The following is a 115343-nucleotide window of genomic DNA, read 5'->3' on the forward strand; positions in this document are numbered from 1 at the left end:
CTCTCCGCCGCATGTCCATCCCCCGATCTGTACGCCGAGTCGGGGTCGCCCCCGTGCCCGCTCATGCGGACCCTTCGATGGTCCACCGGGTCAGCGCGGACCAGCATCAGGGAAATACCCGGACAATGATGATCAATATCGTGAACTGCGGGCCGTGCCGGCGGAGCCGACCGCGACCAGCTGTCTAGGGACCGACGGCGACCACCTGTCAAGGGGCGCAGTTCCCCAACTCTTCAGGTACTGGAGCCGCGAAAGATCACGCTCCGCGCCACTACGATCGAATCCGACGGTGTTACCCGACGAGGGAGGAATCCACTCGTGACTGCCCTGACCGAACCGCGCACGCACGCCGTACCGGACGAGGAACTGCTGCGGGTCCTCGCCGCGCCCGACGACGTCGAGCTGGCGCAGCTGGACGCGTGGTGGCGGGCCAACAACTACCTGACCGTGGGGCAGATCTACCTGCGCGGCAACCCGCTGCTGCGTGAGCCGCTGACGGCCGACCACATCAAGCCGCGGTTGCTGGGCCACTGGGGCACCAGCCCCGGCCTGTCGCTGATCTACGCCCACGTGTCCCGGCTGATCCGGCACACCGGGCAGCAGACGATCTACCTCACCGGCCCCGGTCACGGCGGCCCGGCGCTGGTCGCCGCCGGCTACCTCGAGGGCACGTACTCCGAGATCTACCCGGACGTCACCCTGGACGAGCCCGGCATGCTGCGGCTGTTCCGGCAGTTCTCCAGCCCGGGCGGCATCCCCAGCCACGTCTCCGTGACCACGCCCGGTTCGATCCACGAGGGCGGCGAGCTCGGCTACGTGCTGGTGCACGCCTTCGGTGCGGTGATGGACAACCCCGACCTGCTGGCGATCGCCGTGGTCGGTGACGGCGAGGCCGAGACCGGGCCGCTGGAGGGCTCCTGGAAGGGCGTGTCGTTCATCAACCCCGCCCACGACGGCGCCGTACTGCCGATTCTGCACCTCAACGGCGCGAAGATCGCCGGTCCGACGGTGCTGGCCCGCAAGGAGCGCGGCGAGGTCCGTTCGCTGCTGGAAGGCCACGGGTACGAGGTCATCGAGGTCGAAGGTGACGACCTGCCCGGGATGCACTTCCGGTTCGCAGCCGCCCTCGCTGACGCCTGGGGCAAGATCCGGGCGATCCAGTCGGCGGCCCGTTCCGGCGACTGGGACGGCTCCCGCCCCCGCTGGCCGCTGATCATCCTGCGGTCGCCGAAGGGCTGGACCGGCCCGGAACAGGTCGACGGCATCACGGTCACCGGCACCTGGCGCTCCCACCAGGTGCCGCTGTCCGGTGTCCGCGACAACGCCGACCACCTGGCGATCCTGGAGACGTGGCTGCGTTCGTACCGGCCGGAGGAGCTGTTCGACGCCGACGGCGCGCCGACGCCGGTGGTCACCGGCGTCAACCCCGACGGCGACCTGCGGATGAGCGCCAGCCCGCACGCCAACGGCGGCCTGCTGACCCGCGACCTGGACATGCCCGACTTCCGTGGGTACGCCGTCGACGTGCCGCAGCCGGCGCAGCTACGCGCCGAGTCGACCCGCAAACTCGGCGAGCTGATGCGCGACATCTACACCCGCAACCCGGACCGGTTCCGGCTGTTCTGCCCGGACGAGACCAACAGCAACCGGCTCGGCGCGGTCTTCGAGGTCTCCGACCGGTGCTTCATGGAGCAGGTCTACCCGGAGGACACCGCGATCAGCCGCAACGGTCGGGTCATGGAGGTGCTCTCCGAGCACAACTGCCACGGCTGGCTGGAGGGCTACAACCTGACCGGCCGGTACGGCATGTTCGCCACCTACGAGGCGTTCGCCATGGTCAGCGCGTCGCAGACGGTGCAGCACGGCAAGTGGCTGCAGGAGGCGGCGCACTTGCCGTGGCGGGCGAAGGTGCCGAGCCTGAACATCCTGCTGACCTCGACCGCCTGGCGTAACGACCACAACGGCTTCTCCCACCAGGGGCCCGGCCTGATCCAGGTGGTGCTCAACCAGCGGGGCACCGTGTCGCGGGTCTACCTGCCGCCGGACGCCAACTGCCTGCTGTCGGTCGCCGACCACTGCCTGCGGTCGAAGTCGTACGTCAACCTGATCGTCATCGACAAGCAGCCGCAGCTGCAGTGGCTGACGATGGACCAGGCGATCGAGCACTGCGCCAAGGGCGCCGACATCTGGTCGTGGGCCGGCACCGACGACGGCGCGTCCGATCCCGACATCGTGCTCGCCTGCGCCGGTGACGTGGTCACCATGGAGACGGTGGCCGCCGCGCAGATCCTGCGCGAACGCCTGCCCGGCCTGAAGGTACGGGTGGTCAACGTCGTCAACCTGATGACGCTGCCCCGGCCGAAGGACCACCCGCACGGGATGAGCGAAACGATGTTCACCGAGCTGTTCACCGACTCGGTCGACGTGGTGTTCGCCTTCCACGGCTACCCGGGCGCGATCCACCAGCTGGTGCACGGCCGCCCGGACGCTGACCGGTTCCGGGTCCGCGGCTTCATCGAGCAGGGCACCACGACCACCCCGTTCGACATGACGGTGCGCAACCGGGCGTCGCGTTACCACCTGGTGATGGACGCGATCAACAACGCCCGGCGGCTGCCGCGCGGTGCCGCCGACCTGAAGGCCTGGTGCGAGGCGAAGCTCGCCGAGCACGAGGCGTACGTGGTGGAGCACCTGGAGGACATGCCCGAGGTGCGGGACTGGTCGCTGGGCGACTGGGCCAAGCAGGGCTGATGAGCGCTTTGCCGGTCGACCGCTGCACGGTCGACCGGCAAGCCCTGTCAGTCACGCTGCGGTTGGTGGATCCTGCTCATCGGGCGCTTCCCGCCACGGCGCGGGCGTATCCACCACGGACTGATCCTGAGCGGACGCTGCCGGCAGCTCCGGCGCCTCGTTTCCGCGGTCGAGCGGCAGCGGCCAGGGGGAGGGCACATCGTCAGTGCCGAACACCCGCTTCCTCCGACGCAGTCGCTGTCTGGCGATCCACTCGGTGCCGTCGACGACCACGGAGGTGAGAATGTGCGCGGCGAGCTTGACCCCGGTGGTCTCGAGCGCGCGCTGGGAGGCCATGTGTTTCGGCTCCGACCCGTCCTGCAGGTCGTCGAAGCTGTCCAGCTCGATTTCTATCCGACTTCCGGAGCGCAGGTGGATTTCGAACTTCCAGTAGAGGATGTAGGACGCGGAGCGCGTGGACGGCAGCGCGACCTCGGTCAGGAGTCCGGCGTGACCGGTACCGGCCTGGCTCTCGTGACCCGGGTGTGGCTCCACTTGCGGCGCCGTCGTCTTGATACTGACCTTGGTGAGCTTGATGTCCACCGCCGCCCCGTAGGGCATGGCGTGCTCAGATTCGTCATGGAAATCCCCGGTGGTGAAGTCGAGGAGCGTCTGGAACTGTCGCAGTCCAGTGCGGGTCAACAGGAAGATCGTCAGTAGGTATCGGTCGTAGCGGATGGGACCGTACAGGGTCCGAGCGCGCCGCGCCCCGTCCCCTTTCGTCGCCATCTCGACAGCGTGAATCACCGTGTGTGGCCTCAGATCATGATCTTCCATGATGTCCGCGGTGAACGTGTCGATGTCGTCGGCCAGCCAGGAGGCCATCTCCTCGTCGGTCGGCCGGTCCGCAAGCACCGCGCACCAGCGGTCCCACTCCTTGCGCTCGCTAGCGAGACGAGTTGTCAGCCACCGCGTCACCACCCGGTGAGTCGACCGCTCGGCCAACCGTATGACGACCGGACGCCAGAGCGTCGCGAGACCGCCGGCGGCTACCACCGCCGGGAGCAGCGAGGACGCGGACTCGATCGGAAGGAATCCAATGATCAACCCGATCCCGGCGCAGGTGAGCAGGAGGATCCCGATTCGTCCTGACGTCTTCAGGAAGGGGCGCCGGCGATACCGCCTCTCGTACCCGCGTAGCCGGTAGTTCCGCCAGAGTTCGAGGGTCCGCCGAGCATGCCATCGGATGAGCCACCGTACCCGTCCGAGCCTGACGTCTTCTTCGTCGTACTCTGCGAGAATCTCCCAGGCGAGGCTGCGCCGGAGGTCGGCGGTCACCAGGTCCCAGATCGGGTCGGGAGTCGGCGGGTCGCCGCCGAGGATCGCGTCGACCTTTGCGAGGATCGCGTCGACCTTTGCGAGGATCTTCCAGGCGAGGCTGCGCTGGAGGTCGGCGGTCACCAGGTCCCAGATCGGGTCGGGATCCTGCGCGACGTCGCCGAAGATCTCGTCGACCATCTGCTGTACCTGTTCCCGCCTTTCGGCGGACACCGCTTCCGACGGCGGTGCGGCGCGTCGCCGGAAGTAGCGCAGCAGCATCGCATCGCGGTGGCGTCGCCACCCAGCGGCGACACCGAGCAGAAGGCCGGCGACCGCACAGCCGAGGAACGCCAGCAGCACGTCACGATCGCCACTGGTGTCGATCGTGCGCGCGAGGTGGCCCAGGCCGGCCAGCACCGCCAGCGTGCCGGCGAGGAGACGGACCCGCGAGAACCACGACAGCCTCGGCAGCGGGCGACGCAGGTCCGCAGGCGGGGCGGGATCCGGTTCGAAGAACCTCCATGCCCGCTGCTCGCGGTCCGGGATCGCATCGACTCGGCGGTTCCTGGTCGTCTCGATGTGCAGGTCGAAGACGGCATCCTTGATCGGCTCCGCCAGCAACACATCCAGGAGGCGCCGATGCTTCGGTGGTAGAGCCATGTACGCCGTTGCCATGGCGGTCAGGTTGTCGTTCGTGAGTTCGTCCTCCGGCTGGTCGGCGAGGAAGACCAGCAGCAGGAGGTTGCGTAGTTTGTCGACGTCGGCCGGGTCGACGTCGGCTCCGGGGCGGGTGATCACCCGACTGGAGGTGTCGAGCGCCTGTCGGTGCCGGTCGTTGAGCTCGCTGAGGAGCCGATCGCTGAGCGAGGCCACGAGATAGTGGTAGAGAACATCCGGACGCTCGCCGAGTGGTGACTTGACCACCTCGGTCAGCAGCTCCTCGGCGAACCGCGCCATTCCGCCTTCGAGCCGCCGTACCGCGACCTCGTACTTCTTCTCGGGTGTCGCATCCTCGGCGGCGTAGTAGATCTTGACGTCACCGAGGATGGTGCCGTTCTGTCCGACGATGGGGGAGTTGGGGCCGGAGGTGCTGGCATGGTTCTCGCTCACGACTCCTCCGCTCCGTAGCTGAAGGTCACGCCACCTTGGATGGTCCCGCCCTGCCCGACGACCGGAGAGTTCCGCCCTGTGGTGCGCGCGACGTTTCGTCGATCTCCACCGTCGGCGGTTGAAGCGACTGGCGGATCGTCCGCCGCACGATCACCTGGGTCCAATCTCGCGGCGAGTGTCAAAGCGAACATCGCGGCGTGCGCGGCCGCGACTGGTTGCCATCCTTCGGCGTCCGTTCGGTCCTTGCCGCTTGCATGGTCGCTGATGCCGCGAATGGTCGCGGTCGGTACCGCCCGGTTCACGTGACCGGCGTGAGCTACCCCCGCGCTCTCCATGTCGACCGCGACCGCGTCGGCGTAGTGCCGGTGCAGAAGATCGGCCTCGGGCACGTCTTGGCCGTTCACCACCACCTCGCCGGCGGCGATGGGTTCGAAGTGGACCCGGGCGCGGTGTTGCTGATCGGTGTTCCACCGGCCTTCGTTGGCGAGGTGTCGAGCGGCCTGGTCGATCTCGTGCGGGATGGGCCAGGCCTGGGGGTAGCTGCGGAATCCCGTCTCCTCGCTGCGTCCAGCGTGGTAGCCGTACACCTTGGTGGCGACCACGACGTCGCCGAGTGCGAGCCAGTCGCGCAGGCCGCCCGCCACCCCGACGAACAGGACGGCAGCGGGCTTGTAGTGGTTGATGGCCCGTTCGGCGATCAGGCTGGCGGCCGGGTTGCCCCGGTCCGCGAGCGCCAGCGCGATCCGCGCGGATCGTCCGGGCGCGTCACCGACGGTGCCCACCTCGAAGTGGGTGCCGGCCGGATGGAGTTCGGTCTTGAGGTTCCGCAGCCGCTTCCGTACCTCTTGACGCTCCACTTCGAGCGCCACCAGGACGACGATCATCTGTTCCTCACCTGCCCTCGTCCGTGAGTCCTTGGTCGGGTCGTGTGCTGATGACGTCGATCCGCGCGCCGAGGTGGGACTGGTTCCGCCCGGTTCGGCAGGGCTGGACCACTTACCGTCAGAGTGACCATTGCAGAGTGTCAGCGTAGGTTGCGCGAGGTGCTATGGTCAAGGTGACCAAAAGGAGATGTCTGCTGTGGATAAAGCTGAGGACTGGACCATCCCGTTGGTCGCCGTGACGGTCGACCTGGCGATCTTCACTGTCCTTGAGGAACGCTTCGTGGTCCTTCTGGTGGAGCGCGGCGTCCAACCGGACGTCGGTCTCCTCGCGCTGCCCGGCGGCTTCCTGTCCACGACGGAGGAGGACCTGACTCTCGCGGCCAGCAGAGAGCTCGCCGAGGAGACCGGACTGGACCCCGCCACAGTGCACCTGGAGCAGCTGGCGACCTATGGCAGCCCCAACCGGGACCCCCGTCAGCGGGTGGTGACAGTTTGCTATCTCGCTCTGGTGCCGAGTCCGCAGTCACCTGCGGCGGGTGGCGACGCGCGCAAGGCCGGCTGGTACCCGGTGGACGAGGTCCTCGCCACGGCGGACACCCTCGCCTTCGACCACGGCACGATCCTGGCCGACGCTGTCGAGCGGGCCCGGAGCAAGCTCGAATACACCACCGTCGCCACGTCGTTCTGCGGGCCGGACTTCACCATCTCCGAGCTGCGCCGGGTTTACGAGATCGTCTGGGGACGCAAGCTCGATCCCCGCAACTTCCAACGGAAGATTCTCAACGTGCCGGACTTCGTCGAGGCAACTGGTGAAAAGGTCCTCCGCAACGGTGGCCGGCCGGCAGCACTCTACCGACCCGGACCTGCGCAGCTCATTCAGCTGCCGATCCTGCGTACGCGCGCCGAGCTGCACACCTGATCATGCGGATCGGTGTGCGACCGAAGTTGGACCCGACTCCCGCGAGGAGGACCGAATGTCCGTCGAACCGGCGAATGACCTGTTCCTGATCGAGTACGAGCAACTCAAGGCCGAGCAGCGCGCGAGAATCGGCCTCCGGGACAACCTGATCTACGTGACCCTCGCCGCTTACGCCGCCATAGCGGCGGCGGCGCTGACCGTCAAGGGCCAGGCCCATCTGCTGCTCGTCGTACCGTTCGCCGCGACGCTGCTGGGCTGGACGCACCTGGCCAACGACGAGAAGATCTCGTCGTTGGGCAGGTACGTCAGGTCTCATCTGGCACCGAGGCTGGAATCGTTGCGGCCGGACGCCACCCCGGTGTTCGCCTGGGAGGCCGAACATCGTACGGGGCGTGGCAGAACGACGCGAAAGCTCCTTCAGCTCGCCGTCGACCTGGCGACTTTCAACCTCCCCGCCCTTGTCACCCTGGCCATCTACTGGGCCGACCGGCCGCTCCACGGTCCGCTGCTCGCGTTGTCGGTGGTGGAACTCGTCGCGACGGTCGTGCTTGCCTGGCAACGGATCACTCAGGCTGATCTGCGATGACCTGCCCGCCGTACCACGTCACGCCGAACTCCCCACCCACCACGTCGCGCCGATCGGTGCCCGGCCGGGCGACGGCGCACCGGCGAAGGCCGCGCATCCCGCGCATCCCGCGACGGGATCGAGGTCACCGGCGCCGGCGGATAGGCTGACCGGCATGGCAGTCGTGAAGATCAACGCGATCGAGGTGCCGGCCGGGGCCGGCGAGGAGTTGGAGCGGCGGTTCGCCGCCCGCCTGGGTGCGGTGGAGAACTCCCCGGGTTTCCTCGGCTTCGAGTTGCTGCGCCCGGTCGCCGGCGAGGGACGGTACTTCGTCTACACCCGGTGGGAGAGTGAAGAGGCGTACCAGGCGTGGGCGAGCGGGCCGGCCCGGCAGGCGCACGCCGGCGGTGACGGCGACAAGCCCCGGCCCTCGGTGGCGACCGGCGCGAGCCTGCTGGAGTTCGAGGTGGTCCAGTCGGTCTCCCGCGCCTGACCGATCCTCCGTCGCGCCGGTGTCACAGCCGGGTCTGAACCGCTCGCCGACCGGGTATGCCGGGCAGCATGACCTGGCTCAGCGTCCTCACCGGCACCGTCCTGATCACCGTCGTGCTGGTGGACGTGTGGTTGACGATCCTGCACCCGGACGCCGAGGGTCCGCTGGCCGGCGCGGTCCGCCGGCTGGTGTGGCGGGTGTCGTCGCTGGTCGGCGGGCGCGGTGACACCCCTCGCCGTACGCCGTTGGTGTGGGCCGGCCCGCTGCTGGTCACCGGCACCTTCCTGGCCTGGATCGGGCCGCTGGTGTTCGGCGTCGCACTGCTGGTCTGGCCCTACCTCGACGGCTACCACCGGGTGGTCGGCTACGGACCGGCCGGCTTCGTGGACGCCCTGTACTTCGCCGCCGGCACCCTGACCGTGCTCGGCTACGGTGACCTCACCCCGGACACCCCGGCTCAGAAGCTGCTCGCGGTCGCCGTCGGCGCGCTCGGCTTCGCCCTGTTCGCGGCGTTGGCGACCTACCTGATCGAGCTGATCACCGGACTGACGGTGCGCAACGGCTTCGCGCTCGCCGTACACGACCAGGTGCGGGGCACCGACGGCGCCGGGTTGATCGCGCGCAGCCTGACCGAGGAGGGGATCGAGGCGACCCGGCAGCGGTGCGCGGCGTGGGCGGAGAGCCTACGGGCGCTCGACGACACGGTCCGCCGCTATCCGCTGGTGGCGTTGACCTACCGGCCGCGCCGGCCGGACTACGACATCGAACCCGCCCTGGAACACCTCACCGAGGCGACGGTCGCCGCGTTGCTGGCGGCACGACGCGGACCGTGGCAGGGGCTGGGTCAGCGCGCCGAGGAGTTGGCGTACGCCCTCCTGCGCACCCAGGACACGATCGCCCGCCGGTATCTGAGCCGACGGCTGCCCGATACCGGCCCGACCGACACCGACACCGACGACGAGGTCGGCCGGCTGCTGGGGCAGCTGCACTGCCGGCTCGCCGAAGCGCTGGGGGAGCGTTTCGGCGAGCCGTTGTCCGACGACGACCGCCTCGCCGCCGACGTGCTGTCGCGCTCCACGGTCTTCCTGGACGGCCTGCGTAATTGGTCGGCTCCCGGGGTGAAACCGCACTCCGTCGGCGCCCGGCCGGCCACCGACCGGGTGGTCAACCGGTGACGCAGGTGTCCACCGGGGCTCGGCGCGGTTCGAGGCGGTTCGCGATGGCGTGCAGCCCGGCGGCGGCACCCGCCCGTAGCCGGGTGGTCACCTCGGCGGGGGAGCGGCGCGGCGGGTCGGGCCGCACCGGGGCGTCGGGGCGGGCCGAGTTCACATGGTGGGCCATGGCGGACAGGGCGGTGCTGTAGCCGGCGGGCATCTCCATGGTCAACTCCTCGGTGCGGGGCCGGTACTCGGCCGGGCGATCATTTCGGTGGGCAGCACGACCTGCCGGCGGCGGCCGTCGGCCGGCGGGTCGAGCAGCAGTTCGGCGGCGATCCGCCCCTTGTCCTCGGCGGGTTGCCGGATCGTGGTCAGTCCGGCTGCGGCGGCCTGGTCGATGTCGTCGAATCCGGTGACCGAGACGTCGACCCCGGCCCGCAGACCGCGTGCGGCGAGGGCGTCGAGCACACCGAGGGCGAGCACGTCGGTGAGGGCGACGATCGCGGTGGGCGGTTGTGGCCGGTCGAGCAGCAGCGTGGCGGCGTGCTGTCCGTCGCGGCGGTCGTTGCCGGCGGCGGCCACGACCGCCAGGTGTGACCAGGGCACCCCGGCGGCGGTGAACGCGTCCCGGATGCCGGTGAGCCGACCCCGGGTCGAGGCGTAGTGCGCCTGCTGCGGCCCGGCGAGGTCGACCGGTGCGGTGGGTCGCGCGGTGGGGTGAACGCCGTCGGCGACGACGCCGATCCGCCGGTGTCCGTGGCCGGCGAGGTGCTCGCCGAGCCGGGTGGTGGCGGCGGCCTCGTCGATTCCGACGTGGTGTTCGGCCGGTCCGGCGCCGTCGAGTGGGCTGGTGGCGACGATCGGTAGCCCTCGGGCGCGGATCGCGGCCAGCGCCCAGTGGGTGTCGGATCCGCAGTAGACGCAGAAGCCGTCGACGGCGGCGTTGTCCAGGGCGCGTACCGCGACGTCCCGGTCGGCGGGCAGTGGGATCAGCAGCAGACTGGTGTCGCGTTGCTCGGTGGCGGCGGCCATGCCGCGGAGGAACCGCAGCGCGAACGGGTCGGTCACTGCGTAACTGAGGTTGCTGGTGAACAGCACGCCGATGGCGCCGGCGCGGCCGCGACGCAGCGACCGGGCGGTCGGATTCGGGCCGGGGTAGCCGAGCTGGCGGGCGGCGTCGAGGATCCGGTCGCGTAGCGCAGGGGAGAGCTGGTCGGGTCGGGCGTACGCGTTGGAGACGGTGCTGCGGGACACGCCGACGTACGTGGCGACGGTCTGCAGGGTGGGTCGTTCGGGCATCGTCCGGCCACCCCTTCTGTATCGATCCAGCTTCTGGATCGATACAGTAACACGCCGTACTGACCTGACGGAACCCCCGCCCGCCCACGTCGATCGATGTGATTAGCTGGCCGCTGCCCTGCCGCAGACCCGGAAGGAGATGTCGGCCGTGTCCGACGCCCTGCTCAGCATCGCGATCATCGCCGCAGCGGTGGCAGCGGCGGTCATCGCCGTCACCGTCGTCTACCGGATTCTGCGGATCGCCGGACGTCGATCGACACTGCTCACCGACATATCCCGGCGCGCCTACTGGCCCACGACCATCATCGCCGCGTTGCTCGCCGCCCGGCTCAGCATTCCCGTCGCCACCACCAACGGCTGGCACGGACCCGTCCTGCACGTCATCATGCTGGCCAGCATCGCCGCCGGTGGCTGGCTGGTCGCCACCCTGCTCGGACTCGCCGCCGACACCGCCCTGCGCCGGTTCCGTATCGACGTCAACGACAACCTCGCCGCCCGCCGCGCCCACACCCAGATCACCGTCATCCGCCGCGTCGCGTTCGCCGTCGTCGGCGTCGTCACCGTCGGCGCCATGCTGATCACCTTCCCCGGTGCCCGCGCCGCCGGCGCCAGCGTCCTGGCCTCCGCCGGCCTGGTCGGCGTCGTCGCCGCCCTCGCCGCCCAGTCCACCCTCGGCAACATGTTCGCCGGCCTGCAACTGGCCTTCGGCGACGCGTTGCGCCTCGACGACGTGGTCGTCGTCGAAGGCGAATGGGGCCGCATCGAGGAGATGACCCTCGGCTACGTCGTGGTGAAGATCTGGGACGAACGCCGCCTCATCCTGCCGTCGTCGTACTTCACCACCACGCCGTTCCAGAACTGGACCCGCACCGCCGCCTCGGTGCTCGGCACCGCTGAGATCGACGTCGACTGGAGCCTGCCGGTCGATCAGATGCGCGCCGAACTGCGCCGCATCGTCGAATCCGAGGCCGCCGCGCCGCTGTGGGACGGACGGGTCTGTGGCCTGCAGGTCACCGAGGCCACCGGCGGCACCATCCGGACCCGGGCCCTGGTCAGCGCCGCGAACAGCTCTGCCCTGTGGGACCTGCGCTGCCTGGTCCGCGAACAGCTCGTCGCCTGGGTACAGGAACAGCACCCGCAGGCGCGGCCCCGGGTCCGCGCCGAGGTCGGCGGCCACGACAGCGGTACGTCGCACCCGTCGGCCCCGCTGCAGCGGGTCAACCTGTCCGACCCCGCTGCGGTCGAGACCACGCCCGGCGTCGGCGACCAGAACTCGTCTGCGGACCACCGGTAGGAGGTACCGACCTGAACACCGGGCTGACCCGCGCTGCGCTCGACCCGACCCACCCGCTGCCGATCCGTGAGGCGCGACACGAAGTCGATCCCACGGGAACTTCCGTGCCGCGCCGCCCGACCCACCAGATGGAAGACCCGAACGGTCAGAGATGTGCCGGCAACCGGGTGGTCCCCGGAGGCCGGCCTGCCCTTGCACCCGAACAGGGAGAACACGACACGTGAACATCAACGGATCGGACCGCTGGCGGACCGCTGTCGCAGCGGTCGGCTTCACGGCGGTTGTCGTCCTCGCCGGCTGCGGCGACGACTCGTCCGGCACCACCGACGCCGCCGACACGACCCCGGAACCGTCGGCGTCGGCCTCCGCGATGGCCGACGGCATGGACTCCGACGGCATGGATGGCATGGACGGGATGATGAACGACCCGTCCGCCACCCCCGCCGACCAGATCGACGGCGCGGTGCAGGCCACGTTCGCCCTGCTCGACACCCGGCCGCCGGGCACCGACGACGCCGCCGGGACCGCGTGGCTGGCGCAGACCGACGACGGTACGACGGTCACCGTCACCATGACCGGGTTGGAGCCCGGCGCGCAGTACATGGGCCACCTGCACGCCCAGGAGTGCGCTGCGGACAACGGCGGCCCGCACTTCAAGTTCGACCCGAACGGCCCGGAGACGCCGCCCAACGAGGTCCACCTCGGCTTCACCGCCGCCATCGACGGCACCGGCACCGCGACCGTCACCAACGAGCAGCAGGTCGGCGACGCCGCCAAGTCGGTGGTCATCCACCCGATGGAAGCAATGGACAACCGCCTGGCATGCGCCGACTTCTGAGCCACGCCTTGGCCCTGACCTGCGCGGGAGCGGCGGCGATCGCACTCGCCGCTCCCGCGTGGGCACACACTGAGTTGGTCTCCGCCGCCCCTGGGCCGGGCGACGAGGTCGCTCCCGGAGTGGCGACCATCGCGTTGACCTTCGGTCCGTTGTCCGGCACCGGCGAACGCCGGATCACCGTCACCGGCCCCGACGACACCGCCGTCGCGGTGGGGGAGGCGGTCGTGGTCAACGCGAAGACCCTGTGCGCCACCGTCGACCCGCTGACCACCGGCGTGCACAGACTCGCTTACCAGGCGACGTCGGCCGACGGGCACGCGATCAGTGGCACGTTCTACTTCGAGGTCGTCGACGGCGGCACCGACAGCGCTGACCCGGCCGACTGCGCCCGCGCGGTGCTGCCAGCACCGGTCGCCGCCGGCCCAGCCGCCGACTCGGCAGGCACCGACCCGGTGGTCGCCGGATCGGAGGACCGGGGCAGTGGGTCCATGCTGGCCGGGGTCGCCGGCAGTGGACTACTCGCGCTGGTGCTCGCCGGCTGGTTGCTGCGTCGGCGGAGCCGGCGACGCCCTACCAACTGACCCCGGTCAGGCTCAGCTGGCGCGGTCGCGCAGCAGCTCCACCGCCTCGTCGAGGCGGCCCTGCCGGGCCAGCAACGTCACCAGGAGACCGACCCCGTGCCAGTCGTCGACGGCGACCCCGGCCTGCAGCAACCTGACGGCCTCGTCGACGTCGCCCCGGTCGGCCAGCACCGTCGCCAACGCGGTCCGGGCGGCCGGTTCACCCTGGTCGGCGGCGAGCCGCCAGAACCGTTCCGCCTCACCCACGGCGCCCTGCTCGTGCAGCAGCGTCGCCAGCCGGGACGCCGCATGCCAGTCCCCGGTCTCGGCCAGCACCCGCAGCTGATCGAGGTGGCCCCGGTCGGCCAGCAGGTCCACCAAAATCCGCCCGGCCGGTGACTCACCGGCTGCGGCCCGGTCCCGCAGGTAGCCGGTCGGGTCCGGGACGGCTTCGATGCCGGGAGACTCCGGCCCGAACGCCCGACTGCCGCCGAACTCCTGCCGCAGCTGGTCGTCGAGGTCGTCGGCGAGTTTCAGCATCGCCCGGATCGCCACCAGCAGATGCGTCGGCTGGAACTCGACACCGAACACCGGGATCGACGCCCAGACCGTGTCGCCGCTGCAGTAGATCCGCCCGAACGGCAGCGTCGTCGTCAGCTCGGACAGCCGGCGGTACAGCGTCTCCGTCGGTGCGACCCCGGTCAGCAGCGGGGAGAAGACGTCCACCAGCGGCGGCTCCTCCTGGGCGCGTACCAGGATCATCGCCGAACCGGCGCGGATGCCGATGTCACCGTCGGAGTCCAGCCGCAGCTGGTCGACGGTGGTGCCGAGGAAGTTCGCCACGACCAGTTTCACCTGGCCGGTCAGCTTGTCGCCGGCGACCGCCCGTACGTCGGCGGCGGTGACTTGGCCGGCCCGCGCGCCGGGACCGCCGACCACCGGCCGGGCGGCCAGTGCCGCTGCCAGTCGGGTGCTGGTCGGCAGCGGCACCGAGGTGGTCGTCGCGGCCGGCCGGGCGGCGAGTGCGGCGACCAGCCGGGACAGGAAACCGTCAGCCGCGCTCATCGCCGGACTCCCGACCGGTCAGTGTGTCCGGCGGGGCCGTGGGGTCGACGACCCGTACCTGGTCGAACATCTTCGCGATGAACAACGGCGCGACGACCCCGAAAACGAAGGTCGCGAACGCCGTGGTCGCCACGCCACCGGCGGCCGCCGCCGCAGCCAGTCCGGTGCCGGCGATGGCACGCAAAGTGACCGCGAAAACGATGATGGGCCGGTCCCGTCGGCTGCGCCACGGCCACTGCCAGCGACCTTTCGACTCGGTCGTCGGACGCATCATGCCGTAGAGATTCAACGCCTCGGCCACTATGCTGCCGACCAGTCCCCACGTCGCTGCGATCCATAGAGACACGTCCCCACTCTACTGATCGTGGTCACCCGTTCACCTGACGGGTGCCGACCTGCCGACGCCCCCCGGCGTCCGCCCTGGTCGGCCACTCCTGCAACGGTATCCGACGCCGGCAATCGGCCTCCGCAACCGAATGGAGATCAACATTTCGCCGGCCGGGGCTGGCGTCACGCGGGCGGAAATGAGACCGTATCCGGCGGTTATCTGACATGTCCGGGCGGCCGGCACCGGAATCGGAGGGCAACATGTCCGAAAAGGACGACGAGAAGACGCGCCTGCGGATCGGTGGATGGCTACCGAACGACGGCGCACCCGGGTCGGTCTCGCCGCCACCACCGGACGCCCCCGCCCCCGACGCGCCCAGGACCCCCGGTGCCGTCGCCCGGCACAGCGCCGCCAACTTTCTACGCCGGGTCACCCCGAACCGGCCGCTGACCGCCATCGTGCCCCGCTCCGGCGCCCGCAACGCCGCCCGGCAGGCAGCGGCCGCAGCCGCCGCCGCCAACCGCGTCGCCCCCGCCGACCTGCCCACCGGCGGCCTCGGCGACACCGGCGACGTCGGCCGCGGCGCCACCTACCAGGCCGGACACGCAGACCAGCAGCCGAACGCGCAACGCCGGCTCGTCCTCGGCGGCGCAGCCCTCGTCACCATCACCGTCCTGATCGGAATCGCCGTCGCCCAGGACAGCGCCGAACAGGCACCGATCCGGGGCGAGTTCGCCGCCAACGCCCCCGCCGTGATCCCCTCCACCGGTACGTCGACCGGCACCGACGACCCGGCAACCGCCGACCCGGACTCCGACACCGACCTGCCCGGCGCGGACGGACCCGTCGGTGACCCCGCCGCCGGGGCCACCCCGACCCCCGGCGAGGCCACCGGCGGCGCGGCACCCGGCACCGGCACCACCGCCCCGGCCGGCGGCACCGCGACCACCCCGCCCGCTCCCGCGCCACCGACCACGCCGGCCGCCCCCGCCGAGGTGCCGCTGCTCATCGACACCCGGGTCAACCTCGAAGTCGCCGGCCTGCCCGGCCACCGGATCCGCCACCGCGACGGCATCGTCGTCGTCGAACCGGTGAGCACCGCCAGCAGGTCCGACGTCAAGGCCGACGCCACGTTCGTGGTCCGCGCCGGGCTGGCCAACCGCAACTGCCTGTCCTTCGAATCGGTCAACGCACCCGGCCACTACCTGCGCCACTACGAGTTCCGGATCTTCCTGCACCGCAACGACGGCAGCGCCATCTTCCGCGCCGACACCACCTTCTGCGTGGTCCCCGGCATCGGCGGCAAGCACACCTCACTGCGGTCGCACAACTACCCGGACCGTTTCCTGCGCCACGACACCCACAAGCAGATGCGGATCTCACCGATCGGCGACGGCTCGTCGGCGGCAACGGCGACCTTCATCGCCCGTACCCCCGTCTGACCGCACCGGGCTGACGGCGCATCGACCACAGCGGCGGCCCGGCGGGAGACAGGTGCCGGGGACCGGGCGTCCGCCAGCCGTGACGGGCCAGCAGGTCCCGCACGTACGGCTCGTCGGTGACCGTGTGCCCGACGAGCCCGGCGGCGTCCAACCGACGCTGATGGTCGGCGAGCAGCGCGGCGCCGATCCGCCGCCGCCGCAACCACGGCGCAGCCGCCCACCACACCAGCTCGTGCCCGACCACCTCGCCGCTCTCGCCCGCGCCGCCCGCCGCCACGGCCGCCTCGGCGCGCTGGTCCGGACGCTCCGGTCGGTCCGGGCCCGCCGGTAACCGCAGCGCCGCGCTGCGATGCTCGTCGCGCGCCGCCCGCAGGTGCGCGAACCGCCGCCGATAGATGCCGACCGCACCGAGCAGCGCCCGGTCGTGGCCGGTCACCGTCTCCAACACCATCGGGTACGGCTGCCAGACGGCCACCCCGGCACCGTCACCGGCCACCCGGACGATCCCGTGCGACAACGCCTGCATCAGCTCCACCTCGAACACCCGCAGGAACGTGGTGTACCGGGCCGCCACGTCCCCGATCAGCCACGACGCCACCGGGTTCGACACGAACGCCTCCGCCAGCAACGCCGACAACTCGCCGACGTCGCCGGCCACCGCCGGCCGTACGGCCGTTTCGCACTGCACGGTCACTCTCCTTCACGCTTGGTGGTCATGGTGGTGGCGCTGCGCGTGCGCGCCGTCCGCGCCCAGGCCAGGAAACGGACGTACGCCACCGCCGGGGCCAGCCCCGGCAGATCGTGCGCGGCCTCGACGGACCGCTCCGCCACGTACATGCACAGACCGATCCGGTCGTACGCGGCGATCAGTTGCGCCTTCGCCGGATCGCACGGCCACGGCTGCCCGCACACCCGGCACCGCCACGACGGCCGTACGGCCACGTGGTCGACCTCGGCCACCCGGCCCCGGCCGCCGACGTGGTCGACGGTCATCGGCCGACGTCGAGGGTGACGAACTGACCGGAACCGCATTGCGGGCAGCGCAACGTGTGCCCGCACACCGGGCACCAGCGCCGCCGCAGCCGACACAGCAGCAGGCCCGGCGGAATGCCGAGCAGAACACCGGACAGAATGAACGCGAGAGCGGACAACATTCGATTTCCTCCCGAGCGAAGATCAATTAATCGTGCGGCAGGAGCGCGCGGTGCCGGGCCCGCCGCAGCTGGTAACGGGGGGCTCCCAACTGCGGCGGGTGACTATGGACAGCACCGGTACGAGTTATCTAACGTGGACCACATGCAATTGACAAGGCGTGTTGCGCCGTCATCGCCATGGGCGTGGTCTGGTGGAAGGCAATCAATTCGGTGCCGGGCGCCTTCACGATTATGAAGGCGCTCGTCAGTTGAATGTCAGCCACGTGATGACTAGACTCACCACAGAGGATGAAGGGGGCGAGCTCTTGTCCGGCTCGATCGGCACCACCCTGCTCCGCCGACACATCGGCCGCTGGTTCACCGTCTTACGGAGTCCGCCGGCATCAGTCAGGACGCCGCCGCCAGGGCGCTGCAACGCGGCTCCTCCACGATCTGGCGCATCGAGGCCGGCGACGAGCGGATCCGCTTCCGCGACGTCGACGTCCACGCGATGTGCACCCTCTACCGGGTCGCTCCGGAGACCCGGGACCGACTGCTCGTCCTCACCAAGGAGACCTGGGCTGTGTCAAGGATCTTGGACAGGTCTTCGTAGGTTTGCTGGTCAGGCGGCTATCAGGGCCTGGTAGCCGGTGAGGGCTTCGGCCGGGGTGCGGTAGTCAAGGCTGGAGTGCAGCCGTTGTCTGTTGTAGAACACCTCGATGTACTCGGCGACGGCGAACCGGGCGCGGGCACGGGTGTCGAAGCGTTCCCGGTGGTACATCTCGTTCTTCATGGTGGCGAAGAACGATTCGGCGGCGGCGTTGTCCCAGCAGACACCGGTACGTCCCACGCTCACCCGCACCTGGTTGTCGGCGCAGTGGCGGGCGAACCTGGCCGAGGTGTACTGCGCGCCCCGGTCGGAATGGAACACCGCATCCGGGCGGACGTGGCCGTGTCGGATGGCCATGGCCAGGGCGTCGACCACCAGGCTCGTGCGCATGTGCTCGGCGGTCTGCCAGCCCACGACCATCCGGGTGGCCAGGTCGATGACGGTGGCCAGGTACAGCCAGCCCTCACCCGTCCTCAGGTAGGTGATGTCGCCGACCAGGCGGGTGCCCGGGGTGTCGGCGGTGAAGTCCCTGTCGATCAGATCCTTCGCGGTGACCGGGTCCCGGCCGGGCACCGTGGTCCGCTTGTACGCCCTGGGTTGACAGGCCCGCAGGCCGAGCTCGCGCATCAGGTCGGCGACGAGCCCGACGCTGCACGCGACACCCTTGCGGTTGAGCGCGGCGGTCACCCGCCGGCAGCCGTAGGTGCCCCGGGAGGCGTCGAAGACCCGCCGCACGTGGTCGGCGAGGGTCCGACGTCGGGCGGCGGTGACCGTCTCGGCGCGTTCCCGCCAGGCGTAGTAGGTGGAGCGGGGCACGCCCAGCAGGCGGCACATCCAGGCGATCGGGTAGGTGGCCTTCTCCGCGTCGATCACCGCGCACCGCAGGGCTACGGGTGCGTCCGGGCGAAGAAGGCCGCGGCTTTTTTCAGGAACTCGTTCTCCATCCGCAGGCGGCGGATCTCGTCTTCCATCTCCTTCACACGGGTGTCCTCGGTCCGGTCGGTGTGCGGCGGTACGGGCGTGGCGTGTTCACGGCGCCAGGTGTTGACCCAGTTGCCCAGGGTGGCTTCGTGGACCTCCAGATCACGGGCCACCGCGGCGATCGGTCTACCGGTCTCGACGACCATCTGCACAGCCTCGGCCTTGAACTGCGGACTGTATCGACGACGTTGCTCGGACATGGATCCATCCTCTCAACTCGGAGGACATGTCCAAGATCCTTGGTACACCTCAACCCGCGACGCCCCGAAACGTGCCTGGTGGCACGACTACACCGAGTCCGCCCTGCCCGCCTGGTTCGGCCTCTACGTCTCCCTCGAAGACAGCGCCGACACCATCCGCCAGTACGAGCCCGAGTCGGTTCCAGGGCTGCTTCAAGTGCGCTCCTACGCCGAAGCAGTGACCCGACTACCGGTAGGGCTCCTCACTGACGAACAGGTTGCACGCCGTGTCAAAGTCCGGCTGGAGCGGCAAGGGCTTCTGGCCTCACCGAGGCCACCCCACCTGCGAGTGATGCTGAACGAGGCGGTCCTGTACCGAGTGGTCGGGGGCACTGACGTGATGACGGAGCAGCTCCGTCACCTGATCGACGTCACGGATCGGCACAGCGTCTCTATCCGGGTCGTGCCCTACACGGTTGGTGCTCACGGAGGCATGAACTCCGCCTTCAGTTTTCTGACGTTCCCCAACGCTCCACTGAGCCCGGACCCCGTCGAACCGCCCCTGATCTACGTCGACACCTTGACTGGTTCGCTGTACCTCAACAAGGCAGACGAGGTCAGGGCGTACGAGTTGGTCTGGAAGGATCTTGAGAGTCGTGCCCTCGACGAGTCAGCGTCGCGGGACTGTATCCGTCACGCATTGGAGGCGATCGCTAATGGACAGCCTGACCGGCGCTAACTGGCGCAAGAGTACTCGAAGTGGTAATTCCGGCAACTGCGTCGAAGTGGCGACGAACCTGCCCAACCTCGTCGCCGTACGGGACAGCAAGGACACCACCGGCCCGGTCCTGGCCTTCGCCCCCGCCCAGTGGGCCACCTTCACCACCGCCCTGCCCACGTCCGACGCCCGCTGACGGTCGGGGTGGTGGCTGGCCGGGCACGGCCAGCCACCACCCCGAGCGCCCCGAGCTGTGGGCGAAGTTGATCTAGGAACCCCGGCGGTCACGCTCCGCGCGGGGGGTTCCGAACCGATGAACTACCATGATTGGTATATGCCCGGCTCGTGAGTCGCTGCGATTCGATCGCCATCGGCGAATACTTGCAGTTCGCGAGCCGCTGCGCCGGGCCTCCGGGCTCGGCGAGGATCGCAACTCCGTGCCGCCATGGGGCATCCCGGCGGAGCGCGTAGCCGCGATCACGCTGAGGTTGGCTGCCGACGAAGTCCAGCTGCGCTGATCACTGGGATGTCCGATTTGTGGTAGGCGGTGTGCAGGAGTCAGCGCTTTCCGCGCTGCACCAGCGCCAGCGCGGCTGCGATCACCGCAACCGTTCCGCCGATACACAGGAGGCTCACGAGAAGCAGGACGACCACGTGCCAGGGTCTGACTGCGTGCATACCGTCTACTGTAGGAGCTACGGGCAACAGCCGGATACCGCTGGTCGTGTCGGACCCGGCCCCGCCCTCGCCTTCTTGTCCGTGGGAACAAGGCGGTGGGCCGTCAGACGCGGCCGGGGTCGGTTCCGGTGTCGTCGGTCGCCGGACCGGAGGGCCACGAGAGGTGCTGGTGGACCATACGCCATGCGCCGCCTTGACGCTGAAAGACCCGGGTTCCGCGCGACCAGCTGTCGGAAGGCGTTGCGTCGGCCGGTTTCAACTGGACGTGGTTGAGGCCCCACGCGACCGCGAGATCGCCGTCGACCACGATCCTCAGGTCCGGCACGGCCCAGTTGACGGTGCCGGTGCCCGCCGCGTCGAGACCAGCCCTGCACACCTCGCGTACGGCGTCGAGGCCGACGTACTGCAACGGTTGCTGATGTTCGTACGAGACGATGTCGTCGGCTATCGGGGCCGTCAGACGGTCGAGGTCCTTTGCGGCAGTGGCGTCGAACAAGTCCTGGTGGAGGCGGCGGATCTCCTGCTCGGCGGTGGCAGTGTCCAAACGCTGAGCGGGATCCTCCGAGGTGGTCTCGGTCAGCGCGAAGGAGTGATGCTCGTGGGTGACGATCCAGCGGCCGTCCTGCTTGCGCAGGCCGAGGGTCAGTCGTAGCCGGGTGTCCGGGTTCTCGGCGAAACTCGTCGCGGAGCCGCAACGCAACAGCGCGTACGCGAAAGCGACATCGTCGCCAGCGATGACCTCCAGCGATTCGATCTCGAAGAACGCGCCGGTGGCCAGCCACCGGAAGAACGGCGGCCAGCTCTCCCGATAGGCATCGATGCCGCGCACGCCCTGGTGCGGGGGCGGTACGTCGAACATCACGATGTCGTCGGCGTGATCGGCCAGCACGGCGGCCAGGTCACGGAGCTGGATCGCGCTGACCCAACGTTCGATCAGCGTACGGATCTGCTCTTCGTCGGTAGCCATGGTCTGCGCTCGCCCTCTCCGTCGGTGTGTCCGTTACGACTACAACCCCGGCCGGGCCGCAAACTCATCGCGTCGGGTCGCCACCGGTCAGCCGGGCCGGCAGGTCGAAGGCCGGAAAGTCGGCATCGAGAAACGAGATCACCTCGGCCACCTGCCGTCCGCGCAGCGTGAGCACGTCCAAGCCGCCTGGGATGTACGCGCGCTGACCGTCGTCCCACCGGTAGGTGCCGAAGGCGACCTGGCCGTTCACCTGGGTCGGCACGAACCGCCAGCGGTACCGCAGCGCCCCGTCGACCAGGAAATGGCGGATCGCGGCACGACCCTCGTACCAGGTCGACAGCGGCGGCATCGAGTAGCGTGCGTCCTCTGCCAGCATCGCCACAATGGTGTCGACGTCACTTGCCTCCCACGCGGCCAGGTAGCGCCGGCCCAACTCCCGCGTCGCCGGATCGCTGAGCGAGGCGAGAGTCTGTCGCCGGCCGGGAGCTGGCTGCCGCTCGGCGATGGACTTGCGGGCGCGTTGCAGGCCGCTGTTGACCGCAGCGACCGTCGTGTCCAGCAAGCCGGCGACGTCGCTCGCCGGATAGGCGAGCACGTCGCGGAGCAGCAGCACCGCCCGCTGTACGGGCGACAGATGCTGAAGGGCGGCGACGAACGCCAGTTCCACGCTCTCGCGCGCGGGTACCCGCGCCTCCGGGCTCAGCTGCTCCGTCCATCTCATCAGCCGGTCCGGGTACGGACCCAGCCACACCGTCTCGACCCGGGCTCAGGTCCGTTGGGAGTTCCCGCCTGCCACGACGGTCGATGAGGGTCAGGCACCGGTTCGTCGCGATCTTGTACAGCCAGGACCGGATCGTTCCCCCGCGGTCCTCGCGACACGGTACGCCGCCCTGCTGGCCGGTCAGCGCATCCGCCGATCCGTCGACGCGTTTCTGCGATGCAATGCTGACTGGCTACTGGCGGTCGAGGTGCGTGACGGTCTCGTCGATCAGCGCGCGAGTGAGGTCATGCAGCAGTGTGGTCACCTCTGCGCTGTCAGGTAGTGGAGCTATCGCCTCGTTGTCCGCGAGCAGCACAAGGTTGTCGTGGCGGATGAGGTGTATCACGTGTATCTCATTCACCACTGCGTCCGAAACAAGGTGATCCGGGTTCGGTATCTGCGCCGTTTGTAGTGATCTTCCATTTTCTCCCCACCAGCCGGTCAAATTCGCGGTGGTGGTGCCGGGTACGGTCTCTTCGCGCAGGTCGAAGTAGCTGTAGGAATCCTCGTCGTAGGCCGCCGCTGCGTCTGCGGCATTCTGGTAGACCCGTACCTGAACACTCCCGGTCGGCCGAAACCCGCCTACCGGGGTGGCGAAGCGTTCGTCAACGCCATAGGCGGCGAACGTGCAGAGCTGACGCCAGTGGGTGCGCTCCGTCCGAGGGCCGGGGTCAGGTTGATAGTCGGACGGCAGGCTCAGGTCAAACTGTTCGAGGACGATCCCGAGGCGGAGACTCTCGCAGATATCCTCTGGTGAAGTCTTGTACTGGGGCCCTGGAACTGGCTGGGATGTCGGATCACTGCGCTCGCACCCGCCGGTGACGACGACCAAGGCGAGAGTCGTGAGCACGACGCCGAGTCGGGTGGCGCGCGGGTGCATGACGTCCTCCGGGTCCAGGCAGGCCAGGTTCAGGGTAGGCGGAAGTTGCTGCTGTCCACGCCGCCGACTACGTCGGGTTGTGCTGGGATGAGCCTGCCGTACTCGCCGTCGCTGGTACTGCGGAGCGTATCGATCCGGCGGAGAGCTGCCTCGACGTCCCTGCTGAGGACAGCGTGCTGATCGGAATCGTTGGCGATAACCAGGCTGACGGCGTCCGACATGGAGGTGAGCAGGTCCAGCGCGGTGGATCCGTGAATGTCCAGTGCCGCCCAGCCGCCGTCGGGGATGGCGGTCGCGGCGACCCCGACCCCGGCGGCGACCGTCGGCATGGTCATCGCCCACAGGCCGCCGCCGGCGAGGAAGCCACCGAAGACGCTGGCGGCGGCGCCACCGATCACCGCGATGTTCCTGATCGCCTCCTGCCGCGCCAGTTCGGCTTCGCTCTGGCAGAGCCTGAGCTGGTCACGCAGCGCTTCGCCGGTGTAGTGGACGACGTTCATCAGGCTGTGCTGGGTGGACTCGGCGATCGCCTTGGCAGCGGCGATGCCACCGGCCAGTGCGAGGAGCAGTTGCATCTGGCTGCGCAGGGTCTGCTCGAACGGGTGGTAGAACTCGCTGGCGAAGGCGTCAGCTGCCTCGCCTCGCCAGTTGCCGAGGCTGTGGCGGAGCTTGCCGAAGTCGTACCCGATCTCGTAGTTGAGGGTGAGGTGGGCGTCCAGTACCGGTTGGACGCACTGGCTGTCGTACGTCGACCCGACCGGCCAGGTGTACGGCTGGATCCGGCTGGTGACGGCCTCGACCTCGGTGGCCGCCCAGGTGTTCGCCGCTGCGGCCAGCCCGCGCAGGTGAGCCTGGACCTCCTCCCGTTTCTCGTCGTCCTGCCAGGGTAGGCGCAGGTAGTCCAGCGGCACGGTGTAGACCTTCCGGAACGGGAAGGTGGTGCCGAACTCGACGTCGATGTAGTCGACGCCGGGGCCGACCGGCGTCTTGTGCCACCAGCTGGACTTCTCCGCCTCCAGGTAGGCGAGAGCCGTGTCGATGTAGCGCAGCTCGGCGAGGTATCCCTGGATCTCGGACAGTTTCCGGTACAGCTCGCGCCGGTCGTACGTGATGGTCGGCTCGGCCATCGTGCCTCCTGACAGGGCCGGGGCGGCGGGACGCGCCGTCGTCAGAATGGGCGGTCGTCAGATGCCGCCGATGCGGCGGTCGTCGAACGGGGTCGGCGCGGGGTCGTGTACGCCAGGTGGTGGCGGCACAGCCGGCGGCGGATCCCGGAAGTCCTCGGCGTACTTGTCCAGCAGGCGGCTGAACTCGTTGGCGGCCTCCTGGTCGGTGCCGGCGTAGGCATCGGCGATCTCGACCAGTGCCGTGCCGACCTGTTGCATCCGCAGGCAGGTCTGACGGAGTACGTCGTGGGTCTCGTCGCGCAGCTCCAACAGCCGCAGATGCGCCGGCTCCATGCCGAGCCCGGGCCGGTCGAACTGGCTGGCCAGTGCGCCGGCGGTGCCGTGGATGCCGCTGGTGAGCTGGGCGTAGACGGCGGCGACCGCAGGCAGTTCGTTGCGGCCGGCCCGGTACAGGTAGTACAGGTGGGCACCGAGTTCGCGGCCGGAGCCGACGTCGCCGAGGCTGTCGTCGGCGGTGTAGTCCGGCCGCCAGCCGGGCTGGGTCGGGTCGGTCATCCGGTCCCCCCGTTGGTCGTCAGTCTGTTGTAGCAGAGTTACGCAAAGTGTGTGAGTCGGCTGCTGGTCGGTGGCCGGCCGATTCCGGCGAGCAGGTCGACGGTGGTGTGTGCGCGTACGTCGGGGTCGGCGCCGCCGGTGTGGGCGGCGACGACGGTGCGGACGTGGTGTTCGGCGACGTCGGCGAGGCCGTCGTAGACGGCGGTGAAGACCTCCCGGGCGGTGTCGCGCAGCCAGCCCGCCGGTAGCAGCTGGATCGGCAGCTGCGGGTCGAGGGTGGGGAAGCGGCGGTAGGTGTCCATCACTTCGGTGCGGGCCTGTACGGCGTGCGGGCCGTCGAGGCGGCCGGCGCTGATCCGGGGCAGCAGCGGTCGCCAGCGGTGCAGGAAGGCCTCGTACTGCTGGTGGATTTCGGCGATGTCCCAGGCGTCGATGGGTTTGCGGCCGGTGACGGCGTCGAGGTCGACGGCCCGGCCGCGGATGACGGTGACAGTGCCGGGGTCGAGTTGGGCCAGGTGGGCGCTGACCAGGTGGGTCGGCGGGCGTGGGGAGATCCACAGTCCGTCGTACAGCGGGGCGTAGCCGAGCCAGCGGAGTTGGCCGCGCAGTGCGCGGCGCTGGGTGCTCTGCTCCTGGGGTAGGGAGAAGGCGACCAGTGTCCAGTGTCCGTCCCACGCCGGTGGGCTGGTGGTGGTGGCGATGATCCAGGCGCCGCCGACGGAGAGGTTGGTGGCGGCGCGTTCGCTGAGCTGGTAGGAGCTGTGCCGGCCGTGGCGGCTGCCGTCGAGGATGCCGCGTCGGGCGAGGCGGCTGATCGCGGTCCGGGCGCCGGTGGGGGTGACGCCGCTCTCGGTGAGCAGGGCGACGATCGCGGCGGACGGCAGTGCGGCGCGGGTGCGCAGGGTGTAGTCGGCGAGCAGGGTGACGGCGAGGCCCTGGGGGGAGTTGCCGGCCTGGCGGCGGGGCAGCCGTACGGAGTCGTCCTGGTCGTCGGGGTAGATCTCCTCGATGGTGAACGGTCGCTTCACGGTCGCTCCGGGGCTCGTCTCGGCGGTGGCGTACCGCGACTGTAGACGGCCCTTATCATCGAGTCGCATCGATTGACACTTGTGCGCCCGAGGAGAACACTAAGTGCCACATGTTGCCGTGCAGGGTCGGGCAGGGCGCGCCGTACCTATCGAGGAGGGTGTATGAGAATCGTTCGAAGACTGCTGCTCGGCCTGGCCGCGTCGGTGGTGGCCGTCGGCCTGGTCGTGCCGGCGATGACGCCGGCGCACGCCGCCACGCTGGTCGAGGTGACGAACTTCGGCAACAACCCGGGCGGCATGCGGATGCACGTCTACGTGCCGGACAACCGCCCGGCCAACCCGGCGATCGTCGTGGCGATGCACGGCTGCGGCGGTAACGGTCCCGGCTTCTACTCCGGCAGCGAGTTCGCCTCGCTGGCCGACCGGTACGGCTACATCGTGATCTACCCGAGCGCGATGCAGCAGGCCGGCTTCGGCAACTGCTTCGACGTCTGGTCCGACGCCGCCAAGCGGCGTGGCGGTGGTAGCGACCCGGTGTCGATCATGTCGATGATCAACTACGTGCAGCAGCAGTACCGGGGCGACCCCAACCGGGTGTACGCCACCGGCAGCTCGTCCGGCGGCATGATGACCAACCACATGCTCGCCGTCTACCCGGACGTGTTCAAGGCCGGGGCGGCGTTCATGGGCGTGCCGTACAACTGTTTCGCCAACGCGGCGGACTATCCGCCGTGGAGCAGCCAGTGCACCGGCGGCAACATGAACCGGACCCCGCAGCAGTGGGGTGACGCGGTCCGCCAGCAGGCGTACCCGGGCTACACCGGCCCCCGGCCCCGGGTGCAGCTGTGGCACGGCACCGCCGACACCCTGGTGCCGTACTCGTTGCTGCAGGAGGCGGTCGAGCAGTGGACCAACGTGTTCGGGCTCAGCCAGACCCCGACGTCGTCGGACACCCCGCAGCCGAACTGGAACCGCCGCCGCTTCGCCGACAGCAGCGGCACCGTCCAGGTGGAGGCGTACAGCATCCAGGGTGCCGGGCACAGCCTGCCCAGCTCCGGGATGGCCGCCGCCGCGATCACCTTCCTCGGCCTGACCAACCCGTCGCCGACGACCGCCCCGCCGACGACGGCGCCGCCCACCACCGCACCACCCACGACCGCACCCCCGACCACGGCCCCGCCCACCACGGCACCGCCGACGACCGCACCCCCGACGACCGCACCTCCGACGACCCCGCCGCCGTCCGGCGCCTGCCGGGTCACCGCCACCCTGAACGCCTGGAACTCCGGCCTGACCGCCAACTACCGGATCACCAACAGCGGTACGTCGCCGGTCAACGGCTGGTCGCTGGTGTTCACCCTGCCGAGTGGGCAGACCATCACCTCGGGCTGGAACGCGACCTACTCACCGTCCTCCGGGCAGGTCACCGCCCGCAACATGTCCTACAACGCCAGTATCCCGGTCAACGGATCGGTGGACATCGGTTTCCAGGCCACCCACACCGGTAACACGGCCCGGCCGACCGCGTTCGCCCTCAATGGAGCATCCTGCACCGTCGCCTGACCGACCACCGTCGTCGGGCCGGTCGACCACCCGGCCCGACGACGTGACGGCGACGCGCCGGGAACGGCAGGCTGGGTGCACCTGCCGTTCCCGGCGGCCGCGTCAGGCAGGGCGTGACCGCCGGCGGCCGCGTCAGGCTGGGCCTACCCCGCCGGCCGCTGTCAGATCAGGCCGTGCGCGAGCATCGCCTCGGCCACCCGGCGGAACCCGTCGATGTTGGCGCCGGTGATGTAGTCGCCCGGCATGCCGTACTCCTCGGCGGTGGCGTGGCAGCGGTCGTGGATGTCCCGCATGATCTCCCGCAGCCGGTCCTCCGAATGGGCGAACGTCCACGAGTCGCGGCTGGCGTTCTGCTGCATCTCCAGGGCGCTGGCGGCCACCCCGCCGGCGTTGGCCGCCTTGCCGGGGGCGAACCGGACGCCGGCCTCGGCGAAGACCCGTACCGCCTGCGGGGTGGTCGGCATGTTGGCGCCTTCGACGACGAGGCTGGTGCCGCCGGCGGCCAGGGTGACCGCGTCGGCGGCGCTGATCTCGTTCTGCGTCGCGCAGGGGAAGGCGACCTGGCAGGGCACCTCCCAGACGCCGCGGTCGGCGACGAAGGCGGCGTGCGGGCGGGCGTCGGCGTACGCGCTGACCCGCTCCCGGCGGACCTGCTTGATCTCCTTGAGCAGCTCCACGTCGATGCCCTTGTCGTCGTGGACGTAGCCGGAGGAGTCGGAGCAGGCGACCACGGTCCCGCCGAGCTGGTGCACCTTCTCGATGGCGTACGCGGCGACGTTGCCGGAGCCGGAGACGACGACCTGTTTGCCGTCGAGGCTGTCGCCGGTGGTGCGCAGCATCTCCTCGGCGAAGAAGACCACGCCGTAGCCGGTGGCTTCGCGGCGGACCTGGGCGCCGCCGTAGCTGAGCCCCTTGCCGGTCAGTACGCCGGACTCGTACCGGTTGGTGATTCGTTTGTACTGCCCGAACAGGTAGCCGATCTCGCGGGCGCCGACGCCGGTGTCGCCGGCCGGTACGTCGGTGTGTTCGCCGATGTGCCGGTACAGCTCGGTCATGAACGACTGGCAGAACCGCATCACCTCGCGGTCGGAGCGGCCCCGGGGGTCGAAGTCGGATCCGCCCTTGCCGCCGCCGATCGGCATGCCGGTCAGCGCGTTCTTGAACAGCTGCTCGAAGCCGAGGAACTTGACGATCCCCAGGTACACCGACGGGTGGAAGCGCAGCCCGCCCTTGTACGGGCCGAGCGCGCTGTTGAACTCGACCCGGAAGCCCCGGTTGATGTGCACCTCGCCGTGGTCGTCCTCCCACGGCACCCGGAAGATGATCTGCCGTTCGGGCTCGCAGATCCGTTCGATGATTTTCGCCTCGGCGTACTCGGCGTGCCGGTCCAGCGCCGGCACGATGCTGTCCAGGACTTCGCGGACGGCCTGGTGGAACTCGCTTTCACCCGGGTTGCGTCGCACGACCGAGCCGTAGATCGCCTCGATTTTGTCCCGTGCCGGCATGGCTCCTCCTGGGTGTGGGCTGACCTGGGTGTACGTCCGGCATGGTGGCACCCCGCCGGGGACGCTACCCGCTCAGCGGTGACCCGGTGTGACGGTCGGCATACCTGGTGGCCGCTGTGGTCGTGGCGGGGTAGTTCAGCCGGCGGTGACCAGCGGGGCCGGTGCCGGGTCGCGGACCGCCCAGCGGCGGGCGAGCATGGTGGCACCGATGATCGCACCGACGACGAGTGCGATCTCGAGGGCGACGACGGTGGGTACGGTGCTGAAGCCGGTCGCCCAGGCGTAGGCGATCGTGAGCGGGGTGACGACGATGCCGGCAGCCGGCATGAGCAGCAGCATCCTGGTGGCGGTGGCGCGTATCCGGGGCAGGTCGCGCAGCCGGGTGCGCACGGCGACGACCGCGCCGGCGACCAGCAGCGCGGCCGGGATCCCGTAGTAGACGCGACCGCCAGCAGCAGTGGCACCCGGTAGCTGCGGGGCAGGTCCACCAGGTGCACCACCACCGGGTAGATCACCATCATGGCCAGGTAGCCGAGGACGGTGCCGGCCACCGCGCCGGCGAGGGCGGTCCGCACGACGCGGCCGTACTCGGCCGGGACGCGGGCGACGCCGGCTTCGTCGGCCAGGCGGCGGGCGAGTCCGGGTACGTCGTCGCCGAGCAGCTGTGCCGGGGTGATGCCGTCGGCGACTGCGGCCGCCAGTTCGCTGCGCAGGTCGGCGGCGAGGACCGCACGGTCGGCGCGGGTGACGCCGTAGGCCCGCCAGGCGTTCTCGGCGGTGGCGACGGCGTCGTCGATGGTGTCCATGGTCAGCTCCTCGGGTTGTCGCCGACGGCGTCGGTGAGGGTGGCGTCGACGAGGCCGACGAAGGTGGCCCACTGCTGCCGCCAGCTGCGTAGCCGGGCGTGGCCGGCGGCGGTGAGCGCGTAGACCTTGCGATCCGGGCCGGCGGGGCTGGGCTGGGTCTCGTTGGCGACCAGGCCGAGGCGGCGCATCCGGGTCATCAGCGGGTAGATGGTGCCGTAGCCGACGCCGGTGAATCCGGCGGCTTCGATCCGGCGGACGAGTTCGTAGCCGTGTGCCGACTTCTTGGCCAGCAGGGCGAGCAGGCACATGTCGAGCGCGCCGCGCAGTAGCTGGGTCTGTCGGTCGCCGTCGGGGGGGTCGTTCGCTCCGTCTGGAGGGTCGCCTGTTCCGGCCGCTATCATGCGTCGCATAATAGGCAGACCTATTATGCGACGTCAAATAGTTGCGATCGTCGGACGGTCGCGTCCCTCGTACCCCTCAGGCCGTGAACCGGGCGCGCAGGCCGGCCGGGGCGAGGCGGCCGGCGAACGCCGGCCCGACCGACGCGGCGTCCGGGGACGAGATGGTGAACCGCCCGGCCAGCCGGGCGGTGACGACCGCGAGTTGACGCCTGGTCAGCATCGTGCCGAGGCACACCCGTGGCCCGGCACCGAACGGCAGGTAGGCCATGCCGGGCGCGGTCCCGCCGGCCAGCCACCGGTCCGGGTCGAACTCGTCCGGCCGCGGCCACCACCGTGGATCCCGGTGGATCAGGAACGCGTTGAGCAGCACCTCGTCACCGGCACGCACAGACCATCGACCGACCGTCGTGTCCCGGCGTACGGTGCGGGTCAGCAACCACGCCGGTGGGTGCAGGCGCAGCACCTCGGCCACCACCGCCCCGGCCAGGCCGCCGTCCGCGCGGCCGCCCCCTGCCTGGCCAGCGTCCGTGCGCAGCCTGGCGACGAGCCGTGGCCGCAGAGCCAGTTCCCGGACGATGGACGTCAACGCCGCGGCGGGGACGCCGTACCCACCGATCAGGACGGTGCGCAGCGTCGACACCACCAGATGGTCCGGCAGCGTCGGGTCGGCGGCGAGCAGTACGTCGAGCAGGTCGGCGGCGGGCGTCGGGTCACCCGCTCCCGAGCTGCCGGGGCGACGGTCACCGGCTGCCCGTCGTCGGGCGACGACGTCGCTGAGCGTCTCGGTGAACCGCCGGTGGGCGTACCGGAAACGTCGCCGCCGCACCGTCGGCAGCCAGGGCGGCGCCGCGTACGAGGCGGTCTCGAACGGTGCGGTGGCGGCGATGGCGTCGGCGAGTGTGCGGGGTACGTCGCCGGCGTCGGCGCCGAGGCAGTGGTCGGCGATCGACCGGGCGGCGAAGGCGCGCATCACGTCGAGTACGTCGACCTCGTGGCCGCCGGTGGCGGTCAGCACCTGGTCGAGGATCTGGGCGGTACGGATGTCGATGGTGGTCGTCGCCTGTGCGACCAGCCCGGCCCGCGCCGCCCGCCGGGCCGGTGTCCACTCCCGTCCGGAGGCGGCGGCGAACTCCAGGTCGGGCGGGCCGTCGAAGGGCGTGAGCTCGGTGACGAAGTCGCCGCCGGTGCGGGCGAGGACGTCGTGGGCGACGACCGGGTCGATGACGCAGACGGTGCGTTCGTCGAACGAGAACACGTCGCCGTACTCGGTGTGGCAGCGTCGGAGGAAGCCGATCCGGTCGGCCTCGTACGGCCGGATGTTGCCGGTCAGCCAGTGCCCGCGCGGACCCGGTGGTCGGTTGGTCGCCACGGGTCCGGCGGGACGTGGTCGGCGGGGCGTCGGATCAGCCGTAGTGGTAGGGCCAGTAGATGTAGCGTCCGCTGACGCGACGCCGGCCGATGAGCCGGGTCGCCAGGTGCCGGAGCGTGCGCATCTCGGCCACCTCCTCGATCAGTTGAGATGAATCGATCTCATGATCGTGGCACGTACCGGGGCGATCACGCAATGGAGCCGAATGAGAACTTGAGGTTACGGAGGTGAGGTCGACGTACTTCCACACAAGACGTCACCGGCCGGGCCGGACGGGACGCTGGTCGTCCCGTCCGGCCCGGCCGGCGGTGCCGTACGGTGCTGTTACCTCAGCGGTGGTGCAGCGGCCTGGTCACCGCCGCGAAGGCGTCGACGATGCCGTGACCGTAGAACCCGTTGAAGTTCTTCCCGCCGTCGCAGTAGGCGTCCCACTCGGGGGACCGGCCCTCGTTGGCGTACGACACCAGACGCGGCTCCGGGCAGGCCGTCTTGGCCGCCGTCCGGTACAGGTGCGACTCCACCCTGTCCGGGTCGAGGGTCAGCCCGCCGCGCCGCACGTCACGCTTGCCGTACTTGCTGACGATCAGCGCGGCCACCCCGGAGACGTGCGGCGACGCCATCGAGGTGCCCTGCAGGTAGGTGTAGTACGCGCAGACCCCGGCGGCGGTGCACTCCTTGGCGACGTACGCCTCGGCACCGGGCACGATGTTGCCGTCGGCGTCGACCGCGCCCTCCTCCTGCAGCACGTGCAGCGGGTACGACGACAGGATCGTGTTGTCGTAGGTCCGGTGGGTCGGGGTGCCGTACCCGTCGCGGAACCAGCCGCCCGGCGCGGCCACCGAGATCTGCTCGGTGCCGTAGTTGGAGTAGTCGGACTTGGCCTTCGACGGGCCGATCGCCGACACCCCGATCACATGTGCGCCTTCGACCGGCAGATCCCAGCAGGTCGAGTTGTCGATGGTGCGCAGCCGGGGGGTGCCGCCGTAGTTCGGGCTCGACGAGTCCGGGCGGGGGCTGCCCAGGTCCTCGTGGTTGTTGCCGAGCGAGCCGACCAGGGTGACGCCACGCTTGTGCGCGTACCGCAGGGCCCGGTTGACCGCCTCGATGGTGGCCCGCTGCGACGCCTGCTCCTCGGCGGAGTCGGCCGGGTTGTTCAGGCAGTTGTACAGCCACGGGTCGATGTAGAACGACATGTTGACCACGTCGATGCCGGCGTCACCGGCGTAGACCAGGGCGTTGACGACCGAGTCGAGGAAGAAGTAGCCGGAGTCCTGGCCACCCTTGAGCGCCACCAGGGTGACGTTCGGGGCGACGCCGGACAGGCCGAAGCCGTTCGCGGCCGCGCCGATGGTGCCGGCTACGTGGGTGCCGTGGCCGCTGTCGTCGCGGTCGACCGGGTCGAGGCAGCTCTCGACCTCACACGGGCCGTCGATCTCCGGGATGTCCGGGGCGAAGTTGCGCGACAGGGAGTAGCTGAAGTTCGGCCGCAGGTCCGGGTGCTGGCCGTCGATGCCGGTGTCCAGGATGCCGACGGTGACGCCCCGCTTGCCCGGCTCGACCTTGCGGGACTTGTCTGCCCGCATCATGGCCAGGCCCCACAGCTTCTCGTCGAGCGGATCCATCCGGGTGCCGCGCTTGCCGGCGGCTCCGGCCGACCGGCCGCCGACGACGCGGTGCTCCTGCTCGACGGCGTCGAAGCGGGCCCGGGGGGCGTACCCGATGGCGCGCTTCTCGGCGGCGCCGAGCAGCGCCGGGGCGGCCGCGACCCGGGCGGCGAAGTCGGCCTCCTCGGTGACGACCTCGTACATGCCGACGCTGGCGGTGCTGGCCACGACGGTGCCACCGGCAGCCTCGATGGCGGCGACGGCGGCGGCGGTGCTGGCGCCGGCCTCGGCGACCACTGTGTATGCGGCGGTGTCGTGCGACGTGTCCGGTGCGGCCACGGCCGGTCCGGCCGGTACGGCGCCCAGCAGGGCCAGCGCCGTCACGGTCGCGACGGCGCCAGCGGTGAAGCGTCTGCTCACCACATCATCCCCTTCGTAGAATGTGCATGTATCACACGGGATCGACGCCACTACGGGTAGTGGCGCCTGGGGTAATGTACAGCCGCTTCGTTACCGACGGGAGTCCGCTGTGGGCGGTGCTGGCCGGGCCGGCCGGTGGGCCGCGGTCGGCCCCCGGGCGGGCGCCGAGGTCAGTGGGCGGTGCCGATCCGCCAGTAGCCGGTGAAGGTGATCCGTCGCTTCGGAACTCCGATGTCGACGAGGTGACGCCGCCCGGTGGTCGGCAGAGCCTGCTCCCCGGCCAGGTAGGCGGAGACGGTCGCCGGGGTGTCGGTGGTCCAGGCCGTGACGGCGGCGAGCGCGACGGAGCCGGGGCGGGTGCCGGGTTCCCGGTGCAGCCAGCGCACCTCGAAGCCGGTGGGGGCGTCGACCGGTTGGGCGTCGGCCGGGTCGGGGATCTCGATCACGGCCAGGCCCACGGCGTCGCGCGGCAGGTCGCGCAGGATGCCGGCGATCGCCGGCAGCGCCGTCTCGTCGCCGGCCAGCAGGTGGTACGTGGTGTCCGCCGGGTAGTCGTAGCCGCGGCCCTGGTCGAGCAGGGCGACGGTGTCGCCGGGTGCGGTCCGCTGCACCCAGCGGGTGGCCACCCCCTCGTCGCCGTGCACGACGAAGTCGATGTCGAGTTCGCGGTCGGCGGGGCGGAACGCCCGTACGGTGTAGTTGCGCAGGTGTGGCCGGGTCGCTGCCGGCATCCTCAGGTACTTCAGGTAGCCGATCGTGTCGGCCCGGTGCGGTACGTCGAAGTTGGTCTCCCCGCTCTCCTGCGGCAGGAACAGCCGGAACCAGTGGTCGAAGCCGTGGTCCGGTAGTCGCTGCAGTTGTTCGCCGCCGACGGTCACCCGGATGATGTTCGGGCTGATCCGTTTGGTGCCGACGACGTCGACGACACACAGCGTGGTGTGCTTCTTGGCATCCTTGAAGCTCATGGGTTTCTCCTTCCGGAAGCCCCGCTGGCGCCGCCCGACGGTCGCGCCCCGGCACTGATGATCAGCTAGGTCAGGTTTGGCTAACCTTAGTTGATGCCGGAGTCGTCGGGAAGCGCCGCCACCCGCCACCCGTCGGCTGCTGGCCGGGCACGGCCGGTCGGGCACGGCTGGCGGGATGTCCCGCAGGATTGGCACCACCGCCACTGTCCCCGACGGATGCCGGTCGGTGACGATCCGACCATGTCGAAGGTTCTCGCCGTGGCACCGGCGTCGCCGGCCGCCGCAGCCACCCATTTCGCCGCCCAACTGGCCTACCAGACCGACGTCAGCGACGTGCACGCCGACCTGGCCGCAGGCGTGTCCGACCTGGTCGTCGTCGATGCCCGGGGCATCGACGCGTGGCGGCACGGCCGGCTGCCGGGTGCGCTGCACCTGCCGCACCAGGAGATCGCCACCCGGGCCGCCGACGTGGTGCCCGTCGGTGCCGTCGTCGTCACCTACTGTTGGGGGCCGGGTTGCAACGGCGCCACCCGGGCCGCCCACCGGTTCGCCACGCTCGGCTACCAGGTCAAGGAGATGATCGGCGGATACGAGTACTGGGTCCGGGAGGGGTTCGAGGTGGTCGGCGACGCGGGGCCACGTCGTGCCCGGGTCGACGAACTGACGGCGGTCGCCACCAGCTGCGACTGCTGACGCCGCTACCGCGCGGCCGGTCGGGCGCTGCGGCATGGCTGATCAACGCCGGCGGCCGTCCACCTGCGGGTGGACGGCCGGCACGGGTCGGACCTGACTGGTCGGTCACTGGGTGAGGTCGGCGACCTCCTCGGCGGTGAGCCGGCCCCGGGCGGCGGTGGCCGCCGCCGAACGGGCGGCCGTGGCGGGTGCGCTCGCCGGAGGCTCCGGCGGCCGCCGCCAGTGCCAGTCGGTGACCGCCTGGTACGCGGCGGCGACCGACAGCAGCCGGTCCTCGGCGTAGGGCAGTCCACCGAGGATGGTGCCGATCGGCACCCCGCCGCCGGTGAACCCGATCGGGAACGCGATCTCCGGCAGTCCGACGATGTCGAACGGCACCGGACTGGTCTGCACCACCACGTCGCAGGTGCCGAAGATCTGGTCCAGGATCCGCTCCAGCAGCAGCAGCTTGGCCCGCTGACCGGTGACGTAGCCGTTGGCGTCGAGCAGGCAGCCCTGCAGCCAACTGGTCACCGACACGCCGAATCCGCGCAGATCGTCGCGTAGGTAGGGCATGAACGGCTCACTACGCTCGGGCAGTCGGACGTTGTTGAACGCGCCGCCGGTGAGCAGGTCCCACTCGTCAGGGAACGGCACCTCGACCAACTCGCACTCGGGGATCTCCGCCATGGCGGCGAGGAACGCCCGGCGGGCGAGCGCGGTCTCGGACGTGCCGTCCGCGTAGCCGGGCAGTACGCCGATCCGCGTCTTCCACCGCATCCGCAGGTTGCCGCCGTCGTAGCGCGGGGTGGCCGCGTTGATCAGGTTCGGCACCGGTGGCAGGCCCTGGCTGCGCGGGTCGGCCGGATCGGGTCCGGCCATCGCCATCAGCATGATGGCGGCGTCCTTGGCGTCGCGGGCCAGCGGTCCGGGATGGTCACGGCTGTAGGTCAGCGGAATGATCCCGGCCAGCGACACCCGGCCCATCGTGGGTTTGATGCCGGTGAGGTTCTGTGCGTTGGACGGCGCGGTGATCGAACCGCCGGTCTGGGTGCCGATGCCGGAGGTGGCCATCCGGCCGGCGACGGCGGTCGCGGTGCCGGTCGAGGAGCCGCCCGGGTTGGTCGACGGGTTCGTCGGCGTCCAAGCGTTGACCGTGGTGATCTGGCCGTTCGGCAGCGTGGCCCGGCTGGTGGCCAGCGGCCCCATCTGGGTCTTGCCGAGCACGATGCCGCCCTGCACGACGAGCTTCGCCACCGACGTGGCGTCGTACGGCGGCACGAAGTCCTGGAACAGGTAGGAGCTGGCGGTCGTCAGCACACCTTCGGTGAAGTAGTTGTCCTTGATGGCCAGCGGGATGCCGTGCAGCGGGCCCCGGTACGGGCGGTTGGCCCACTGCCGGGCAGCCTTGAGCGCCGCGTCGGCGTTGACCAGGTTGAACGCCAGGTACGTCGACTCGTACGCGGCGATCCGGTCCAGGTACGCCTGCACCAGCTCCACCGGGACGATCTTGTTGTGCCGGATCATCCAGGCGGCCTCGGACAACGTCCACTCGGTCGGGTCGGACATGACCGACTCGCGCGGCTTGTTGTACGCGGCACCCTTGTCCAGCTCGGGGTTGAACTTGACCGCCGGGCCGCTGACCGGGCTCGGTGCGGCCGAGGCGATGCCTGCCAGGCCGGGAAACGCCACGGTGCCGACGGTGGTGGCGGCGGCCAGTGCTGCCGTACGGGCCAGGAACGCCCGGCGGTCGAGCAACCGGTCCAGCGGCTGCTGTACGTCTGTCATGGCGTCCTCTGTCATCGGGGCTTGCGCCATTCGGTGCTGATGGACGGGTAGAGCATCGGTGCCGGCTGCTGGGACAGCGCCATCGCCGTCGCCGGGTCGGTGGCGTCCGGGGTGGGCAGCTGGTACGCGGCGAGCGTCGGGACGGTGCTGCGCATGAACGACCGCAGCGAGGCGAGTACGGAGTCACGACCGGGGGAGCCGGTGACCGGGTCGGCGGTGGTGCCGGCGGGCAGTTGGTCGAGGTCGATGCCGAGTGAGGCGAGCCGGGCGATGATCAGAGTGTTCAGCTGATCGTCGGTCGGAGGGGTCGGGGCCATGGAACCTCCTGACTGTGAAGCGATGGCCCATAATCTGCGGTCGGATCGTGTCGGCGACGTGTCGCGACCATCACGTGATCATGAAGATGCCCAGGTCAGGGCCGATCGATGGGTCATTCTGCCGGCCCTGGTACGGATTGCCAGCTGATGCCGTCCACGGTGACCTGGCTGACCGACCACGGGTGGTGCCCGGAGCTCCACAGCCGTCCCGGCAGCGCGTCGAGGTCGCCGTACGGCCCGGCGGTGCCGGCCGTGAAGGTCGCCCCGTCGTCGTCGCTGATCCACGTCGGACACCGGTCCTGGCCGGTGCCGGCGACCAGCAGCCGCCCGTCGGCGCCGATGGTCGCCACCCGGGTCGTTACGGCAGGCAACGTCGTCGGCACCTCCTGCCACCGTTGGCCGCCGTCGTCAGTGCGCCACAGCGTCGGCCGGCTGCCGACACGGCTGTCGAACAGCGCGAACGCCGTCGCGGCGTCCCGGGCCGCCAGCCCGCTGACCGTGGACCCGGCCGGCCCGGCACTCACCCGCCAGCTGGCACCCCGGTCGGTGCTGACCGCCACCGCAGTGCCTGTGCCACCGACGGTGTACCCGGCCGTCCAGATCGCCCCGTCGGCGGTGACGTAGACCAGCCCCGTGTCGGTCGGCGGGTCGGCCAGCCGGTACAGCCGACCGTGCAGCGGGTCGACGGCCACCGGCGGCCGTAGGTCCGGGCAGGGCGTCAGACAGTTGACCGGCACCGCCCACGGGGGGAAGTCCGCGACCGTCAGCGCCGTGCCCGTCACGTCCGACCAGGTCCGGCCGGCGTCGGTCGAGACATGGTCGGTGGCGCCGACACCGACCAGGTAGACGTCCGGGGTGAGCGCGAACGCGATGACCCGCGACACCCGTTGGCCGGCGGTGTCGTGCAGACACGACGTCCCGGGGTCCGGTCCGACCAGCGGCAGCCAGCTGGCTCCGCCGTCCACACTGCGGGTGAACCGGACCTGGCAGTCCTGCTCACTGCTCTCGTAGCCGACAACGGTGCGGTCGTCGAAGACGACCAGCCGCAGGCCGGCCGTTGGCGGGTCGTCCGCGCCCAGGTCCCGCCCGACGGTGGCGGCCAGCCCGGGGGCGACGACCGCCACCACGAGCAGTCCGATCGCGACCCCCACCAGGGCCGTCAGCCGACGGCGTGCCCGCGTCCGCAGCCGCCGCAGCGGTGGCGCGGTGACCCGTCGGCCGATCCGGTCGGCGTCGAAGCCGGTCACCGAGGTCTCAGGCATGGCTACTCCGATCCGGACGACGCGGTGTCAGGGGCGGCGGCGCTGCTGGGGGCCCGTCGAGCAGCGCCGCCAGGGCGACCCGGCCCCGCGACAACCGGGACTTCACGGTGCCCTCGGTCACCCCGAGTGCTTCGGCCACCTCGGCGACCGGCAGGTCGGCCAGGTAGTGCAGGGCGATCGCGTGCCGCTGCCCGTCCGGCAGCTCTCGCAGCGCCCGCATCAGGGCGACGTGCGCGGTGGAGGTGTCGGCGATGAGCCGTTCGGCCTCGACCGGTGCCGCGAGCCGGGGCAGCAGCCGGGCCAGGATGCGGCGCCGCCGGTGCCGGCTGCGGGCGAGGTTCACCGCCACCCGGCGCAGCCACGCCTCCGGGTTGTCGAGTGTGGTGAACCGCTGCGGGAACATCAGCGCCCGCACGAACGCCTCCTGCACGACCTCCTGCGCCTCGCCGAGGTCACCGGTGACCGCGTACAGCTGGACGACGAGCCGCCGGTAGCAGCCGGCGTACAGCGCGCCGACGATGTCGTCGGCGGGCGCCGGGGAGTCTCGCATGCCTTGTCCCACTCCCCGGCGCGGTGCCAGGTTCCCGCGATCGGCGATCCAATCAGGGTCGGGGCGGCCCGGCGGCGGTGGCGGCCCGGCAGCCGGGTGGATCCTCCGGGTGCGCCCGGCCGCAGAAGAAGATCTCCTGCGGCTCCTGGTCGACCTGCGGCACGCTGGCGACGTACATCAACGACAGGCGTTTCCCCACCGGCTCGCCGGTGCCGGCGTTGAACGTCGTCGGTCCGGTCACCCCGTCGTACGCACCGCTGGTGTTCTGCCGCAGTACCTCGGTGAAGAGCGCGACCGCGCTCACCGCCGCCGGATCCCATGGCTGGGAGCCGACGGTCAACCGCGCGCCGAGCTCCTTCATCGCGTCGATCAGCATCATCGCCGCGTCGTAGGCCAGCGCGACCCGCTCGCCGACCGGCGGCCCGGCGGTGCCGGTGCAGCGCCGCTGGCCGAGCAGATCGTCGCGACGGATCAGGTCGAGGAACCGCCGCCGCTTCTCGTCGACGCTGGAGTCGGCGACGAGTCGGCTGCACATCGCCAGCGCCGCCTTGGACACGTACGTCACCGGCAGGTTGCCGGGCGCATTGGCGCGTAGCTGATGGTTGGCCAGATAACGGTTGACCGAGTCGTCGGCGACGAGGTGTCGGGGCGGATCGTTGCGGCAGTCCCGCAGCGCCTCCAGGAACTCGTCGAACTCCGAGTAGCGACCGGCGAAGAAGAGCAGCCCGGGGTAGCCGCACTCGTGCCGCAACGAGTCACCGACCCGGAACGGGGCCACCGTCGCCCGGGTGCCGAACCGGCTCCGCATCCCGGAGACCAACGTGTTGACGTAGAGGTCGTCGGCGAGCGGGCTGTCGTCGCCGGTGGTGTAGTAGACGTGCGCCTCGGTGACGCCGAGCACGTCGGTGGCGTACGTCGACACCAGCGTCACCTGGTCGACGTTGGGCGCCACCATCTGCAGGTAGAGCTTCGAGTGCTGGTGCAGCCCGTCGGCGGACAGCGTCGGGGCGATCGCCGGCAGCCGGACCTCGTGCAGCCGTCGCAGCGCCGCCGCCGTGGTGGACCGGCTCTCGACCAGGCCGACCACCCCGACGACCGTCGGATCCCTCTCGGCCAGCCCGGCGACGAGTTCGACGGTCCGCTCGGCGTGCCGCATCTGCTTGCCGCCGTTGGCCACCACGATCCGCAGCAGTGGCAGCCCGTCGGTGCTCGCCGAGCCCTTCATCAGCGCGTACTGCGCGACCGCCAGCCCCTCCAGCTCCTCACGTTCGGAGACGTAGGAGACCTCCCGGGGACCGGTCCGCTGGCCGGTCATGATGCCCAGGTAGACCAGCGTCATCAGCGGCCGGCGCCGCTGACTGGCCTGCCAGATCTGGGTGACCTCCGCGTTCTGCCGGAAGATCCGCTGCTGGATGTCGCGTAGCGCCTGCTGACCGGGGTCGTGGTTGAACACGTACCGCAGGCTGTCGCTGTAACCGACGCACTCGCCGTCGATCAGCCGCAACGCGATCTGGCCCTGGCCGGGATGCGGCAGACAACCCGGCCCCCAACGCCCGGCGGCCCAGGTCCCACCGGCGGCGAGCAGGGCCAGGACCACGGCCGCCGCCACGGTGCGCCGGGCCCACCAGGGCGGTGCCGGCGGCACCAGGTCCGGCACCACCGGGTGGGCGTGCCGGTCGGTACGGTCCGGCACCGACTCCAGCACCAGGAACCAGGCATCGGTACGGCGCAGCCGACGCTGCTCCGGCAGGGCGTCCCGCCATGCGTCCAGACCGATGCCCGCCTCGGCCAGGTGCAGCGGCGTCGTGAAGCCAGCGGCGGCCGGTCCACCCGCGGCCGACCCGCCGTCGGCCGCGTCGGCGACGATCAGCAGCGGATCCCACCGGCCGGTCTCGTTGCGGACGTCGTTGACCAGCCGCAGCAGCGCGTACCCGGCGTTGCCGGGTGCCACATCGGACAGCAGCAGCACCGGGTACGCGGTGCGGTGCCACCCGGTCGGCGACCAGAACCGGCGGGCGTAACCGGCCCGCAGGTCCTCCAGGAAGGCGTGCACCAGCAGCTTGCGTACCTGCTCGGGTTGTTCACCGGTGCGCCGGTCGGTGGTCAGCCGTTCCGCGAAGCCGATGAAGGTGCCGCTCTGCCGGGGCGCGAGGTACTGCTGGCGCATGAACCAGCGGTACCGTCCACCGAGCACCGGAAGCCGACCGGACAGGGCGGCCCGGAACACCACGTCCGGCACCGCCCGCAGGACCAGCCAGAGGACCAGCCGGTACGCGGTGGCGAACAGCGTCTCCGGCTCCGAGGCACCCTGCATGTTCTCGGTGGCCGGCCGCCGACGCCACTGCCGCAGCATCTGGGTGATCCGGGCCCGCCGTTCGGTGACCTCGACGTCGGCCAACCGCTGATCCATCAGCCACCGGGCCAGCGGGTAGTGCCGGAAGGTGAACGGGGTGCCGCCGAACGCGTCCAACGCCAACTGGTGGTGCATCACGTCGAGCAGCGACCGGATGCCACCGGAGTCGGGGAACCGGGCGGCGTCGATCACGACGTGGGGGACACGTCGCCGCTGTGGCCGCCGCAGCCGCCGCAGCAGCCCGGCACGGATCTCGGCGCCGGTGGTGCCGACGGTGACGACGATCGGCAGGTCGTGCTCACGCCGGCGGGGGCGGCGCAGCAGCCTGCCGACGACGGCCAGCAGCTCGGCCATCCCGAGCGAGGCGAAGCGGTCGCCGGCCCGGTCGCCTGCTGTGGAGTCACCGGTCATCTACCCAGTGTCGACCATGGGCGCCAGCCGTGGGGGCACCGTCGGGCGGTGCTGCGCGTCGCCGGCTTCAGTGGGCGCGGCGTCGGCATGCCTCAGGCGGCGTCGCGCACCCACGCCTCGGCGTGCGGCCCGGCACCGACCAGCCGCAGCAACTGGATCGACTGGGTGGGATCGTCGACCGTGACGAAGTAGGAGTTGCCCCGGCGCAGGTGCTGGTGGACGGTGAGGCCGAGCGCGTCGCCGGCGTCGGTGAGCGCGGTCAGCGCGCCCGGATCCGGCACCCGTACCCGGATCTGGCTGCGCCGCCGGGAGCCGTTGGCGACCAGCAGCGCGGCCCGCCACATCGTCCGCGCCGTCGAGGTGCGCTGGCCGGTCCGCACCTGCGGGCCGACCTGCCAGACCGCCGCCTGCCACAGCCGGTCCAGCCAGGCGGTGACCTCGGCGGCGTGGTCAGCGGTGACCAGGACGTCGAACTGCTCCCGGTCGTCGCGTCCGCGTGGCGGCGCGGTGGTGGCGAGCCGTACGCCGGGGAACTCGGCGTCGATGACCGTGGCGACGCGTTGGGCCAGCGCCGGGTACCCGGTGCTGACCAGGCTCACCAGCCCGGTCCGGCGTTGCCACGGCACCGGGCGCAGCAGATGGGTGACGGTGGCCGCCTCCACCCGGGGCAGCCGGTCGGCGGGGACGGCAGCGGCGAGCGCGTCGAGCAGCCGCCGGTGCGGGATCGCCCCCCAGCGTGGCGTCCCCGCCCCGGCGCATGCACGGGTACGTACCTCAACCGACATGGTGGGCCTCCGCCTCCGCCAGCGGCTCGGCGATCAGCTTCGCGTACGCCGGTTTGATCACATCGTCGATGATCGCCAACCGCTCGTCGAACGGGATGAACGCACTCTTCATCGCGTTGACCGTCAACCACCGCAACTCCGACCACCCCCACCCGAACGCCTCCACCAACAACCACATCTCCCGCGACATCGACGTCCCACTCATCAACCGGTTGTCCGTATTCACCGTCACCCGGAACCGCAGATCACGCAACAACCCGATCGGATGCTCACCAATCGACCCCACCGCCCCCGTCTGCACATTCGACGACGGACACAACTCCAACGGAATCCGCTTGTCCCGCACATACGCCGCCAACCGCCCCAACCTCACCGCACCACCAGCACCCACCTCCACATCATCCACAATCCGCACCCCATGCCCCAACCGATCCGCCCCACACCACTGAATCGCCTGCCAGATCGACGGCAACCCAAAAGCCTCACCCGCATGAATAGTGAAATGAAAATTCTCCCGCTGCAGATACTCGAACGCATCCAGATGACGCGTCGGCGGAAACCCCGCCTCCGCCCCCGCGATGTCGAACCCCACCACCCCCGCATCCCGGTACCGCACCGCCAACTCCGCGATCTCCTGCGACCGCGCCGCATGCCGCATCGCCGTCAACAACGTCCCCACCCGCACCACCCGACCCGACGCCGCCGCCCCCCGCGCACACCCGTCCGCGAACCCCGCCACCACCGCCTCCACCACCTGACCCAAACCCAACCCCCGCTCCAGATGCTGCTCCGGCGCGAACCGCACCTCCGCGTACACCACCCCGTCCGCCGCCAGATCCACCGCACACTCCGACGCCACCCGGAACAACGCCGACTCCGTCTGCATCACCGCCACCGTGTGCGCGAACGTCTCCAGATACCGCTCCAACGACCCCGAATCCGCCGCCGACACGAACCACCGACCCAACTCCACCGGATCCGACACCGGCAACACATGACCCACCTCATCGGCCAACTCCACCACCGACTCCGGACGCAACCCCCCATCCAGATGATCATGCAACAACGCCTTCGGCGCCCGAACGATCTCCGCCAACGAAACAACCGTCATGTCGCTCTTTCTTCCTTACTGTCTACTGGTCGGCCGAGTGGCCGTGGTGCAACGTGTGCCATACCCGGTCACGGGTGAACGGCAACTCGGTGAAACGGACCCCGGTCGCGTCGCGCAGCGCGTTGGCCAGCGCGGCGGCCACCGGGTTGAACGGGCTCTCACTCATCGACTTCGCGCCGGCCGGCCCGAGCGGGTCGCTGGTCCGGGCGAAGTGCACCTGGGTCAGCGGCACGTCGGCCATCGTCGGCAGGTGGTAGCTGCGCAGGTCGGGGGTGCCGACACGGCCGGCATCGTCGATCGTCACCGCCTCGGCCAGGGCGGCACCGAGCGCCTGGGCGACCCCGCCTTCGATCTGTCCCCGGCACTGCATCGGGTTGATCACCGTACCGGCGTCGGCGCTGTGCACGCTGCGCAGGATGCGGATCGCGCCGCTGTCGGGGTCCACCGCGATCCGGAACCAGTGCACGTTGAACGCCACCGACCGCCGCATCCCGTCGGTGTGTCCGTCGGCGGCCAGCAGTTCGCCGTCGGCGGCCGCGCGGCGGGCCAGTTCGTCGAGGCCGACCGGTCGGTCGGCGCACCATACGGTGGTCCCGTCGAGCCGGCAGTCGGCCGGATCGGTGCCGGTGGCCCGCGCGGCGGCGGCGATCAACCGGTGCCGCAACGCCTGGGCGGCCCGCTGCGCGGCCGCGCCGGCCACCACGGTGCCGGTGGAGGCGAACGCGCCGGTGTCGTGGCCGACCAGCGCGGTGTCCGACTGCCGTATCCGGATCCGGTCCACCGTGGTGGCCAGGGCCTCGGCGACCAGCTGCCGGTGCACGGTGGTGGAGCCGTTGCCGAACTCCGCCATCCCGATGTCCAGGTGGTATCCGCCGTCGGCCCCGACGGTGATCCGGGCCCGGCCGTGATGCCCGCCCGGCGGGCCGGTGGCGATCATCGCGACCGCCATGCCCTCGCCGACCTGCCACCCGTCGCCGGCCGGCAGGTCCTCGCCGACCTGCCACCCCTCGGCGGCCGCCGCGCCCGCGTCGGTGCGGCGGGCCCGGTCGATCAGCTCCAGGCACTGGTCCAGGCCGTAGCTGTGCACCTGCACCGTGTCGTCGTGCCCGACCGGGGTGACCAGCGGATCGTGCGGCCCGATCACGTTGGCGGCCCGGAACGCGACCGGGTCGTGCCCGAGCCGGCGGGCGAGTTCGTCCACGGCGGACTCCACCGCGAACGACACCTGACCGAGCCCGTAGCCGCGAAACGCGCCCGCCGGCACCGTGTTGGTGTAGACCGACCAGCCGTCGACCTGCTTGTTCGGGCACCGGTACACGGCCACCGACTCGCTGCAGCCGTGTGCCAGCACGGCCGGGCCGTGGTTGCCGTACGCGCCGGTGTCGGCGACCACCCGCAACCGGATCGCGGTCAGCGTGCCGTCCCGCCGCCCGGCGACACTCACCCGGACCTCGAACGGGTGCCGGGTGGTGGCCGCGGTGAACTGCTCCGTACGGGTGAACTCCAGTTTGACCGGCCGCCCGGTGCGCAGCGCCGCGAGGGCGACCACGTCCTCGACGAGCATCTCCTGTTTGCCGCCGAAGCCGCCGCCGACGCGACCGGCGACCACCCGGACCTGTTCGGTCGGCAGGTCGAACAGCCGGGCCAACGCCCGCCGGGTCAGGTACGGCGTCTGGGTGCTGGACCGCACGGTGATCCCGCCGTCGGGCTCCGGCCAGGCGATGGCGCCGTGGGTCTCCAGATGCGCGTGCTGTACCCGCTGGGTCCGGAACGTCGCGGTGTAGACGGCGTCCGCCTCGGCGATCGCCCGGTCCACGTCGCCGACCGCGCCGTGCACCTCACCGGCGACGTTGTCCGCCGGCCGGGCGATACCGGTGGCGGCGGCGTCCTTGTCGTGCAGCACCGGCGCGTCCGGTGCCATCGCCGCGACCGGGTCGAACACCGCCGGCAGCGGTGCGTACCGCACGTGGACCAGGGCGGCGGCGGTCCGCGCGGCCGCCTCCGTCTCGGCCACCACCACCGCGACCCGCTGACCGACGAAGCGGACCACGTCGTCGAGCAGCCGGGTGTCGGCCGGATCCTCGTGCGGGTGTTCGTGCTGGGCGGTCGAGTACAGCTTGTCCGGGCAGTCGCGGTGGGTCAGGACGGCGAGCACTCCCGGCACCCGCATCGCCGCGTCGAGGTCGAACCCGGTGATCCGGGCGTGCGGTACGTCCGCGCGGACCAGGACGGCGTGCGTCAGGCCGGGGACCGTCACGTCGAAGGTGAACCGGGCGGTGCCGGTGACGATCTGCCGCCCGGCCGGTGCCGGCACGTTGCCGCCGACCGCGCCCGCCTGTCCGGCCGCGCTGTCGCAGGCCACGTGGCACACGCCGGCGACGGCGTCGCGGATCGCCCGGTAGCCGGTGCACCGGCACAGGTTGCCCTTCAACGCCCGGGGCAGGTCGGCGCGCTGGTCGTCGTCGAGCGCGGCGACCGTCATCAGGAACCCGGCGGTGCAGAACCCGCACTGGAAGCCCTGCGCGTCGAGGAACCGCTGCTGTACGGGGTGCAGCTGGTCGCCGTCGGCGAGCCCTTCGACCGTGGTGACGCGCCGACCGGCCGCCCGCACAGCGGGGTAGATGCAGCTGTGCACCGGCTGCCCGTCGACGTGGACGGTGCAGGCGCCACAGTCGCCCGCGTCGCAGCCCTTCTTCACCCCGTACCAGCCCTGGTCCCGCAGGAACGTGCGCAGGCACTGACCAGGTGCGGGTTGCCCGTCGGCGGTGACCCCGTTGACCACGATGCTCATCGACGCCCACCCGTCGGCCCGGCGGCGGTCAGTTCGGCCCGTATCTCGGTTGCCAGCCGCAGGGTGCGGTGCCGCCGCCAGGCGGGCAGCCCGTGGACGTCGTCCATCCAGCCGGCGGCGGCGCAGGCGTCGTCCACCTGTTCCCGTAGCCGCGCCTCGGTGAGTCCCGCCGCCAGTCGTAGCAAGACCGGTCGGCGGGTGGCGGCGGTCACCGACAGCGACCACCCGTCGGTGTCGGGATCGGCGCGGCCGACGACCAGCGCGGCGGAGCGTCCGTGGGTGAACAGCGACGCCCGGCGCATCGCGTAGCGGGCTCGCCCGGCCTCCGCCGGCAGCCGTACGCTGCGCAGATACTCGCCGTCGGACAGGACTGTGGACTCGACGTCGCGGACGAAGTCGACGGCTGGCACCGGGCGGCGCCCACCGGCCAGGTCGTCGACGGCGCACCACGCGCCGGTCGCCACCGCCAGGGACGTCATCGGGCCGGCGGGCAGCGCCGCGCAGATGTTGCCGCCCACCGTCGCCACGTTCCACACCTTGTGTGAGGCGAGCAGCGCGTCGCAGCAGCGGCGGATCAGCTCACCGACGCCCGTCCAGCCGGCCGGGGGCGTGAACCGGGCCAGTTCGGCGATGGTGCAGGTGGCGGCGATCTCGACCCCGTCGTCGTCGACCCGCAGCGACGGCCAGCCCAACAGGGTCAGGTCGCGTAGCCGACGTACGTCGGGCTGCGGCTGCGAGTAGAGATAGCTGCCGCCGGCGAGCCAGCGGTCACCCGGACGCCAGTCGCCGTCGTCGGCGGCGATCACGTCGGAGACGGTATGCAGATCCACGCTGGGCATCGTCGCGCCGGGCCGGTGAGCGGGACAATGACGGCGGACCACAATCCGGCACCGCCGATTGCGGGCGCGGTTGGACGAACCTACAAGGCGGCCCGGACGGGCTTGACCCGGCGATCAGCGGTTACCCATCGTGGGCTGATGTTCAGCCCCGACCCGCTCGCCACGGTGCTGCGCTGGTGGTCCACGGGTGCGTCGGTCGCGCTGGCGTCGGTGACCGCCACCGCCGGCAGCGCCCCCCGTCCGGTCGGCACCGCCATGCTGCTGGCACCGGACGGCTCCGTCACCGGCGGCGTCTCCGCCGGGTGTGTCGACGCCGCCGTGCTCGACCTGTGCCGCGACGTGCTGCGGACCGGGGCGACCCGGTTCGCGCGTTTCGGCGACGGCGGCGACGACGTGTTCGCGCCCGGACTGACCTGCGGCGGCACCGTCGAGGTGTTCGTGCAACGCCTGGACCGTGCCGGCGCCCCGGACCTCGACCGGCTCGCCGCCGCGCTGCGGCAGGGTCGGCCGGTCGCGGCGGTGACCTGCGTCGACGGACCTGCGGCCAGCCGGGGCCGGTGGCTGCTGGTCGACGGTGGCACCGACCATGGCACCCTCGGTGACGCCGCGCTCGACGCCGTCGCCGCTCGGGCCGGCCGGGCCGCGCTCGCCGACGGGTGGACCCGGCTGGTCCGCCCGGCGCCCGAAGTGTCACTGCTGGTACGCGGATTCACCGCACCGCCGCGCATGATCATCTTCGGGGTGTCGGACTTCACCGCGGCGGTGGCCCGGCAGGGCCGCTTCCTCGGCTACCGGGTGACGGTGTGCGACGCCCGTGCGGTGTTCACCACCGCCGAGCGGTTTCCGGACGCCGACGACGTGGTCGTCGACTGGCCGCACCGCTACCTGTCCGCCGAGGCCGCCGCCGGCCGGGTCGACGACCGGACCGTGCTCTGCGTACTCACCCACGACCCCAAGTTCGACGTGCCGTTGCTGCGGGTGGCGCTGGACCTGCCGGTGGCCTACGTCGGTGCGATGGGGTCGCGCCGCAGCACCGCCGACCGGCGTGCGCGGCTGCTGGCCGTCGGGGTGCCGGACGCGGCGTTGGCGCGGCTGCGGGCACCGATCGGGTTGGACCTGGGTGCCCGTACCCCGGAGCAGACCGCCGTCAGCATCGCCGCCGAGATCGTCGCGACCGGCAGCGGCCGTCCCGGTGGGTGGCTGACCGCCGGCACCGGACCGATCCACGACCCGGCCGACGACGCGGGCCGGGCCGACGACGCGGGCCGGGTGCGCCGGGCCCGCCGCGCCGACCGGTCAACCGGCGGCGAGCCGCAGCGCCAGGAAGAAGTCCACCCGGTCCTCGAACCGGCTCAGGTTCCGGCCGGTCAACCGCTCGATCCGGTGAATCCGGTACCGCAACGTGTTGACGTGCACGTGCAGCAGCTCGGCGCAGCGACTCCACGATCCACCATTGTCGAGGAACACGGTGAGGGTACGGACCAGGTCGGCGTGGTGGTCCCGGTCGTAGGCCTCCAGCGGCCCGAGCAACCGGGCCCGGAAACCGCGCCGGGTGCCGACCGGCACCCCGGCCAGCAGCAGCGAGTGCGAGGCGAGTTCGCCGGCCGCGACCACGCTGACCGGGCCCGAGGCGGACCCGGCCGCGGACCGGTGGGCGTGCAACGCCTCCTCCACCGCCCCACCGAGACCGGCCGCGCCGACACCGGGCGCGCTGACCCCGAGGGTGAGCCGGCCGCCGCGCAGGCCCGGTGACATCCGGTCGGCGGCGGCGACCAGCGCCGTACCGATCGACGTCGCCATCGGTGGCGGCAGAGCCAGCACGGCGAGGGCCCCCGACTCGAGATCCGGTTCGAGCAGCGCCACCGCACGGTCCGGGACCACCCGACTGAGGAACTCGTCGACCACCGCCACCGTCAAGGTGCCGGGGGCGCGCATCCCGTCCAACGTCGCCGCGACCGCGACGAACGTCGCGTCCGGGTCCAAGCGGGCGGCCAGCAGCGCCGCCCGCAACCCGGCCACGTCCCCGGGCACCCGCAGCGCTGCCCGCAACTGCCCGGCCAGCCGGGCCTCCACCCGGGCCACCTCGTCGAGATGGGCCCGCTCCAACGCCACCACACTGGTCAACTCGTCCACGGTGCCCGGCAGCGCGTCCAACGCGCCCCGGCAGGCCACCAGCCACGCGGCGAGCCGATGCTCGGCCCGGCCCGGCACCCCGAACACCGAGTACTGCTCGCCGTCGACCGTCACCGTGGTGGGCAGCCGCTGCGCTGTCAGGAAGGCCCGACTGAGCGCGTCGGCGACAGCGTCGGTCAGCTGCGCCGTACCGGCCACCACCCGCCCACTGGTGGTCAACGTCCAGCAGTCCCGGCCGATCGCCCCGGCCACTGTCGGCAGCAGGTCGGCGAGCCGTGCACCAGCGGCCATCGCCGCGACCAGCCCACGCTGGCGCCCCAGCACCGTCGCCAACGAACTGGCCCGCTGCGCCCACAGGGTCGGGTGCACGTCGTCGATGATGTCCCGGAACGACACGTCGGCCGGCACCTCGAACAGCGGTATCCGGTGCCGCCGGCAGGCCGTGACCAGATCCCGGGGGACACTGCCGTGCAGCGCCCCGCCGGCCCCGAGCGCGGTCACCCCGGCGGCGGCCAGCGCCGACACGAACACCTCCGACTCGGCTGGCCCCCGGTGCCACATCAGGCCGGTCAGCACCAGATCGGCGGCGGCCACGTACCGGCCCGGGTTGGGCAGGTCGATGACGTTGACCCGGCCCACCGTACGGTCCCGTCCGTCGTCGCCGGTGAGCGGGAGCAGCTTCAGGTGGGCCTTGTCGAGCACGTCGGCCAGCAGCACGGGGGTCGCCTCCGGTCACGGTGATTGGATGAACCTCCAAAACCGTACGGCGACGGTGTTTCGTCTTTGGTCCCCGCGCCGCTACCGACCCGCCGACCCCGGCTGCTTGACTGCTGACCAGCGAAAGGGGTGCCGGGAGTGGATCGCGGACTCGACGTGTTCAACACGCTGCCCGCCGACGACGTGCGCGCACAGCTGCTGAGCTGCTGCGCCGCGCCGGACTGGGCGGCCGCCGTGGCGGCGGCCCGCCCGTACCGGGACCGGGCGGCACTGGCCGCCACGGCCTGTGAACAGCTGAGCGGGTTGCCGTGGCCGCAGGTGCTCGCCGCCGTCGCCGCCCACCCGCGCATCGGACAACCGCCGTCGGGCGAGGGCCGGGAAGCCGGCTGGTCCCGCCGGGAGCAGGCCGCGTCGGCCGGCGGCGACCAGCACGGCGACGACGCCGCCCGCGCCGAGCTGGTCACCCTCAACGACGCCTACGAGCAGCGGTTCGGCTACCGGTTCCTGATCTTCGCCAACGGCCGGGGTGCCACCGAGCTGGCCGCCGCCGCCCGCCGCCGGCTGCACCACGACGACACCGCCGAACAGGCGGTGGTCCGCGTCGAGCTCGGGCAGATCGCGGCACTGCGCGTCGGCCGACTCGTCGACGACCTCGCGCCGACCACCGCCAGCAACGCCGCACCGATCTCCACCCACGTGCTGGACACCGCCACCGGCGTCCCCGTACCCGGCCTGCCGGTCCGTCTCGACGTCGCCGACCCGCACGTCGCCGGTGGCTGGCGCACCGTCGCGACCGGACGGACCGACGCCGACGGGCGGCTGCGGGACTGGGCACCGGGCCAGGCGTGGACCACCGGCGGGTACCGGCTGGTGTTCGACGTGGCCGGGCACCTCGGCGACGCCGGCTTCTACACCGAGATCCCGGTCGCCTTCGTCGTGCACGACGCCGCCCGCCACCACCACGTACCGCTGCTGATCAGCCCGTACGGCTACACCACCTATCGAGGGAGCTGACTGATGGGGATCGTCCTGGGTCCGAACCGCTACGGCAAGGCGGAAACCCGGGTGGTCCGGGTCGACCGCGACGCCGACCGGCACACCCTGACCGACCTCACCGTCTCCGTGGCGCTCGCCGGCGACCTCGCCGCCACCCACCTCACCGGCGACAACCGTCAGGTGCTGCCGACCGACACCCAGAAGAACACCGTGTACGCGTTCGCCCGCCAGCACGGCATCGCCAGCGCCGAGGAGTTCGGCCTGCTGCTGGCCCGGCACTTCGTGGACAGCCAGGCCAGCATCGACCGGGCCCGGGTCGACATCGCCCAGCACGACTGGCACCGGCTCGGACCGCACTCGTTCGCCCGCGACGGTGGACACACCCGTACCGTCACGGTGCGTTACGACGGCCAACGGGCCGAGGTGACCGCCGGGCTGACCGGTCTGGTCCTGCTCAACTCCACCGACTCGGAGTTCCGCGGCTACGTCGTCGACCCGTACACCACGCTGCCCGAGACCGACGACCGGATCCTGGCCACCGCGGTGGACGCCCAGTGGCGCTACGCCGGGACAGAGGCGGCCGGCGGCTTCGACGCCGCCCACGCCGACGTCCGGCGGGCCCTGATCGACGCGTTTGTCGGCACCTACAGCCGGTCGCTGCAGCAGACCTTGTACGCGATGGGGGAGCGGGTGCTCACCGACTGCCCGGACGTGGTGCAGGTGCGCCTGGCCCTGCCGAACAAGCACCACCTGCCGGTCGACCTCGACCCGTTCGGGCTGGACAACCCCGGCACCGTGTTCGTCGCGACCGACCGCCCGTACGGCCTGATCGAGGGCACCGTGGCCCGCGACGACGCCCCGCCGGCGCTGGGTGACTGGTGATGCTCGCCATCACCGGCGCGGCGATCGCCACCGTCGACGCCGCCGGCACCGAACACCGCACCGGGCATCTCGTCGTCGGCGACGACGGCCGGATCGCCGCCGTCGGCCCCGGCGACCTGCCCGACGACCTGCTGGCCCGGCTCACCGGCGGCGACCCCGGCCGGGTACGGCGCATCGACGGCACCGGCTGCCTGGCCACCCCAGGTCTGGTCAACACCCACCACCACCTCTACCAGTGGGCCACCCGGGGCCTGGCCCAGTCCGACGACCTGTTCGGCTGGCTCACCACCCTCTACCCGATCTGGTCACGCATCGACACCGACACGGTGCACGACGCCGCCGCCGCGAACCTCGGCTGGCTGGCGTTGTCCGGCTGCACCACCAGCACCGACCACCACTACGTGTTCCCCCGCGACGGCGGGGACCTGTTCGCCGCCGAGATCGCCGCCGCCGCCCGGATCGGCCTGCGGTTCCACCCGTGCCGGGGCTCCATGGACCTCGGCCGCTCCGCGGGCGGCCTGCCGCCGGACTCCGTCGTCGAGGACACCGACGCCGCGTTGGCCGCCACCGAGGCCGCCATCGACCGGTGGCACGACCCGTCGCCGGAGTCGATGCTGCGGGTCGCCGTCGCCCCCTGCTCGCCGTTCTCGGTCACCCCGCGCCTGATGCGCGAGTCAGCCGAGCTGGCCCGCCGCCGGGGTGTGCGGCTGCACACCCACCTCGCCGAGACCGTCGAGGAGGAGCAGTACTGCCAGGCCACCCACGGCTGCACGCCGGTGCAGTACGCCGACGACCTCGGCTGGCTCGGCGACGACGTGTGGCTGGCGCACGGGGTCCACCTCGACGACGCCGCCGTGGCCCGCCTCGGCGCCACCGGCACCGGCGTGGCGCACTGCCCCAGCTCCAACGCCCGCCTCGGGGCCGGCACCGCCCGGGTCACCGACCTGCTCGCCGCCGGCGTCCCCGTCGGGCTCGGCGTCGACGGTGCCGCCAGTCAGGAGGCCGGCCACCTCGGCGAGGAACTGCGCCAGGCCCTGTACGCGGCCCGGCTGCGCGGCGGCCCGGCCGCGATGACCGCCCGCGACGCCCTCGCCCTGGGAACCATCGGCGGGGCCCGCTGCCTCGGCCGGGACGCCGACATCGGATCCCTGCAGGTCGGCAAACTCGCCGACGTGGCGCTGTGGCGCCTCGACGGGCTCGGCCACGCCGGCATCGACGACCCGGTCGCGGCCCTGGTGCTCGGCCCACCCGCCCCGGTGCAACTGCTGCTGGTCGGCGGCCGCCCGGTCGTCGAGGGCGCCGAACTGCGGACCGCCGACACCGCCGACCTGGCCGCCCGGGCCGCGCACGCCCATCGCGTACTGACCACCTCGGCCCGCCCTGAACAGGAGTGACGCCCATGTCCCGCACCCAGGCCGCGCAGTCGGCCGCACCGTCGGGTGACGTCGCGGACGTCCTCACCGACGACGCCGTCGCCTTCCTCACCGACCTGCACCGGCGGTTCGCCGGCCGCCGCGCCGACCTGCTCGCGGCCCGCCGCCGCCGACGCGCCGAGATCGCCCGCACCGGCCGGCTGGACCTGCGGCCGGACACCGCCGCCGTGCGCGCCGGGGACTGGACCGTACCGCCGCCACCAGCGGACCTGACCGACCGGCGGGTCGAGATCACCGGACCCACCGACCGGAAGATGACGATCAACGCGTTGAACTCCGGTGCCCGCGTCTGGCTGGCCGACCTGGAGGACGCCAACACCCCACACTGGGCCAACGTGATCGGCGGGCAGCGCAACCTGGCCGACGCCGTGCGGCGCACCATCACCCTGCGGACCGGGGCGAAGACCTACCGGCTCGGCCCCGGCCCGTACCCGACGATCGTGGTCCGGCCCCGGGGCTGGCACCTCGACGAACGCCACCTCGACATCGACGGCGGCCCCGCCGTCGGCGCCCTCGTCGACGCCGGCCTGTACCTGTTCCACAACGCCGCCGAACTGCTGCGCCGCGACAGCGGACCGTACCTCTACCTGCCGAAACTGGAAAGCCACGAGGAAGCGGCCCTCTGGCACGACGTGTTCGCCCACACCGAGGCCACCCTCGGTCTGCCGACCGGCTGCATCCGGGCCACCGTCCTGATCGAGACGATTACCGCGGCGTTCGAGATGGACGAGATCCTCTGGGCACTCGGCCCGTACGCCACCGGCCTCAACGCCGGCCGCTGGGACTACCTGTTCAGCATCATCAAGAACTTCCGCGACGCCGGGGAGAAGTTCGTGCTCCCCGACCGGTCGGCGGTGACGATGACCGCACCGTTCATGCGGGCCTACACCGAACTGCTCGTCGCCACCTGCCACCGGCGGGGGGCGATGGCGATCGGCGGCATGTCAGCGTTCATCCCGAACCGGCGCGACACCGAGGCGACCGCCCGCGCCGTCGACCAGGTCCGGGCCGACAAGCTCCGCGAGGCCGGCGACGGTTTCGACGGCTCCTGGGTGGCCCACCCCGACCTGGTGCCGGTCTGCCGGGAAGTCTTCGACGAGGTCCTCGGGGACCGGCCCCACCAGCTCGACCGGCAACGGCCCGACGTCACCGTCACCGCCGACCAGCTGCTCGACGTCGCCGCCACCGGCGGGGCCGTCACCGCTGCCGGGCTGCGCGGCAACGTCGCGGTCGCGCTGCGCTACCTGGAGGCATGGCTGCGTGGCAACGGCGCCGTCGCGATCAACAACCTGATGGAGGACGCCGCCACCGCCGAGATCTCCCGCTCGCAGATCTGGCAGTGGATCCACAACGGGGTACGGCTGCCCGACGGCACCCCGGTCACCGCCGACCTGGTGCGCGCCGTCGGCGAAACCGAACTCGCCGCGATCCGCGCCGAGACGACCAGCGAGGACTGGACGGCCCGCCGGTTCCCGGACGCCTGGGCCCTGTTCGTCGAGGTCGCCCTCGCCGACGACTTCGTCGACTTCCTCACCCTGCCGGCGTACCGGCTGATCGACTGATGCCCCGGCTCACCGCGGCGGACTACGCCGCCATCGACGACCGCCTCGCCGAGGTCGACGCCGCCCTGCGGCAGCGCTACCCCGGCCAGACGCCGCAACGCCAGCCGGTGCACACCGTCTACGTCCCCGCCGACCGGGTCACCGCAGACCTGGTGCCGACCTGGGGCGCGGCGGCACTGGCCACGTTGGACGCGCACCCGCCGGCGCCGTACCCGGCCGAGCTGGACCACCGGGTACGGGCCAAGCTCGCCCGCGAACCGGTGGAGGACCTGCGCATCGACGTCGAGGACGGCTACGGCGGCCGCGACGACGCAACCGAGGACGCCGACCTGCGGGCCGCAGCCCACGCACTCACCACGGCACGGGCCACCGGCACGGCACCACCGTGGGTCGGCGTACGGATCAAATCGCTGGAAGCGGCGACCCGCCGCCGCGCGGTCCGCAGCCTCGACCTGTTCCTCGACGCCTGCGGCGGGCCGCCCGCCGGATTCGTGGTCACCCTGCCGAAGGTGAGCCACCCCGGCCAGGTCGCCGCCATGGTCGGGGTGTGCGAGCGGTTGGAGCAGGTGTACGGGCTGGCCCGCGACACGCTGCGGTTCGAGATCCAGATCGAGACGCCAGCGGCCGTGCTCGGCGCCGACGGCCGCGCCACCGTCGCCACGCTGATCGGCGAGTCGGCCGGCCGCTGCACCGGACTGCACTTCGGCACCTACGACTACGGAACCGGATGCGGGGTCGCCGCCGATTACCTGAGTATGGACCACCCCAGCTCCGACCATGCCAAGGCCGTCATGCAGGTCGCCGCCGCCGGCACCGGCGTACGGCTCAGCGACGGCTCCACCAACATCCTGCCGGTCGGCGACACCACCGCCGTGCACGCCGCCTGGCGGCAGCATGCCAACCTGGTGCGTCGCTCCCTCGAACGCGGCTTCTACCAGGGCTGGGATCTGCATCCCGGGCAGTTGCCGACCCGGTTCGCCGCCACCTACGCCTTCTACCGCGACGGGCGGGCGTCGACCGTGGCCCGGCTCGGCGCCTACCTGGACCGCCGGGCCGGCGGCATCCTCGACGAGCCGGCCACGGCCCGGGCGCTGGCCGGGTTCCTGCTGCGCGGACTCGACTGCGGCGCCGTCGACACCGCCGAGGTCGGGTTCGCCCGTACCGACCTGGTCGCGGTGGCGCAACCGGCCCAGGGAGCCGCCGCATGACCGTCGACCTGGTGCTGCGGTCCCGCCGCACGGTGCTGCCCGACGGTGAACGGCCGGCGGCCGTCGCGGTCGGCGGCGGTCGGATCGTCGCCGTCACCGACTACCGGGAACAGGTGCCGGCGACCGTCGACACCGACCTCGGCGACGTCGCCCTGCTGCCCGGACTCGTCGACAGCCACGTGCACGTCAACGAACCTGGCCGTACCGAATGGGAAGGGTTCGCCACCGCCACCCTCGCCGCCGCCGGCGGCGGTGTCACCACCATCGTCGACATGCCGCTGAACAGCCTGCCGCCGACCGTCGACACCGCCGCGTTGGTGGTCAAGCAGCAGGCCGCCGCCGGTCAGTGCCACGTCGACGTCGGGTTCTGGGGCGGGGCCGTGCCCGGCAACGCGCCCGCGCTGCCCGACCTGTACGCCGCCGGGGTCTTCGGGTTCAAGGCGTTCCTGGCCGACTCGGGGGTGCCGGAGTTCCCACCACTGGACCCTGGGCAGCTCGCCGCCGCGTTCGCCGCCGTACCCGCGTTGTTCGTCATCCACGCCGAGCAACCCGACCAGCTGCACACCGCCGTCCCCTCCACCCGCTACCGGGACTTCCTCGCCAGCCGACCACCCGCCGCCGAGGTCGACGCCGTGACCGCCGCCATCGACGTCGCCCGGCGCGGCGGCGCCCGGATCCACATCCTGCACCTGTCCGCCGCCGGCGCGCTGCCGGTGCTCGCCGCCGCCCGCCGGGCTGGTCTGCCGGTCAGCGCCGAAACCTGCCCGCACTACCTGACCCTGTCGGCGGAGGAGATCCCGGACGGCGCCACCGAGTTCAAGTGCTGCCCGCCGATTCGCGACCGCGCCAACCAGGACGCCCTGTGGGCGGCGCTCGCCGACGGCACCATCTCCTGCGTCGTCTCCGACCATTCGCCCTGCCTGCCGGCGCTGAAGACCCCCGACACCGGTGACTTCTCCACGGCCTGGGGCGGGATCGCCTCCGTGCAGATGGGCCTGCCGGCGGTCTGGACCGAGGCGCGCCGGCGCGGATTCGGCCTCGGCGACGTGGTCCGCTGGATGGCCGAAGGTCCGGCGGACCTCGTCGGCCTGGCCGACAAGGGGCGGATCGTGGTCGGTGCCCAGGCCGACCTGGTCGCCTTCGACCCGACGCCGAGCTATCACGTCGACCCGGGCCGGCTGCGCCAGCGGCACCCGGTCTCCCCGTACAACGGACGACGCCTGACCGGCATCGTCCGCGCCACCTGGCTGCGCGGCGCGCCGGTCAACCCGGACGCGCCGCGCGGCCGCCTGATCACGAGAGGGACGGATGACCGGTAGCCGCGTATCCTCCACCCTGCCCGACCTGCCGGGCGACTTCGACCTGACCTGGTTGCCCGACCTGGCCTCCCGCGCGTTGGGCGGGGGCGTGGTGAGCGCCAACGATGAGTTCTTCGCCGCCGCCGACAATCTGGTCGATCCGCGTCCGCCGGTCTTCGCTGCCAGCACCTTCGGTGCCAAGGGCCAGGTGTACGACGGCTGGGAGACCCGACGTCGCCGCCAGCCCGGATCCGACCATGCCATCGTCCGGCTCGGTGCACCCGGCATCGCCCGGGCCATCGTCATCGACACCGCCTTCTTCACTGGCAACTACCCGCCGTACGCGACGGTCGACGGCTGCTGCCTCGCCGGTCATCCGGGGCCAGCGGAGCTTGCTGCGGCGCAGTGGACCCCGCTGGTGGCGCGGACCGCGTTGGCTGGCAACGACCGGGTGGTGATCCCGGTGGACGTACCGCAGCGGCTGACCCATGTCCGGTTGACGATCCATCCCGACGGCGGGGTCGCCCGGCTGCGGGTGCACGGCGAGCCGGTGCCCGACCCGCACCTGCTGACCGAGGTACTGGACCTCGTCGCAGTGGAGAACGGTGGCCGGGTCGAGGCCTGCAGCGACCGGTTCTACGGCTCGCCGCAGCAGCTGTTGCTGCCCGGACCGGCCCGCACGATGGGGGAGGGCTGGGAGACCGCGCGCCGTCGAGACGACGGCAACGACTGGGTGCAGGTACGGCTGGGTGCGCCCGGCGTCGTCGAGTTCGTCGAACTGGACACCAGCCACTTCAAGGGCAACGCGCCGGCGGCGGCCCGGCTGCGGGGCCGCGACGCCTCAGCCGCCGTCGCCGACGCGCCCGGTGCCGGCCCGGACACGCCGGATCGCTGGTACGACCTGCTGCCGGTCACCCCGCTGCAGCCGGACACCCGGCACCGGTTCCGGTTGCCCACACCCCGTGCCGCGACCCACGTGCGGCTGGACATCTTTCCCGACGGCGGGATGGCCCGGCTACGACTGTTCGGGCGGCTGACCGAGGCCGGCACCGCATACCTGGCGGATCGACACGCCACTCGGTAGACCTGACCGTCCCCGAACACGTGCGAGGGCCGGACCCCGGGTACGGGGTCCGGCCCTTGCACGGTGTCTGCGTCTACGTCGAGGTCAGCTGTTCCAGTGCTGGGCGACGAGTTCGGCGGCCTGGGTCTCCCACTGGGCGTAGTGGTCCGGGTACGCCGACACCTGCACGGTCTGCGCGGCCTCGGTCAGCGGCATGTCCTGCCAGCCGTCAACCTGCTTCAACCCGTTGAGGAACGCGGTGGTCGAGTACTCGACGTCGGTGATCTGCTCGACGGTGCCCCAACCCGACGACGGCCGCTGCTGGAACAGGCCCTGCGAGTCGTGGTCGTTACGGTCACCCAGGTGGCCGAGGTTCTCCAGCTTCGACTCCTGCAGCGCGGTCGCGATCGCGACCACGGCGGCCCGCTCGTCCATGCCCGCCTTCTTCGTGGCGGCGATGATGCCCTTGACGTTGTCGGTCTGCTCGCTGCTCAGGTCGATGCGGGACTGTTCGCCCTGCACGCCGTGCGGGATGAGCTTGGCGGTGTCGACGCCGCTGTCGCTCGCGGCTGCGGCGGCGGGTGCGGCGAGGGCGGTGGGGGCGTGGTCGGCGGCCAGGGCGGGGCCGGCGATCGCGCCGCCGGCGAGGGTGAGGCCGGCGATGCCCAGGGCGGTGGTGCGCAGGGTGCGGGTGATGATCGTGGTCATAGGGGGGGTCCACCTTCCGTTTTCCGAGGGGGCACACCCGCCGCTCGGGCCCCTCAAGCGTGCCGGGGCGGGCGGTCGTGTGGGGTGTGCGGTAAACGGTCGTCCGGGTGGTACGGGGACGCCGCGGCGGCTACTCGCCCGCTCGGGGCTGGCCTTCCGTGCGTCGCGACCATGTACAACCACGCGGGCCGGCCGGTCATTCCCCGCAGTGGCCTCGCGGTCCGCCACGTCACCGACCGTGACGGCACTACACAGGGATACCGGTCTGGACGATATACCTCAGAGGAATGATTATTCCTCACAGGAATACTGCTCTACCGCAGTACCGGTCCGCCAGAGCGTCCCACGCGGGCGCAACGGGCAAGCCAGCCTGTCGGGGCCGGTCCGCCGGGACGCCAGGCGGGCCTGCCGAGAGCGGGCGGGCCGGGTGTGCGACCCGAGGCGGCAGGCACGCTGATTACTCAGCGTTGCTGACCATGCACAACGATCCGGCCAGGCGGATCATTCCACCCGGGCGGTCATCTCGGCGGGGGCCTCGGAGGGGACTTTGGCGGGAGCCTCCGCCGGGTCGGCCGCCGGACGACGCGGGGCCGGGTAGACCGCCGGCCCGGCGGACGCCGCCCCGACGTCGGAGTTCGACTCCATCACCAGGTAGTGCGGCCGGCGCTTCGTCTCGTAGTAGATCCGGCCGATGTACTCGCCGATCACACCGAGGATCATCATCTGGATGCCGCCGAGGCCGATGACGCTCACGATGATCGTGGTGTAGCCGGGGGCGTCGATCCCCCGGATCAACGCGGCGGCGACCACCCAGGCCGCGTACGCCACAGCGATCACGGTCAGCCCCATACCGGCGTAGATCGCCGAACGCAGCGGCCGGTTGTTGAACGACAGCAGCCCGTCGAACGCGTAGTTGAGCAGCGAACGCAGACTCCACCGGCTGCCGCCGCCGCCGGCGCGGGCCTCGTTCGGGTAGGCGAAGACGACCGTGTTGAAACCGATCCACGAGTACAGGCCCTTGGAGAAGCGGTTGTACTCGGGCATCGTGCGCAGCGCCTGCACGGCCCGCCGGGACAGCAGCCGGAAGTCGCCGGCCCCGTCCAGCAGTTGCACGTCCACCCAACGGTTCATCAGACGGTAGAACGCCCGGGACGCTACGGTCCGGACGAACCGGTCACCACGGCGATCCCGGCAGGCGATCACCTGGTCGTAGCCTTGCCGGTACAACGCCACCATGTCGGGCAGTAGGCGCGGCGGGTGCTGCAGGTCGGCGTCCATCACGATGACGGCGTCGCCGTCGGCCCGGTCCAGCCCGGCGAGCATCGCCGACTCCTTGCCGAAGTTGCGGCTGAGCGCGAGATATCGGACCGAAGGGTCCCCCGTGGCGAGCTCGCGCAGTCGTGCCAGGGTCGCGTCGGTGCTGCCGTCGTCGACGTAGACGTACTCGACGTCGATGTCGGGCAGCGCGGCCAGCGCGGCCGACACGGCCGTGTGCAGCGGTACGAGGGAGGCTTCCTCGTTGAAGCAGGGCACCACGACGGACAGCCGCAACGGTCTGTCGTCGGGGTCAGTCGAGTCGGTAGACGAGGACACCGTCGACCTCCTCCCGGGTGATGCCCAACCCGTCGACCGGCCGTTGGGCGACCCCGTCCCACGGCGTACCGGGCAGCCGGTCCGGCATCACCAGGACGGTGCGTACACCCAGTTGACGCAGGTAGGCGACGCTCGCCGGGTCCGGGAAGAAAGCGGTGACCGCCCGGGTCTGCTCCTGGCTGGCCGGCACGAAACCGGCCAGTCCGTTGGCTACCCGGGGGAAGTCTCCCTCGGTGGTCCAGAGCATCACGTTCAACTCGAACGCCCCGGCGTCGCTCGGCAACACCAGGACCGGCTCGGTGATCTGTTGCCAGGCGGCCGGCGGTCGCGGGACGACCGGGTGGGCGACCCGGTTGACGCCTTCGAGCAGCACCAGCGCCAGCGGTATCAGCAGTACCGCGCGTACCGCCTGTCGTCGGGTGTCCGGCCACTCGCGGGTGAACCGGCGCAGCGCGGCGGCCGCCGCCGTCAGGGTGCCGGCGGCCAGCACCGCCAGCAGCAGGCTGGTCCAGAGCATCATCCGCCCGGGGGTGCGCAGCGCGTCCCAGCCGGGCAGGTGCTTGGACAACGTCAGATAACCGGGGTCGCCGTCGCCACCGAGGGTCGAGCCGAGAGCGAGCAGGGTGGTGGCGAGAACGCCGGCTCCGAGCGCCACCCGGTGCCGGATCCGGAACGAGGAGACCACCAGGCCGGCGGCGGCCAGCGCGATCAGGGTGACACCGGGCAGCAGCGCCATCTCCGGGGGCCAGACCAGTTCGGCGCGGGTCGCCGCGTGCCGGTCGCCCCACAACCAGGACTCGCCAGGCGCGGTGACCAGGCCGATCCACGGCGGCGAGAACAACTCGGTCCATTCCAGCCCGCGTTCCGCCTGCGGGTTGAGCTCGACGACCCGGAAGTACGCCATGGCGATGCCCAGGGTGACCGCCCCGAATAGCACTCCGCCGGCCAGGTCGGCCAGGAGCAGCCGCCGACCGAACACGGGTCGTTGCCGTTTTCGCCACCAGGACCAGGCATAACCGACGGCGGCGACGATCCCTGCGGCGAGCAGGAAGTAGACCAGCGGAAGGCCGATGCCGAAGCCGAGGCTGATCTGCCAGGCGGCGACCAACCAGCCGGCGAAGGCCCAGCCGGGCCGGCGACGCTCCGGCCGGTACCCGTGCCGCAGCGACCAGCCGTGGCCGCGGGCCAGCATCGCCAGGCTCAGCGCGATTCCACCGGCCGACAGGATGTTCAGATGCCCGGAGTGGGCGAGTCGCCACGGGGCGAAGGCCCAGGCGACGCCGGCCACCGCGCCGCCGATGCGGCCTGCGCCGAGTTGGCGGACCAGGGCGTACACGCCGACGAAGGCGAGCGCGTGCAGCAGGACGTACAGAACGTTGTAGCGGACCAGGGCCGCTTCGAAACCGGAACCGATCATCCCGGCGGGCGCGTAGCCGAGCAGCGTGTCGCTGTACGCGTAGGTGTACCGCTCCGGGAAGAAGGTGTTCGAGTGCCACAGTTGTGCCGGGTCGGTCGTCAGCACGTGCCCGCCCCAGGCGATCTGCCACGCCTGCAGGGTCGGGTCGGCGATGTCACCCGGGATGGTGCTGGCAGGGTGACGCAGGGTGGGCCAGGTCAGCACCACCGCGACGAAGAGGCCGCCGAGTACGGCCAGGGTCCATTCGTGCCGCAGGAACCGCCACAGGAGCGGGCGGGTGGCGGGCGGGCGGTCTTGAACGGTCTCCACGAGAATCGATGATCTCAAATCAGTGTGTGAGGTGTCGAACCCGACCCGGCACTGGTGGGTCGGATCGGCCCGCCGATCATCGTCGCTGCCCGGTGACCTGCGCAAGTCTCGGCGACCTCGATGCAGGTCTAGGGAATCCGCTATTGCCGCCGTGGTCTGATGCGACGACGCTGGCGTGCGGCGGTGCTGTGTCGCCGGGTCGATTCGTCGGGTCGGTCCCGACGAAGATCGGGTGCGGACGGGAAGGTGCGAACGGTGAACGGCAACTTCAACAAGGAAGACGCTGGGTTCGTCGCAGCGATCGCTGCGTTGGACGACCACGTCAGCAGCATGATCACCGCAGGGCAGACCGCGTACCGGATCCAGGGTGAGATCCGCGCGACGTACCAGGCGGGCTCCAGTTCGGTGTTCCAGGCCAAGATCGACGAGTGGATCAGTGCGTACAACAACGTGATGATCAAGTTCCAGGATCTCGGCGAGAAGACCACCTTCGTCGGCCAGATCATCGACTCCGGTGAGGACAACGCGGGCGTGACTGGTGCCAGCTGGGACACCAACGACGGCATCTACGACATCCTCGCTCCGGTCGGCCGCTGACCCGACGTCGAAGCGGAGGTGACCGGTGGCGGAGGAGACATTCACCGTTACGGACAGCTATCTTAACAGTACGGTCCGTCGGCGGTTCGAGGCGTTCCTTGCCGAGGCGAAGAACGATCCGGACGTCAAGCGGCTGCTCGCCTACACCGGTCAGCCGCCGGCGCCGGCCGACGACGCCCCCTTCAGCGTCCTGCTCGCCGGCAACGAGAACGTGCTGACCGAGGTCGGTCAGGTGGAGACGGCCTTCGCCACGCTGGCCGACGGGGCCAAGGGCAACGTGGCCGCGCTGTTCGACCTCATCGAGCAGCTGCGTGACGACTTCCTGGAGGCCAAGGAAACGCTCGACATCGGCAGCAACGACGCACTTACCGCATCTCAGATGCTCGACCTGGTGCGCGACGTGTGGCAGCCCGTCCCGAACCTGCGTCCGTAGTCGTCGGCTGACCTGAAGGCAACGCACAGTGGTCGACACCGTACCGGCCAGCGATCAGCAGTGGGAGCTGGCCAACGCGCTGTTCCTGCCCTCGGACGCGGAAGTCGCCTACCGCCAGCACGTCGCTGGCCCGGACGCGCCCAAGTGGGTCACCGAGGGTGACGCCCTCGTGCTCTCCTATCCGCCGCCCACCGCCTCGGCCAACCTGCGCTACAAGGACTTCGACGCCTTCGCCGTCTTCGCCGTCCAGGGCACCGGCCTCGGCACGCCCTACACGACCGGCCCGCAGCAAGGTGTCTGGCAGTGGCAGCAGGACGAGATAGATGTCGACAAGTGGGTGGTCGCCGGGCTCAAGCTCGACGACCAGTTCGAGTCGATGCCCAAGGACAGCCCGATCCGACGGTTCGAGAATCTGCAGCTCAGCCTCAACTCGCTGATCAATTACAACCCGGCCGCCAACGACGTGGCGTCCCGCCGCACGTTCTGGACAAATGAGACGGTCCTGGTTGGCGTCGGCAAATGGGCGGAGCACTGGGCCAACGAGTTCAAGCGTTACGCCAGCGAGCTCAAGACCGACGCCAGCGCGTGGGAGGGTTCAGCGGCCGGGCAGTTCGCGGCGCTGCTGCGCGAATTCGAGAAACGCCTGCGCGAAGTGCACCGGGAGGTGTATCCGGGTGGGGCGACCAGCGTCCCGAGAGCCATCGGCGACGGGGTGTTGGCGATGGAGAAGGCGCTGAACGACCTGTACCGCGGGCACGTGGCCTTCTACTCCGACCCGGAGTCCTGGGTCCCCCGCTACCACGTCTTCAACGCGCTGCACGACCACTACAAAGGTGTCCAGAACGCGGTGCGCCTGGAGGACAACAAGCCGGTCTTCCTGAACGAGAGCTACGACCCTCGTAGCCAGGTGATGCGCGACGCCGTCGACAAGGCGGCGAAGGCCAGCTGGCTCGCCGAGGTCGAGAAGATCCTCGACCCTGTCGGGCGGACCGTCATCAGTTCGATCCGTACCCAGTACGGCACCTCCGCCGAGGTCTTCGCCAACGCGAAGTTCGATACGGCCCCTCGGCTCGTGCCGCCGACCTCCAGCGGCTCCGGCGGCGGCAACGGCAACAGTGAGATCGAGAAGCTCCAGGACGACTACGAGAAGACCATCGACAAGCTGGTCGACAGGTACGACAAGATCATCGCTGATCTCGAGGACGACCTGCGGAACCAGAAGGACGAGTTCGAGGAGATCCTGAAGCAGAACAACGACGACAACCGCGAAGCGATGAACAAGATGGAGGAAGACTACGAGCGGGTCATCGACGACCTTCAGGATGACATGCGTGCGCAGAAAGAGTCGTACGACGAGATCATCAAGGACTTGAACGACGATCAGCGCACCAACATCGCCGGCATGAAGGAGGACTACGAGCGGGTCATCGACGGGCTGCAGAACGACCTGACCGCCCAGAAGGAGGACTTCGACAGTATCCTGCGTGGTGAGGGCGGGCCGAACCAGTTCGCCACCGTCAACCCTGGACCCCTCCTGCTGCCTACGGCCCCGCAGTCCGGTTCTGGTGGCAACGACCCGGCACGACTGCAGTACCCGGAAGGCACTGTGCTCGGACCGGATGGCCGGCCGATCCTTGACGCCGACGGTGCACCGGTGGTGCTGCCGCCCGGATCCCGGATCGGCCCGGACGGCACCGTGACCGGCCCGGACGGCCAACCGGTTCGCGACGGCGATGGCGCACCGGTGCTGGTGCCGCCCGGTTCGTCGATCGTCACCGACGTTCCCCGCGCCCCCGCCCCCCAGGTCGGCCGACTCGAACCACCCGCCGGCGGGTTCGACAGCCCACCACCGGACTTGCAGACCGCCTGGGACCTCGCCCGCGACCCCAACCCGATGTGGCTGGTGCCGGGCGGTGACGGCGGCCTCAACCTGGTCGGGCCGGACAGCACTCAGCGCTCGATCGGCGGTCTGGAGCTGGTACCGGACGGCAAGGGCGGCTACGACCTCGTCACCGACGGCGGCACCCGCACCCCGGTCGGCGGGTTCGACCTCGTTCCCGGCGACACCGACGGGGTGCGCCTGCTACCCAACGGCGACGGCGGCGTCGACCTGGTCAGCCCGGACGGTACCCGACGCACCATCGAAGGTCTGGAGCTGGTGCCGGACGGCAAGGGTGGCTACGACCTGGTCACCGACGGCGGCACCCGTACCCCGGTGGACTGGCTCAGCCCGGGCAGCCCCGTCCCCCCACCTGGCACGATCGTCCCGCCGGAGGTCGTCGTGCCGAGCCCGACGCCCCGCCCCGATCTGGTCGGCGGCCGGGACGACTTCGGCCTCGACATTCCCCGACCCGGTCCCGGTGTCCTGGTGCCGCCCGCCGCCGACCTGGTCGGCGGCGACGGCACCCCAGGTGGGGGCGTGTCCGGCCCCGGCTCGCTGGTCGGCGGAGTCGGCGGCACGCCAGGCCAGGTGCCGGCGGGGCAGACGCCGGCGTCGGCGGGCACGTCCGACGGTGCCGGGCTCGGCCCCTCGGCGGGTGCCAGTGGTACGGCGGGGTCGAACTATCCGCCGTACCTGCCACCGCCCGGTGGCGGCGGCGGAGGTGGTGGCGGCAGCCAGGACCAGCCCCGCAACCGGACGCCGTACCCCCTGCGGGAGGAGATCGACCAGGCTCGCAGCAGGGCGAACCGGCGCAAGAGCGACGAGCCGCGCGGCTGGCCGTGGGAGACGACCGAGTCGACCCCGGAGCCGCCCGCACCCGCGACCGCGGACGACATCCTGAACGTGCTGGCCGGCAACCCGCAGCGGCCCGGAACGACCCACCGGCCGGCCAAGGACGCCGCCGAGGACCTGCCGGTCGGCGACGCCCGGGAGTCCGGGCTCGCCGCGACACGGGTGCCTACCATGGAGGACACCATCCGGGGCGAGGAGAACACCTGGGGTGCCGACTCTGCCGCCAGCGGCGACACCTCCCGCTGACTGTCGCCGTACGCCGCTCAGCCGCCGGGTCTGCGCCGCCGGGGTATCAGTCGCAGTCCGGCCGGGCCGGCCCCGCCGGTGCCGTGCCGCTGCGGTACGCCTGCGGATCCAGTAACGGACCGGTCGGTAGCAGATCGACCAGGGCCGCCGGCAGCCGTCCCACCGGCGCGCCCCGGTAGCCGAGCCCGGCGGCCGGTCCGTCGGCACCGAGCGGATACCGTACGCCGTTGTCGGCCACCAGGTACCAGGCCGCCGTCGGAGTGGTCTGCAGCAGCACGCCGGTGTCGCCGCGGACCGCGACCTGGTCCACCTGACCGCACCCCGGCACCACGCCGGCCGGCAGGGTGCCACCGGTCGTGACGCCACCCGGCACGGGTGTCAGCGGCTGCGCGGTGACCAGCGTCAGGGTCGGCTGTTGCTGGTCGGCCGACACGCTGGCGCACAGGTCCACGCCGGCCAGGTCGACCGGTGTCGGCGGTGCCGTTGGCAGCGCGTCGATCCGGGTGCCCAGCGGGGTGTCCGAGCGATGCTCGGCGATGTCGTTGGCGCCCAGTGGCACCAGCTGCGGGGTGGCTCCGTCGTACGCCTGCTGCTGGGTGCGGGCGTCGCCGATCAGCAGCGCCAGCACCGTCGGGGTCAACTGGGCCAGACCGTCGGCGGTGAGCAGGTACGCCGACCCGCCCGGCCCGCTGAACAGCTGGCCGATCCGGCTGGGACGACCGGCCAGCGTCGGGCCGGAGGTGCCCCGCCCGGGCACCTCCGGCGCCGTCAGGTCCGGCCCGGCCGGCAGCAACCGCAGGAACTCGGCGGGCACTGGGCGGACCGTCGCGGCGCCGTACCCCAACGCCTCCCGGGCCCCGCCGTCGGTGTCGATCAGGTGCCGGGTCTCGCCGACCAGCAGGTGGACGCTGCCGTCCGGGGCACCCACCAGCGCCGCGTCACCGCCGAGTGGGGCGACTGTGCGCGCGGCGGCGACCTCCAGGGTGAACCGGGGCGCGGCGTCGTCACCGGTGCCGGCATGTCCCGCGCAGGCCAGCCAGGGCGCCACGCTGAGCCCGGCGGTGTCAGGTAGCCGTTCCGGCACGCCGACCACCCCCAGCGGTACGCCGCGTGGCGTGCCCGTCAACGCGGCACCGCGGACGGTCACCACCGACGGCTTGTTGTCGAGCAGCAACTGCAGGCTGGTCAGGTTCGCCACCGGATGCAGCACGCCGTTGGCGTACAGGTAGCGGGCCCCGGTGTCGAGGTCGACCACGACCGCGCCGTTGACCCGCCAGTTGACCTCGCGGGCCGGCGGGAACAGGACGGTGACGATGGTGACCAGCACCGCCACGATGAACGCGATGGCAAGGCCGCCGGCGATGCCCCGCAGCGACCGCCCGGTGGGCTGGTCCGGATGGTCCGGGGCCGAGCGCAGCAGCGCCGCCGACAACCGGCTCATCATGAACATGTGCGCCTGGACCTGATCGCGGCGGGACTGCACCAGTTCAGCCCATCACGCTGCGGATCAGGCCGTACAGGCCGAGCACCTGGAGCATCAGGGGCACCGTCACGGCCGCCGCCACCGTGTGCGCCAGGTCCGCGGCCCGCCCCCAGTACGGTACGAACCGTCGGCCGGGCACGTAGTGGCTGGCAACGACGAGGCCGGCCGAGGCGGCGATCAGGGCACCGGCGATGACGAGGAACCCGATCGGCCCGGTCCGCGCCACCAGGTCCAGCAGGATCAGCACCACCCCCGCGCTGCCCGGCAGCGCCGCCGCCAGCCGCTGCCAGCGGGCCCGCAGCACCAGGGCGTGCAGCAGCAGCCGCAGCGTGAGCACCGAGGTGAGGGCGAACGTCCACCAACCGTCCTGACTGGACAGTACGAACAGGCAGGCAGCCTCGACGGCGCCGCTGGCCAGGTACAGCCAGTTGAGGAACACGTCGGCGCGGGCCGTGCGTCGCCGGACGCCGCTGTCCGGCAGCGGCTCGACCTCCTCGGCCAACTGGCCGGCGTCGGCCGGCAGCATCGGCATCCGTAGCCCGGCGAGTCGGAAGGCGGTGGCCGGTAGCAGCGAGTTGACCACCACTGCGGTGACCGCGACGATTGCCGCCGCGCCGGCTGCGGTGGCGCCGACCAGGAGAACGACCCCGGCCAGTGCCGCCTGGCCGCCGATCAGACAGGCCGCGGTGAACACCGGCGCGATCCGGGCGCCGACCGCCGGTACCGCCACCAGCGCCGCCGCCACCACCGCCAGCCCGGCCAGCAGCAGCGCGGCACCAGCGTCCGGCGCGAAGACGGTGACTCCGAGGGACAGGTACGCCGTACCACCGGTGGCCAGCACCCCGGCCGCCGCCGGATGTACCCGGGCCCGGGCCACCGCGGCGGCCGCGCCGAGCAGCACCACGCCCAGGGCCAGCGCCGCGAACGTCCCCGGTCGACCGGCTCCGGTCAGCAGGAGCCCCAGCAGGGTGAGCGCGGCGGCGACCCAGGTCAGCAGCAGCGCCCTGGTCCAGGCCGGTCGCCAGGTGTCGGACCGTTCGGCCATCGCGGTGACCACCCCGTCGACCATGTCGTCGAAGTGCACCGCCGGAATCTCGGCGTAGTACGGCCGCAGGTGCAGGTGCTCGCCGTCGACCAGGCCCGCCGCCCGCAGGGTCTGTTCGCCGTCGAGCCGGCTGCCGTCGAGCCGTTGCAGGACCCAGCCGCCGTGCGGGATGCCGGCCTCGGCGAGATCCTCGCCGCCGAGGCGCACGACGGTCGGCAGTAGTTCGGCGATCACCACGTCGGTGGGCAACGCCAACTCGACCCGCCCCGAGGGCGTCACGACGACCAGCCGGCACAAGGTGTCGACGTCTGCCACCAGAGGTAGCCTTTCCATGAACCGTGCCGGTATCACACTGGAATAGTCCGATGACCAGCGGGTTGTCCAATCCGTCCATCGGAGACTGGGTGAATCCCCAGACAATCGCCGCCTTCTGGCCTGTCGCCGGGCCGCGGCGCAGGATGGCGCGGTGAGCACGCTGCTGATCCGACGGCCGCCCCGGCCGCCAGGGCCGGAAGCCGTCGAGGGCGACATGACGCTCCAGGAACCACCGGAGCTGCCCGAGCCGGTCAGCGGTCTGTCGCAGATGCTGAGCTACCTGCCGATGGCGCTCGCCTCGCTGGGCATGGTGATCATCTTCCTGCGGCCGGTCGGCGGCGGCGGCGCCGGTCTGACCATCTTCGCGGTCGGACTGATCCTCATCGCCGCCCTGGCCATGGTGCTCAGTCAGGTGCTCCGGACCGCACGCGACCGCAAACGGCAGCTGCACGGCGAACGGCGGGACTACCTCAGTTACCTGAGCCGGATCCGCCGACAGGTCCGTGCCGCCGTGATCAGCCACCACCGTGCCCAGCAGTGGCGTCACCCTGATCCGCAGGCCTTGCCGAACTTCGTCGGCACCTCCCGCATGTGGGAACGGCGACCGAGCCACGACGACTTCACCGAGATTCGCCTCGCCACCGGCGTGCAGCCGCTCGGGCTGCGGTTCCACCCGCTGAACACCAAGCCGGTGGAGAATCTCGAACCGTTGTCCGCCCACGCCCTGCGACGCTTCGTCGAGGCGTACCGCACCGTGCCGGACCAGCCGATCACCGTGACGCTCGGCCGTTACGCCCGGGTACTGCTGCACGGTGACCGTCCCACCGCCGTGGCGCTGGTCCGCGCGTTGCTCGCCGAGACGGCGGTGTTCCACGGGCCGGAGGAGGTCCGGATCGTCGTCGTCGCCGACGGTGGGGTACGGCAACGGTGGGAGTGGGTCAAGTGGCTGCCGCACGCGCTGCACCCCGACGACGACGACGGGGCCGGACCGGTACGGCTGTTCACCGACCGGGTGGCCGACCTGGAACGACTGCTCGGTGAGGAGTTCGCCGCCCGGGGCGGGTTCACCGCCGAGGCCACGGCCAGCGTCGACGAGCCGTACGTCATCGTGCTGCTCGACGGGGTCGAGGTGCCGGAGAACCACCGGATCCGCTACGACGGGTACCGCAACGTCACCGTGCTCGACCTGGCCGGCGCGTTACCGTGGCGGACCGGCGCGCAGACGCTGTGGCTGCGGATCTCGGCACAGCAGGTCGAGTCCGTCACCGCCGCCGCCGACCAGTCCGAGCGGGTGACGGTCCTGGGCCGCCCCGTCGGACTCGGGCCGGCGACCGCGACCGCGCTCGCGACCGCGCTCGCCCCGCTGCGGCTCAGCGGTGGACCCGACAGCGGGGAGGCCCTGACCGCCGACGTCGAACTGACCACCATGCTGGGCATCGCCGACCTGAACCGGCACGACCCGGCGCAGCTGTGGCAGCGCTGGCCGGCCGACCGCCGTCTGCGGGTGCCGATCGGGGTGTCCGCCGACGGCCGCAGCGTCGAACTGGACATCAAGGAGTCCGCGCGCGGCGGCATGGGCCCGCACGGGCTGCTCATCGGCGCCACCGGATCCGGCAAGTCGGAACTGCTGCGGACCCTGGTGCTCGGGCTGGCGCTGACCCACTCGTCGGAGACGCTCAACTTCATCCTGGTCGACTTCAAGGGTGGGGCGACCTTCCTCGGGCTGGACCAGCTGCCGCACACCTCGGCGGTGATCACCAACCTCGCTGACGAGGAGGCACTGGTCGGCCGGATGGAGGATGCCCTCAACGGCGAGATCGTCCGCCGCCAGGAAGTGCTGCGCCGGGTCGGGGTCACCTCCGCCGCCGACTACGCGGCCCGTCGCGCCCGCACCGACCCCACCCTCACGCCGCTGCCCAGCCTGTTCGTCGTGGTCGACGAGTTCAGCGAGCTGCTCGCCGCGCACCGGGACTTCATCGACCTCTTCGTCATGATCGGCCGCCTCGGGCGCAGCCTCGGTGTGCACCTGCTGCTGGCGTCGCAGCGGCTCGACGAGGGCCGGGTGCACCAGCTCGAGTCCCACCTGTCGTACCGGATCGGCCTGCGTACCTTCTCGGCGATGGAAAGCCGCGGGGTCCTCGGCGTACCGGACGCCTACGAGCTGCCGTCGCAGCCGGGCAACGGGTTCCTCAAGACCGACGTGACCACGATGGTGCGGTTCAAGGCGGCGTACGTCTCGGGCCGTTACCGGCCGAGCCGTAGGTCCGGTCCGGAGACCGGTGTCGCGACCCGGGTGGTGCCCTACCACAGCGGCTGGGTCGAGCGTCCGGACGACGACCAGCCGCCGCCGGTCGAACCGGCACCCGGCGACGACCCGGCCGGCCCCACCGATGAGGACGCGCCGTCGCTGCTGGAGCTCGCGTTGGACCGGCTGCGCGACAGCGGCCCCCCGGCCCACCAGGTGTGGCTGCCACCTCTGGGTGACGCGCCGACCCTCGACGAACTGCTGCCGCCGGTGCGCACCGATCCGCAGCGCGGACTCACCTGGCGACGGCGGGCCGACCCGGCGCAGCTGTCCGTCCCGGTCGGCGTCGTGGACCGGCCTTTCGACCAGCGGCGGGACCTGCTCACCGTCGATCTGGCCGGAGCCGGCGGGCACGTCGGCGTCGCCGGTGGTCCGCAGAGTGGAAAGAGCACCCTGCTCCGTACGCTGATCATGAGCCTGGCACTGTCACACACCCCAACCGAGGTGCAGATCTACTGCCTGGACTTCGGCGGCGGCCTGCTGTCGGGCATCGCCCGCCTGCCGCACGTCGGCGGGGTCGCAGGCCGGCTCGACAGCGAACGGATCAGCCGCACCATCGCCGAGGTACTGGAGGTGATGAGCCGCCGGGAACGGCTGTTCGCCACCGCCGGGGTGGACTCCATGGTCGACTTCCGGCGTCGGCGGGCCGCCGGTGAGTTCCCCGAGGAGACCCACGGCGACGTGTTCCTCGTCGTCGACGGGTGGGCGACGGTCCGTCACGACCTGATCGACCTGACCCCCGCATTCACCAGCATCGTGTCCCGTGGGCTCAGCTACGGCGTGCACCTGGTGGTGGCGGCCGCCCGCTGGGGCGAGATCTCCACGAACCTGCGGGATCTCCTCGGCACCCGGCTCGAGCTGCGTCTCGGCGACGCCGTCGACTCGATGGTGAACATGCGGGTCGCGCAGACCGTGCCGAAGATCCCCGGCCGGGGCATCACCGAGACCAAGCTGCACTTCCTGACCGCGCTGCCCCGGCTGTCGCACCTGGTGGGTGACACCGGGGACCCCGGCGACGGGGTTTCCGCCACCGTCGACGCGATCCGCGCCGCCTGGCCGGGCGAACGGGCGCCGGCGGTACGGATGCTGCCGGCGGTACTCGGAGCCGACCAGCTTCCGGCGGCGGACGGATCGCTGCGGGTGCCCCTCGGCTGGGAAGGGCAGACCCTGGGCGTGCAGTGGCACGACTTCGAGGAGAACCCGCACCTGGTCGTCGCCGGGGACGCCGAGACCGGCAAGACCAACCTGCTCAAGCTCGTGGTCGCCGCCGTCGTCGCCCGCTACAGCCCGGACGAGGCGCGGGTGATGGCGGTGGACGTCCGCCGTGGCCTCTACGATGCCATCCCCACCGAGCACCAGCTCGGCTACGGGGTGTCGGCCGCCGGAATCAAACAGATGGTCGAGTCGGTGGCCCGCGCCATGCGTCAGCGGCTGCCCGACTCCAGCATCACCCCGGCGCAGCTGCGCCGCCGGGACTGGTGGCAGGGCCCGGAGCTGTACCTGGTGGTCGACGACTACGACATGGTGTCGGGTTCGTCCGGGGTCAACCCGTTCGGTCCACTGCTGGAGTTCCTCGCCCAGGGCACCGAACTGGGCCTGCACCTGGTGGTGGCACGCAGCGCCAACGGACTGTCCCGGGCCATGATGGATCCGCTGCTACGGACCCTGATGGAGGTCAACAGCCCCGCTCTGCTGCTGTCCTGCCCGCCGGCGGAGGGTGTGCTGTTCAACAACGTACGACCCCGGGTGCTGCCGACCGGCCGGGCGCAGCACATCACCCGTCGTCGGTTGACCGAGGTGCAGACCGCCCTGGTCGAGCCGGACCCGCCGGCGAACCTGCTGTCCTGACCGCCGCCGGGCCGGCCTCCCCGCGACCGGTCGACCACGCCTGACCGGGTCAGCCGACGCCGACGCGTTCGGGCAGGTCGTCGGGGAGCAACAGCCGCATCTCGTCGACGCTGGCCCCGGGCCGGGCCAGCAGCCGCCCGGCCTGCCGGGTCACCATGGCCTGCAGCAGCGTCCTGGCGTACCGGGCGTTGCCGAAGGTCTCGGTGCGGGGCACCGCCGCGAAGTGGGCCCGCAGCGCGTCGAGCGTCGCAGGGGCGCACTCGTAGCCGTCCGCGCCGGCCGCCTGCGCCACGATCGTCACCAACTCGTCGTCGGAGTAGCTGTCGAAGGTGATGGTCCGGCTGAACCGTGACGCCAGCCCCGGGTTCGACGACAGGAACTGGCGCATCTGCGCCGAGTAGCCGGCGGCGATCACCACCACGTCGTCGCGGTGGTCCTCCATCAGCTTCAGCAGTGTGTCCACCGCCTCCTGCCCGAAGTCGGCGACCGCGCCACCGGTGGAGGTCAACGTGTACGCCTCGTCGATGAACAGCACCCCGCCCCGGGCGCGGTCGAACGCCTCCTGGGTCAGCTGTGCCGTCTGGCCGATGTAGCGGCCGACGATGTCGGCCCGCGCCACCTCGACCAGCTGCCCGGTCCGCAGCAGGCCCAGCGAGGTCAGCAGCTCACCGTAGAGCCGGGCGACGGTCGTCTTGCCGGTTCCGGGCGGCCCGGCGAACACCAGGTGGTTGTCGATCGACATCGCGGGCAGCCCGGCCGCGCGTCGCATCCGGGCCGCCGCGAGCAGGTTGACCAGGTCCTCGACGGCGTCCTTCACCCCACGCAGACCGATCATGCCGCGCAGCCGCTCGACCGGCCCGTCGGCGTCCGGCTGTCCCGTCGCGCCGTGGTGGTCGGCGACGTCCGGCGGCAGCAGGGTGGTCAGCTCGTCGCCGTCCACCTCGGGTTGCGCGGCGAGCCGGCCGGCCTGCCGGTCCACCATCTCCTCGAAGGTCCGTCGGGCGGTCCGGCCGTTGCCGAAGGTGCGGTCGCGCGGCATCCGGTCGAAGTGCGCCGCGAGCGTCTCGGCGGTGCCCGGCCCCAGCCGGTAGCGATGCTCTGCGGCGAGCTGACCGACGATCGTGACCATCTCGTCGCTGGTGTAGTTCTCGAACTCGATGGTCCGGCTGAACCGTGACGCCAACCCGGGATTCGACGCGGCGAACCGCCGCATGTCGTCGGAGTAGCCGGCGGCGATCACCACGACGTCGTCGCGGTGGTCCTCCATCAACTTCACCAGGGTGTCGACGGCCTCACGGCCGAAATCGTGCCCGCCGGCCGACTCCTGGGCAGTCAGGGTGTACGCCTCGTCGATGAACAGCACACCGCCGAGCGCGGTGGTGAACACGTCGGTCGTCTTGATCGCCGTACCGCCGATGACCTGGGCGACCAAATCGCCCCGGCCGACTTCGACGAGATGTCCGCTGCGCAGCACACCCAGCTCGGCGAGGATGCCGCCGTACAGCCGCGCGACCGTGGTCTTCCCGGTCCCGGGCGGGCCGGCGAAGATGACGTGGCGGCTGGTCGGCGGCACCGGCAGACCGGCGGCCCGCCGCCGCTGGGCCATCCGGTTGAGGTCCACGAGGCTGGTCAACTGCCGTTTCACGGTCGGCAGCCCCACCATGGCCTGCAACTGCCGCAGCGGGCTGCCGTCAGCGACGTCGCCGTGGTCACCTCCGCCGTCCGCGCCGGCCACCGTGCCGGAGTCGTTGTCGCGGTCCACGACGTTGTCGGCACTGACCCGGGCCGCGCCGACGGCCTCCCGTAGCCCCGCGCCCCGGTTACCGGTCAGCTGGCAGTCGGTCAACGTGACCGGCTCGGCGCTGTCGACCCGGACCCCGTCCCCGCTGTTCTCGCTGACGGTGCAGCCGGTGAGTGACGCCCGCGCCTGCCCGCCGACCTGCACCCCGTGCCGACGGTTACGCAGGCTACGGGACCGGTCCGCGACCAGCTGGGCCTGCTCCTCGGCGAGCAGCCCGTGACCACCCGACCGGGTCGTCTCGCAGTCGGTGACGGTCACCCGGGCCCGGCCACCGACCGACACGCCGTGCTGCGCCGCGTCGCGGATGGTGACGGCGGTCAGCCGGGGATGCGCCGTACCGGCCACCCGGACCCCGTCCGCCCCGACCTCGGTGATCTCGCCGCCCTCGACCCGGCCCTGGCCGGCGCCCTCGATCAGCAGACCCGGGCCGTCGGTGCCGGTCAGCTGGCAGTCCCGCAGCAGGGGAGTGGCCGAATCGTCGACCCGCACCGCGGCTCCGGTGCCACGCTCGACGGTCAACCGGTGCAGCTGCGGGTTCGCCCGTTCGAGTACCGCGACGCCGCAGCCGCCGGCCCGCCGTACGGTGAGGTCGGTCAGCACCGGTCCGGCCGCGCCCTTGACGAACAGTCCGTCCATGCGCGCCTCGGTGACCTCACACCGGCTGAAGGTGCCCCGGGCCTGCTCCACCACACAGATGCCGTACCCGCCTGGCCGGTCCACCCGCAGCCCGTCGACGACCGGGTCGGAGACGTCGCCGACGACCACACCGTGGCTGCGGGTGTCGCTGACCTGGCAGTCGGTCAGTGTCACCCGGGACTTGCTGGTCACGTAGATGCCGACGTCGGTGTCCCGGACGGTGGTCCGCCGGATGCGGGTGGTGCACTGCTGCTCCAGGGCGATCGCCGGCTTGTCGGTCGCCGACACCTCGCAGTCCTCGATCAGCCCCCGGCCCTGCCCGTTGACGCAGATGCCGTTGCCCCGGGCGTCGCGCAGCACGCACCGGCGTACCACCGGGTCGCCGCGTTCGGCGATGACCAGGGCGGACGTGCCGACGTGCTCGACGACGCTGTCCTCCAGCACGCTGCCGGCCCCGGAGGTGTCGACGACACCGGCACCTTCGGGATTGACGACCCGGCAGCCGCGCATCGCCACCGCTCCCTGGTTGGCGGCCAGGACCGCCGTCCAGCCGGCACCGGCGACCTCGCAGTCGTCGACCTCCACCTGCCCGCGCAGCACCTCCAGGGTCGCGGCCTCGGCGTCCTGACCCTGCAGGACCAGACCGGCCAGCTTGACCGCCTCGCCCAGCACCCGGATCACGGGCCCGGTACGGGTGGTGATCCGCACCGAACCACGGCCGTCGGTGGCGGTGATGGTGACCACCGTGGTCACGGTCAGGCGTTCGTCGTACTGACCGGGTGCGACCGTGATCAGCGCGCCGGGTTGGGCCGCGCGCAGAGCATCGGAGATCGTGCGATGGCCCCCGGGGCGGGACGGGTCGACCGTCAGCACCTGGCGCGTCACGCGGGCATCGCCGTCCCGTCGAGTTGTGAGGACCGGACGCCATATGGTGGCCCCGACGTCGCGGACCGAATCTGTCGAACCTGACTTCGCGCACAGGATACTCCAGGGGTGTCGGCGGGCCCGACGGCGTGGTCGGCAACGCTGGGGTGGTCACTAGTAATCGGGGTACGGGACCGCGCCACCCTGGCCTGGGCGGCGGGGCAGGCCGTACCGTGCGGCGTGCGGGGACCGTACGATGCTGTTTCGTCCTAAGGAGTGGCTGTGGCCGACATCCACCTGAACCACCCGGGCCTGAGCCAGGCCATCGACGACATGGTGCAGGCGACGGGACAGATGCGAAACGCCATGCAGCAGCTCATGCAGGGCCTCGTTCCGTTCGAGCAGACCTTCGACGCCGACGGTTCCCGTCCGCAGTGGGACGCGTTCAAGCTGGCCGTGGCGCAGGCTGACGAGCAGATGCAGAACTCGTTCGGCAAGGGCGCGATGGCGCTGGGCGAGATGCAGAACATCCACATCGACTCCGACCGGCGCAGCACCAACATCCTGGGCGGCTGATGACCTCCGCGTGGGACGCCCGGATCCAGCAGGGCATGGCGGAGGTCCGCCGCTATCAGGAGGAGCTGGCGCAGATGCAGCGGTCGCTGCAGGAGCGCAGCGCCTCGGTGACCACTGCGGACCGGGCGCTGACAGTGGTCGTCGGCGCGCAGGGTGAGCTGAAGGAGATCGACTTTCACGGCGCCGCGTACCGGTCGATGGCCGGATCCGATCTGGCCAGAGCGATCCTCGGGGCCTACCAACAGGCCCGGACGAAGATGACGGCCGAGACCGACCAGGTGGTGCGTTCGTTCGTCGAACGCGGCACCGGCATCCGGGACACGATGGTCGGCGACAATCCTTTGGAAGATCTGCTCGGCCCGATCCGTCAGGCCGCCCGGGACATCGGCAAACTCGACTGACCGGAGTCAGCCGGGTTCAGCCACGGGCACCGGGCCGGGGGCCACTGTCGCGTACCGCGTCGGGCGCGACCCGCGGCGGCCACTGTCCGTCGTCGAGCACCCTGAGCGCATAGGCGCGGGCCACCAGCGCCGGCCGGTTGGCCGCATGCAGCCGACGCAGCAGCGCGGCGACGTGGTACTCCACGCCCTGCGGGCTCAGGTGCAGCGCCGCCGCCAGTTCGGCAGTGGACGCGCCGGCGGCCACCCCCTCCAGCACCCGGGCCCCGCTACGACGGAGCAGCGCGATCGTGGTGAGTCGGCCGGCCATCGCCCCGCCGCCCGGCCGGTCCAGCGTCGCCGGGCGGGAGAAGTACGGGCGCGTACCGGAGCGCAACGCCTCGAAACGCTGCGGAACTCGGCCCGGTGGCGGGGGTGCAGCAGATCGGCGAAGGGCCAGCCGTGCACCTCGGTCGGCTTCCGGCGCAGCTGCCCCACGAACGTCGGTGACAGGTGGACCACCCGGCCGTCGGCGTCGAGTTGGGTCAGCCGGCCGCCCTCGGCGTGCACGAGCGGGCTGAACAGGTCGGAAGATGGGCTGTAGGAGACCCAGACCGAACACAGCGAGTCGGTCCGTCACCTCCGGAACCGGCGTCAAGGTCAAGCAGAAGGGCTGGTCCGGGCAGTACGCCGCCGGCCTGATGCGCTACGTGGAACCGCTGCCGCGGCCGACCACGCATGGGACGCCGCCGCCCGGGACGCGACGCCGGCGTCCGGTCCGCTGCGTGACGCGGTGGTCGCCGCCCGTCGTGCCCGTGACGCGGCGATCGCGGCCGCACCAGCGGACCGCGCGGCGGCCGACGAGCGTTGGCGCGGCGCTGCGGATCTGCTGGTACGGGTACTGGCCCCGGCGGCCGGCCCGGTCGACGCGTCGGCCTCGTCCACCGCACCGGATCCCCTGGTCGCGCAGGCCTGGGCTGTGCTGCGGACGGCACAACCGGCCATCGACGCTCACCGGGCGCATGCCGATGCCGGTGCCGCGCTCGCCGACGCTCGCCGGGAGCTGGCCGCCGATCCCCGCGAGGCCGCCTGGCGGCAGTTGCGTCAGTGGGCCGGCGAGCTGGGTGCCATCCTGACCGCACCATCGTCCACTCCGGCGCGGCCGGGGTCGACCACCCCGGCGACCAGGTTGACGCTGAGGCGGCACCTGCGCGCGCAGCCACCAGCGGCGGGCCAGCTCACCGGCGTGGCCGCCGTCCGGCAGGCGGTCGACCTGGTCCTGGATGGGCGGCTACCGGAGGCGGTGGCACTGGCACGCATCCTGCGGGTGCCGCCATCGGACCGGGTGTCGGGCGTGGAGCTGATCGGTCGGGTTGGCGACCCGCCATCCCGAGCATGCGGTCGCGCTGCGTCAGGTCGCGGAAGTCATCGTCGCCTGTCGGAGCTGACCAGCGGGCGGATCACTCCGTGGGCAGGGCCTGCTCGACGGGGTCTGCCAGGCCAAGTCTAGGGAAATGTCCATGGCGACAGCCGGCGGCGGTCTGCAGGGTTGACCATGCAGAGTTGTCCTAGCGCTGCCGGGTGGGCGTGCGGTGGCGCGGGGATTGCCGGGGGGAGTCGCGTGTCCGAGCTTGTAGTACCCAGCGATCTGCGGTTGCGGTTCGCCCGGTTCGGCCAGGCCGAGCAGGTGTTGGGGCGACTCGGTGAGACGATCGAGCAGATCCACGACCTCAATCTCGCGGGTGCGGGCAGCACCTCCGACGAGATCGCGCAGACCTATCGGTCCAAGGTGGATGGCCCGACGGACAACCTGAAGGTCCTCGTCACGCGGGTCCGTGGGGTGCTGATGATGACCGACGAGGGTGGTCAGCAGGCCAGCGAAACGTTCGCCCAGGGTGAAGTGGAAGCAGGGAACCAGGGCCGGCGCTGGTGAGTCCACCGCCGGCAGCGGGGTGAGCTGTGGCGATCCAGCCCTCCGAGGAGATCAACAACCTCTTCATGGTCCTCACCGGCTCGCGCATGCCGGACATCAACGAGGACATGCTGCGTACCGTGCAGGACCTCTATCTCGGGGTGTCTCTCGACCTCGGTGAGCTGCAGGCCCATGTCGAGTTCCTGGTGGTCGGCGTCCGCAGGTCCTTCGACGGTCAGGCAGCCGAAGCCTTCGCCATGCACATGGAGCAGTTCGTCTCCGGTGACGTCTCGGTGCTGGAAGGAGCCGCCGAGCAGGCACGGGCACTCGCCGCGTTCGCCGGCGAGGTCGCCACCGAAGCCGAGTACATGAAACTCATGATCATCGCCGAGCTGATCGTGCTGCTCTTCGAGATCGCGATCGCCGTGGCGATGTCCTACGTCAGCTTCGGCCTGTCCACGGCCCTGCTGCCGATCAAGTTCGCCATCACCCGGATGCTGGTGCGGCTGGGGATGCAGCGCCTGATCATGCGGATCGTCTCGTCACCGCTGTTCAAGACCGTCGTCAACACCCCCTGGTTCAAGTCGTTCGTCAATTCGCCCTGGTTCAAGACCGCTGCCCAGGGCGTGTTCATCCACGGCCCGATCGGCGGCGTCATCGAACTCGGCATGTCGGGCGGGGTACAGGACTACCAGATCAAGAAGGGCCACCGGAAGGACGTCAACGGCAAACATCTGTCGTCGTCGTTCATCAGTGGCTACTTCTCGGAGATGTTCCAGCACTTCATCACCGCCAACCTGCTGCGCAAGCTCCTTCCGACACCCCGGCCGGGACGCGACGGACCGGGCAGGTTCGACCTCGACCCGCCTGGCGGCGGCCCCGGCCGGGGCGCAGGCGTCTTCACCGAAAAATCGCCGCCGCCGGTGGGGCGCGGCGGTGCCGGTGACGGTTCGCGGGAAAAGGGTGGCCCGGACACCGGCCCCGGCCGTACCGGCGGCCCGGACGGGCGGACCGCAGGTGGCCCGTCACCGACGCGCCACCTCCGGCTGCCGATCGTCCTCACCTCTGTCGCCATCGGCACCGCCATCGGCGAGACGATCGGCGAAGTGATATCCGGTGCCGCCGTGTACGGCAGGGTCGACATCGACCCCGAGATGCCCGGCCTCGCCGCCGGCGCCGCAGCGATCCAGACCATCACCGAGCTGAAGCTGGCCCAGCCGCTGGGCAACTGGCTCGGCCGGTTGAGCTTCGGACCGCCGCCGGTCGTCACCTCCGGTCCCGGTGGTGTGCCGCCCGGTACCGCGCCGCCGACCAACTCCTCGCCACCGCCTGCCCAAGGCCAGCCGGCGACCGAGAAGCACGGGAGTACGCCGCCCGAGGCCCGGCCGGTCGACGCCCCGACCCCGGAGCGGGCCGACCGCCCCGGCCCGCTGGACCGCCCCGGCCCGCTGGACCGCCCCGGCCCGCTGGACCGCCCCGGACCGGAGCCGATCGCCTCCGGTCCGGTGCCCCGACCGCCGGTGGTCAGTGCCTCGGCCGTCGACCCCCTCGCTCCGGTGATCTCCCCGCCGTCGGTCGGCGCGGTGGTCCCCCCGCCGTCGGCCGGCCCGGTGCCGACCGTGCCGACCACGGTGACCTCGGACGTGACGGTGTCGCCACCCACCCCGGTCGGGCCGGCACCGGCGGAAATCGCCCCTCCGCCGGAGCAGACGGCGGACGCGCGGCAACCGCGTGACAGCGCTGCCCCACCCGTACCCGTCCAGCCAGAGCCGCCACCGCCACCGCCACCGTCGGCGCCGCCCGCCCCGCCACGGGTCGTGCCGCCGCCGACGCCCGCCGACGACCCCGCCTGGGCGGCGGCCCGTGCCGAGGCGAGCGTCGGCGTACGCGAACACTTCTGGGGTGATCCCGCGCACCAGCTCGGACCCGATGGCGACCAACGGCTCGTCGTGCGGTCCGGCTTCGACGTCCGCCGGGTGTTCCACGAGGGTCAGTGGTTCACCGACCTCGAGGTACGGGTGTGGATCAACGACACGACCGGGGTCGGGCCGGCTGGTATCGACGCGATCCACCAGCGGTTGGCGGCCGGGGTGCACGAGTACGTCAACAGCGCCGGCAACCTGATCGGCAACGGCGACCAGGTGCACGTCACCGTGCTGCGCGCCGACTCGCCGCAGAGCGCGCACCAGGTCGTCGACCTGGTCGAGCGGGACCAACAGATGCATCAGTACGCGTGGTGGGCCGACGCGCAGGGGGAGTACTACACCCACGAACTCATGCACCAACTGGGCCTGCGCGACGACCGGTCCGGCACCGGTTCGATCCCGGGCAGCCTGCTCGGTGACTTCACCGCGCCCAAGCCCACCGAGGACGGTACGGCGACCCCGGCCGACAACTGGCACCTCTGGCGCGACGGCGGGCTGCGACAGCGTCACCTGGACCTGCTCGAGCGGCTCATCGGCCCGGTCGGCACCGACGGCGGCTACCACGGCGTGGACCGGCCGGTCCGGCCGGTCGCCAACGAACACGCCCCCCGGGCACCGGGCCAGACGTCGGCCGGCCCGCACCGGCCGGCGACGACGTCGAACGACACCACCCCGGTCGTCGGGCGGGCAGGGCCGGGCCGCCAGCGTCCGGAGGTGCCGACGGATGCTGGTCCAGAGGTGTCGACCGTGCCACAGCGGCCTGTGACGACCAGCGACGCCGAGTCTGACAGCGTTTCGGACCTCGGAGGGGACGACCTCGACGCCGCCGGTCGGGCCAGTGACCACGGCGACGCGGACCGCGCGGTCAGGCTCCCGGTACCGCTGATGTCGAGTGACCTACCAGTGGCTGGTGACGACGAGCGCAGCGGACCGGAGCGCTCGACCGAACCGGCCGTCGAAGGACCGTACGACTTTCCGGACGACCTGCCGCTGGCCCACCTCTTCGCTGAGCCACCGCCTGGTCCGTACGACTTCTCGGACGACCTCAATCTGGCCGAGCTGTTCGACGAACCAGATCCTGGTCCGTACGACTTTCCGGACGACCTGAATCTGGCCGAGCTGTTCACCGAACCTCCGGTCCTGCCCTGGTACACCGGCCCGCAGTACGGCGGGGCGCTCGGTCAGATGTACGCCTACCAGGCGGGACCGCCTGCCGGCCAGCCGGTGGAGAACCTTGTCGGTGAGTTGCTGCAGGACCTGGTGTCCGATTCGACATCCGCAATCTTCACTGCCGGTGAGCGGGACGCCGTCCGGCGTGCGGCCCGCGAGGCGCTGACCGACCTGTACACCCCGCCAGCGTCGGCGGGCGGGGCTACGGACGGCTCACCGGACCCGTTCATCGACGACGAGTACAGCGAATTTCTCGAAAAATGGGACCAGGTCCTCGTTCGGGGGATCACCGTCGAGGCCGCCGGCCGGCTGGTCTGGATCCGGCCGGTCGTCACCCACGGACGGCCGCACCAGCGGACCCGCACCGGACCTGTCCCGTACAAGGTCGTTTTCGGCTCCGGGTCGGCGAACACCTCCCAGGACCGCGAATCCAACCAGGGGCTTCCGGCGCCGATCGAGCTGATGCTGGTCGGACTCACCGGCTTCGCCAAGCGGGTCAGCCGGTTGATCTTCAACTTCCCGGTCAAGCTGGAGGGGACGTACGCGACACCTCAGTCGCAGAACCGGACCCTGGTCACCGGTCGGCAGATGTTCGTCAAGAAGACGACGATGTTCGACGCCGGACTGCGCTTCGAGGTGTACGCCGACGGGCGGCGCTTCGGGACCACCGCCGACCTGCCGCCGTCGCGCAGTGGTCTCGTGGTCGTCGTTCCCCAGCAGTACACCAGCCGGGACAACGGATGGCCGGTCGACACCGAGAAGTCGCCACCGCAGCGGCAGGAGGAGCACCGGCCGACCCGGGCCCGGCCGGTGCTCAACGCCATCGGTCTGACCCCGCTGATCCTGCAGTGGCACCGACAACTGGCGGGCAGCAAGTTGACGCCGCAGCAGCGGGTCGGCGTCGCCACTGTCGGCACCGCGCAACTGCTCAACGAGCGGAGCCTGATCAACCGCAGTACGCACCTGATGTCCGGCGGGGTGCGCACCGACGCGCTGGCGGTCGACGGGGTCACGGGCAGTCTGAAGCTGACCGTCGAGCCGCTCTGGGTGCAGTACATCGGGTCGGCGCCCGAGGTCGAGGTGCGCGACGACATGAGCGTGGTGATCAGCCTGAGCGAGGGGGTGAGCGCCTCCAGCGGGCTGGCCTTCGATCCGTCGTTCAACGCGATCAGCCTGGTGCACCCGGCCACGTCGCCGGTCGGCGATACCGGCCAGCGGGTGACCGGGACGCTCGGTGTCGAGGGCAAGATCTCCAGCGGCGAGAGCATGGCCCTCGACCTGAGCAGCGACGTGTCCAACCATGTGGTGCTGGTCCGCCGTGCCGATCAGGCCCGGTACCACGTGCAGTACCGGGCCGTCCTGACGACCGAGCTGGACAACTTCACGATTCCGCCAGTCGGCCGCAGCGGGATCCCCGCCGAGCTCGGCGTCGCCGTACCGGACCGACGGCGCTTCGAGCGGGCCTTCACCGGTGGGGCGCTGTCCGACGGGATTCAGCACCAGGCGCGTAGGCCGCCGGCAGCCTTGCCCGTGCCGCAGGGCAATCAGCGGACGCTCCTGAATCAACTGCTTGGTCTGACGGTACCGCCAGGGACTCCGCGAGCCGGATGGACTCCGCAGCGGCGCACCGCTGCGACGGCACCGGTGGCGATGCCGCACCATCGCGGCCGCCGGATCACCGCGCCGACGGCGAACGAGTCGCTGGCGCTGGCGACCCGCCGCGGCACCGGCTGGGGGGTGCCGGTGTCACTGCCCGGTTCCGAGGTGGTGGTGCTCACCATCGAGCATGCGCTGAAGTTCCTCGGCGGCGTGAAAACGCTCGACCGTGACACCAACCGGACGATCAGCCGGCTGAGCCGTCCCGCGCTGGAAGCCGACCTCAACCGGCACCTGGTCGGTGACCCGTTCACCGTCAAGGTCAATGGCAAGAAGTACGACATCATGCTGACGGTCTACCTGGAGGATCACCTCGACAGCAGCCGGTATCCGATGAGCGTCAACACCCGGACGATCACCTCGTCCGGCCACTCCAGCACGACGGGCAACGAGCTGAGCTGGGGCTTCGTCGTCGCCGGCGGGTTGGCGATTCCGATGACCAGCAACAGCCGGGCCGGCCTGCCGGTCAGCCGGGAACAGGGCTGGTCCAGCGGACACAGCGACACCTGGTCGGTCGCGGTCGAGTCGTACCGTCGGACCGAGACCACCGGTGACGTGATCGACAACGGCTACCGTGCGGTGTACCTGCTGGTCGTTCGGGAAGCGAAGGCCGGTGCCCTCCGCCACAATTGGACCTTTGGCGCGCCGGCCGGCATCGTGACGCCGGTCGAGCATCTGCCGGCCACCCCGCTCACCCTCGACCAGGTGAACCAGGCGAACACCGTCACCGCTGGTGACACCGTCGGAACACAGTGGTCGGCGCTCCGGGAGGACGTCGACTCGGTCGACTTTGTTCGGTTCGACCTGTACGGCGTCAACACCGTCGAGACCGCCTTCGTCGCCATTCCGGAGGCGGTCGTCTTTGCCGCGCACCTCTACCGGCAGACCACCGGAAAGTCCCAGGTTTGGTTCGACGATCCGTTGAACTGGCCGCGGGAGCTGTGGCAGATCGGCATCCCCAACCACCTGAACGCCCATTTCGGTGAACTCACCGACGGTCGTGGCTGGATCATCTCGCTGGACGAGGGCCTCACCTCGCACATGGTGCTGATCGTCCGCGCCCGGGTGGTGCCGCCCGGCGCCGGCCGTATCTCTGGATCCGTGGAGATCGAGCACTATCTCAAGCGCGCCGGTAAGCGCGAACGAGGGTCTGAGAAGGGCTCCCACGTCACGTACGGGTTCGCCCCGTCGGGCACCTACCTGGCCCCCGACCCGAGCGGCGACGACGAGGCCGCGATCGGCCGGGTCGACGTGGAACTCGCCGGTCCCAGCAAGAAGGGGTCCATCGGCCAGGAGAATTCCGACAGCGTCGGAAGTGCCGACATCAGCCGCGCCACGTACGGCGGTGACAAAGGGATCTACCAGGGTGACGTGCTGCTGGAGTTGTCGATCGTCGAGTGGAACGACCTGAAGGACTTCTTCACCCCGGACCGGCCGGGTGCCCCGGCGAGCACCACCCGGACGGGGTACCTGAAGGTGCCGAGCGGGCTCGATTTCATGATGCCGGTCGAGACCGCCCGCGACCTGAGTCTGCCGCTGCCCACGCCGGCGGCCGCAACGGCGGCTCCGCCGCCGGGGACCGCGCCGCCGGTGACGCCGCTGCCGGCGGTGGCGCCCCTGCACGTGGACCCGGACCTGGCCCAGGCGATGAGCCACCCGGAACGGTTGCAGGCCGACGGGGTTCTGACCTTCATCGAGACGACGATGCGGGAGCAGGGCCTGATCCCGGCCGGGGACCGGCACACGACACTACGCCGGGCCGTCCGCAGCCAGTTCTCCTCCAGGTCACTGGAGAGTCAGGAGTTCGCGCTGCGCCGCACCGGTGTCCGAGGGCTGTTCGTCGTTCCCGGTCCGTTCCGGAATCTGCGGCTGATGCAGATCAAGGTCAAGGGACGCTTCGTCGGGGAGCCGACGTCGAGCGGCAACCGCCAGGACGTCGACCTGCTGCTGCGCGCCGAGGCGCTGGACGGCTCGTCCCGCTCCGACAGCAAGGGCGACGAGTGGTCCTGGACCGTCGTCAACGTGAAAGGGTATGGAAAACCGACGTCCGCCACCGACGCGGGCGCGTCCGGCGGTGTCGCCTACTCCCAGGAGAACGAGTCGGACGTCGGCATGTCCCGCGACGGCAAGGACATCTTCCGGATCGGGATCAAGGGTGGGTCGACCCAGTTCGTGCAGCCGATGGAATTCGAGGTGTGGATCGGCCTGACCAATCACAAGCCGTACTGGATGCAGTTGATCTCCTCGGCGATCCGGGAATCCTTCTTCCTCACCAACTCGCTCTACGCCGGTGGTGAGCAGTGGGCCCGACAGGTGTGGTTCGACAACCGGTTCATCGAGTGGGACTGGGAGGTCAGCACCCCCGAAGCGTTGACCGGTACGATGAAACTGCTGGTACCGATGGCGCTCACCGAGTCCGCAGACCAGCGGGGGACCTGGGTTTTCACGACCACTGGGCGGCCTGCCGGTTTCCCCGCCGCACCGCCGGTGCGATGGAGCCCCCGGCCGGCGGCCCGTCCACGGGCCAACCGGGACCTGCTCGCCGACCCGACCCTGCAACCCCGCTTCGCGAAGATCGCCAATGTGGTGCAGACGTACGCTGGCCTGGTCAACGCGTCGACGCGACTGCCGCCATCGGCGGTCGACGACGGCAAGGTCCCCGGGCTGCCGTGGCACAGCGAGGTGCAGTTGTCGCTCGACGACCACGCCGACGACTCCTCGATGCAGGTCCGCTTGCCTGAGGTGTTCGGCGGTGGATACCGGATCCCGGGCACCGACCTCACCGTGACCGTGGACGTCAAGGCTGTCCAGTACTACCGGTCGCCGACCGGTGACCCGCTGACCATGCGGGGAAAGGGTCGCCGGTACGGGCAGAACGAGACCGCGCCGAGCGTCGGGCACTCCCGTAGCTCCGGCACCACGGTGACGGTCGGTCCGTCGGGGCGCAGTAACGTCGCGGAGGGCGTCCGGCTCGGTACCGACGCGCCGTTCACCGGTGGCATGGGCCATGAGACCGGCGGGGAGACGTCCATCGCGGACGTCTCCGAGCGCAACGTGGAAGCTGCGCGGGACTACCACCTTTACCGGTACGACGTGACGGTCTACCTGACCGGCCCGGCCGGGACGCTGGCCATCGACGTCCCGGGCGGTCTCCTCGGCTGGTCGGCGAGTGCGCCCACACGACTGCCCACGGACGTTCCGCTGCCGCCGGGCAGCGACGTCACGGTGGACCCGGAGTCGGGCGATGAGTCGAGCATCTCCGAAGTCGACGACGATCCCGACTCTGACGAGGAGTCGGGTCCTGGCGACGAGGGCGAGCCGGGTCCTGACGACGAGTCAGACTCTGACGACGAGTCGGAGGGTGACCCAGTCATCGCTGTCGTGCAGCCTCAGGTGCAGTCGGGCGGGCCCGCCGGTAGGACACCGCCCGCCGGTGCGACCTCGACCGCACCGCCGACGACGCCGGCCGGGGCCCCGGCACCGGGTGACGCACGAGGCGCCGGACGCGAAGCAGCCGGGGCCGCGATGGAGCATGATCCGATCTTCGCGGCGCTGACCCCGTCGTCGGTACCCGTCGGCACGGCACCGGCCACGCCGGGCGACGTCACGCCGCGCACCCCCGGACCGGCCGAGCTGACCCGTGGGGCCGACCGGCGCTGGTACCTGGACGGCCAGGAGGTGCTGGGCGTTCGACTCGACGGCAACCGTACGGGGATCGCGCTGCTGGACGACGCGGACCTGGACCAGTTCTCGCCGGAGGACTTCCTGCCGCCGGGCGACATGCCGGTGGTGGTCGTGCACGCGGACGGAACCCGCACGACGGTCCCGGTGCGGGGTGCGGACGGCCGGACCCGGCAGGTACCGGTGACACCGGGGCAGTTGGCGAGGATGACCGCACCGCTGGGCAACCGGTCGGGCCCCGTCGCGCTGATCACCTGCGGCGTCGGTGTCACCGACGGCGGGTTCGTGGCCGACTACGCGACCGCCCTGAACGCCGACATCCTGGCACCGGTCGCCGCCCTGCGGATCGGATCGGAGACCTCGCCGCACGCGCCGCTGCAGGTGCCGGTGTCACCGGAGGATTCGGCAGGTGGCCGGCCCTGGCGGCTGTTCACCCCGGAGGATCTTGGCGACGAGGGCTGGGACACCCTCAACGACGGGGTCGACTTCGACGGCTTCCGAGCGGTCGACGGGCCTGGCGACGACGACAGCGGGATCGTGCTGGGCTCGGGTCCGGCGTCGTACGGCTATCCGGGCCAGAGCATCGACCCCGGCGGCCCATCGAGCGGATACGGCGTCGCGTCCGCTGGGCAACCGACAGCCGGCTCGACGATCGACACGGCCTGGGATCTGGACATGCCACCGTCGATGTCCGACGTCCCGCAGTGGATCCGCGATCGGATCGCACAGGGGAAGTTCCCGGTGCCGTTCCTGACCGACGACGCGATGGACCCGGCAGCGTCGAAGGTCCGCTGGGGGGTCGAGATCGAGTTCGTGCTGCCGGCGAACGACCGCGACGACGAGGGAGCGTCCGGAAGCGTCGACGATCGCCTCGTGGCGATCGGCGCGCAGCTGCAGGCGGCCGGACTGATCCGGTCCGACGAGCCGGAGGACCCGCACAGCCCGCTGCGGCCCGGTGAGTGGTCGTTCCAGCTGGACGACACCGTCGACGGCGAGATCATCTCGCCGGTACTGACCTCGTCGCCACAGACCTGGTCGACCCTGCTGACCATTGAGCAGATTCTCCGCGCCGCCGGTGCGACGGTGCGGGTCCGGGACGTGGTGACGGTGCTCGACGAGGAGACCGACACGCGGAGCCCGGATCCCGGCGGGGCCACGATCATCCGGGAATCGGGCGGCCACGTCCACGTCGGTGGCGGCTTCCTCGCCCGGCACGCCGGCGCGCCCGGATATGCGGCGTTGGCCAGCCTGTACCACCAGCACGAGGAGGTGCTCTACCGGCTGGCGGGCGACCCCCGCAGCGAGGTCGAGCACGGGTTCACCGAGCGCAAACCGGGCTGGGATCCGACCATGCCGTACCCCGGGGACGCCGAGGCGGCGATCGACGCGCACCGCGACCGCAAGCTGGGCCTCAGCTTCAACCAGGTCAGTCTCACCGACTACGACCATCCGGAGTGGCGACTGTTCCGCGGATCGCTGCTGGCGGCGGTGATCCAGACCCAGGTCAAGATCGCGGTCGGCATGCAGTTGGCCGCGCTGCAGCTGGCGCGTAGTGGTGCGGCACCGCCGGTCGCCGCGTCGGGCGTCGGCAACCTGCGCCGCTCCGGGTCCACGCCGTCGACGTACGGCGGATGGTCGATCCATGACGACGTCGACGCCACCGACTTCGCCCCGCTGTGGGTCTTCCTCGGCACCGTTTTCTCCCGCCCGCAGGACATGCTGCAGGCGGCGGCGCTGTTCTTCCTCAACGACTGGGCGCCACCGCCGGACGGTTCGCCCGCCACGCGTTTCCCGTACCTGGCGCAGTTGTCGGCCCCGGTGAACTGGCCGCTGGGGCAGCTCGACGTCGACACCGCCAGTTACCTGCTCGACCACTCCCCACCGGCGGCCAGCGGGGCCGAACCGTCGGCGCACGACGTGTCGCGTGTCGAGGTCGACGGTGACTGGCAGGCCGGTGGCGTCCCCGCCCGGCTGCGGACCCTTCCTGACGGCACCGGGTACGCCCTGATCAGTGACGGTGCCCCCACCGCCGGGTTGCCGCCGCCCGGGTCGGTTCCGAGCGCCATGGCGGGCAGCGTCCCGGTGGTGGTCCGCCTCGACGGCGGTACCGTCCGGCTCGATGGCCTGCAGGCCGGCCAGCCCTACCAGGTGCGGGTCGGGGCACAGCAGGCCGCCGGCATGGTCAGCGACGCGGTCGACTACCGCGCGCCGCTGCGCCTGGTCCCGGTCGGCACCGGCAAGCTCACCGACGACTACGTCCGCAGCTTCGCCGAGAACCGGCCGCCGCCGCAGCTGCGGGGGACACCACAGACCACGGTCGGGGACGTCTACGTACCGGCGAGTCACCTGTTCAACCCGCCGGCCGGCGCGGTCACCGACCCGACCGCGCCGTCCTGGGTGCGGTTCTACCAGCCGTACCCGGGTGGAGGGCTGACGACCGAGATCGTCGTGGACGCGCCGGCGGTGACCACCTCCGGATTCGTGCTCGTCGGCGGTGTGCAGTACTACCGCGATGAGGCCGGTTCCTGGTACCTGCCGGGGCCGGCCGACCCGAACGATCCCGGCACTCGACAGTGGTACCAGGTGCCCGCTCCGTCGACCGTGCAGAGCCCGGCCTACTGGCCGGCGTAGCAGGACCCACTGGGAGCGGACCATCGTCGTCGACCAGCAGTCCCCGCAACGGACCCGCCGTCAAGACACCGGCCGGTCAGCCGGTCTGCGTGAACAGGGTGGCCAGCGGCAACTCGACCCGCCGGGCACGCAGGACCCAGCGGCCGTCCTCCGCGCCGTACACCCGGGTCACGGTGACCCGGTCGTAGCTGCGCGGCGGCACCAGAACCTCGACGCCGGCGGCGTTGAGCGTCACGAGTCGGGACCGTACGGCGGTCAGCGGCGCGATCCGGCCGGCGCTGGCCGCGACGTCGATCGCCTGACCCGGCTCGATCCGCAGCTGTACCAGCCGCGCCGCGCCGGCGGGTGCGGCCGGCCGGGAGCCGGTGACCGCCAGGTGGTCGTCGTCGGGGCCCCCGACAGTCGGCAGTACGGCGTACCCGGTCGCGGCGCGGCGTCCCGCCGGCCAGCGGACCACGTCGTTGGGCAGGCCGTCGACCCCGTGCCGGGCACCGGTGCAGCGCAGCAGCAGCGCCGCTGGCGGCGCGTCGGGCTGAGCCTGCCATTCGCCGGGGCCGGCCGGGGTCCAGCCCTGCGCCACCTGGACCCGGTCCAGCCAGCCGGCCGGTAGCAGGTAACTGTCGACTCCGCGCAGCAGGTGACGCAGGTCGGGGGGTGCGGTGTCGGTGAACCCGGTCGTGGCCACCGCCCCGCCCGGGGCGACCGACACCCGTAGCACCGAAGCGCCGAAGTGGGCCATCCGGAGCCGGTCGGCATCGAGTTGACCGACGACGAACAGCTCAGCGGTGGGCAGCCCGTCGGCGGCGACCCGGGCGGCGGGCAGCGCGACCGGGACGTACAGGTCGAAGGTCTCCGCGTTGACGTCGGGTCGCTCCGGCAACCAGTTCACCCCGTGCGCCCGGCTGCCCCTGGCGGCGGAGACCATCGGCGGGCGTCGACCCGGCGGCGGCGGGTCGACCGGTGTCGGGTCGGCGGATGCCTGCGCGTCCGGTGCCGGATCGTCCAGCGCCGGGTCGGCGGAGGTGCCGGCCGTGACACGGCCGCCGCTGGCCCCGTCGGCGGCCGGCGTCGGGGGAGTCGGTACCAGCCATCCGTCATGGCTGCGCCAGCGGGCCGAGACGGTGACCAGGTCGGTCGCGCCGGGTGCGGCCGGCGCGAGCCGGCACCACCGGGCCGGTGCCCCGGCGGCCCGCAGCGACCGGGGCTGACCCTCGACCACGGCGAGTCGGGCACCCGGCTCCGGTGCCCAGATATCGGCGGGGATCTGGTCGGCGAGCGCGGTGACGTGGGCGCGGAGCTGGGCGAACCGCTCGGGTGGCACCGGGGTCAACAGGGCGAGGTCCTGCCCCGTCCAGCCGGCCCGGCGCAGCAGCGCCCGGAACTCCCGGGGTCCGACGGCGAGCAGCCCGCCGTCGCCGTGGCGCGCCGCCAGCCGTCCGTCGTCCAGCACCGCCAGCTCCATCCGGAAAAGGCCGTCGCGGCGCCGGACCGTGGCCCATCGGCGTAACGCCGCCGGACGGGCATCGGTGGCGACGCTGACGAGTTCGACGCCGCTGGCGGTAGGCCCGGGCTGGTCCTCGCCGGTGGGGCCGACCGCCGCGTCCATGGTGCCGCCGACCGGGACGAGCCGTCCGTCCCGATCGGACCAGAACCGGTCGGGCCGGTCCGGTCCGGGCGGCCGGTACGCCTGCCAGCTACGCAGGCGACCGTCCCGGTCACGGACGGCGAGGTCGCGTACCCCTTCCAGCAGGACGACCCGGCTGCCGGTCGGGGGTGCCCACACGGTGGCCCCGACCCGGGCGGCCAGTTCCGTCAGGTGGACCGCGAGGCCGTCGGTGACCTCGGCGCCGAGGCCGACGTGCCGGAGCCGGTCGGCCGGGTCGACCCGGATTCCCAGGAGACGGCCGGTGCGAGGGTCGGCGCCTTCCGGGTCGCCGTCGCCGTTGCCGTCGGTGTCGGCCTGAGAAGGGGGCGGCGTAGGCACCTGCGGCCACACCCGCAGGTCACCGCCGTACAGGGCGACGGCGGACAGCGCGGCCGCCAGATCGGTGCCGGACGCGGCGACGCGCACACCGTCGTAGCCGCACAGCAGCGGCGCGGCGTCGTCGACACTGAACGCGACGGTCGCCATCGCGGGATGTCCGACCCCGACGCTCGCGGCAGCCGCCCGGGCGAGCGGGAACGCCTCCCGGGTGGTGAAGGCGAGGCCCCGGGCGAGCGGCAGCGCCGCCCAGCCTCGGCGGTGGCGGATCCGGCCACCGTCGAGGTCGTACCAGCCCGGCAGGCTGGTCGCCAATGACGGTGGTTGGACGAGTAGCCAGTCGACGACGGCGCCGGTGGTGCGGTCCACCGGCGTCGCGGTGTCGGCTCCGGTCGTGGTCGCGCCGGCCGGCACCATCAGCACGTCGCGGCCGAGCCGGTCGGCCAGTGCCTGCAGCAGGGCGGCGTGCTGCGCACCGTCGGGAACCAGCACCTGGACGTCCCGACCGCCACCGCGACGCAGGATCGTGCGGGCCAGTTCCCCGGCACTGAGCGCCGTCTGCGGCCGGGCGGGGTCGGCGAGCCCGCCCCCGGTGGTGGTCGTCAGCGTGACACGGTACGGGTCGGTGTCGCTGATCGGCGGTGGTGTGCGCGGTCCCGGAGTCATCAGGGCCCATCCATACCACGGCGGGTCCCGACCGGCAGGCCGTCGACGGTTAACAACTCGTGTCGAAACGGGACCGCTGCCGCGTTGGCTGAGGTAATCGGACACACCAGCTTGCCGTGCGCCTGATCCGTCCATACTGTCACCGGGGGGCTTCCACCCGCGCGAGGACGACATCGACGATGACGGTGCACATCAGCGCCGCGACGGAGTCGGCGTCGGCAACTGCCGGCGCCGACACGCAGCTGCGTGAGTTGTACGAGAGCCAGGCGCCAGGGCTGCTGCGGTACCTGATCCGGCTCACCAACGGTGACCGGCACCGGGCCGAGGACCTGCTGCAGGAGACCCTGCTGCGGGCCTGGCGCCGGCCGGAGTCGCGGACCGGCACCGGCGAGTGGCGCCGGTCCTGGCTCTACACGGTCGCCCGCAACGTGGCGATCGACGACCTGCGGACCACCCGGCCGGTCGAACTCGCCGGTGAGCTGCTCGACGACCACCCCGACACCGACGACCCGGTGGAACGCCTGCTCGACGCCGGGGTGGTGCACGCCGCGCTCGATTCCCTGCCGGACCGGCTGCGAACCGTCCTGGTCGAGGTCTACCTGCGGGAACGCTCCGGTGAGGAGACCGCGCAGCTGCTCGGTGTGCCGGTCGGCACCGTCAAGTCCCGGACCTTCTACGCCCTGCAGGCGCTGCGTGAGCGGCTGGCGCCCGTCGCGGTCAGCCATCGACCATCTGCAGGGTCCACCGGGCCGGCGGCCCTGCGGTGACCACGACCGGTACGGTGGCGGCATCCGTGCGGTGCGCCAAAGCGAGGATCGCCGCCAGCTGGTCGGGTGCGGGTTCCGCGACGAGTGTCACCGCCTCCGACGCGGAGACGTCGTCGACGAGCGCGGTCACGTCGGCAGGGTAACGACGACAGCCCTGCGGCAGGGCGGTGACCCCGTCACCGACGACGGTCACCCCGGCTCCGGCGGCGAGCAGCCGGGTGGTGAGCAGCCGGGCCGCCCGGTGGCGGGCGGCGGTAGGGCCGGTGACGGCGAGCACGTCGGGTGCCTGCCGCAGGTCGATCCAGAACTGTCCGTCCGGGCCGACGCCTACCGGGATCGCCGTCGCGACCGGCGGCGCGGCGTGGTTCTGCCCGGCCGGCCACCACCCGTACGGGGTGCCGGCGCGCGGCCGACGGATGCCGGTGAGCCGCAGGACGGCCGGATCGTCGCCGACGCGCAACTCGACCTCGAGGTGCGGCAGCCGCCGTTCGTCGCCGGCCGGTGTGACCGGGTCCGTCGCTGTCGCTGTCGTGCCGGTCGGCGCCGTCGTCGTGACCACCAGCCCGGGTACGGCCGCAGTCTCGGTCACCACGTCCGGGGCAACGACGTCCGGGGCTACCTCGTCCGGGGCGGCGGGTACCGGGTCGGCGACGGTCGCCGGCGTCGCGACGGTCGGCGGGTCACCGCTCGCAGCGACCACCGGCTGGATCGTCCTCGCCGGCGGTCGGTCGGGTTGCCGGGTCGTCGATGGCGCGGGTACGGCCGGCGGCCGGGCTGCCGACGGCGTCGTCGCGGTCGCCTGCCGACTCGTCGCGGTCGACGGCCGCGCCGGCCGCGCCGGCCGAGCCTGCCGGGCGAGCCGGCGGTTGCCGCCGCCTCGGCGCAGCACCAGGATCGCGAGCGCGAACAGCCCGACCGCCATCATCGCCGCCCCGCCGCGCAGCAGCAGCTCCGACTCGCGGTCGGGCTGACGTACGGCGTCGGCGGGCGGCTGCCCCGAGACGATGGCCGGCGACCCGTCGGCCACCGGCAGCGGCCCGTACCGCACCCCCGGTCCCCGGGCGTCGTCGGGCAGCACCAGCACCCAACCCGGCTCCAGGATCGTCGGATCGGTCAACTCTGCACCGCCGGGCTGTGGCCGCCCGACGTTCAGCTCGAAGATCTCCGGGTAGCGGCGGCCGTCGCCCAGGGTGCGTGCGGCGATGGCGAACAGGAACTCCCGTTCACCACCGGGGAGCTGATCGACGACGTAGTAGCGCACGTTCTGCCCGGCGGATGCGTCCTGGGTGGGGACGGGGCCGGGCGCCGGCGCGGCGACGGCCGGCCGGACCTCGCCCCACCCCAGCGGTACGGTCGCCGTCGCCACGCCCGCCGCGACGGCGACGATCAGGACCGCGAGCGTCGACAACGCGTGACGGACCTGTGACCGGTGCCGCATGCCCACCCCCGCCGCTGGCGGGTGCACCCGCCAGCCATGAACGATCTGCCAACGCTGGGACGAAGCAGCGGGTGCAAAGGTTCACGATGCACTTCCCTAATGGTGGTGAACCTAGGACATCGCGCCGTCGTCCATGCCGTAGCGGATCGCCGGATTCCCGGCACCGACAAGGGAGGGAACGATCTGATGAGGATGCGCGGCGTCCGCGTACCGGTCGCCTTCGGCCTGATCCTGGCCGTGATGGCCGCAGGCCCGCTCGGCGTCGCCGGACCGGCCGGTGCCGTAGGTGGTGCCGTCGCCGCCGCACCGGTGCACCGGTCGGCCCCGGAACCCGGCCCGACCGGCAGCTACCAGCTGTACTACGTGGTGGCGGCGAGTGTCGACGGGCGGCCGGAGAATCTGTGGCTCATCGCCAGCCGGCTGCTGGGCGACGCCGACCGGGCCACCGACATCTTCGACCTCAACGCCGGCCGGCCGCAGCCGACCGGCGGTGCCCTGGTGGACCCGAGTGTGCTGCGGGCCGGTTGGGAGCTGGTCCTGCCCTGGGACGCGGTCGGCGAGGGCGTGCGGTACGGCCATCTCACCCCCGTCACCGCACCGGCGAATCCGACGCCGCGTCCGTCGACCCCGACCGGCGGCGGTCCGGCCCCGTCGTCACCGCAGCCCGGGGCCAGCGGCCAACCGGGTGGCGCCCAGCCGGGTGCCGGCCAGCCGACCGGCACCGCCGCGCCGTCGCCCACCGCGACCCCGACTCCGACCCCGTCGGCCTCGCCGTCGGCCGGTGCGAGCCGTCCGCCGGGTACGGTGGCCGCCGGCGCGCTGCCCTGGTTGACCTCGGGCTGCCAGGCGAGCCTGATCGACTGGGGGCAGCCGTGGCCCGCGCTCGACGAGGTGTGGTCACGCAGTCGGGGTGCCGGGGTGACCGTCGCAGTGGTCGACTCCGGGGTGGACGCGACGCTGCCGGAGCTGACCGGTCGGGTGACCGCCGGGGCGGACATCGTGACCGGCGCCGGGCGGGCCGGCACCGACTGTCTCGGTACGGGGACCGCCATGGCCGGGATCGTCGCCGCCGACCTCAGTGCCGGATCCCGCAGCGGGGTGGCACCGGAGGCGGGTGTGCTACCGGTACGGCTGGTCGACACCGCCGGCCAGGCCCGGATTCCCGACCAGGTGACGGCGATCGAGGTCGCCCTGTCCACCGGCGCCGAGGTGGTGGTGGTCGGCGGCTACGTCGACCTGTCCGACCCGCAGGTCACCGACGCGATCGCCACCGCCGCCGAGCACGACAGCGTGGTGGTCGTGCCGGCCAGGGTCGGTGCCGACCTGGAACCGGCCCCCGGCCCGCCGGACGCGGTGCTGCGGGTCGCCGCCGTCGACGATCAGGGTGCGCCGGTGGCCGAGCATCCGGCCGGCGAGGTCGATGTGGTGGCACCGGCGGTGACCGGCGTCGAACCGCGTGCGGCGACGGTGTACGCCGCGGCGTACGTGGCCGGTGTCGCGGCGCTGCTGCGCGCCGCCCAGCCGGAGCTGACCGCCGCCGAGGTGGTGCAGCGGTTGAGCGACACCGCGGAGCTGGCGTCCGCGGCCGAGCGTGACGACCAGCTGGGCTGGGGCAGCGTCGATCCGGTCGCGGCGGTCAGTGTGGCGACCCAGGCCCGGGCCGGTGGTGCCGGCGACGGCGGGACCGGTGGTGCCTCCGGTTGGCCGCTGGCGGTGGCGTCGGTGGTGCTGGTCATCCTCGGTGCCCTGTTCTGGGCCCGGCGCCGACTCGGCGCACCGGCGGACGACCTCGCTGACGGCACCGTCGACGCGGAGGCCGGCGCTGTCACCGGCGACAAGGTCACCGCCGGTTCGGCGCGGTCGGCCGCCGGCGGCACCGACGAGGTGACCGTTGCCGGCCCGGCGGGTGCGGTACCGGACGGCTCGACCGCCGACCCCGACGGTGCCGGTCCGACGGCCCCGACGACGTCGGCGAAGACCCAGGTGACCACGGTGCTGGATCTGTCCGCAGGCCGGCCCGCCCCCGGGGTGCCGCCACCGCCGGGCTGACCGCCCGGTGGTACGGCCGGCTCAGCGGGGGCACGGCGACGGCCGGGGTTCGGGTATCCGAAACCCGGCCGTCGCGCCGTACGGGTGAGTGGATCAGCCGGTCAGCGGCGGCTCCAGCTCGCGTTGGCCTGGCCGGTGCACGGCCAGAGGAGCACCTGGCTGCCGTCGGCGGTGCGGCCGTCGTAGACGTCGGCGCACATCCCTTTGCCGCGCTCGTCGGACGCCTTCAGCGAGGTCAGGGCGTCCGTGCTGTTGAGGTGGAAGCGCTGCGCGGCGGAGCCGTTGCACCGGGTGCTGCCGATGATGGTGAGATCATTCGTCCGACCGTTGGTCAGGTCCATGCACATGCCCTGGGACCGGATGGTGTCGTCGGGCAGGAACTCCCACAGCTGGTTGTCGGCGCCGGTGCAGGTGGCGATCGTCAACGGGGTGGACCGTTCGGTGTCGGGCCCGTGATGCTGGGTCAGGCACTTGCCGGAGGCGTGGCTGACCAACTGCCACCGGGTCTTCGCAGGCGGGGTGGTGGCTTTCGGCGCCGGAGTGTTCGCCGCTGGTGCCTTCGAGGGGGGCGTCGGGCCGGGGGCCGGTGCCACGGTGGCTTCCGGCGCGGCGGCCGGCGGCGGCGTACCGGACGGGCTGGGGCTGGCCGGCGGCGTCGCACCGCCGATCCGCGCGTCGGCGGCGTAGAACGTCTCGTGTTCGCGTACCAGCGTGGTGAAGGCGGCCAGGGTCGACGAGCCGTCGAGGTCGGCGGCGGCCTGGATGGTGCCGGCTCCCCAGTGGTACGCCGCCAGCGCCAACGGGTAGGGGTCGTCGCTCAGCGACGCCATCTCGTCGACGAGCCGGCACATGGTGCTGCCCAGCGCCGGGATCGCGACCTCGGCGTCCCACGGGGTGGCGTCGCCGGCGGTCTGGACGTACTGGACCCAGACCTGCGGCAGGAACTGGGCGATGCCCTGGCCGCCGGTGGGGCCGAGCAGGTTCGGGTCGAAGCCGGACTGGGCCATGATCTGGGCGGCGACCCGGGCCGGGGTGACCGTCGGGCAGATGCTGCCGGCGGCCAGGACGGCGGCGAGGTACTCGTCGGGTACGGCGACCGGGGCGGCCCGGCTCAGGGTCGTGGGGGTGGTCGGTACGGCGGTCGGGGTCGGCTCGGGAGTGCCGGTGCCGCCGAAGGCCGGGTAGAGGGCGTACCACTGGGTGTAGCGCTCGACGGTGTCGATGTAGTCGCCGGTGGCGCTCGGCACTCCGGCGGCCGCGCGCACCTCGGGCACACCGAGCTGGTGCGCGGCGAGCGCCAGCTGCCACGGGTCACCGGGCACCTGCTCGACCCGCAGCTGGCCGACCAGCTGACACATGTGCCGGGCGAGGGCGTGGATGCTGGCGTCGCGGTCGGCGAGTTCCGCCTGTGGCCAGGGTGCCCAGCGTCGCCACACCGGGTCGGTCAGCCCGGCCACGCCCTTGCCGCCGCTGGCGCTGACGGCCTGCACCGGTTCGGACCTGAACTGCGACGCCGTCATCAGCTGGCCGGCCAGCCGGGCCGGGGTCAGGGTCGGGCAGGACCCGGCGGCGGCGACGATGGCCTGCTGGTCCTCGGTCGGTATGTCGGCGCCGCGCAGCATGCCGGCGGCGTTGGCGGGGGCGAACTGGACCGAGGCTGCCATGGTGCACAGCGCTGCGGCGGACAACGCCGCCCCAGCGATGACCCGGCGGGCATTGGTCGTCAGTCTCACGGGGGCTCCTCGTCGCGGTGGCGATCTCACCGCGAGGACGACGGGGCGAGGTGTTCGGTTCACGCCCGGCCGTTGTTCTGGGGGGTTTCCGTACAGCGGTCGTGGTCCGTTCGCCCGTCGCGCAACCGTCCACTGGCAACTTGGTTGTGAAAAGTCCTAAAAGCAGGGTTTTGTGATAGAAAGTTTCATTCAGGGGTTACGTTACAAGTGTCGCCTGTGTAACTCTTAGGTTTCGCGTCCACCCGACGTCCTGATAGACGTCCAATGGGGAGGTACTGGTGACACGATCGAGAAGACTTGCGGCGGCCGGACTGGCCGCCGTACTCGTGTTCGGGGCGGGGCAACCCGGCTGGGCCGCGCCGACCGGTGGTGACGGTGCTGGCCGGCCCTCCGCCGGACAGTCGCCGACCGGCCAGCGCACCACCGTCACCCTGATCACCGGTGACCAGGTCACCGTCACCGGAGCCGGTGCGGTCGCCCTGCGAGCAGGCCAGGGCCGTGCCGGCATGCAGTTCCGCACCTACCGCGTCGACGGGGACCTGCACGTCCTCCCGCGTGACGCCGTCGACCTGGTCGGGCGCGGCACCCTGGACCGGCGGCTGTTCAACGTCACCAAGCTGATCGAATGGGGCTACCACGACGCGGCCCGTGCCGACCTGCCGCTGATCCTCACCCGTTCCGACGGCGCTGCGGCACGCGGCGCGGCCCAGCCGGACGGCGTCGAGGTGCAACGGGACCTGCCGGCGATCGACGGCACCGCGGTCACCGCGGACAAGGCGACCATCGCCGACCTGTGGTCCACGGTGGCCGGCGGCGGTGCCGCCCGGGCCTCCGACGCCGGGATCGATCGGATCTGGCTGGACGGCAAGCGCGAGTTGCTGCTCGACCGCAGCGTCGCCCAGATCGGTGCGCCGGCCGCCTACGACGCCGGGTTCACCGGCGCCGGCGTCACCGTCGGCGTCATGGACAGTGGCGTCGACTCCGGGCACCCCGACCTGGCCGACGTCGTCATCGAGTCGCGCAACTTCACCGACGCGCCGGCCGACGGCGACACCGCCGGCCACGGTACGCACGTCGCGTCGATCATCGCCGGCAGCGGTGCCGCCTCCGGCGGCAAGTACCGGGGCGTCGCGCCGGGCGCGAAGATCATCTCCGCGAAGGTCTGCCCCGGCTCGTTCTGCGACGACTCCGCCATGATCGACGCGATGCACTGGCTCGCCGTGGAGAAGCAGGTCCCGGTCGTCAACATCAGCATCGGCGGCGGCGACGGACCGGAGATCGACCCCCTCGAGGAGGCGGTCAACACCCTCACCGCACAGACCGGCACCCTGTTCGTCATCTCCGCCGGCAACGCCGGTGCCGACCGTACCGTCGGCTCACCCGGCAGCGCCGACGCGGCCCTCACCGTCGGCGCCGTCGACCGCGACGGCTCACTCGCCTACTTCTCCAGCCGTGGCCCCCGGGTCGGCGACGACGCCGTCAAACCCGACATCACCGCGCCCGGTGTCGACATCGTCGCCGCCCGCGCCGAGGGCACCACCCTCAACGTCCCGATCGACGAGCACTACGTCTCCGCGCCGGGCACCTCGATGTCCGCGCCGCACATCGCCGGCGCCGTCGCGCTGCTCGCCCAGCAACAGCCGGACTGGACCGCCCCGCAGTTCAAGTCCACCCTGATGGGCTCCGCCGCACCGCACTCCGGAACCGGTGCGTACGGCCAAGGTGCCGGCCTGGTCGACGTGGCCCGTGCCATCACCCAGACGGTGACCGCCGAGCCGGCCAGTGTCTCGTTCGGCCGGGCGATCTGGCCGCACCACGACGACGAGCCGATCACCCGGACCGTCACCTACCGCAACACCGGCACCGCGCCGGTCACCCTCGACCTGGCCTGGGAGATCACCGGGCCGTCCGGCGCGAGCGTCCCGACCGGCATGTTCACCACCAGCGCCGCGCAGGTGCAGGTGCCGGCCGGCGGTACGGCCAGCGTCGACGTCACCGCCGACACCCGGGTCGAGACCGCCGACGGCTTCTACAGCGGCCACCTGGTCGCCACCGCCGGGCCGGCGCGCGTCGTCACCCCGGTCGGGGTGCACCGCGAGGTCGAGAGCTACGACCTCACCGTCGCCCACCTCGACTCGTCCGGGGAGCCGGCGACCGAGCACTTCACCGCCCTCATCGGACTGGACACCGACTACGCCGACCTCGTCTACGACCCGGACGGCACCGCGACCGTACGGGTGCCCAAGGGCCGCTACGGTCTGTTCAGCAGCATCGACGAGTTCGACGAGGACGGGGACCCCCTCGCCAGCGCGGTGCTCGTGCAACCCGAGGTGAACCTCACCGAGGAGGCCACGGTCACCCTGGACGCGCGCCAGTCCGAGCCGGTCAGCGCAACCGTCCCGCAGGCCAACGCCCGTACCGACACCGTCGATGTCTCGGTGGCCTTCGAGGCGGACGCCGGGGCGCTGAGCGTCAGCGCGTCGTTCCCGAGCTTCGACGGGGTGTCGACCAAGAATCTCGGTACGGAGCCCGCCTCCTGGCTGAACTCGGCCATCTCCCACCACTGGTACAAACCGGACGGCGAGGGCGGCTTCGCCGACAGCCCGTACGCGTACGCCCTCGGTGAGATGTTCAGCGGCACGTTCCCGACCGGCTACCAGAAGGACTATCAGGCCGCCGAGCTGGCCCGGGTCCGCCAGGACTTCGGGGGCGTCAAGACCGGGGAGGTCACCGACCGGCTGATCTCCGCCACGTTCGACAGCCCGTCCCTGGCGTCGTTCGGCTCACTGACCGAGGTCGCCGTCCCGGGTGAGCGGATCGAGTGGTACAGCGCCGAGCAGGCCAGCTGGTTCTCCGACCTGTACTTCTCCAACCCGGCCGAGGACGGCTGGTTGGATCTGGTGTCGTTCCTGTTCGAACCGGCCCGTGCGTACACCGCAGGCGGCCGGCACACCGACACCTGGAACCTGCCGCCGTTCGGTCCGGCCATGCCGGCGACGACCTCGCCGTACGGCTGGGTCAGCCGGCTCGGCGACGAGATCGTCGCCGAGGTGCCCCTGTTCGGTGACGCCGCCGGACACGCCGGCATCTCGACGTCGGTGACCGAACGCACGGCCCTCTACCGCGACGGCGCGCTCGTCGACGAGTGGGATGTCGGCGGGTTCGGCTACTTCGTCGTGCCACCCGGGCAGGCCGAGTACCGGTTGGAGACCTCCGCGACCCGCGACGTCAGCGACCTCGCCACCGAGGTGAACCTGGCCTGGACGTTCCAGTCCGGGCGGGTCAACGGTGACGATTGGCGCCAGCTGCCGGTGATGGTGGCCCGCCCCGCGCCGCCGCTCGACGAAGCGGGCAACGCCACTGCCGGTGCGCAGGTCGACATCCCGGTGACGATCCGTCGGCAGACCGGCGTCACGGTCAACCTGGACGCGCTGTCGGTCGAGGTCTCCTACGACGACGGCACCACCTGGCTGCCGGCGTCGGTGCGGGCCGACGGCCGCAACTGGGTGGCCACGGTGCAGCACCCCGACAGTGACGGGTACGTGTCGCTGCGGATCGGTGCCGAGGACCGCCAGGGCAACACGTTCACCCAGACGGTGATCCACGCCTACCGGCTGGCCGCCGCCGACTGACGTTTACCGTCCCGGGCCCCGGTGGCCGTGACCCGTAACCCGGGCCACGGCCACCGGGGCCCACGTCGGTTCGGCCGGAGGGGGAGACCGGGCAACCGGTCGATCCGGGGAGTCGCCGTTCGTCGTTGTTCCGGGCGGCGGTACGCCGTACCGCACCTGACACGCGACCGAGGAGTTCGGATGAGGTACATGTTCCTGATCTACGGTGACCCGGCCAGTGACCCGACCGACGAGGCGCAGATCAAGGCGGAGATCGACGAGTACTGGGCGTACGACCGGGCGCTCACCGCCGCAGGCGCGTTCATTTCCGGCGAGGCTCTGCAAGGGGTGCAGACCGCGACGACGGTACGGCTGCGTGGCGGCGATCAGCTGGTGACCGATGGTCCGTTCGCCGAGACCCGGGAGATCCTGGGCGGCTACTACCTGGTCGACCTGCCGGACCTGGACACCGCGGTCAGCTGGGCGACCCGCTGCCCGGGTGCCCGCCGCGGCACCATCGAGATCCGTCCGATCATGGAGTACGACGAACCATGAATAACACCTCTGTTCGGTCAGACCGTGCCGAAGTAGGACTTCAGCGCGGGCACCCGGCGGATGAGGAACTGGTCCAGCGCCAGGATGACCAGTAGCGAAAGACCGAACAAGGGCAGAAAGACGCCGAGTACGGCCATCGCGGCGAGCAGCGTCCAGTTGCCCCAGACCGGGAGCTTGGCACGCGGCGCGGCGAGGCCGGCGGCGGTGCCCCGGCGGGTCCACCACATCATTGGACCGGTGACACACATGAAGATCACCGCGAGGCAGAAGAGCGTGGACATGATCGTGTTGACGGTGCCGAGGCGGCGCCCTTCGTGCAGGGCGATGCCCTGCGAAACCACCTTCGCCATCGCGCTGTAGTCGTCGTATCCGTACTGGCCGACGACGTCGCCGCTGTACTGGTCGACGTGGATGGTCGTCTCCTGGGTCACGTCGGATTCGGCGGGGTTGCCGACGTCGTACCACTGGCTGCTCATCACGCTGAACACCCCGGTCTCGCCCTCCGGGTACAGGATGAGGTACGGCCCGGGGGCACCCAGCGACTGTGCGGCGGCGACGGCCCGGTCGATCGGGATCGGGGTGCCGCCGCCGGTGCTGCTGCCTTGCGGGGCGTTGCCGGAGGCCCACCCGGCAGGGGCCGACTGACCGTCGGCGTCCTCGATCTGCTGCCGGATGGTGGACTCGGCACCAGGGTCCGCGCCCCACAGCCCGGAGCCACCGCTGACCGCGAGCTGCTGCGCCTGGGCACCCCACACGCCGGTCCAGGGCAGGCCGGAGACGACGAGCAGCAGGATGCCGAGGCCGACGGGAAGCCCGACGAGGGCGTGGTAGCTGCGGAGCCGGGCACCACGCTTGCCCTTCGCCTGTGCGCCGCTGCGGGAGCGGCGGCCGAGGAAAAAGATGATGAAACCGGTGATCGTGAGCACGATGGCCCAGGAGGCACCGAGCTCGACGATGCGGTCACCGATGCCGCCGTCGCCGATCAGCAGGTCGCCGTGGATGCGTTCGGCCCAGGTGGAGATGAGCTGGTCCTGGCTGAGCTCACCGGTGACCGTGGCGGTGTACGGGTCGACGTAGATGTTGGTGCTGCCGCCGCCTTCGAGTTCCGCGACGAACAGGGTCGCCCGGTCGCCGATCCCGTCCTGCACGGACAGAATGGGGCGGTCCGGGAACGCCTCGCGAACGGCCGCCTCCTGGGCCGACAGCGCCGCTCGTTGCGCGCCGTCAGCAACCGGCACCTGCAGCACCCCGGGATGGGCCAGGGAGTCGACCTCGGCCCGGAACATGTAGGTCATGCCGCTGACGGCAAGGCAGAACAGCACGGGAATGACGAGTACGGATCCGTAGAAGTGCCAGCGCCAGAACGCGGCGAACCAGTTGGTCTTCCGTGGCCGGGCCGGGGACGGGGGTGCCTCCCCGGGCGGGGTATCCCCGGAGGGCGGTGTCTCGGCTTCTACGGTGGTCATCGCGGTGGGCCCTTCCCCTGATCAGCGCGTTGTTCGGCGGCGCGTCCTGTGGTACTAGCTAGAGTCGTGCTGGAGACGCCCTGGGTTCCCGTCCTGACGATCGTTTTTCTGCTGACCGGGCTCGTCTGCGTCGGTGACCTGGCAGTTCGTCGCCGTGGTGTGTCGCGCGAGCAGGCGTTTTCCGACGCGGAACTGATCGATATCAACCACGCCGTGATGAGCGCCGCGATGATCCTGATGGCCTGGCTGATGGTCGATGGCGTGTTCGCCTGGGCGCAGGTCGCCGTCTTCGGCATCCTCGCCTTCGCGTTGCTGCCCGCGTACCTGCGGGCGCGTGGCACCTCGGAGCGGGTCGACGTGCTGGGCCACGTCACGCAGAACGTGGTGATGATCTGGATGCTCGCGGCGATGCCGACCCTGATGTCGGAGATGGGGATCGGCGGTGGCTCCGGGCACGTGCACGGGGTAGCCGCGGCTGGGGCGACGCCCACGCCGACTCCGGCGTGGGCGGACCTGACGAACGTCGTCTTCGTGGTCCTGAGTGCGGCCGGGGCGCTGTGGTGGCTGTACCGTGCCGCGACGACGTCCAACCATCGACTGCATCTGCTGAGCTACGGCGTCATGAGCGCCGGCATGGCGACGATGCTGCTGCTGATGAACGTGTGAGATTGGCCGGCGGTACGGCGTCAGCCCCTGTCCGGCCCGCGTCGTGGGCCGGACAAGGGGCTACGGTGGCGCCGGTGGCCGGGCCGGTCAGTTGCCGGCTGGCCGGTGGTTCAGCGGTTGACGGTGATCTCGGCGAGGAACGACCGCCAGGCAGCCGGAGCGAAGGCGAGGGTGCCTCCGTCGCGGTCCTTGGTGTCCCGGACGAACACCCGACCCGGAACGTTCTCGGCCACCTCGACACAGCCGCTGGTGTCGCTGTGCGTGCTCTTGTGCCAACGTGCAGCCGTCATGTCCACTTCTCCGCCATCCTCATGATCACGTCGCGGCTCTGGTTTCCTGGCAGAGCGTACTCCCGCACAGCCTCCCAGGTCCGTTCGAGGTCTGCGGTGTCTTCGGATCCTTCAACGACGCGACCTTTGAGGTGGCCTTCCAGGTAGCCGACTGATCTGCCGTCGACTGTCGCGAGCGTGAAGGGGCCATCGAGTCCGAGATAGGCACCCGCGCTCGTCGGGACGATGTGCACCCGGATGCTGGGTGACTCACTTGCGGCGAGGATCGCGAGCAATTGTTCCCGCATGACCTCCGGCCCGCCGATCTCCCGATGGAGCATCCACTCGTCCATCACTGCGACGAGCTGGCAGGGGTCAGGTTTGCGGTGCAGAATTTCCTGCCGGGTGAGTCGCGTGCCGAGCGCGGCTTCCAGGTCTTCCTCCCTTGCGCCGTAGGCGGTGATGATGGTTTTCGCGTACGCCTCGGTTTGCAGTAGACCGGGGACTGCGAGTGGTTGGAAGACACGGAGCAAGCTGGCCTGCTGCTCGTGTTCGATGAACGGCCGTAACCAGACGGGGGCGTGTTCGCCGATGACGAACTCGCGGTAGAACTTCATGAAGGCGGTGCCGAACACCTTGTCGACCATGCCCAGGTAGTTGGGCAGAGCGGGGCGTTCGCCGCGCTCGATGGAGCCGACGTGCTTCGCGGAGAAGTGGACGCGCTCGCCCCACGACTCCTGGGTGAGGCCCATCGACTCGCGCACCCGCCGTAGCTCCGATATCAGATACTCGCTGCCGCTCACAACCCCTCGCATCCCTCGGTTTCCTCGTGCACACGTGGCAGAGGCGGCGCTGCAGGTGCCCCCGATAACGTGTGGTCGCCATTCATGTTCCTCCGCGAGTGCCGGGGTGTCCAGCATGGATTGCGACCCTGTGGATAACTTCAAGATCAAATCAATAATTGATCTTTGTGTTGCTATCAGATGGGCGCTACTAATCGCAAGTCTTTCGCATCCCTCAGTTTCCCTCGCGGTGGCTGGTGTTCCCGGCATCGGACTCCCGGCGTGCACGTGCTCGCCGATGCGGTTTCGCCGACCACGACTACGAGTCCAGGGTGGATGTCACGACTCATTGGCTATCCAAGGAGGATCTTGGTGGTGCACAGGAACGACGGGATCGGCGGGACGCCCCGGCTGGCCCGCTACACGTCGATCGGGACGCCACGGCGTACCGATGCGACCCCCAACCGGCCGCCGCTGCCGCGACGGACGCCGGGGGAGACGGACATCGGCCGTGACCCCCGTTTCCGGCTGACCGCCGCCCGCGCGGTCGACCCCGCTCTGACCGGCGCGATCGACGCCGCGCTCGACCCCGGCGACACCGTGGTGGCGCAGGCGGTGTGCCGGGCGCGGATCGACATCGCCGAACACCTGCCGTCGGCGCGGTTCGGGGAATGCCGCACCTGTGACGTCGCCGCGCCGTGCCGGCCGATGCTGCGGTCGCTGGTCATCCTCGACCGCTGGGACCCGGGCAAGGCTCAGCGGGTGCGGGCGGTGCTGCAGCTGTCCGGGCTGATGTCGGACGGCCACCCACACGGGGAGGACGACGACGATGTCTGATCAGCCGCTGCGGATCGGTGAGACACTGCACCTGGGCAAAGCCGACTGGGTGTACGGCGACTGTTCGATGCGGGTACGGGTCTCCGACATCCGCTACGGCCACGACAGCGACGAGTCGCCGGTGATCGGCATCATCGCCACGATCGTCGGCGGTGGACGCGACGGCCGGATGGTGGCGATCGCGATCTACAAACAGGCGCTGACCCGGCCCGGGGTGCGGGAATCGGCGCGTGCCGTCAACGGCACCGACCCGTACCAGTGAATGGTGCAGCGTGCGGGCCGGCGCGGCAGCTACCAGCGAAGGTGGCTGCCGCGCCTGTCGCGTACTTGCGCCAGCGTCGCCTTGGAGCGACAGCGGACTGAACTGGGTCCGGTGTCAGCTCGCGGGCTCGAAGTGGCCAGGGTTGTGGTTGAAACCGGGCTGCACGGTGACCAGGTCCAGGGGGCCGTCGGCGGAGAAGCCAACGGTGAACTTGGTGCTGCGACCGGGTAGGACGGGCTGTTCATTGGTGCCGAACTGCGACTCTTCGTCGAAGATCCGCTCGGCTTCCTGATTGCCAGAAGCCGCAGTGATCATGAGGAAGGAGTCGACCGGAGTTTCGCTGTTGTTCGCGATGCTGACCTCCAGCGAGTACGCCTCGCCGTAGATGTGGCCTGACGCGTACTCCGAAGGGTTAACTGGTGTTGGCACGCCGACGGTGACTTCGACCCCGTCTGACCAGGTGATGGCTTGACCGAACGCCGCCATCAGGAGTTCCTCGGTGTCCTCCGGCTGGCTTTCGGTCTTCGATTCCGGCGCTTCCGCGGCGGCGGGCTCGCCGACTGTCGCCACTTCGGTCGCCGGACCGCAGGCTGCGGCGGCTCCGACAGTGATGGAGATGGCGATCGCGCCGATGAGGCGACGGTAGGACATGCGGGGGGCCTTTCGGGTCGACGGTCTGGGTGAGAATGGCCGGACGTGACCGCTTCTCATCCGAAATGGGCTGATGCTCGATGATCATAGGTTGAGGCGGCGGCGGCCAATGACGGCCACAGCGTCGATAACTGAGGGGCGTTCGGGTGGCTGATGGGTCGACCGGTCGGTCAAGTTGCGATACGGGCGGTCCATCGCGAGACGGCGCTGCTGTGCGTGGCCACCACGGACGTGATCCACCTGTGCGAGGTGTGATGGGATTGTCAGCCCGGCGGCGCTGACCGAACGGACACGGTCAGGTTCCGGAGGGACCTGTTTCCTTGAGTTGCTGCCGATACATCTGCATAGTCGCGATACGGCCCAGATCGTCTATTCGTCAGGGGGACCGTGGTGCGGGCGTCCGACTATCTCCACGATCGGGAGCGTGAGTGGGCGCCCGCGCTGCGCGCGGTGTCGCTGGTCGCCGAGATCGCGGTGCCCGAGCTTGAAGCCCGCCGAGCGGTCAGTGCGCTGGGAAAACTGTACGGCGCCGGCAGCGAGTATGAGCAGCGTCAATACCTGTACTACCGCTACCCGGCCTGCCTGCTGGTCGGCCTCAGCGGGATCGGTGCGTCCCGCTACGAGCAGGGCAACTACTGGGGTGCCGTGCGGGACCACACCCGCCGCCAGGTCGACGAGACCGCCTGGGGCGCGGCGTTCCGGGCCAACCTGGACCAGTTCGGCCTGGCCCGATTCCCCGGCCTGCCGCAGATCAACGTCGGTGAAATCCTCATGCACGGCGGGATTCCCGCCTACTGCCTGGGTGACCTGCTGAACCTGCTGCTGCAACGACAGTCCCGCGAACCCGGCACCACCGTCGCCGACTTTTTCGCCTGGGCGTTGACACCCGGCCGGGAATCGCGACTGAACACCCTCGACATGCCGGTGCGGCGGCTGCTGCAGCATGGCGGCGAATACGCCGAAGACCTCGTCGACCGCTGCATCGACCTGCTGGACCGGTTCCGTGCGCCGTCGTTCACCGCCGACGGGCTCGGCCTGCCGCCGCACCTGATCGACCAGGCCCGCCGCTGCGTCGACGACGGGCAGCTCGACTGGGCCGGCACCGCGACCCGCACCGGCCCCGCCGCCGGGGGCACCGGCGGGGCGGCGGCGACCCCCCGACCGTACGTGGAGCTGGAGCCGTACGGCCGGGGCCTGCTGGTGCGGCTGCCGGCGGTGCCCGACGCACCCGGCGGCCGGGTCGAATGGCGGGTCCGGGCCGGCGAGGACGTCCACACGATTATCAGCCGATCCCGGATCCCCGGTGACGTCGACACCGCGCCACCGGCCGTCGCGACGATCTCCCGGCCGGTGCGGCAGGTAACCGTCGAACTCGCCGCGATCGAGCGGGAGTTCGAACTCGACCTGATCGACCCCCGCGAACCGATGCTGATCTTCACCGACGAAGGCCGACGGGTGCCGCTGACCTCCAGCCTGCCGCCGGAGCCGGTCTGGATCCTGCACGCGGCGCACGACGGCAACAACCAGCCGGTCACGCTGCACATCGACCGGGCCGCCGCCGCTTCCACTGGCGCAGCTGGTGCCGGCCCGGCGGCCGACGACGACCTGCCGGTGCCGTACGGCTGGTTCGGCTGGACCCTGCGCCGAGTCGACCTGGCGCAGGTCACCGGGCTGCGGCTCGCCGACGGACCGGCCCGGCGGGTCGGCACCGCCCGGCGGGCCCAGCTGCGCCTCAGCCCGCCGCTGCCCGACGTGACCAGCGTCGCCGGCACCCCCGTGTACGGTGCCGCGCCGCGATTGTTCCTGCCGACCGAGGCCGGCGTGGTCACCGAATGGTCGATCCGGGTCCGCCGGCCCGGCGGCGCCGAACTGCTCCCCGCCACCAGTGTGCGGATCACCGGCGACACCGTCACCGACCCGTGGCAGCAGCTGCCCCGGCCACTCGTCGGCAGCTACGAGATCACCGTCCGGGGCCCCCTCGGCCGGGGCCTGTCACGCACCATCGACCTCGCCGAAGGGCTGACCGTCGCCGGCCACCCGGTGTGGCGGGAGCTGCGGCCCGACGGACTCGCGCCGGCGACGGTACGGCTCAGCGCGGCCGCGTCGGCGCTGCGGGTCGACCCGCCGCTGACCCGGCTCGACCCGACCCAGACCAGCGCCGACGTGCAGCTCACCGCCGCCGGACACACCACGACGGTACGGGTCACCCCGCCGCACATGTCCGTCCAGTGGGTCAGCGCCGGCCGCACCACCCCGTGGACGCTGCAGCCGCTGCGCCTGGACACCGAAACCGTCGGCGACGGCGAACTGCTGGTCCGGCTGCCGGCGGCAGTCGACGCCGACCTCGTTGTCACCAGCGGCGGCCAGCAACGGCAGACCGTCGCCTCCCGCGCCACCTACGGCCAGCCGCTCGCCCGGTTCCCGCTCGCCGCGATCGCCGACACCGTCCGGGTCTGCGGCTCCGCCCAGCTCGCGGTCCGCCTGGGCGGCCAACAGTTCCCGGTCGCCCGCTGCCTGCCCCGACAACTCGCCGGCACCGTCCACCTCAAAGACGACCAGCTGGCCCTCGACGACGCCAGCCCGGTCAACGGACTGACCGCCGGCGTCTACCAGGTGCTGGCCCCGTGGCGGCCACCGCACGTCACCCCGATCGGCGCAGACCTGGCCAGCGAGCCGCTGCCCGCCGACCTGACCCGGGCCGGGCCGCTCGCGGTGCTGCTGCGCGTCGACGACCCGTGGCTGCCCGAACCCTGGCCGGACTGGCCCGGACAGGACAACAGTTTCACCGTCGACGGCGACTGGGACCCGCCGCTGCCCGACACCCCCGACACGGCGCTGTCGCGTCACCTGGCCGGGCTGACCGACCTGCCGGACCGCCCCGACATCGCCCCGCTGATCCTCCCGCTGTACCGCCGCGCCGAGGACCTGCGCCGCCACGGCGTCACCGTCGCCGTCCGCGACACCGCCGCCGTGCTGCGCCGACACCCGGTCGCCGCCCTGACCGCGTTGACCCGCACCCGGTCACCCGCAGCCGAACTGGTGGCCCCGCTGGTGCACTCCGGACTGGTGGCGCTGCCGCCGTTGGCCTACCTCGGCACCGCCGACGAGGCGAGGCTGTGGCAGACCAGCCCACTCGCGGCGCTGCTGGCCACCACGTACCGGCTCGGGGTCACCGCGGCCGGCGACGACCTGCACGAACGGGCGGCGACGGCGTGCGGCGACGTGCTCGACAAGCTTCTGGCCGGCGAGCCCGACCCGCACCGGGCGGCCGGCCGGTTCGACCAGGCCGCGCAAATGCTCGCCCGGCTGCCGGCCGAGCAGCGCGACGAGCTGTGGCGGGCGATGCGCATCGTCCCCGGTGGACTCCTCGATGTCGACGAACGGGTCGCCGCCGCCCGGCGACTGTTCGACGTGCGCGACCGGCCCGGCGTGGCCCGGGTCGCCGCCGCCGGCCCCGACCTGCTGCGCACCCTGCGGCCCGCGCTGGCCGCCGCCGGCGGCCCGGTCGTCGACGCGGCCGTCGGAGCCCGACAACGCGGCCCCGGCTGGCCGGACCTGCCGGCGCTGTCGCTGGCGTTCGCCTTCACCGCCCGGCTGGTCGCCCGCGACCGGCTGCCGGCGAACCTGCTGACCCGGACCACCCCGCACCACGCGACCCTGGCCCGGCACGCCCCCGACCTGACCACCATCGACATCTTCCTCGCCGAACTCACCCTCACCGGAGACGCCGAATGATCCTGGATCCCCTGGCCACCAGCGACGACATCGTCGCCACCTATCAGCGGTACCTACGCAGCCTGGTCGAGCCGAGAGATCCCCGGCTCGCCGCCGCACTGGACACCGCGATCGCCGACGCGATCAGCCGGGAGATCACCAAAGGGCCGCTGCTGGAAGCCACCCCGCCGTACCGCACCGGACGCACCCCGCGTCAGCTCATCGACGCCGGGGCGCTGCACCCGGGCATCGCCGCGCTCGGCGCCGGCCTGGCCCTGGACCGGCCGCTGTACCGGCACCAGGAACGGGCGATCGGCAAGGTGCGGGCCGGGCGCAACGTCGTCGTCGCTACCGGCACCGGGTCGGGCAAGACCGAAAGCTTCCTCCTGCCGATCCTGGACCGGCTGATGGCGCAGCGGGCCGCCGGCACCCTCGGCCCCGGTGTCCGGGCGCTGCTGCTCTACCCGATGAACGCCCTCGCCAACGACCAGATGAAGCGGCTGCGCACCCTGCTCGCCGGAGCCCCCGACATCACCTTCGGCCGCTACACCGGCGAAACCAGGCACACGCAGCGCGAGGCCGCCGAGGTCTTCGCCCAACAGCACCCCGGCGAGCAGCGGCTACCCAACGAACTGCTCAGCCGCGAACAGATGCAGGCCACGCCACCGCATCTGCTGCTGACCAACTACGCCATGCTGGAATACCTGCTGCTGCGGCCACTGGACATGGACCTGTTCGAAGGCGACCACGCCGGCCACTGGCAGTTCATCGTCGTCGACGAAGCCCACGTCTACGACGGGGCGCGCGGCGCCGAGCTGGCGATGCTGCTGCGTCGGCTCGTCGACCGGGTCGGCCGAGGTCGGTCGGTGCAGTGCATCGCCACCAGCGCCACCGTCGGCGGCGACCTGGCGGCGGTCGCCGCCTTCGCCAGCTCCCTGTTCCCGGTTCCGTTCCAGCATGACCCGGCCGACGCCGCGTCGCAGGACGTCATCACCGCCGAACGGGTCGAGGTGCCGGCCGGGCCGGAATGGGGTCCGCTTCCCGCCGCCGCGTACCGGCAGCTGCGCGAGGCCCCGTCGCCGGCAGCGGCCCTGCTGGAGCGCGCCCGCCGCGACGGCGTGCCAGCTGTCGTGGACGCCGCCGCTGCGGTGCTGGAGCAGGAGCAGCGGGTACGCCGGCTCAAGCGGCTGCTCTCCCACGGGCCGATGCCGCTGCGTGAGGTCGCCCGGGCGCTGTTCCCCGACGACGCCGACCAGACGGCCGTCACCGACCTCGTCGCACTCGCCAACGCCATCCACGACAGCACCGGCACCCCGGTGCTGTCCGCCCGCTACCACCTGTTCGCCCGCGCCACCGAAGGTGCCTTCGCCTGCCTCGGCGCGAACGGCCCGCACGTGAGCCTCACCCGGCACGAACGCTGCACCAGCTGCGGCGACGCCGCCTTCGAGATCGGCACCTGCCGTCGGTGCGGCACCGAACACCTGGCCGGCACTGTCGAACGGGTCGGCAGCACCGCCGTCTTCCGGTCCCGCCGCTCCCGCGACGAACAACAGACCTGGCTGGCCCTCGTCGACGCGGTGACCACCGACGAGGATGAGGAGACCCTGCAGACCAACAGCGTCGCCAAGACCAGCGAAACCGGTGCGCTCTGCGCCCGCTGCGGGGTGTTCCAGGTCGGACCGCCCGGCAACTGTCCACAGTGCCCCAACAGTCCGATGCGGGCGGTGCGGTTCGTGCGGCAGAACGCCGAAGCACTCACCTCCTGCGTCGGCTGTGGCGGACGCGGCGACGGACTCATCCGGTTGTTCGCCAGCGGCAACGAAGCCTCCGCCTCGGTGCTCGCCACCGCCCTCTACCAGCGGCTGCCGCAGGCCACCGACGCGGCGCAGCAGGCCCTGCCCGGTGGCGGTCGCAAAGTGCTGCTGTTCAGCGACAGCCGCCAGTCGGCGGCCTACTTCGCCCCGTACCTGGAAGACTCCTACCAGCGGGTGCAGCGACGCCGCCTGCTGCGCGAAGGCGCACTCGCCGCCACCGCCCGTGGCGACGCCGAGATCCGGCTCGACGACGTCGTCCACGACACGGCCCGCGCCGCCGACAAGTACGGCATCTTCCAACGCCGCGACTCCGCCCAGGCCCGCCGCCGGCAGGTCGCCCTCTGGGCGCAGACCGAGATTGTCGGCGTCGACGAACGCAACTCACTCGAAGGGCGTGGCCTGCTCGCCTGGGGCATGTCCCGCGACCCCGCCTGGCGGGCACCCCAACCGCTGATCAGCCTCGGCCTGACCGAGGTGGAAGTGTGGGCGCTGCTCGACGAACTGCTGCGCTCCGTACGGCTGCAGGGAGCCGTCGCCACCCCCGACGGCGTCGACCCGCGCGACGAGGCGTTCGCCCCCCGCGTCGGGCCGATCTACCTGCGGGGCAGCGGCTCCGACTCCCGCCGCAAGGTGCTGAGCTGGCTGCCGACGAAAGGCACCAACCGGCGGGTCGACTACCTGCGGCGGGTCCTCGCCCGCCTCGGTGTCACCGCCGACCCGCACCAGCTGCTCGACGGCATCTGGCGGCTGCTGACCGTCGGGCCGATGAGCGAACTGCTGCGCTCCAGCCTCGAACCCGGCATCGGGCAGGTCTACCAGCTCGACCACGAACTCGTCACCTGCACGGTCCCCGGCGACGACCACCCGGTCTGGCAGTGCGGCACCTGCCGGCGGATCACCCCGTACACGGTACGAGGGGTCTGCCCGACCATGAAGTGCGTCGGTGAACTGGCCCGCTGGGTGCCGCCGCCGGCCGACGTCGACCACGACCACTACCGGTCGGTGTACCGGGCGATGAACCCGGTGCCGATGCGGGTGCTCGAGCACACCGCTCAGTGGACCAGCGAACGGGCCGCGTCCATCCAGCAGGAGTTCGTCCGGGGCGAGGTCAACGCGTTGTCCTGCTCCACCACGTTCGAGCTCGGTGTCGACGTCGGCGAACTGCAGGCCGTCATGCTGCGCAACATGCCACCCACCACCGCCAACTACGTGCAGCGGGCCGGACGGGCCGGTCGGCGCACCGACTCGGCGGCCCTGGTGCTGACCTACGCGCAGCGCCGGTCACATGACCTGTCCCGGTTTGCCGAACCGGACCGGATGATCGCCGGTGAGGTCCGGGCACCGTACGTGCCGCTGACCAACGTCCGGATCGACCGCCGGCACGCCCACTCGGTGG

The 115343-nt window shown here is 71.5% G+C and carries 85 protein-coding genes and 2 pseudogenes (1 of these 87 running past the window's edge); 40 read left to right on the forward strand and 47 right to left on the reverse strand.

The features are described 5' to 3' along the window. The first annotated feature begins 318 nt into the window (after positions 1 to 318). Positions 319 to 2751 carry a phosphoketolase family protein gene (locus ACN28F_RS31155; protein ID WP_421361049.1) on the forward strand — a complete coding sequence of 811 codons (2433 nt, stop codon included), beginning with the start codon at positions 319 to 321 and terminating at the stop codon, positions 2749 to 2751. 51 nt (positions 2752 to 2802) lie between these two features. On the opposite strand, the gene ACN28F_RS31160 is transcribed toward ACN28F_RS31155, so the two are convergent. Next, on the reverse strand, positions 2803 to 5160 hold the full coding sequence (locus tag ACN28F_RS31160) for a hypothetical protein (RefSeq protein WP_289206013.1): 2358 nt from the start codon (positions 5158 to 5160) through the stop codon (positions 2803 to 2805). Then, positions 5157 to 6044 (reverse strand): 5'-methylthioadenosine/S-adenosylhomocysteine nucleosidase, encoded by an 888-nt coding sequence (locus ACN28F_RS31165; RefSeq protein WP_289206014.1) that lies wholly within the window; start codon positions 6042 to 6044, stop codon positions 5157 to 5159. Before ACN28F_RS31165 ends, ACN28F_RS31160 begins: the two co-directional genes overlap by 4 nt. A gap of 196 nt (positions 6045 to 6240) precedes the next feature. Between ACN28F_RS31165 and ACN28F_RS31170 the strand changes: the two genes are divergently transcribed. From ACN28F_RS31170 to ACN28F_RS31185, 4 genes are all read left to right on the forward strand, one after another. After that, positions 6241 to 6963: an NUDIX hydrolase gene (locus ACN28F_RS31170; RefSeq protein ID WP_289206015.1), complete on the forward strand. Its 723-nt coding sequence runs from the start codon at positions 6241 to 6243 to the stop codon at positions 6961 to 6963. 55 nt (positions 6964 to 7018) lie between these two features. After that, positions 7019 to 7549, forward strand: coding sequence for a hypothetical protein (locus tag ACN28F_RS31175; RefSeq protein WP_289206016.1), 531 nt, complete (start codon positions 7019 to 7021; stop codon positions 7547 to 7549). Between the two features lie 154 nt (positions 7550 to 7703). After that, on the forward strand, positions 7704 to 8021 hold the full coding sequence (locus ACN28F_RS31180) for an antibiotic biosynthesis monooxygenase family protein (protein WP_421361052.1): 318 nt from the start codon (positions 7704 to 7706) through the stop codon (positions 8019 to 8021). Between the two features lie 68 nt (positions 8022 to 8089). Continuing rightward, complete coding sequence (locus tag ACN28F_RS31185) at positions 8090 to 9196, forward strand: potassium channel family protein (protein ID WP_421361054.1); 1107 nt, start codon at positions 8090 to 8092, stop codon at positions 9194 to 9196. Here the strand turns inward: ACN28F_RS31185 and ACN28F_RS31190 are convergent. Both ACN28F_RS31190 and ACN28F_RS31195 read right to left on the reverse strand, forming a co-directional pair. Continuing rightward, complete coding sequence (locus ACN28F_RS31190; RefSeq protein WP_289206019.1) at positions 9186 to 9401, reverse strand: hypothetical protein; 216 nt, start codon at positions 9399 to 9401, stop codon at positions 9186 to 9188. The two genes, ACN28F_RS31185 and ACN28F_RS31190, sit on opposite strands and share 11 nt — an antisense overlap. 2 nt (positions 9402 to 9403) lie before the next feature. Next, the gene (locus tag ACN28F_RS31195) at positions 9404 to 10477 is read right to left on the reverse strand and encodes a LacI family DNA-binding transcriptional regulator (protein WP_421361055.1); all 1074 of its coding nucleotides are present in this window, start codon (positions 10475 to 10477) and stop codon (positions 9404 to 9406) included. 148 nt (positions 10478 to 10625) lie between these two features. Between ACN28F_RS31195 and ACN28F_RS31200 the strand changes: the two genes are divergently transcribed. The 3 genes from ACN28F_RS31200 to ACN28F_RS31210 all read left to right on the forward strand — a co-directional run bounded on the left by ACN28F_RS31200 (position 10626) and on the right by ACN28F_RS31210 (position 13190). Beyond that, the gene (locus tag ACN28F_RS31200) at positions 10626 to 11771 is read left to right on the forward strand and encodes a mechanosensitive ion channel family protein (RefSeq protein ID WP_421361056.1); all 1146 of its coding nucleotides are present in this window, start codon (positions 10626 to 10628) and stop codon (positions 11769 to 11771) included. 220 nt (positions 11772 to 11991) lie between these two features. Continuing rightward, on the forward strand, positions 11992 to 12609 hold the full coding sequence (locus tag ACN28F_RS31205; protein WP_421361058.1) for a CHRD domain-containing protein: 618 nt from the start codon (positions 11992 to 11994) through the stop codon (positions 12607 to 12609). Next, entirely contained in the window at positions 12594 to 13190 is a 597-nt protein-coding gene (locus tag ACN28F_RS31210) for a copper resistance CopC family protein (RefSeq protein ID WP_289206023.1), read from the forward strand. Before ACN28F_RS31205 ends, ACN28F_RS31210 begins: the two co-directional genes overlap by 16 nt. Positions 13191 to 13202: 12 nt before the next feature. On the opposite strand, the gene ACN28F_RS31215 is transcribed toward ACN28F_RS31210, so the two are convergent. Both ACN28F_RS31215 and ACN28F_RS31220 read right to left on the reverse strand, forming a co-directional pair. Then, positions 13203 to 14234 (reverse strand): T3SS (YopN, CesT) and YbjN peptide-binding chaperone 1, encoded by a 1032-nt coding sequence (locus ACN28F_RS31215; protein WP_353850451.1) that lies wholly within the window; start codon positions 14232 to 14234, stop codon positions 13203 to 13205. Further along, a complete protein-coding gene (locus ACN28F_RS31220) occupies positions 14221 to 14580 on the reverse strand; it encodes a hypothetical protein (protein WP_289206024.1) in 360 nt (119 codons plus the stop codon). The genes ACN28F_RS31215 and ACN28F_RS31220 overlap by 14 nt, the downstream gene beginning before the upstream one ends. A 242-nt stretch (positions 14581 to 14822) precedes the next feature. On the opposite strand from ACN28F_RS31220, the gene ACN28F_RS31225 reads away from it, so the two are divergent. Continuing rightward, positions 14823 to 16004, forward strand: a complete 1182-nt coding sequence (locus tag ACN28F_RS31225; protein ID WP_289206025.1) for an AbfB domain-containing protein — start codon at positions 14823 to 14825, stop codon at positions 16002 to 16004. On the opposite strand, the gene ACN28F_RS31230 is transcribed toward ACN28F_RS31225, so the two are convergent. The 4 genes from ACN28F_RS31230 to ACN28F_RS31245 form a co-directional block, all read right to left on the reverse strand. Next, complete coding sequence (locus ACN28F_RS31230) at positions 15982 to 16692, reverse strand: hypothetical protein (RefSeq protein WP_421361061.1); 711 nt, start codon at positions 16690 to 16692, stop codon at positions 15982 to 15984. The genes ACN28F_RS31225 and ACN28F_RS31230 overlap by 23 nt on opposite strands. Before the next feature lie 2 nt (positions 16693 to 16694). Next, a complete protein-coding gene (locus ACN28F_RS31235) occupies positions 16695 to 16997 on the reverse strand; it encodes a flavin reductase (RefSeq protein ID WP_421361062.1) in 303 nt (100 codons plus the stop codon). Next, positions 16994 to 17158, reverse strand: a complete 165-nt coding sequence (locus tag ACN28F_RS31240; RefSeq protein WP_282227119.1) for a hypothetical protein — start codon at positions 17156 to 17158, stop codon at positions 16994 to 16996. The genes ACN28F_RS31235 and ACN28F_RS31240 overlap by 4 nt, the downstream gene beginning before the upstream one ends. Before the next feature lie 244 nt (positions 17159 to 17402). Continuing rightward, on the reverse strand, positions 17403 to 17645 hold the full coding sequence (locus ACN28F_RS31245; protein ID WP_421361064.1) for a hypothetical protein: 243 nt from the start codon (positions 17643 to 17645) through the stop codon (positions 17403 to 17405). Here ACN28F_RS31245 and ACN28F_RS31250 point away from each other — a divergent pair. Continuing rightward, positions 17568 to 17750, forward strand: coding sequence for a hypothetical protein (locus ACN28F_RS31250; protein WP_421361576.1), 183 nt, complete (start codon positions 17568 to 17570; stop codon positions 17748 to 17750). The two genes, ACN28F_RS31245 and ACN28F_RS31250, sit on opposite strands and share 78 nt — an antisense overlap. A 9-nt stretch (positions 17751 to 17759) precedes the next feature. Here the strand turns inward: ACN28F_RS31250 and ACN28F_RS31255 are convergent. After that, a protein-coding gene (locus ACN28F_RS31255) for an IS3 family transposase (RefSeq protein WP_421357131.1) occupies positions 17760 to 18928 on the reverse strand; the annotation gives its coding sequence in 2 pieces (ribosomal slippage) (positions 17760 to 18673 and positions 18673 to 18928; 1170 coding nt in all). Here ACN28F_RS31255 and ACN28F_RS31260 point away from each other — a divergent pair. After that, the gene (locus ACN28F_RS31260) at positions 18927 to 19646 is read left to right on the forward strand and encodes a DUF5753 domain-containing protein (protein WP_421361065.1); all 720 of its coding nucleotides are present in this window, start codon (positions 18927 to 18929) and stop codon (positions 19644 to 19646) included. The genes ACN28F_RS31255 and ACN28F_RS31260 overlap by 2 nt on opposite strands. After that, a complete protein-coding gene (locus tag ACN28F_RS31265) occupies positions 19624 to 19821 on the forward strand; it encodes a DUF397 domain-containing protein (protein ID WP_421361067.1) in 198 nt (65 codons plus the stop codon). The genes ACN28F_RS31260 and ACN28F_RS31265 overlap by 23 nt, the downstream gene beginning before the upstream one ends. A gap of 585 nt (positions 19822 to 20406) precedes the next feature. On the opposite strand, the gene ACN28F_RS31270 is transcribed toward ACN28F_RS31265, so the two are convergent. The 6 genes and pseudogenes from ACN28F_RS31270 to ACN28F_RS31295 all read right to left on the reverse strand — a co-directional run bounded on the left by ACN28F_RS31270 (position 20407) and on the right by ACN28F_RS31295 (position 25620). After that, on the reverse strand, positions 20407 to 21270 hold the full coding sequence (locus ACN28F_RS31270) for a YybH family protein (RefSeq protein WP_421361069.1): 864 nt from the start codon (positions 21268 to 21270) through the stop codon (positions 20407 to 20409). A 64-nt stretch (positions 21271 to 21334) separates the two neighbouring features. Then, a pseudogene (locus tag ACN28F_RS31275) lies at positions 21335 to 22145 on the reverse strand (RNA polymerase subunit sigma-70); the annotation flags it as partial. Between the two features lie 78 nt (positions 22146 to 22223). Next, entirely contained in the window at positions 22224 to 22910 is a 687-nt protein-coding gene (locus ACN28F_RS31280) for a hypothetical protein (RefSeq protein WP_421361070.1), read from the reverse strand. A 29-nt stretch (positions 22911 to 22939) separates the two neighbouring features. Continuing rightward, positions 22940 to 24037: a hypothetical protein gene (locus ACN28F_RS31285; RefSeq protein ID WP_421361072.1), complete on the reverse strand. Its 1098-nt coding sequence runs from the start codon at positions 24035 to 24037 to the stop codon at positions 22940 to 22942. Positions 24038 to 24094: 57 nt separating this feature from the next. Beyond that, entirely contained in the window at positions 24095 to 24592 is a 498-nt protein-coding gene (locus ACN28F_RS31290) for a hypothetical protein (protein WP_421361073.1), read from the reverse strand. A gap of 38 nt (positions 24593 to 24630) precedes the next feature. Further along, positions 24631 to 25620, reverse strand: coding sequence for a PaaX family transcriptional regulator C-terminal domain-containing protein (locus tag ACN28F_RS31295; RefSeq protein WP_421361075.1), 990 nt, complete (start codon positions 25618 to 25620; stop codon positions 24631 to 24633). 162 nt (positions 25621 to 25782) lie between these two features. Between ACN28F_RS31295 and ACN28F_RS31300 the strand changes: the two genes are divergently transcribed. Next, positions 25783 to 27183, forward strand: a complete 1401-nt coding sequence (locus ACN28F_RS31300) for a PHB depolymerase family esterase (RefSeq protein WP_421361077.1) — start codon at positions 25783 to 25785, stop codon at positions 27181 to 27183. Between the two features lie 161 nt (positions 27184 to 27344). Here the strand turns inward: ACN28F_RS31300 and gdhA are convergent, their stop codons facing one another. From gdhA to ACN28F_RS31330, 6 genes are all read right to left on the reverse strand, one after another. Next, a complete protein-coding gene (gene gdhA, locus ACN28F_RS31305; protein WP_421361078.1) occupies positions 27345 to 28688 on the reverse strand; it encodes an NADP-specific glutamate dehydrogenase in 1344 nt (447 codons plus the stop codon). A gap of 135 nt (positions 28689 to 28823) precedes the next feature. Beyond that, a complete protein-coding gene (locus ACN28F_RS31310) occupies positions 28824 to 29078 on the reverse strand; it encodes a hypothetical protein (protein WP_421361080.1) in 255 nt (84 codons plus the stop codon). Positions 29079 to 29496: 418 nt separating this feature from the next. Further along, positions 29497 to 29895: a PadR family transcriptional regulator gene (locus ACN28F_RS31315; RefSeq protein WP_289206034.1), complete on the reverse strand. Its 399-nt coding sequence runs from the start codon at positions 29893 to 29895 to the stop codon at positions 29497 to 29499. A 76-nt stretch (positions 29896 to 29971) separates the two neighbouring features. Then, positions 29972 to 31264, reverse strand: coding sequence for a cytochrome P450 (locus tag ACN28F_RS31320; protein ID WP_421361082.1), 1293 nt, complete (start codon positions 31262 to 31264; stop codon positions 29972 to 29974). 329 nt (positions 31265 to 31593) lie between these two features. Next, the gene (locus tag ACN28F_RS31325) at positions 31594 to 33288 is read right to left on the reverse strand and encodes a S8 family serine peptidase (RefSeq protein ID WP_421361084.1); all 1695 of its coding nucleotides are present in this window, start codon (positions 33286 to 33288) and stop codon (positions 31594 to 31596) included. Positions 33289 to 33458: 170 nt separating this feature from the next. After that, complete coding sequence (locus ACN28F_RS31330; protein ID WP_289206037.1) at positions 33459 to 34253, reverse strand: siderophore-interacting protein; 795 nt, start codon at positions 34251 to 34253, stop codon at positions 33459 to 33461. A 240-nt stretch (positions 34254 to 34493) separates the two neighbouring features. Here ACN28F_RS31330 and ACN28F_RS31335 point away from each other — a divergent pair, with 240 nt between their 5' ends. Then, positions 34494 to 34946 carry a rhodanese-like domain-containing protein gene (locus ACN28F_RS31335; RefSeq protein ID WP_289206038.1) on the forward strand — a complete coding sequence of 151 codons (453 nt, stop codon included), beginning with the start codon at positions 34494 to 34496 and terminating at the stop codon, positions 34944 to 34946. Positions 34947 to 35051: 105 nt separating this feature from the next. On the opposite strand, the gene ACN28F_RS31340 is transcribed toward ACN28F_RS31335, so the two are convergent. From ACN28F_RS31340 to ACN28F_RS31380, 9 genes are all read right to left on the reverse strand, one after another. Further along, a complete protein-coding gene (locus tag ACN28F_RS31340) occupies positions 35052 to 36713 on the reverse strand; it encodes an amidase (protein ID WP_289206039.1) in 1662 nt (553 codons plus the stop codon). Between the two features lie 11 nt (positions 36714 to 36724). Then, positions 36725 to 37030 (reverse strand): hypothetical protein, encoded by a 306-nt coding sequence (locus ACN28F_RS31345; RefSeq protein WP_289206040.1) that lies wholly within the window; start codon positions 37028 to 37030, stop codon positions 36725 to 36727. Between the two features lie 113 nt (positions 37031 to 37143). Next, positions 37144 to 38292 carry a hypothetical protein gene (locus ACN28F_RS31350; protein ID WP_289206041.1) on the reverse strand — a complete coding sequence of 383 codons (1149 nt, stop codon included), beginning with the start codon at positions 38290 to 38292 and terminating at the stop codon, positions 37144 to 37146. Then, a complete protein-coding gene (locus tag ACN28F_RS31355; RefSeq protein ID WP_289206042.1) occupies positions 38285 to 38842 on the reverse strand; it encodes an RNA polymerase sigma factor in 558 nt (185 codons plus the stop codon). Before ACN28F_RS31355 ends, ACN28F_RS31350 begins: the two co-directional genes overlap by 8 nt. Before the next feature lie 52 nt (positions 38843 to 38894). Continuing rightward, the gene (locus ACN28F_RS31360) at positions 38895 to 41606 is read right to left on the reverse strand and encodes a hypothetical protein (protein WP_289206043.1); all 2712 of its coding nucleotides are present in this window, start codon (positions 41604 to 41606) and stop codon (positions 38895 to 38897) included. 92 nt (positions 41607 to 41698) lie between these two features. Continuing rightward, positions 41699 to 42391: a hypothetical protein gene (locus ACN28F_RS31365; protein ID WP_289206044.1), complete on the reverse strand. Its 693-nt coding sequence runs from the start codon at positions 42389 to 42391 to the stop codon at positions 41699 to 41701. After that, positions 42381 to 43502 (reverse strand): adenosine deaminase, encoded by a 1122-nt coding sequence (locus ACN28F_RS31370; protein WP_421361088.1) that lies wholly within the window; start codon positions 43500 to 43502, stop codon positions 42381 to 42383. Before ACN28F_RS31370 ends, ACN28F_RS31365 begins: the two co-directional genes overlap by 11 nt. A 22-nt stretch (positions 43503 to 43524) precedes the next feature. Further along, the gene (locus ACN28F_RS31375; protein ID WP_421361090.1) at positions 43525 to 46293 is read right to left on the reverse strand and encodes a molybdopterin-dependent oxidoreductase; all 2769 of its coding nucleotides are present in this window, start codon (positions 46291 to 46293) and stop codon (positions 43525 to 43527) included. Next, positions 46290 to 47132 (reverse strand): FAD binding domain-containing protein, encoded by an 843-nt coding sequence (locus ACN28F_RS31380; protein ID WP_421361091.1) that lies wholly within the window; start codon positions 47130 to 47132, stop codon positions 46290 to 46292. Before ACN28F_RS31380 ends, ACN28F_RS31375 begins: the two co-directional genes overlap by 4 nt. Before the next feature lie 138 nt (positions 47133 to 47270). On the opposite strand from ACN28F_RS31380, the pseudogene ACN28F_RS31385 reads away from it, so the two are divergent. Then, a pseudogene (locus tag ACN28F_RS31385) lies at positions 47271 to 48287 on the forward strand (XdhC family protein); the annotation flags it as partial. A 141-nt stretch (positions 48288 to 48428) separates the two neighbouring features. Here the strand turns inward: ACN28F_RS31385 and ACN28F_RS31390 are convergent. Further along, positions 48429 to 49982 carry a PucR family transcriptional regulator gene (locus tag ACN28F_RS31390; protein WP_289206048.1) on the reverse strand — a complete coding sequence of 518 codons (1554 nt, stop codon included), beginning with the start codon at positions 49980 to 49982 and terminating at the stop codon, positions 48429 to 48431. A gap of 138 nt (positions 49983 to 50120) precedes the next feature. On the opposite strand from ACN28F_RS31390, the gene uraD reads away from it, so the two are divergent. From uraD to alc, 7 genes are read left to right on the forward strand one after another with little or no spacing between them, the layout of a single operon-like run. Next, positions 50121 to 50996: a 2-oxo-4-hydroxy-4-carboxy-5-ureidoimidazoline decarboxylase gene (gene uraD, locus ACN28F_RS31395; RefSeq protein WP_289206049.1), complete on the forward strand. Its 876-nt coding sequence runs from the start codon at positions 50121 to 50123 to the stop codon at positions 50994 to 50996. A gap of 3 nt (positions 50997 to 50999) precedes the next feature. Then, on the forward strand, positions 51000 to 51860 hold the full coding sequence (gene pucL, locus ACN28F_RS31400; RefSeq protein ID WP_289206050.1) for a factor-independent urate hydroxylase: 861 nt from the start codon (positions 51000 to 51002) through the stop codon (positions 51858 to 51860). Then, on the forward strand, positions 51860 to 53254 hold the full coding sequence (locus ACN28F_RS31405; RefSeq protein WP_289206051.1) for an 8-oxoguanine deaminase: 1395 nt from the start codon (positions 51860 to 51862) through the stop codon (positions 53252 to 53254). Before pucL ends, ACN28F_RS31405 begins: the two co-directional genes overlap by 1 nt. 5 nt (positions 53255 to 53259) lie before the next feature. After that, a complete protein-coding gene (gene aceB / locus ACN28F_RS31410; protein WP_289206052.1) occupies positions 53260 to 54855 on the forward strand; it encodes a malate synthase A in 1596 nt (531 codons plus the stop codon). Next, positions 54855 to 56063: a DUF6986 family protein gene (locus tag ACN28F_RS31415; protein WP_289206053.1), complete on the forward strand. Its 1209-nt coding sequence runs from the start codon at positions 54855 to 54857 to the stop codon at positions 56061 to 56063. The genes aceB and ACN28F_RS31415 overlap by 1 nt, the downstream gene beginning before the upstream one ends. Then, positions 56060 to 57382, forward strand: coding sequence for an allantoinase AllB (gene allB / locus ACN28F_RS31420; protein ID WP_289206054.1), 1323 nt, complete (start codon positions 56060 to 56062; stop codon positions 57380 to 57382). Before ACN28F_RS31415 ends, allB begins: the two co-directional genes overlap by 4 nt. Continuing rightward, a complete protein-coding gene (gene alc / locus ACN28F_RS31425; protein ID WP_289206055.1) occupies positions 57372 to 58445 on the forward strand; it encodes an allantoicase in 1074 nt (357 codons plus the stop codon). The genes allB and alc overlap by 11 nt, the downstream gene beginning before the upstream one ends. An 84-nt stretch (positions 58446 to 58529) precedes the next feature. Here alc and ACN28F_RS31430 read toward each other — a convergent pair whose 3' ends face one another. From ACN28F_RS31430 to ACN28F_RS31440, 3 genes are all read right to left on the reverse strand, one after another. Further along, positions 58530 to 59132: a hypothetical protein gene (locus tag ACN28F_RS31430; protein WP_421358664.1), complete on the reverse strand. Its 603-nt coding sequence runs from the start codon at positions 59130 to 59132 to the stop codon at positions 58530 to 58532. 501 nt (positions 59133 to 59633) lie between these two features. Continuing rightward, complete coding sequence (locus tag ACN28F_RS31435; protein WP_289206056.1) at positions 59634 to 60725, reverse strand: glycosyltransferase family 2 protein; 1092 nt, start codon at positions 60723 to 60725, stop codon at positions 59634 to 59636. Beyond that, entirely contained in the window at positions 60700 to 62451 is a 1752-nt protein-coding gene (locus ACN28F_RS31440; protein ID WP_289206057.1) for a hypothetical protein, read from the reverse strand. Before ACN28F_RS31440 ends, ACN28F_RS31435 begins: the two co-directional genes overlap by 26 nt. Positions 62452 to 62706: 255 nt before the next feature. Between ACN28F_RS31440 and ACN28F_RS31445 the strand changes: the two genes are divergently transcribed. From ACN28F_RS31445 to ACN28F_RS31455, 3 genes are read left to right on the forward strand one after another with little or no spacing between them, the layout of a single operon-like run. Continuing rightward, positions 62707 to 63048: a hypothetical protein gene (locus tag ACN28F_RS31445; RefSeq protein WP_289206058.1), complete on the forward strand. Its 342-nt coding sequence runs from the start codon at positions 62707 to 62709 to the stop codon at positions 63046 to 63048. A 25-nt stretch (positions 63049 to 63073) separates the two neighbouring features. Continuing rightward, on the forward strand, positions 63074 to 63481 hold the full coding sequence (locus tag ACN28F_RS31450; RefSeq protein ID WP_289206059.1) for a hypothetical protein: 408 nt from the start codon (positions 63074 to 63076) through the stop codon (positions 63479 to 63481). Between the two features lie 28 nt (positions 63482 to 63509). Beyond that, on the forward strand, positions 63510 to 66461 hold the full coding sequence (locus ACN28F_RS31455) for a hypothetical protein (RefSeq protein ID WP_421361096.1): 2952 nt from the start codon (positions 63510 to 63512) through the stop codon (positions 66459 to 66461). Between the two features lie 46 nt (positions 66462 to 66507). Here the strand turns inward: ACN28F_RS31455 and eccB are convergent, their stop codons facing one another. Both eccB and eccD read right to left on the reverse strand, forming a co-directional pair. Further along, a complete protein-coding gene (eccB, locus tag ACN28F_RS31460; protein ID WP_421361098.1) occupies positions 66508 to 67944 on the reverse strand; it encodes a type VII secretion protein EccB in 1437 nt (478 codons plus the stop codon). Positions 67945 to 67948: 4 nt separating this feature from the next. Continuing rightward, positions 67949 to 69304 (reverse strand): type VII secretion integral membrane protein EccD, encoded by a 1356-nt coding sequence (gene eccD / locus ACN28F_RS31465; RefSeq protein ID WP_289206062.1) that lies wholly within the window; start codon positions 69302 to 69304, stop codon positions 67949 to 67951. Positions 69305 to 69455: 151 nt separating this feature from the next. On the opposite strand from eccD, the gene eccCa reads away from it, so the two are divergent. Further along, entirely contained in the window at positions 69456 to 73457 is a 4002-nt protein-coding gene (gene eccCa / locus ACN28F_RS31470; protein WP_289206063.1) for a type VII secretion protein EccCa, read from the forward strand. A 49-nt stretch (positions 73458 to 73506) separates the two neighbouring features. Here eccCa and ACN28F_RS31475 read toward each other — a convergent pair whose 3' ends face one another. Beyond that, positions 73507 to 76779, reverse strand: a complete 3273-nt coding sequence (locus ACN28F_RS31475; protein ID WP_289206064.1) for a right-handed parallel beta-helix repeat-containing protein — start codon at positions 76777 to 76779, stop codon at positions 73507 to 73509. A 261-nt stretch (positions 76780 to 77040) separates the two neighbouring features. Here ACN28F_RS31475 and ACN28F_RS31480 point away from each other — a divergent pair, with 261 nt between their 5' ends. Together ACN28F_RS31480 and ACN28F_RS31485 are read left to right on the forward strand one after the other, a co-directional pair. Beyond that, the gene (locus ACN28F_RS31480; RefSeq protein WP_289206065.1) at positions 77041 to 77334 is read left to right on the forward strand and encodes a hypothetical protein; all 294 of its coding nucleotides are present in this window, start codon (positions 77041 to 77043) and stop codon (positions 77332 to 77334) included. Further along, entirely contained in the window at positions 77334 to 77735 is a 402-nt protein-coding gene (locus ACN28F_RS31485) for a YbaB/EbfC family nucleoid-associated protein (RefSeq protein WP_289206066.1), read from the forward strand. Before ACN28F_RS31480 ends, ACN28F_RS31485 begins: the two co-directional genes overlap by 1 nt. A 16-nt stretch (positions 77736 to 77751) precedes the next feature. Here ACN28F_RS31485 and ACN28F_RS31490 read toward each other — a convergent pair whose 3' ends face one another. After that, on the reverse strand, positions 77752 to 78108 hold the full coding sequence (locus ACN28F_RS31490; RefSeq protein ID WP_289206067.1) for a response regulator transcription factor: 357 nt from the start codon (positions 78106 to 78108) through the stop codon (positions 77752 to 77754). Positions 78109 to 78504: 396 nt separating this feature from the next. Here ACN28F_RS31490 and ACN28F_RS31495 point away from each other — a divergent pair, with 396 nt between their 5' ends. The 3 genes from ACN28F_RS31495 to ACN28F_RS31505 all read left to right on the forward strand — a co-directional run bounded on the left by ACN28F_RS31495 (position 78505) and on the right by ACN28F_RS31505 (position 90686). After that, entirely contained in the window at positions 78505 to 79221 is a 717-nt protein-coding gene (locus ACN28F_RS31495) for a hypothetical protein (RefSeq protein ID WP_289206068.1), read from the forward strand. Between the two features lie 111 nt (positions 79222 to 79332). After that, the gene (locus ACN28F_RS31500; RefSeq protein ID WP_289206069.1) at positions 79333 to 79644 is read left to right on the forward strand and encodes a hypothetical protein; all 312 of its coding nucleotides are present in this window, start codon (positions 79333 to 79335) and stop codon (positions 79642 to 79644) included. A gap of 26 nt (positions 79645 to 79670) precedes the next feature. After that, on the forward strand, positions 79671 to 90686 hold the full coding sequence (locus ACN28F_RS31505; RefSeq protein WP_289206070.1) for a hypothetical protein: 11016 nt from the start codon (positions 79671 to 79673) through the stop codon (positions 90684 to 90686). Between the two features lie 76 nt (positions 90687 to 90762). Here ACN28F_RS31505 and ACN28F_RS31510 read toward each other — a convergent pair whose 3' ends face one another. Continuing rightward, the gene (locus tag ACN28F_RS31510) at positions 90763 to 93333 is read right to left on the reverse strand and encodes a hypothetical protein (protein ID WP_289206071.1); all 2571 of its coding nucleotides are present in this window, start codon (positions 93331 to 93333) and stop codon (positions 90763 to 90765) included. Between the two features lie 179 nt (positions 93334 to 93512). Between ACN28F_RS31510 and ACN28F_RS31515 the strand changes: the two genes are divergently transcribed. Next, entirely contained in the window at positions 93513 to 94100 is a 588-nt protein-coding gene (locus ACN28F_RS31515) for a sigma-70 family RNA polymerase sigma factor (protein WP_289206072.1), read from the forward strand. Here the strand turns inward: ACN28F_RS31515 and ACN28F_RS31520 are convergent. Further along, entirely contained in the window at positions 94051 to 95538 is a 1488-nt protein-coding gene (locus ACN28F_RS31520; RefSeq protein ID WP_289206073.1) for a hypothetical protein, read from the reverse strand. The genes ACN28F_RS31515 and ACN28F_RS31520 overlap by 50 nt on opposite strands. 186 nt (positions 95539 to 95724) lie before the next feature. Between ACN28F_RS31520 and ACN28F_RS31525 the strand changes: the two genes are divergently transcribed. Continuing rightward, positions 95725 to 97587: a S8 family serine peptidase gene (locus ACN28F_RS31525; protein WP_289206074.1), complete on the forward strand. Its 1863-nt coding sequence runs from the start codon at positions 95725 to 95727 to the stop codon at positions 97585 to 97587. A 101-nt stretch (positions 97588 to 97688) separates the two neighbouring features. Here the strand turns inward: ACN28F_RS31525 and ACN28F_RS31530 are convergent, their stop codons facing one another. Beyond that, a complete protein-coding gene (locus ACN28F_RS31530) occupies positions 97689 to 99320 on the reverse strand; it encodes a ricin-type beta-trefoil lectin domain protein (RefSeq protein ID WP_421361104.1) in 1632 nt (543 codons plus the stop codon). Positions 99321 to 99598: 278 nt separating this feature from the next. Here ACN28F_RS31530 and ACN28F_RS31535 point away from each other — a divergent pair, with 278 nt between their 5' ends. Further along, positions 99599 to 102952, forward strand: a complete 3354-nt coding sequence (locus tag ACN28F_RS31535) for a S8 family serine peptidase (protein WP_421361105.1) — start codon at positions 99599 to 99601, stop codon at positions 102950 to 102952. Positions 102953 to 103132: 180 nt separating this feature from the next. Continuing rightward, positions 103133 to 103486 carry a YciI family protein gene (locus ACN28F_RS31540; protein WP_289206077.1) on the forward strand — a complete coding sequence of 118 codons (354 nt, stop codon included), beginning with the start codon at positions 103133 to 103135 and terminating at the stop codon, positions 103484 to 103486. A gap of 17 nt (positions 103487 to 103503) precedes the next feature. Here ACN28F_RS31540 and ACN28F_RS31545 read toward each other — a convergent pair whose 3' ends face one another. Beyond that, positions 103504 to 104952 (reverse strand): PepSY-associated TM helix domain-containing protein, encoded by a 1449-nt coding sequence (locus ACN28F_RS31545; RefSeq protein ID WP_421361107.1) that lies wholly within the window; start codon positions 104950 to 104952, stop codon positions 103504 to 103506. A gap of 66 nt (positions 104953 to 105018) precedes the next feature. Here ACN28F_RS31545 and ACN28F_RS31550 point away from each other — a divergent pair, with 66 nt between their 5' ends. Further along, complete coding sequence (locus ACN28F_RS31550; RefSeq protein WP_421361109.1) at positions 105019 to 105618, forward strand: DUF5134 domain-containing protein; 600 nt, start codon at positions 105019 to 105021, stop codon at positions 105616 to 105618. 110 nt (positions 105619 to 105728) lie between these two features. Here ACN28F_RS31550 and ACN28F_RS31555 read toward each other — a convergent pair whose 3' ends face one another. Both ACN28F_RS31555 and ACN28F_RS31560 read right to left on the reverse strand, forming a co-directional pair. Next, on the reverse strand, positions 105729 to 105908 hold the full coding sequence (locus tag ACN28F_RS31555) for a DUF397 domain-containing protein (protein WP_421361111.1): 180 nt from the start codon (positions 105906 to 105908) through the stop codon (positions 105729 to 105731). Continuing rightward, a complete protein-coding gene (locus tag ACN28F_RS31560; protein WP_421361113.1) occupies positions 105905 to 106690 on the reverse strand; it encodes a helix-turn-helix domain-containing protein in 786 nt (261 codons plus the stop codon). The genes ACN28F_RS31555 and ACN28F_RS31560 overlap by 4 nt, the downstream gene beginning before the upstream one ends. 351 nt (positions 106691 to 107041) lie before the next feature. Between ACN28F_RS31560 and ACN28F_RS31565 the strand changes: the two genes are divergently transcribed. Continuing rightward, a complete protein-coding gene (locus ACN28F_RS31565; protein WP_421361114.1) occupies positions 107042 to 107506 on the forward strand; it encodes a hypothetical protein in 465 nt (154 codons plus the stop codon). Beyond that, positions 107499 to 107768, forward strand: coding sequence for a hypothetical protein (locus ACN28F_RS31570; RefSeq protein WP_421361116.1), 270 nt, complete (start codon positions 107499 to 107501; stop codon positions 107766 to 107768). The genes ACN28F_RS31565 and ACN28F_RS31570 overlap by 8 nt, the downstream gene beginning before the upstream one ends. A 114-nt stretch (positions 107769 to 107882) precedes the next feature. Here the strand turns inward: ACN28F_RS31570 and ACN28F_RS31575 are convergent, their stop codons facing one another. Beyond that, on the reverse strand, positions 107883 to 108419 hold the full coding sequence (locus tag ACN28F_RS31575; RefSeq protein ID WP_421361118.1) for a hypothetical protein: 537 nt from the start codon (positions 108417 to 108419) through the stop codon (positions 107883 to 107885). A gap of 390 nt (positions 108420 to 108809) precedes the next feature. Between ACN28F_RS31575 and ACN28F_RS31580 the strand changes: the two genes are divergently transcribed. Together ACN28F_RS31580 and ACN28F_RS31585 are read left to right on the forward strand one after the other, a co-directional pair. Next, positions 108810 to 112154: a hypothetical protein gene (locus tag ACN28F_RS31580; RefSeq protein ID WP_421361120.1), complete on the forward strand. Its 3345-nt coding sequence runs from the start codon at positions 108810 to 108812 to the stop codon at positions 112152 to 112154. After that, a protein-coding gene (locus tag ACN28F_RS31585) for a DEAD/DEAH box helicase (RefSeq protein ID WP_421361121.1) crosses the window boundary here: on the forward strand, positions 112151 to 115343 show its 5' portion. It continues 1757 nt past the right edge of the window; 3193 of the gene's 4950 nt are visible here — the first part of the coding sequence; its start codon is at positions 112151 to 112153; the stop codon falls past the right edge of the window. The genes ACN28F_RS31580 and ACN28F_RS31585 overlap by 4 nt, the downstream gene beginning before the upstream one ends.

Source organism: Solwaraspora sp. WMMA2101 (genome assembly GCF_049179175.1).
Taxonomy (GTDB): Bacteria; Actinomycetota; Actinomycetes; order Mycobacteriales; family Micromonosporaceae; genus Micromonospora_E.

What these genes read in the sequence shown, in the direction of transcription:
- ACN28F_RS31280 (WP_421361070.1), bottom strand. Translation starts at nt 22,910, where the DNA reads ATGCACCCGCGCGCCACCCGACTCGGCGTCGTGCTCACGACTCTCGCC.
- ACN28F_RS31185 (WP_421361054.1), top strand. Translation starts at nt 8,090, where the DNA reads ATGACCTGGCTCAGCGTCCTCACCGGCACCGTCCTGATCACCGTCGTG.
- ACN28F_RS31525 (WP_289206074.1), top strand. Translation starts at nt 95,725, where the DNA reads ATGAGGATGCGCGGCGTCCGCGTACCGGTCGCCTTCGGCCTGATCCTG.
- ACN28F_RS31340 (WP_289206039.1), bottom strand. Translation starts at nt 36,713, where the DNA reads ATGACAGACGTACAGCAGCCGCTGGACCGGTTGCTCGACCGCCGGGCG.
- gdhA (WP_421361078.1), bottom strand. Translation starts at nt 28,688, where the DNA reads ATGCCGGCACGGGACAAAATCGAGGCGATCTACGGCTCGGTCGTGCGA.
- ACN28F_RS31555 (WP_421361111.1), bottom strand. Translation starts at nt 105,908, where the DNA reads ATGACGGCTGCACGTTGGCACAAGAGCACGCACAGCGACACCAGCGGC.
- ACN28F_RS31570 (WP_421361116.1), top strand. Translation starts at nt 107,499, where the DNA reads ATGTCTGATCAGCCGCTGCGGATCGGTGAGACACTGCACCTGGGCAAA.
- ACN28F_RS31180 (WP_421361052.1), top strand. Translation starts at nt 7,704, where the DNA reads ATGGCAGTCGTGAAGATCAACGCGATCGAGGTGCCGGCCGGGGCCGGC.
- alc (WP_289206055.1), top strand. Translation starts at nt 57,372, where the DNA reads ATGACCGGTAGCCGCGTATCCTCCACCCTGCCCGACCTGCCGGGCGAC.
- ACN28F_RS31240 (WP_282227119.1), bottom strand. Translation starts at nt 17,158, where the DNA reads ATGTTGTCCGCTCTCGCGTTCATTCTGTCCGGTGTTCTGCTCGGCATT.
- ACN28F_RS31575 (WP_421361118.1), bottom strand. Translation starts at nt 108,419, where the DNA reads ATGTCCTACCGTCGCCTCATCGGCGCGATCGCCATCTCCATCACTGTC.
- ACN28F_RS31510 (WP_289206071.1), bottom strand. Translation starts at nt 93,333, where the DNA reads ATGACTCCGGGACCGCGCACACCACCGCCGATCAGCGACACCGACCCG.
- ACN28F_RS31260 (WP_421361065.1), top strand. Translation starts at nt 18,927, where the DNA reads ATGGATCCATCCTCTCAACTCGGAGGACATGTCCAAGATCCTTGGTAC.
- ACN28F_RS31330 (WP_289206037.1), bottom strand. Translation starts at nt 34,253, where the DNA reads ATGAGCTTCAAGGATGCCAAGAAGCACACCACGCTGTGTGTCGTCGAC.
- ACN28F_RS31225 (WP_289206025.1), top strand. Translation starts at nt 14,823, where the DNA reads ATGTCCGAAAAGGACGACGAGAAGACGCGCCTGCGGATCGGTGGATGG.
- ACN28F_RS31235 (WP_421361062.1), bottom strand. Translation starts at nt 16,997, where the DNA reads ATGACCGTCGACCACGTCGGCGGCCGGGGCCGGGTGGCCGAGGTCGAC.
- ACN28F_RS31175 (WP_289206016.1), top strand. Translation starts at nt 7,019, where the DNA reads ATGTCCGTCGAACCGGCGAATGACCTGTTCCTGATCGAGTACGAGCAA.
- ACN28F_RS31300 (WP_421361077.1), top strand. Translation starts at nt 25,783, where the DNA reads ATGAGAATCGTTCGAAGACTGCTGCTCGGCCTGGCCGCGTCGGTGGTG.
- ACN28F_RS31375 (WP_421361090.1), bottom strand. Translation starts at nt 46,293, where the DNA reads ATGAGCATCGTGGTCAACGGGGTCACCGCCGACGGGCAACCCGCACCT.
- ACN28F_RS31190 (WP_289206019.1), bottom strand. Translation starts at nt 9,401, where the DNA reads ATGGAGATGCCCGCCGGCTACAGCACCGCCCTGTCCGCCATGGCCCAC.
- ACN28F_RS31365 (WP_289206044.1), bottom strand. Translation starts at nt 42,391, where the DNA reads ATGTCGGTTGAGGTACGTACCCGTGCATGCGCCGGGGCGGGGACGCCA.
- ACN28F_RS31350 (WP_289206041.1), bottom strand. Translation starts at nt 38,292, where the DNA reads ATGCCTGAGACCTCGGTGACCGGCTTCGACGCCGACCGGATCGGCCGA.
- ACN28F_RS31540 (WP_289206077.1), top strand. Translation starts at nt 103,133, where the DNA reads ATGAGGTACATGTTCCTGATCTACGGTGACCCGGCCAGTGACCCGACC.
- ACN28F_RS31165 (WP_289206014.1), bottom strand. Translation starts at nt 6,044, where the DNA reads ATGATCGTCGTCCTGGTGGCGCTCGAAGTGGAGCGTCAAGAGGTACGG.
- ACN28F_RS31515 (WP_289206072.1), top strand. Translation starts at nt 93,513, where the DNA reads ATGACGGTGCACATCAGCGCCGCGACGGAGTCGGCGTCGGCAACTGCC.
- ACN28F_RS31405 (WP_289206051.1), top strand. Translation starts at nt 51,860, where the DNA reads ATGCTCGCCATCACCGGCGCGGCGATCGCCACCGTCGACGCCGCCGGC.
- ACN28F_RS31380 (WP_421361091.1), bottom strand. Translation starts at nt 47,132, where the DNA reads ATGCCCAGCGTGGATCTGCATACCGTCTCCGACGTGATCGCCGCCGAC.
- ACN28F_RS31355 (WP_289206042.1), bottom strand. Translation starts at nt 38,842, where the DNA reads ATGCGAGACTCCCCGGCGCCCGCCGACGACATCGTCGGCGCGCTGTAC.
- aceB (WP_289206052.1), top strand. Translation starts at nt 53,260, where the DNA reads ATGTCCCGCACCCAGGCCGCGCAGTCGGCCGCACCGTCGGGTGACGTC.
- ACN28F_RS31215 (WP_353850451.1), bottom strand. Translation starts at nt 14,234, where the DNA reads ATGAGCGCGGCTGACGGTTTCCTGTCCCGGCTGGTCGCCGCACTCGCC.
- ACN28F_RS31520 (WP_289206073.1), bottom strand. Translation starts at nt 95,538, where the DNA reads ATGCGGCACCGGTCACAGGTCCGTCACGCGTTGTCGACGCTCGCGGTC.
- ACN28F_RS31430 (WP_421358664.1), bottom strand. Translation starts at nt 59,132, where the DNA reads ATGACCACGATCATCACCCGCACCCTGCGCACCACCGCCCTGGGCATC.
- ACN28F_RS31210 (WP_289206023.1), top strand. Translation starts at nt 12,594, where the DNA reads ATGCGCCGACTTCTGAGCCACGCCTTGGCCCTGACCTGCGCGGGAGCG.
- ACN28F_RS31265 (WP_421361067.1), top strand. Translation starts at nt 19,624, where the DNA reads ATGGACAGCCTGACCGGCGCTAACTGGCGCAAGAGTACTCGAAGTGGT.
- ACN28F_RS31290 (WP_421361073.1), bottom strand. Translation starts at nt 24,592, where the DNA reads ATGACCGACCCGACCCAGCCCGGCTGGCGGCCGGACTACACCGCCGAC.
- ACN28F_RS31270 (WP_421361069.1), bottom strand. Translation starts at nt 21,270, where the DNA reads ATGGCTACCGACGAAGAGCAGATCCGTACGCTGATCGAACGTTGGGTC.
- ACN28F_RS31360 (WP_289206043.1), bottom strand. Translation starts at nt 41,606, where the DNA reads ATGACCGGTGACTCCACAGCAGGCGACCGGGCCGGCGACCGCTTCGCC.
- ACN28F_RS31370 (WP_421361088.1), bottom strand. Translation starts at nt 43,502, where the DNA reads ATGACGGTTGTTTCGTTGGCGGAGATCGTTCGGGCGCCGAAGGCGTTG.
- ACN28F_RS31545 (WP_421361107.1), bottom strand. Translation starts at nt 104,952, where the DNA reads ATGACCACCGTAGAAGCCGAGACACCGCCCTCCGGGGATACCCCGCCC.
- ACN28F_RS31485 (WP_289206066.1), top strand. Translation starts at nt 77,334, where the DNA reads ATGACCTCCGCGTGGGACGCCCGGATCCAGCAGGGCATGGCGGAGGTC.
- pucL (WP_289206050.1), top strand. Translation starts at nt 51,000, where the DNA reads ATGGGGATCGTCCTGGGTCCGAACCGCTACGGCAAGGCGGAAACCCGG.
- ACN28F_RS31345 (WP_289206040.1), bottom strand. Translation starts at nt 37,030, where the DNA reads ATGGCCCCGACCCCTCCGACCGACGATCAGCTGAACACTCTGATCATC.
- ACN28F_RS31315 (WP_289206034.1), bottom strand. Translation starts at nt 29,895, where the DNA reads ATGATAGCGGCCGGAACAGGCGACCCTCCAGACGGAGCGAACGACCCC.
- allB (WP_289206054.1), top strand. Translation starts at nt 56,060, where the DNA reads ATGACCGTCGACCTGGTGCTGCGGTCCCGCCGCACGGTGCTGCCCGAC.
- ACN28F_RS31415 (WP_289206053.1), top strand. Translation starts at nt 54,855, where the DNA reads ATGCCCCGGCTCACCGCGGCGGACTACGCCGCCATCGACGACCGCCTC.
- ACN28F_RS31195 (WP_421361055.1), bottom strand. Translation starts at nt 10,477, where the DNA reads ATGCCCGAACGACCCACCCTGCAGACCGTCGCCACGTACGTCGGCGTG.
- ACN28F_RS31335 (WP_289206038.1), top strand. Translation starts at nt 34,494, where the DNA reads ATGTCGAAGGTTCTCGCCGTGGCACCGGCGTCGCCGGCCGCCGCAGCC.
- ACN28F_RS31285 (WP_421361072.1), bottom strand. Translation starts at nt 24,037, where the DNA reads ATGGCCGAGCCGACCATCACGTACGACCGGCGCGAGCTGTACCGGAAA.